The organism is Stenotrophomonas sp. YJH_SMC_138 (assembly GCF_059369855.1).
On sequence record NZ_JCAFTB010000002.1, the window covers coordinates 503,378 to 611,854 of the forward strand.

Sequence of the window (108,477 nt, forward strand, 5' to 3'; positions counted from 1 at the left end):
CGATGCCCTGCCTTACCGGCAGGGTGACCAGGCGCCGATCGGGGCGCCACTGGCGGTGATGCTGGTCGGCGAGCGCCCCTATGCACGCGTCTACCTGCCGCAGCCGCTGCGCCTGCAGGTCAAGGTCGGGCAGGCTGCGCAGGTGCAGCTGGAAGACGGCAGCACCGTGCTGAAGGGGCACGTGCGCTCAATCCGCAGCGAGCCCTCGTTCACCCCGTACTACGCACTGACCGGTGATGACGTCGAGCGCCTGAGCTATCTGGCCGAGATCGAAGTGGACACGGCCACCGACATGCAGAAGCTTCCGGCCGGACTGCCGGTGCAGGTGCGCTTCTGAACACCGGCGACGACATCGCGGTGCATGCGCAGGGCTTGACCCGCCGCTTCGGCGATCTTCTGGCCGTGGACAATGTCGACCTGACTGTGCCGCGCGGGCAGGTGTACGGCTTCCTGGGGCCGAATGGATCCGGAAAGTCGACCACCATCCGCATGCTGTGCGGCCTGCTGGAACCGAGCGCTGGGCAGATCCAGGTGCTGGGGCTGGCGGTTCCCGAGCAGGCCGAAGCACTGCGCCGGCGCATCGGCTACATGACCCAGCGCTTCTCGTTGTATGAGGACCTGTCGGTGCGCGAGAACCTGGAATTCCTCGCCGCCATCCAGGATCTGCCACGCGCGCAGGCCCGGCAGCGGGTCGACGAGCTGCTGCAGCAGTACCGTCTGCTGGACCGGCAGCCGCAGCTGGCCGGAACCCTCAGCGGTGGCCAGAAGCAGCGCCTCGCCCTGGCCGGCGCCGTCGTGCACGCGCCCGAGCTGCTGTTCCTGGACGAGCCGACCAGCGCGGTCGATCCGGAATCGCGCCGTGATTTCTGGGAAGCCCTGTTTGAACTTGCCGACGCCGGTACCACCGTGCTGGTGTCGACCCACTACATGGACGAGGCCGAGCGCTGCCACCGGCTGGCAATCCTGGACCGTGGTGCGCTGGTCGCCGATGGCACGCCGGCTGAGCTGTGCGCACGGCTGGACGGCCGCACGTTGCAGGTCACGTCGTCGCAGCCGCGGCAGGCCAGCCGCGCACTGTCTGAGCTGCCCGGTGTGCTGAGCGTGGCGCAGATCGGCACCCAGCTGCGCGTGCTGTGCAATGAGGGCGCAGCGGACGTCGCAGTGCTGGCCCGTGCACTTGCCAACGCTGACCCGCAGGCCCGCATCCAGACGGTGGCGCCGAACCTGGAAGATGTGTTCGTGGCCGCCACCCGTGGGCGCGGCCGGGAGCCGGCGGCATGAACCTGCGCCGGCTGTGGGCGATCATGCTCAAGGAGCTGCGGCAGCTGCGCCGCGACCGCATCACGCTGGCGATGATCGTTGGCATTCCGGTGATGCAGCTGTTGCTGTTCGGCTATGCGATCAACCTCAACCTGCATCATCTCGATGCGGGTGTCGCCGATCAGGCCAACAGCGCCGCTTCGCGCGCGCTGGTGCAGGACATGGTGGCCACCGGCGTGATCACGCCGCGCAGCGAAGCCTACACGCCTGCCCAGCTGATGCAGGCGCTGCGCCGTGGCGAGATCAGTGTCGGCATCGTGGTGCCGGCCGACTTCGAGCGTCGCCGCTTCGATGGACGCGAGGCGGTGCAGGTGCTGGTCGATGGCAGCGACACCGTGGTGCAGAGCGCGGCGATCCAGCTGGCGCAGGTGCCGCTGGACACGCGCCCGACCAGCAACACCCGTCCCCTGCGCGAAGGCAGCATCGCCAGTGGTCCGGTCAGCGTGACCAGCTTCTACAACCCGCAGCGGCGCTCGGCGGTGAACATCGTACCGGGCCTGATCGGGGTGATCCTGACCATGACCCTGGTGATGTTCACGGCGGTAGCGGTGGTGCGCGAACGCGAGCGCGGCAACATGGAACTGCTGATCGCCACGCCGGTGTCGCGCAGCGAGCTGATGGTCGGCAAGGTGCTGCCCTATGCGGCCATCGGCCTGCTGCAGACCACGCTGGTGCTGGTGCTGGGCACCTGGCTGTTCCAGGTACCCATTCGCGGCAGCCTGCTGGACATCTATCTGGCCGCGGTGCTGCTGGTGCTGGCCAACCTGGCGCTGGGCCTGCTGATCTCCACGCGTGCGCGCTCGCAGTTCCAGGCGATGCAGATGACGCTGTTCCTGTTCCTGCCGTCGATCCTGCTTTCGGGCTTCATGTTCCCGTTCGCAGGCATGCCGCGGCCGGTGCAGTGGCTGGCCGAGGTGCTGCCGCTGACCCACTTCCTGCGGCTGGTGCGCGGCATCATGCTGCGCGGCGCCTCATTGTGGGAGCTGTGGCACGACGCGCTGGCGCTGCTGGCCTTCATCGTGGTGATGATGACCCTGGCGATCCTGCGCTTCCGCAAGCGCCTGGATTGAAGGCAGGGGGTCGGATCCCCGCAGGGGCTCCGACCCCAATTTATCGGGCCGGCGGGTCGGAGCCCCTTTGGGGCTCCGACCCGAAGATTCATTCCGCCACCACCCGCGCGCGCAGCGAATTGGTCAGCGCTTCGGTGATCACCACATCCACGAACTGGCCGATCAGGCGCGCCGGCGCCGGGAAGTTCACCGAACGCATGTTCTCGGTCTTGCCGGTCAGCTCGTTCGGGTTCTTGCGCGAGGGCCCTTCCACCAGCACGGTCTGCACGGTGCCGACCATCTTCTCGGAAATGCCGGCGGCATGCGCATTGATGCGCTCCTGCAGGCGCGACAGGCGCGCGTGCTTCTCGGCATCGCTGATCGTGTCCTCCAGGTCCGCGGCCGGCGTGCCGGGGCGGCGTGAATAGATGAAGGAGAAGCTGTGGTCGAAGCCGATGTCCTCGATCAGCTTCATGGTCTTCTCGAAATCGGCGTCGGTCTCGCCGGGGAAGCCGACGATGAAGTCCGAGCTGATCGAGATGTCCGGGCGCACCGCCCGCAGCTTGCGGATCTTCGACTTGAACTCCAGCGCGGTGTAGCCGCGTTTCATCGCCGACAGCACGCGGTCGCTGCCGGCCTGTACCGGCAGGTGCAGGAAGTTGGCCAGCTGTGGCACGTCACGGAACGCATCGATCAGCGAATCGCTGAACTCCAGCGGATGCGAGGTGGTGAAGCGGATGCGGCCGACGCCATCGATCTCGGCGATGGTGCGGATCAGCAGGCCGAGGTCGGCGAACTCACCGTCACCATAGGGCCCGCGATACGCGTTGACGTTCTGCCCGAGCAGGTTGATCTCGCGCACGCCCTGTGCGGCCAGCTGCGCCACCTCCACCACCACGTCCTCGAACGGGCGGCTGACTTCGGTGCCGCGGGTGTAGGGCACCACGCAGAACGAACAGTACTTGGAACAGCCTTCCATGATCGACACGAATGCCGAGGGTCCTTCGGCGCGCGGCTCGGGCAGGCGATCGAATTTCTCGATCTCGGGGAAGCTGATGTCGACCTGCGGGCGCTTCTGTTCGCGGCGTGCGCGGATCAGCTCCGGCAGCCGGTGCAGGGTCTGCGGGCCGAACACCAGGTCGACGAACGGCGCACGCTTGATGATCGTTTCGCCTTCCTGCGAGGCGACGCAGCCGCCGACGCCGATGATGACTTCGCGGCCCTTGTTCTTCAGGCCCTTCCACACGCCCAGCTGGCTGAACACCTTCTCCTGCGCCTTCTCGCGGATGGAGCAGGTGTTGACCAGGATGACGTCGGCATCGTCCGGGCTGTCGGTCAGTTCCAGGCCATCGCTGGCGGCAAGCACGTCGGCCATCTTGGCCGAGTCGTACTCGTTCATCTGGCAACCGTGGGTCTTGATGTACAGCTTGCCTTTCACCTGGTCGGGCTTGCGCGGACCAGCGGGCAGGGCAACGAGCGGGGTACCGCCCGGTGTGGTGGGCGGAAAGACGTCTGGCGTCCCGGTCATGGCGCTTAATCCATTCGGGTGGCGGGAAAGCGGGCAATTCTACCCGCATCCCACGCCAGCCGCCGCGCCCGTGCAACCGAGCCCATGCCCAGCGTGGCCATCACTGTAGAGCCGAGCCCGTGCTCGGCTGCCTTTGCAAGGCGGAGGAGCAGCCGAGCGTGGGCTCGGCTCTACAAGGGGCCGCTGCTTACGCCGCCAGCTCCGCATCGATCTGCCGCGAACGGTCGAAGGCGGTCATCGCGCTCATCCGTGCGATGTAATCGGCCGTGGCCGGCGCGGGCTGCACCAGGCCGAAGGCCGTGGTCCAGGCCAGCGCATTGCCCCACAGCACGTCGGCGGCGCTCATCGTCTCGCCAAGCAGATAGGGGCCCTGCGCCAGCTGGGCCTCGATCACCTGCAGCACGGTCTCGGCGTCGTTGTACGGCGACATCAGGCGCGGCGGCGGCTCGCGGTGCATCGCCTTGTCGATCATCGCCGGCTCGAAACAGGCGCCATAGAAGGCCATCCAGCGCAGGTAGGGCCCGCGCAGGGCGTCGCCGATCGGCGGTGCCAGGCCGGCCTCCGGATACAGGTCGGCCAGGTACAGATAGATCGCCACCTGCTCGGTCACCAGCGCACCGTTGTGGACGATCGCCGGCACCTTGCCCATCGGGTTGATGGCCAGGTAGGCCGGAGCCAGGTTGGCGCCCGCCTTAGGTCCAGCACCTGCATGCGGTAGTCGGCACCCAGTGCTTCGAGCAGGGCCACGGCGCCGCTCGAGCGGGAACGGGCGGCGTGGTACAGGGTGATCTGGCGTGAATTCATGGCATTGCTCCTTGCGGTGGGTGGTGAACTGGAGGCCATCCTGGGGCACTATTGCGGACGACTTCTGTCCTCGATCCTTCATGCGCCATACCGCCCATCGACTGCTGCGCCTGATCGCCCTGCTGCAGGCCCGTCGCCAGTGGTCCGGGGCCGAGCTCGCCGAGCGCATGGGCGTGGACCGGCGCAGCATCCGCCGTGACGTCGAGCGCCTGCGCGAGCTGGGTTATCCGGTCCGGGCCTCGTCCGGGGTTGGCGGCGGCTACCAGCTGGGGGCAGGGGCGCCGGTGCTGCCGATGCTGCTGGACGAGGAGGAGGCGACTACCCTGGCCATCGCCCTGCGCGCGGCCTCTGCGACCGTCGCCGGCATCGACGACACCGCGCGCGGCCTGTTGTCCAAGCTCGATCCGCTGGTGCCGACCCGTCGCCGCCAGCAGGCCGGCGAGGTGCATGCCGCCACCGCCACCCTGTCCGACCTTCCGTCCACCGACGCACGCCTGCTTGGGCAGCTGGCCCAGCACTGCCGGCAGGCGTCACGGCTGGCCTTCGAATACCGCAGTGCCCAGGAAGCGGTGACCCAGCGCGAGGTCGAGGCGCAGCACCTGGTCAACTACGGGCGGCGCTGGTACCTGCTGGCCTGGGACCTGGGCCGGCAGGACTGGCGCACCCTGCGCGTGGACCGGATGGGCGCGGTGCGCGAATGCGCCGAGCCGGGCATGCACCGCCGTACGCCCGCACCGCCGGATGTGATGGTGCGGCAGGCGGTCAGCCAGGCCCCGTTCGCCCTGCAGGCCATCGTCCGCCTGGCCGGCAGCCGCGCCGAGCTGGAAGGCCGCATCCCGCCCTGGTGTGGTGTGCTGGAGGACGATGGGCCCGACCATTGCCTGCTGCGCATGGGCGCCGAGAGCCGCGGCATGATGCTGGCGCAGATCCTCAGCCTGGACCGGGTGCCGGTGGCGGTGTGGACCACGCCGCCGGGCCTGCGCGATGAACTGGCACAGCGCCTGGCCGGATTGGGGCAGGTGCTGGCTGTGCCGCCCGTCACAGGCTGAGCCGCGTCGCTTGGCAAGCCCCGTCGAAGCTGGGACACTCGCCGGCATGAAGGGGATACTGGGGACAACGGCGATCATCATCGCTGCGCTGACCGCTGCGCCGGCCAGCGCGGGCACCCTGTTCAAGTGCCAGGGCGCCGACGGGGTCACCAGCTATGTCAGCAAGCGTCTGACCGGGGCCCGCTGCAGCGCCATCAGCTACAGCCGCGACCTCCGCCCGGCACCGCGCCCGGTGGTGGCCGCGCCGAAGCCGGCGCCGACCACCGTGGCCAGCATCGAGCGCAACCCGGTGGCGGTGGCGGCCAGCGCTGCGGCACCGGCGGCTGCGCCAGCCGCCGTACCCGCGCCCCCGGTCGCCTCGCGCAGCGGGCGCATGGTCAGCGGCCAGGTCTATTCCTTCATGAAGGACGGCGTGCGCCACTACACCAGTGCGCGCCCGACCCAGGTCGCCAACCTCGGCCCGGTGCGCACCATCCGCTACAGTTTCATGGAGCGCTGCTACGCCTGTGGCGTCAACCCGCGCGTGGACTTCGGTTCGGTGCGGTTGAACACCACCGCGTTCCAGACCGAGATCAGCTCGGCCGCGCGCGAGTTCGGCGTCGACGAAGCCGTGGTGCGCGCCATCATCCACGCCGAGTCGGCCTACAACCCGACCGCGCTCAGCCGCGCCGGCGCGCAGGGCCTGATGCAGCTGATGCCGCCAACCGCGGCCCGTTTCGGAGTCAGCGATTCCTACGATGCCGGGCAGAACATCCGCGGTGGCGTGCAGTATCTTGCGTGGTTGTTGAAGCGTTTCAATGGCGACCTGACCCTGGCCGCGGCTGGCTACAACGCGGGCGAAGGCGCGGTTGACCGCCACGGTGGCGTGCCGCCCTACAGCGAGACCCAGTACTACGTGCGCCGGGTCGGGCAGCTGGCCGAGCGTTACCGCACCGCATTGACGCACCAGTAGTGCCGGCCGCTGGCCGGCAACCTTGGGCAATGGCCGGTACCGACCGGCCACTGGCTGGCAGCCCCGTAATCAATGTTGTTGCAATGCGTTGTGTGGCGCTCGACGGTTCCGCTACACTCGCCCATGATTCAATGCGGCTCTGGCCCCCACCGGATCCGCTGGCAGCCTTAAAGCTACCTAATCAATATCGGAGTGCCGGATGGCCAACGATGGGGTACACGATCCAGTCAACACCGGACGTCGGCGTTTTCTTTCTGCCACCACAGCCGTGGTGGGCGCCGTCGGCGTCGGATTCACCGCTGTTCCTTTCATCAAATCCTGGAACCCCAGTGCCCGTGCCAAGCTTGCCGGCGCACCGGTGGTGGCCGACATCAGCGCCCTGCAGGAAGGCCAACGCCTGATCGTGGAATGGCGTGGCCAGCCGATCTGGATCGTCAAGCGGTCCAAGGCGATCCTCGATGCACTGCACGGGCTCGATGGCCGCCTCAAGGACCCCGAGTCCGGCGAGAAGGACCAGCAGCCGGACTACGTGCTGAAGCAGAACCCCGAGCTGCGCTCGATCAAGCCGGACATTTCCGTGCTGGTCGGCCTGTGCACGCACCTGGGCTGTTCGCCGGAAATGGTCGCCGAGATCCGGCCTGAACCCTATGACCCGCAGTGGAAGGGCGGCTACTTCTGCCCCTGCCACAAGTCGCGCTTCGACATGTCCGGCCGCGTCTTCAAGGACGTGCCGGCGCCGATCAACCTGAAGGTGCCCGCGCACCATTACCAGGACGACAACACCATCATCATCGGTGTCGATCCGCAGGGGGCAGCCTGATGGCCAATATCCTCGCTCGTACCGCCAGCGGCGTGGCCGACTGGGTCAATGCCCGCGCGCCGGGCCTGATGCCGGTCTACCGCAAGCATGTCACCGAGTACTACGCGCCGAAGAACTTCAACATCTGGTACTACTTCGGTTCGCTGGCGCTGCTGGTTCTGGTCAACCAGATCGTCACCGGCATCTTCCTGACGATGCACTACAAGACCAACGCCGCCGAGGCGTTCGGCTCCATCGAATACATCATGCGTGATGTGGAGTGGGGCTGGCTGATCCGCTACATGCACTCCACCGGGGCCTCGCTGTTCTTCATCGTGGTCTACCTGCACATGTTCCGCGGCCTGCTGTACGGCAGTTACCAGAAGCCGCGCGAGCTGGTGTGGATCCTGGGCATGCTGATCTACCTGGTGCTGATGGCCGAAGCCTTCATGGGCTACGTGCTGCCGTGGGGGCAGATGTCGTTCTGGGGCGCCAAGGTGATCATTTCGCTGTTCGGCGCGATACCGGTGATCGGCAACGGCCTGACCGAGTGGATCATGGGCGACTACCTGCCCAGTGACGCCACGCTCAACCGCTTCTTCGCGCTGCACGTCATCGCACTGCCGCTGGTGCTGCTGTTGCTGGTGGTGCTGCACCTGGGCGCGCTGCACGAGGTGGGGTCGAACAACCCCGATGGCGTGGAGATCAAGAAGGGGCCCAAGGGCAACCGCTGGTCGCCGAACGCCCCGGCCGACGGCATTCCGTTCCATCCGTACTACACGCTCAAGGATGGCGTCGGTGCCGGCTTCCTGCTGATCATCGCCGCCTTCATCATCTTCTTCGCCCCCGGTTTCGGTGGCCTGTTCCTGGAGCACGACAACTTCACCGAAGCCAACCGCCTGGTGACCCCGGAACACATCAAGCCGGTCTGGTACTACACGCCGTACTACGCGATGTTGCGCGTGGTGCCGAACAAGCTGGGCGGCGTGCTGGTGATGTTCTCGGCCATCGCGATCCTGTTCCTGGTGCCGTGGCTGGACAAGGCGAAGGTGAAATCGGTGCGCTACCGCGGCTGGATCTCGAAGGTGATGCTGGGCGTGCTGGCGGTGTGCTTCGTGTGGCTGGGCGTGATTGGTTCCGGCCCGGGCACCGATGTGCACGAGACCTACATCGGGCGGGTGTTGACCTTCCTGTACTTCGCGTTCTTCATCACCATGCCGCTATGGACAAGGTTGGACAGGACCAAGCCGGTACCGGAGAGGGTGACCACGCATGACTGAGCGCTGGATGGTCCGGCTGGCCCTGGCGGCCACCCTGATGCTGGGCAGTTTCCTGGCCTCCGCCGCCGAAGGCGGCACCCCGCTGCTGCAGGCCGGCAACGACCTCGGTGACCGCGCCTCGCTGCAGCGCGGCGCGCAGCTGTACATGAACTACTGCTCCGGCTGCCACGCATTGAAGTACCTGCGCTATTCGCGGATGGCGCAGGACCTCGGCCTGACCGAGGAAGAGGTGATGAACAACCTCAACTTCACCGGCTCGGCGATCGGCGACCCGATCCCGGTGGCGATGCCCAAGGAGAACGCGGAGAAGTGGTTCGGCAAGATGCCGCCCGATCTCAGCCTGATCTCGCGCGTGCGGGGCAGTGACTGGGTCTACACCTATCTCAAGTCGTTCTATCTGGACAGCAGCCGCCCGCTGGGCTGGAACAACGCGCTGTTCGCCAATGCCTCCATGCCCAACCCGCTGTGGGAGATGCAGGGCCTGCAGCATGCGGTGCACGGCAAGGCGGAAGCGCCCGGCATGGACCCGCCGGTGACCGGCCTGAAAATCGAAACGCCCGGGTCGGTCGATGCCGGCCAGTACGATCAGGCCGTTCGGGACATCACCAACTTCCTCGAATACGCCGGTGAACCGGCCGCGCTCAAGCGCCAGCAGCTGGGCGTATGGGTGATCCTGTTCCTGGCCCTGCTGACTTTCCTGCTGTACCTGCTGAAGAAGGAATACTGGAAGGACGTCCACTGATTCTGCCGCCGGCCATCGCCCGGGCCTATTGGCTTTTGTGATGGTCGGTTGCACACTCGGGGTGGAGTCGACCGCTGGCACGGTGCCGGCGGCGCCGATGCGGCAGGCGGTCTCCTGTCGTGGGAGAGCCTTTGATGGCGGCGAGCGTACGCATGCGCAATACACTGACGCTGTTTTCCTCGAACGACGACGTACTGTGCCACCGGGTACGCCTGGTGCTGGCGGCCAAGGGGGTCACCTTCGACTTTGTCCCGGTCGATCCGCAGAACCCGCCTGAAGACCTGATCGATCTCAATCCGTACCACTCGGTGCCGACCCTGGTCGAGCGCGAGCTGGTGCTGTACGCCGCGTCGGTGGTCAGCGAATACTTGGACGAACGCTACCCGCATCCTCCGCTGATGCCGGTCGATCCGCTCTCGCGTGCGCGTATCCGCTTGGCCATGCTGCGCATCGAGCACGACTGGGTACCGCAGGTGCAGGCCATCCAGCTGGGCAACAAGACCCAGGCCGAGGCCGGCCGCAAGCGCCTGAAGGAACTGCTGACCGCCTCGCTGCCGCTGTTCAAGGCCAGCAAGTTCTTCCTCAATCCGGAAATGAGCCTGGCCGACTGTGCAATGGCACCGATCATCTGGCGCCTGCAGTCGCTGGACGTGCCGCTGCCGAAGGACGGCAAGGCGATCGAGGACTATGGCAACCGCATCTTCCGTCACCCGGGTTTCGTCCGCAGCCTGACCGACCAGGAAAAGAAGCTGCGCGATCTGCCGGTCTGATCCGACCTTGCGTAACCCGTCTGCACGCCGACCGGCGTGCAGACGATCCGCCCCGGCGGGGCGCCGGGCGCGTACACTTCACGCATGACCGAAGACTTCTTCCACATGACCAGCCACCGCCCGTACCTGCTGCGGGCGCTGGTGGAATGGATCAACGACAACCAGCTGACCCCGCACATCCTGGTCGACGCCGGCGTCCCCGGCGTGCAGGTGCCGCCTTCGGCGGTCAAGGATGGCCGGGTCGTGCTCAACATCGCCGAACGCGCCGTCGTGCGGCTGATGATCGACAACGAAATGGTGAGCTTCTCGGCCCGCTTCTCCGGCACCAGCTACCCGGTGCAGGTACCGATCAGCGCCGTGCTGGCGGTCTATGCCCGCGAGACCGGGCAGGGCATGGCGCTGCCGGATGACATTCCGGGCAGCGAGACCGCGCCGACCAGTGACGAACTGCTGCACGAGGACGGCACGCCGCCGGACGATACGCCACCGGCCAGTCCGCCGCCCAAGGGCCGCCCGAACCTGCGCGTGGTCAAGTAACCATTCCGACGCCGCCCCGATGGGCGGCGTCTTCCTTTGCAGGTTTTACCGGTGGGTGCCGGAATTGTGTGGGTGCCGACCGTTGGTCGGCACACCTTCAGTTCTTACACATCCTCGGCATCCTCCACATCCGGCCGGATCTGGCTGATCCGCGCGGCACCGGGGCCGGTGAACGAGATCAGCTGGTCGCCGCGCAGCACCATGCGGCCCACGTGGCGATCGATGCCGTCGTAGGAATACTCGAACTTGAAGGTGCGCTCGAAGCCAAGCCGGCCATCCTCGCCGCGCGACAGGCGCAACCCGGTGGCGTGCACCGCTTGGTCCAGCCACTGCACGTTGGCGGCGCGGCAGGCATTGCGGCCCAGCTCGACCGCGCGCTCGGCGGCCGAACGCGCCGCATTCCAGAAGAAATAGATGATTCCGCCGGCAATCAGCAACAACAGCAGGGTGGGCATGGCGTCAGCCGTCAGAGGTGGATCCGGCAAAGATGGCGGCGAACGCGCGCTGGATCAAGCGCTGCACTCACCGCCGTGGCTGCGGTTCGCTGGACATCGGTGATGCGGGCACGTTAGACGGCGCCGTCGCCGGCACCGTCTGCATCGGCGCGGCGGAGGGCGAAGGCATCACCAATGGCGCGGTCGCCGTCAGCTGCAGCAGCGCTGCCCAGTCCTGGCGGTTGAAGCTGCATTCGTCCTCGCGGCCCGGCGTGCAGCTGGGCTCGATGCCGGTGCTGTTGCGTTCGCGCGCCGGCGGCAGCTTGATCAACCCGGTGCGGTCCAGCGGCAGCAGTCGCATCGCCACCGTGTTCATCACGTTGCCGCCCACCAGGTACAGGGTCTGGTCGCCCCCCAGGTTGGCGGCCACCACTACTTCGCAATGTGATTTCCAGTGGCCCACCGAACCGTTGCCCAGTGCCTGCACCAGCCCACTGTAGCTGAGCGTGGTGCTGCGATCGCGCAGGAAGCACAGCAGGTCGCCCGGTGCGGGCTTTGCGGTCGCGGGATCGACCAGCCGGTACGGCACGCCCGAGGGTCCGCCCTGGTACGCGGCACGGATGTAGTCGATGTGGCGTGGCGACGCGTTGAAGCCGGGGACGCCGGACTGCACCATCACCCAGGAAATGAACGCGGCCGACCACGGGTTGTCGATCAGGAAGGTGCGGCAGTCGCTGTCGGTGTAGCGCGTGCCCAGTGGTGCCAGACAGCTGCTGGCGCCGGCGATGCTGCCCATCGCGTTGAGCGTGCCGCTGTTGCGCCAGTAGCCGGCCACGCGCTGCCAGGCAATCAGCCCGTTGTCGGCCAGATGTTCGTTCTCGGCCTCGGTGACACTCAGGCTCGCCGCGCGGCCATCGCGATCGATGAAAGGCCGGAACCAGAGCCGGTGTTCATTGCAGGCAGTATTGCGGATGGCCACCGCCAATGGGCTCAGGCCGAAACGCGGTGGCACATCGCAGGCTTCGGCCGCCGCTGCGGACAGGGGGGCCGCGGCCAGCAGCAGACAGGCAGGCAAGAGCATCCGGCGCATGCGCGGCTCCTGTGGGGGATGCCGGCAGCGTCGCAGAGGCGGCCGTAGCCGAGCCGTGAAGGCGTCCCGGGTCGTGTAGAGCCGAGCCCATGCTCGGCTCATCGCGCGAAGCGCGCGCAGGGCGTGCCGCAAATCGACAAGCAGCCGAGCGTAGGCTCGGCTCTACAAGTCCTGCAGGCCTCAGCCCGGCGGTGGGCCGAGCTTCAACGACAGATCGATGGCCTGCACGTGCTTGGTCAGGCCGCCGATGGAGATGCAGTCGACGCCATCCTCGGCGATCGAGCGCAGGCCACCCAGGCCGACGCTGCCGGACACTTCCAGCGGAATGCGGCCGGCCGTGATGCGTACCGCCTCGCGGCGCAGGTCGGGGCTGAAGTCGTCCAGCAGGATGCGTTCGCAACCAGCGTCGAGCGCCTGGCGCAGCTGCGCCAGATCCTCGACCTCGACCACCAGCGGCAGCGCAGGCCACTGCCGGCGTGCGCCCGCCACGGCGTCGGCCAGTGAACCGGCAGCGCGGATGTGGTTTTCCTTCAGCATCACCGTGTCGTACAGGCCGAAACGATGGTTCTCGCCACCGCCGCAGCGCACCGCGTACTTCTGCGCCAGGCGCAGGCCGGGCAGGGTCTTGCGGGTGTCGAGGATGCGCGTGCCGGTACCGGCCACCGCCGCCACGTAGCGGGCGGTGGTGGTTGCCGTACCGGACAGCGTCTGCAGGAAGTTGAGCGAGGTGCGTTCGGCGCTGACCAGGCTGCGGCTGCGCCCATGCAGCAGGGCCAGCACGGTGCCTGCGGTGACCGCGTCGCCGTCGGAAACCTGCCATTCGATGCGTACGTCCGGGTCGAGCGCGCGGTGGGTGGCGTCGAACCAGGGGCGGCCGGCGATCACCCCGTCCTGCTTGCACAGCAGGTAGGCGCTGTCGGCCTGGTCGGGCAGCAGGGCGGCGGTGACATCACCGCTGCCCAGGTCCTCGGCCAGTGCACGCGCGACATCGGCGGCGACAACGGCCGCATCCGGCGTCGGCAGCGTGCTCATGCGGTCGGGAAATCGGCGATCTGGGCGGTCGGGATGGCTTCCTCGGCCAGCAGCACCGGGATGCCGTCGTCGACGCGGAAGACCTGCTTGCGGTCGCGGGTGACCAGCGCTTCGCGCAGCGGCTGCGCCAGCGGGTTGCCATCGGCCTTGTTCACCGCGCCGGCGGAAATGGCCTTGTTGAGGGCTTCCAGGCCCTTGCCATCCAGCAGGGACAGGGGCTGGCGGGTGTCCGGCGACACCAGCAGGTCGAGCAGCTTGCGATCCATGGTTCTTCGTCTTGCGTGGAAGATGGCTAGAATACGTCTTTAAGGCAGGTGACGGCCAATGACCCCCAACCCGATCGCGCCGCTTGTCGGCATCGTCATGGGTTCCCGTTCCGACTGGGAAACCATGCAGCACGCCGCCCAGAAGCTTGAAGCCCTGGGTGTTCCGTTCGAAGTGAAGGTGGTGTCCGCGCATCGGACGCCGGATGTGTTGTTCAGTTACGCCGAGCAGGCGGGCCCGCGTGGCCTGCGCGCGATCATCGCCGGTGCCGGCGGGGCCGCCCACCTGCCGGGCATGATCGCCGCCAAGACCGCCGTGCCGGTGCTGGGCGTGCCGGTGCAGTCCAAGGCCCTCAACGGCATGGATTCGCTGCTGTCGATCGTGCAGATGCCGGCCGGTATCCCGGTCGCCACCTTCGCCATCGGCAATGCCGGCGCGTCCAACGCGGCGCTGTTCGCCGCCGCGATGCTGGCCAGCGACCAGCCGGCGATCGGCCAGGCGCTCGACGCCTTCCGTGCACGCCAGACCGAAGACGTGATGGCCCACGACGATCCGCGCCAATGAGCCTGACCGTCGGCATCCTGGGCGGCGGCCAGCTCGCCCGCATGATGGTCCTGGCCGGTGCGCCGCTGGGGCTGCGCTTCGAACTGTATGACCCGGCGGCCGACGCCTGCAGCGGCCCGCTGGCGCCGCTCACCGTCGGTGCCTTCGACGACCGCCAGGCGCTGGCGGACTTCGCTGCCAAGGTCGATGTGGTCACCTTCGATTTCGAGAATGTGCCCGCCGACAGTGCACAGTTCCTGGCCGACCGCGTGCCGGTCTACCCGCCGCCGGCCGCGCTGGCGGTGGCCCAGGACCGGTTGAGCGAGAAGACCCTGTTCCAGCAGCTGGGTATTCCGCTGCCGGCCTTCGCTGATATCCGCAGCCGTGACGAGCTGGCGGCGAAAGCCGTCGAATTCGGCCTGCCGTGCATCCTCAAGACCCGCCGCCTGGGCTACGACGGCAAGGGCCAGTTCCGCCTGCGCAGCGAAGCCGACATTGATGCCGCCTGGGATGCGCTGGGTGCACAGGTCGAGCGCACCGGACTGATCCTGGAGGGCTTTGTGGCCTTCCAGCGCGAGGTCAGCGTGGTGGCCGTGCGTGGCCGCGATGGCAGTTTCGAAGCCTGGCCGATCACCGGCAACTGGCATGTCGACGGTGTGCTGTCGGCCAGCGTGGCCCCGGCCGTGCTGTCCGCCGCCGAGCAGCAGGCAGCCATCGGCTATGCACGCCGTGTCGCCGAACACCTGCAGTACGTCGGCGTGTTCGCGCTGGAACTGTTCTGCCGCGATGGCGAGCTGCTGGCCAACGAGATGGCGCCACGCGTGCACAACTCCGGGCACTGGACCATCGAAGGCAGCGAGACCTCGCAGTTCGAGAACCACCTGCGCGCCGTGCTGGGCCTGCCGCTGGGCAGCACCCGCATGCTCGGCCATGCCTGCATGCTGAACTGGCTGGGCCGGATGCCCGACCCGTTGCCGGTGCTGGCCCAGGCCAGTGGCCACTGGCATGACTATGGCAAGGAGTCGCGCGAAGGCCGCAAGGTCGGCCATGCCACGTTGCGCGATGACGATGCCGCAGCACTGGCCGACGCGTTGGACCAGGTGGGCCTGGAACTGGACCGCCAGGCCCAGGTGGCACCGGCGGTGTACGCGCTGCGCAACCGCTGAGTCCGGTAGTGCCGGCCGCAGGCCGGCAGTGCAACGGTGTGGCGCACCGGTGCAGCCATCGGCGCAACATTCCCGGTGGTAGCGTGGAGCTCCTTTCACAGGAGTCACGACCATGCTCGACTGGAATGCCTACCGCAAGGAACTGAAGGGCCGCATCGGCGAGATCGGCAAGCTCTCGCCGGATACGGTCAAGGGCTACGCCACGCTGGCCAATGCCGGTGCCCAGACCAACCACCTGGATGCCAAGACCCGGGAGCTGATCGCGCTGGCGGTGGCGGTGACCACCCGCTGTGACGGCTGCATCACCGTGCACGTGGACGCGGCGCTGAAGCATGGCGCCAGTCGCGAGGAAATCGCCGAGGCGCTGGGCGTGGCGGTCTCGCTCAACGCCGGCGCCGCGCTGGTGTACTCGGCGCGGGTGATGGATGCGGTGGCCGCGCACGAGAGCGCGTGAAGCTTCATCTGTAGAGCCGAGCCCATGCTCGGCTGCTGTCCGGCCAGCCGAGCATGGGCTCGGCTCTACAGGGGGTCAGCGCAGCTGGCTCTCGGCGAATTCCCAGTTGACCATCTGCCAGAACGCGTCCAGGTAACGCGCGCGGTCATTCTGGTAGTCGGTGTAGTACGCGTGCTCCCACACGTCGCAGCACAGCAGCGGGGTGCTGTCGCCGGTCAGGGGCGTGCCGGCGTTGCGGGTGGCCTGGATGCCCAGCTGGCCCCCCGGGTGCTGCACCAGCCACACCCAGCCCGAGCCGAACAGGCCCAGTGCAGTGCGGTTGAATTCCTCGCGCAGGCGCTGCGCGTCACCGAACTGGCGCTTGACCAGCTCGCCCAGCCGGCCCTGTGGTTCGCCGCCGCCGCGCGGGCGCAGGCACTGCCAGTAGAAGCCGTGGTTCCAGGCCTGGGCGGCCGCATCGAACAGCGTGCCCTGGGCATGGCGCACGATCTCTTCCAGCGACGCCTCCTCCCACTCGGTGCCGAGGGTGCCGGCGTTGACCGCGTCGACATAGGCGCGGTGGTGGCGGCCGTGATGCAGTTCCACGGTCTGCGCGGACAGGTGGGGCTGCAGGGAGCCGGAGAGATAGGGCAGGGCGGGCAATTCGACGGGCATGTGCAGGTTCGTGGCCAGGGGACGGCGGCAGCCTGTTCCATCCGCTTACAATGGCGGCTACCGTGGGCAGTCTAGCCGACCATCACGGTCGGGTTGTCCGGCGAAGCAAGGAGTGTGGTTGTGGCGGTGATGCAGCAAATCCAGGCCGAGGTCGATCGTTACCCGCTCGTGCTGTTCATGAAGGGCACCCCGCAGTACCCGATGTGCGGCTTTTCCAGCCGCGCCGTGCAGGCGTTGATGGCTGCCGGCGCCGTCACCCTGCGCACCGTCAACGTGCTCGAAGAACCGGAGATCCGCGCCAACCTGCCGCGCTTCTCCAACCTGCCGACCTTTCCGCAGCTGTTCATCAACGGCGAGTTGATCGGCGGCTGCGACATCGTCATGGAACTGTTTGAATCCGGCGAACTCAAGCGCATCGTCGAAGAGGCGACCCAGGGATGAGTGCCTGGCCGTCGACGTCACCGACTGACGGGGCGCTCGATGGCCGCCCGTTGCAGGACCGCGTGGTGCTGGTTGCCGGTGCCGGCGGCGGGCTGGGCAGTGCGGCGGCGATTGCCGCTGCGGCGGCCGGGGCTACCGTGGTCCTGCTGGGGCGCAAGCCGCGCCGGCTGGACCGGGTCTATGCCCAGGTCCAGGCGGTCGGCCCGGAACCCCTGCTGTACCCGATGGACCTGGAGGGTGCCGGCCCCGATGACTATGCCGAACTGGCCCAGGCCCTGCAGCGTGAGCTGGGGCGGCTGGATGGCCTGCTGGTCTGCGCCGCGCATTTCCCCGGCCTGACCCCGTTCGAGCTGGCCGACCCGGCCAGTTTCGCCCGCGCGGTCCATGTCACCCTGACCGCCCCGGCCTGGCTGGCCCAGGCCTGCCTGCCGCTGCTGCGGCAGCGCGAGGATGCTGCCCTGGTGTTCGCGGTCGATGCCCCCGAACGGGTGGGGCAGGCCTACTGGGGTGGGTATGGCGTGGCCCAGCACGGCCTGCGTGGCCTGATCGGCAGCCTGCACGATGAGCTGGGTCGCAGCCCGGTCCGGGTCAGTGGGCTGTACCCGGGGCCCCTGCGCACGGCACTGCGCGCCCGCGCCTATTCCGTCGACCAGGACCCGGCTGCGCAAGGGCCCGAAGCGGCCGCCGCTGCGGCCGTCATCCTGTTGTCCCCGGCCGGCCATGCCTGGCGGGGGACGATTCTCGATGCCAGCGGGGCAGTTCCCCGCGAGTGAGCCCCGGGGAAAGGCGGAGTGAAGAACCCGTCACGATTGCGTTGCGAACCGGTGCCGTTTGTCGCACAACCGTCACATTGATGGCGTAGCGTGTTAATCTAGTGTTAACCGTTATGGCTGCCTTCAGCCAAGCGGTAGGGAACCCCAGATAACTCTCCGACCAGCCACCCGCAGGGCTGTTTGGATGCGCTTTTTTTTCCGCCATCGCCAACTCGCATCGAGGCTACCGAAAAATGACCCACCCACTCCGGATGTCCAAGCTTACCCTTGGTCTCGTGGCTGCACTTGCTGCCGCTCCCGCCTTCGCCCAGAGCAGCACCTCCGCCGGTGTCGGCGGCCAGGTGATGTCCGCTGCAGGCCAGCCTGTCGCCGGCGCTGAAGTCACCATCACGCACACCGAGTCGGGCACTGTTTCGCGTGCTACCACCGATGCGTCGGGTCGGTACAACGCGCGCGGCCTGCGCGTGGGTGGTCCGTACACCATCACCATCACCAAGTCCGGTGAAGGCACCAAGACCGAGGAAGGTGTCTACCTGAACCTGAACCAGGTCAACACCGTCAACGCCAACCTCGGCGGTGATCTGGCTGCGACCAACCTGGACGCGGTGAACGTTGTTGCCACCGCCGGCGGCCTGGACCTGTTCAGTGCCAACAAGATGGGCACCGGCACCAACGTGACCCGCGAAACGATGGATGCGCTGCCGTCGGCCAGCCGCAACATCCAGGACTACGTCCGTCTCGACCCGCGCATCTCGCAGGTCAGCAAGGCGGACGGCGCGATCTCGGCTGGCGGCCAGAACACCCGTTACAACGCCATCCGCATCGACGGCATCAGCGCCTCCGATCCGTTCGGCCTGGGTTCCAACAACCTGCCGACCGAGCGTCAGCCGGTGTCGATGGACGCCATCCAGGAAATCAACATCGACCTGGCCAACTACGACACCACCATCGCCGGTGGCACCGGCGCGGTGATCAACGCCGTGACCAAGTCGGGTACCAATGAATTCCACGGCACCGTGTACGGTTCGTACCGCGACAAGGACATGGTCCGCTCGCGCCTGGAAGGTGACAAGCAGGACTTCAACGGCTTCGAGGACGAGAAGACCTATGGCATGACCTTCGGCGGCCCGATCGTCAAGGACAAGCTGTTCTTCTTCACCAACTATGAAAAGTACGAGCGCTCGGCTGCCGGCGTCGCCCTGAGCGACACGCCGATCGGCCGTGGCACCATCACCCAGCAGCAGATCACCGATGTCCAGAACTTCCTGGGCAAGCTGGGCTACGACCCGGGCAGCCTGACGGCGCCGAACAGCAAGACCGAGATCGAAGAGTATGCGGTCAAGCTGGACTGGAACATCAACGAGAACCACCGTGCGGCCCTGCGCTACAACAAGATGGAGCAGAACGTCGTTCGCTTCCCGCAGGTCAGCAGCAGCGCCATCTCGCTGAGCAACTTCTGGTACCAGCAGCCGACCCAGTACGAAACCTGGATGGGCGAACTGTTCAGTGACTGGTCCGAGAACTTCTCGACCGAGTTCAAGGTCTCGCACAAGGATTACTCGGCCAACCGCGTCCCGCTGGTCGATATGCCGCAGATCCGCATCAAGTCGGGCAACGATTCACTGTACGTCGGTACCGAACAGAACACCCACGTCAACATCGTCGAGTCGAAGGAACTGAGCGCCTTTGGTGCCGGTACCTGGTACATCGGTGACCACACGGTCAAGTTCGGCTTCGATTACTCGAAGAATGACCTGATGAACTTCTACGGCCGCAACCTCAACGGCGTTTACGAATTCAACAGCGTCAACGATTTCCTGGCGGGCAAGGCTTCGCGTTACCAGCTGCGTGCTCCGCGCGCCGATGGCAGCCGCAGCGACATCCCGGCCGACTTCACCCTGAAGAACACTGGCGTGTTCGTGCAGGACACCTGGGCGATCAACTACAACCTGAACCTGATGTTCGGCGTGCGCATCGACATGCCTGACTTCAGCACCCAGCGCCTGTACAACCCGCGCATCGAGCAGCTGTACGGCTTCAACAACACCAAGCTGGTCGACAAGAACCTGGTGCAGCCGCGCGTCGGCTTCAACTACACCTTCGACAGCGATCGCCCGACCCAGCTGCGCGGTGGCGTGGGCCTGTTCGGCGGCGCCGCCCCGAACGTGTGGCTGGCAGGTGCCTACCAGAACACCGGCCTGAACTACATCGAGTACGACGAGCGCAGCATCCCGGCCGGTGCCTTCACTCCGGACGGCAACAACCCGTACATCCCGGCCGGCGGCCCGGCTTCGGCCCGTCAGAACGTCGACATCATCGCGCCGGGCACCCGCCTGCCGTCGGTGTGGAAGGCCAACCTGGCGTTCGACCATGAGCTGCCGTGGTACGGCATCGTGGCATCGGCCGAAGTGCTGTTCACCAAGGTCAAGGACGGCATCTACTTCGACCGTCTGGACGTGTCGGCGCCGACCGCCTTCGGGCAGGATGGCCGCGCGATCTACTGGAACGCTGCTGGCCGCAACCAGGCCAATACCCGTATCGACAAGGGTGTCGACTACGGCATGTCGACCGGTACCAAGGGTGCGGTTGACCGCGCCAACCGTCCGTCCGACATTGGCGACGTTCTGGTCCTGCGCAACACCGACAAGGGCCGCGGCACCCAGGCCACCTTCTCGCTGGCCAAGCCGCTGACCGAGAACTGGGGCTGGTCGCTGGGTTACACCTACACCAAGTCGACCGAAGTCAGCCCGCTGTCCAGCTCGCAGAACACCTCGAACTGGAACAACACGCTGATCTTCAATGCCAACGAGAACGTGGCCTACAACTCGCGTTACGCGATGAAGGACCGTATCACCGGTACCCTGGAGTGGAAGCACAACTTCTTCGGTGACAACGCCACCCGCGTCGGCCTGTTCTACGAAGGCCGTTCGGGCCGTCCGTACAGCTACATCTTCTACAACGATGCCAACGGCGACGGTGCTGCCACCAACGACCTGTTCTACGTGCCGAAGGGTCCGGGCGACGTGCTGTTCACCGGCGGTGCCGCGATGGAGAAGCAGTTCTTCGATTGGCTGGCGCAGAACCCGGAACTCGATGCCTACCGTGGCAGCGTGGTCCCGGCCAACCGCCACCGCGCCTCGTGGGTCAACAGCTTCGACGTCCGCGTCAGCCAGGAATTCCCGGGCTTCATGAAGGGTCACAAGGGTGAAGTCGCCCTGGACATCATGAATGTCGGCAACCTGCTGAACAAGAAGTGGGGCCTGATCGACGACTACGGCTTCTACTCGACCCGTCGCGTTGCCAACTACGCAGGTATCGACCCGGCCACCGGCAAGTACGTGTACTCCTTCACCGGTTCGACCGACAACCCGTCGGTGCAGGAAAACAACAACGACAAGGGCAATACCGCCGTGTCGCGTTGGTCGATGCAGCTGACCCTGAAGTACAAGTTCTGATCCATCAGCGCTTGAAGTGGTAAGTGGAAACGGCCGGGGAAACCCGGCCGTTTCCCGTTCAGGCGAAAGTCCTTGCGGGGTGCTGGGCAACGGCGTAGCATCTGGAAATGTGCGCGGTGCCAATGCCGCCGATGCGGTCCCGGACAGGCGAACGCGGGCAGCACACATCCAACGGTCGGGCTTCCCGGCCGTTTTGCTTTTTAAGGGGGCGGCAGTACAGTCGGAAACCTTGAAGGAAGCGAAAAATTGGATATGACCACGAACGAAAAATCAGCCCGTGCACTGCCGGTGCAGGATGCGCGGATCTACCCGCGCGGTGGGCTGGATGTGCTGTCGCGCGCCGAGGTCGCACGCCTGCGCGATGCCTCCGCCGGCGGCATGCATGAGCTGCTGCGCCGCTGCGCGCTGGCTGTGCTGACCAGCGGCAGCGCTTCGGACGATCCGCGCGCGGCGCGCGACCTCTACCCTGATTTCGACATCCAGGTGGCGCAGCAGGATCGCGGCGTGCGCATCGACCTGGTCAACGCACCGGCGATGGCCTTCGTCGACGGCGAGATCATCCGCGGTGTCGCCGAACTGCTGTTCGCCGTCGTGCGCGACCTGGCCTACATGGCCATCGAGATGGGCCCGGCCTACGCGGCCGAGCTGGAGTCGTCCGAGGGCATCACCAACGCGGTGTTCGGCCTGCTGCGCAATGCGCGCATCCTCAACCCGGGCGATCCGAACCTGGTGGTGTGCTGGGGCGGCCATTCGATCTCGCGCGACGAGTACCTGTACACCAAGCAGGTGGGTTACGAGCTGGGCCTGCGCGGCCTGGACATCTGCACCGGCTGCGGTCCGGGCGCGATGAAGGGCCCGATGAAGGGTGCGACCATCGCCCATGCCAAGCAGCGCCGCACCGTCACGCGCTACATCGGCCTCACCGAGCCGGGCATCATCGCGGCCGAGTCGCCGAACCCGATCGTCAACCACCTGGTGATCATGCCGGACATCGAGAAGCGCCTTGAGGCCTTCGTCCGCATCGGCCACGGCATCATCGTGTTCGCCGGTGGCGTCGGCACTGCCGAAGAGATCCTGTACCTGCTCGGCATCCTGCTGCGCGAGGAGAACAAGGACCTGCCGTTCCCGCTGATCCTTACCGGCCCGACCGTGGCGGCGCCGTACTTCGAGCAGATCGACCGCTTCATCCGCCTGACCCTGGGTGATGAGGCTGCCGAGCGCTACGAGATCATCATCGGTGACCCGGTCGCGGTGGCCAAGAAGATGGCCAACGGCATCAAGCGCGTGCGCGAGCACCGCCTGGCGCAGAAGGACTCGTTCTTCTTCAACTGGTCGATCGAGATCCCGTGGGAGTACCAGCAGCCGTTCGTGCCGACCCACGAGGCGATGGCCGCGCTGGACCTGCACCACGGGCGTGCGCCGCACGCGCTGGCGGCCGACCTTCGCCGGGCGTTCTCGGGCATCGTCGCCGGCAACGTGAAGGAGGACGGCATGCGCCGCATCGAGCAGTTCGGGCCGTTCCAGATCCACGGGGATCCGGACATGATGCAGGCGCTGGATGCGCTGCTGCGCGCCTTCGTCGAGCAGCGCCGGATGAAGATCTCCGGCGAATACCAGCCCTGCTACCAGGTGCTGGCCTGAACCCGGGCCGGCGCGATGGGGATCGCGCCGGCACGGGCAGGGGAGGGCGGGTCGTCAAGCCTTTGACGCCCGTCGCCCCGGATTGACCGTTCATCCTGCCGCCGCTTGCCGGTGGCGGGACGATGGCCCATCGTGGCCACCAACACGCTGGGGAGCGTCCAATGTCTTTGCGCCGGCAAAACGGTTTCACGCTGGTTGAACTGATGGTCACGCTGGCCGTCTTCGTGATCCTGGCGTCGATCGCCTATCCGAGCTTCCGCGGGATGATCCGCTCGAACCGGCTGGCGACCGCCAACAATGAACTGATCGCGCTGGCCAACCTGGCCCGCAGTGAAGGCATCCGCAACAGCAACGGTGGCGGTGTCTGTGGCAGTGCCGATGGCAAGGCCTGTGATGGCGACTGGTCCAAGGGCGTACTGGCCTGGTCGGACCTTGATGGCGACGGTCAGATGGGCAGTAATGACGTCGCGCTGCGCTTTTCGCAGGGCAACCCGCAGCTGAGCGTAGTCGGCCCGCCGGGCGCGGTCATCGCCTTCGACGGGCGCGGCCGGCGCAGGGCGGTCGCTGATCAGACCCTGGTGCTGTCGCCGGATGCGTGCAAGGCCGGTGAATCGAAAAGCACGTTGACGATCAACCAATCCGGCCAGGTCCGGGTGACCAAGGGAGCCTGCTCATGAGCCGCCGCAACCTGGCCCGCCCGCGCTCGTCGCAGGGTGGCTTCAGCCTGATCGAAGTGATGGTGGCGGTGCTGATCCTGGCGTTCGGGCTGCTGGGCTTCGCTCTGCTGCAGACCACCAATGTCCGCTTCGTGCAGAGCGCGAATTACCGCACCCAGGCCACCAACCTGGCCAACGACCTGATTGAGCTGATGCGCGCCCAGCGTACCGACACGCTGGCCGGTGGCGCCTATTCCTCTGCCTCGTTCTCGGCCGGCTCGGTGAAGCCCAGCGGCGTCTGCGCCTGGCCGACCGGCGCTGCCGTGACGCCGAAGACGAACGTGGCGCGCTGGCAGTGCGAGGTCGCGCGCACGCTGGGCGAGAAGGCCAGCGCGCAGGTGACCTTCGTGCAGAGCACCGGCCAGGTCACCGTGGCCATCAGCTGGGGTGACCAGCGCTGGGATCCGAAGGATCCCGACAGCCTTACCACCTTCGGCCTGACGACCTTCCTGTGAACGCGCCCATGAGTCCAATTTCGCGAGCCCGAGGCCTGTCGCTGATCGAACTGATGATCGCCATGGTCATCGGCCTGGTCCTGATGCTGGGCGTCACCCAGATCTTCATCGCCTCGCGTGCGGCGTCGCGCCTGTCCGAAGGCGCGGCCCGTACCCAGGAGAACGCGCGCTTCGCGCTGGATTTCCTGCAGCGTGACCTGCGCATGGCCGGCCATTTCGGTTGCGTCAACGACCAGGCCCACGTGGTCAAGAACACCGGCGATGTCGGCTACCACCTGGGCATCAGCTCGGGCAGTGGCGACCCGCAGGATTTCTCGGTTCCGGTGCAGGGGTATGAGGCAGCAGGTACGGCGCCGGGCGCCACGCTGACGCTGGGCCGTGCGTGGAGCGCGGCGCAGTCGGTACCGAAGAGCATCACCAACCTCAAGCCGGCGCCGTTGCCTGGCAGCGACATCCTTGTGCTGCGCCTGATGAGTCCGGAAGGGGCCGTGGTGACCGGCATCTCCGTGGCCGCGGGTGCGACCACGCTGACCGTCTCCAGTGATGGCATGGCCCGACTGAAGGCCAACGCCGCAGGTACGCCGACGGTCTTCGGCATAGCCGACTGCACCCGTGCCGACGTCTTCCCCGCCACCATCAGCGGTTCGACCTTGAAGGTGGACAAGGTCGACCTGAGCAACTATTCGATCAACAACGCGATGACCATGCTGTATCGCGCCGATGGCATGGCGTACTACATCGCGACCAATCCCAATGGCGAGCCGGCGCTTTACCGGGCACGCGCGAATGGCGCCGGCGGCTACGCCGATGGCGAGGAGCTGGTGGAAGGCATCGAGAACATGCAGTTCCTGTACGGACTGGATGCCACCCCGGATATCGCCCTGCCCACGCCGCCGACCGGTCGCATCGTCGACCAGCGCGTGGCCAGTGCGGTCAGTACCGGTACCGATGCCACCGCCGCAGGGCAGTGGCGCCGCGTCGGCATGGTGCAGGTCGGCCTGCTGGCGCGCAGTCCGCAGCGTGCGTCGGCCGAAGCGCCGGGCAGTGCGGCCACGTATCCGGCCATCCTCGGGGTGGGCTTTGCCCCGGCCGATCCTTACGACCAGCGCCATCGTGGCGCCTATGAAGCGTCCGTTGCGCTGCGCAACCGCTTGTTCGGGAACTGACGACCATGCGCACTCATCCTTCCTCCCGACGCCGTCCCTTCGTTGCCCAGGCACGACAGCAGGGTGCCGTTCTCTATGTCGCGCTGATCATGCTGGTGCTGCTGGCCCTGCTGGGCGTGATCGGCATGCAGGTGGCCGGCATGCAGGAACGCATGGCGGCCGGCTACCGGGCGACCAACATGGCGCTCCAGAACGCGGAAGGCGCGGCACGCAGCGCCGAGAACGCCGTGGAGAACATCGCCAACCGCAAGGATGCCGGCGCCAATCCGGCCGTGGCCTCCTCCGACATCAACCAGCAGTGCGATGACGGCTTCGACCCCTCGGCCTGGGTCGCGAAAACCAAGCTGGGCAGCAAGCCGGCCATCTATGTCCGTGAGATCCAGGGCTGCATCCAGGGGGAGGGTGCGCTGGACATGGGCAAGTCGGTGGAGAAGCCGACGCCGGTCTACCAGATCACGACCTATGCCGGTGATACCACCAGTGATGCGACGTCGCGTGCGGCGATCGATACCGTATTCAAGCTGTGAGGGTGGGGAGCCCATGAACACTCGCAACCGCAGGATCCTGGCAGGCGTTGGCCTTGCCGTCTTGGCCGCTGGCGGCTATCTGGCGCATACCTTGTTTGCCGCACAGGCGCAGGGCGTGCTGGCACAGGAGCCGATGAACGTGCAGACGCGCGCGACACCGGCGTTCATCATGGCGGTGGACGATTCGGGTTCGATGAACTTCGAACGCATGTTCCCCGGTGGTGACGGCCGCATGCGCTGGAACAGCAACACCAACAGCTTCTTCAACAACGATGGAAGCTTCTTCAGCGTGGGCTCGGCGTGCGCCAGCAACTCGGTGGACTGTTACCTCTACCTGTATCCGCACGCGGAGTTCAACAAGGAATACTCGCCAGGCCGCGCCATTCCGCCGCTGGATATCTACGGCTTCGCGCGTTCGCATGTCTACAACGCCAGTTACTTCAACCCGGCAGTGACCTATCGGCCGTGGACCAATGCCGATGGCACGCTGTGGGCAGATGCCTCCATCACCCAGACCCGCGCCGATCCCCGGTCCGGCCAGCGCGGCTACAACGCCGTGTACAACATGACCGTCAATCGGGCCGACACGTCGGAAAAGTTCCAGTTCGTCAACGGTATGCGGATTCCCGACCTTTCCGGTACCGGCAATGAATACTATGTCGACAGCTGGTGGGATGGTGGATGGAAGACCGCCGCGATCAGCAACACCGGCAATACCACATACTCCATCAGTTATTTTCCGGCGACCTTCTACCTGCCGGCTGCAGCGCCTGCACCGGACGGATACAAGACCGACGACGCCAGTCGCCCGGTGATTACCGGTGCCTGTGGTCCGGGCTGCAACCTGCGTCGCTACCAGATCAAGCCGGGCAATTACTCGAGTCCGGCCGCCTACAACGCCGCGATCCAGAATTTCGCCAACTGGTTCCAGTATCACCGCAACCGCGTGCTGGCCATCGTCGGTTCGTCGACCGCCGCCCTGGTGAGCGTGGATACGATGCGGGTGGGCTACTTCACCATCAACAAGCTCAGCAACGCGACCATGTATGACATGGTCACCAACCGAGCTGACCTCTACAAGCAGATTTATGCGCTGACGGCCAACGGCGGCACGCCCAACCGTCGCGCGGTGGAGTATCTGGTCGACCAGTTCCGTCGTACCGACGCCGATGCCCCCGTGCAGCTGGCCTGCCAGCGTAATGGCGGCATGCTGTTCACCGATGGCTACACCAACTCCGGCAATGCACCGAGCGCGTCCTTCGGTGACGCCGACTCGGTGAACTCGACCCACCTGCCGTCCATTCCGTTCTCCGACGGCTACAGCAATACCATCGCCGACATCGCCGCGGCGGCTTATGCAGGCGCCCGGACCCCCCTGCGCACCGGGACCAGCTTCCCGGCGGGGCAGGTGCCGGTCAGTGACAAGTGCAGCTCCCTGGACAAGAGCAGCCCGGACTGGAAGCGCCTGGACTGCCAGACCGACCTGCACATGAACTTCTACGGCGTGACCCTGGGCGCGCAGGGCAAGATCTACGGCGTCAACCAGGCCGCAACCGCCGATCCGTACAAGACGGCGCCGAACTGGGCCGGCAATGGCAATCCGCTGGACGTCGATGACGGTACCGTCATCGATGAGCTGTGGCATGCGGCCGTCAACAGCCGTGGCGAATTCATCAACGCGCAGACCCCGGCGGACGTCACCGAGGCCATGCGTCGGGTGCTGTCCTCGATCAGTGGTGGTGCGTCGCCTTCAGGCACGATCGGTATCAGTGGTGCGCGCATCGGCACCGGCTCACTGGCGGTCACCCCACGCTATGACATCACCAACAGCGGCACCGACTGGTCGAGCAAGCTGACTGCGGCCAGCGTCAAGGTCAACGCCGACCAGGTCGCGGAGCTCACCGAGGTGTGGGAAGCCTCCAGCCGCCTGACGTCGTCCGGCCGCCGGATCGTGGCCAACAAGCTGGGTTCGCCGGTGGACTTCAACAGTGCCCGTATCAGCCTGCAGGATCTGTGCAGCAAACCCGACGGCAAGTACGCGTCGATGCTGGTCTGCTCCACCGACAAGCTGACGACGATCAAGGCCGATCTGGCCAGTGCCATCAACTATCTCAGTGCCGACAGCTCCACCGAGGTCCGCAACGGCGGCAAGTATCGTGACCGGACCACGCCGCTGGGTGACATCGTCAATTCGGCGCCGGTGGTCAGCTCGCCGCTGGACGACTACGGGTACCGCCAGCTCGGCGGCACCTACGCCAAGAGCTACACCGACTACCTGGCGACCAAGGCCAAGTCCCAGCGGTACATGGTCTATGTCGGTGCCAATGACGGCATGCTGCACGCCTTCGATGGCGGCATGAAGGCCGATGCCAAGCAGGACGGCACCGGTGGCACGGAGAGCTTTGCCTACATCCCGGCCACCGCGCTGGGGCACATGGCCAACCTGCTGTTCCCCTACAAGTCCGATACGGCCGACCAGACCTTCCGCCACCGCTATTACGTCGATGGCCCGATTGCCGTGGCCGATACCTACAACGGCACCGCGTGGCAGACCAGCCTGGTAGGCACCACGGGTGCAGGTGGCCGTTCGGTGTTCGCGCTGGACGTCACCACGCCGGGCAGCTTCGGCACCGGCAACGTGCTGTGGGAAATCAGCGACATCAACGCGTCGCTGAGGGACGAGGTGCGCAACAACATCGGATTCGTGCTGGGCAAGCCGGTGATCGTGCCGGTGAAGAGCGGCACCGGCGTCGCCTGGAAGGCGATCTTCGGCAATGGGTACGGCAGCGCCAATGGCAAGGCGGTGCTGTTCGTGGTCGACATGGCCAGTGGCGACATCCGGATGATCGAAGCCGTCGAGGGTACGTCAGGCGCCGGCATCTCCGGGAGCAACGGACTGGGCAATGTTGTGGTTGTCGATCGCTGGACCGGTACCAACCAGGATGCGCGCGGCCGTGATGGACTGGCCGACACCGTCTATGCCGCCGATCAGCGTGGCGCCGTGTGGAAGTTCGACCTGACCAGCAGTGCGAACACCACGCTGACCGTGCCGATGTTCACCAGCCAGGTTGCCCAGGACTCCTCCACCAAGACCTACCGCCAGCCGATCACCGGTGGCATGACTGCTGCCACCGGTCCTTCGGGCGGCGTGATGCTCTATTTCGGCACCGGCAGCTTCTCCTTCACCAGCGACAAGGATGACAAGGCGCAGCAGGCGCTGTACGCCGTGAACGATCTGTCGGGGAAGACAGTGACCTCGACGGTGACCGCTGCCAACCTGGTCCCGTACACGGCCGCGGCCGCCACTGCAGGCGTTGATGAACGCAAGATCACGGCGGGGACGGCCCCGGCAAATGCCCGGGGCTGGATGATCCAGCTGCCTGCCGGCAATGGCGAGCGTGCGGTGGGCAACCCGATCCTGGTCAGTGGCATCGTCTTCATGCCGACCTACGTGCCCAACATGCAGTCGGTGGGCTGTTCGACCAGCGGTTCGAACTGGCTGTTCGGGCTGTCGTCGATCAGCGGCTTGCCGATGTTGGAGAACGTGCGCTATGGCTCGCCGACCGGCAGCCGGCCCGGGGCAGCGACCGCCGCCATCGCGTTGAAGACCGGAGGAACTGCGCCGGTCCGTGACGTTTCGCTGTCGGTGCTGCCGCGTCCGACGGACAACAAGGCGCCGCCCGGAGGCAGCTCCTGCTGGATGGCCGTCGGCGCGGCGGGCAGCCAGTCGCTGTATCTGCCTTACCCTTGCGGTCGCCAGTCCTGGCGCCAGCTCCAGTAACCCCAGTGCGAGGATCCACGCTCATGTTGCACACTCACATGCCTCGCCGCGCGGCTGGCTTTACGCTGATCGAATTGATGATCGTGGTGATCGTCATCGGCATCCTGGCGGCGATCGCCATTCCGTCCTATCAGGAATACGTGCGCCGATCGCATCGTGCCGTGGTGAAGGCGGACCTGGCTGAGTACGCACAGCGCGCCGAGCGCTACCACACCAGCAACAACTCCTACACCGGCTACGCGCTGCCGACCAAGGTGTCGCCCCGTGATGGCGGTACCGTGCGCTACAACCTGGACTACAAGGGGGATGGCACCAGCTTCACCATCACCGCCACCCCGCAGGGCACGCAGGCCAAGGACAGCTGCGGCACGATGAGCGTGGACCAGGCCAACCGCAAGACGGCCGACGGTGGCGTTGCCAGTTGCTGGTGAAACAGGTGTTGATCTTCCTGTAATCGACCAGTACAATGCGCCTCCCCGCCCGAATAGCTCAGCCGGTTAGAGCACTTGACTGTTAATCAGGGGGTCGTTGGTTCGAGTCCAACTTCGGGCGCCAGACACTGCAAAAGCCGCGAGAAATCGCGGCTTTTGCTTTTCTGCGCAGGCAGTCAGCAGGGCGTATCGCGGTCCACGCGTTCACTTCGCACGCGGCCGCCATTGTTGACGATCAACGCACCGTGCAGCCGGTTGCCCGCGCAGATGCGCAGGGTCAGGTTGGCCCCTGGGCTGCGTCCGTCTGCCTGGAAGAACAGCTGGGGCCGCCCGCTGCTGGCCTGGGCAAGGATCGATATGTCCGAGCGCCCGGTGTGATGGTTCAGGATCGCCTCCGGCGACGTTGGCTCCCCGCGCTGGTCGCCACTGCGGTAGATGATCCAGCCGGCGCTCCAGTCGTCGCTGCAGTGCAGGCCGTCGATACTGGCGCAGAGGCCGATCAGCTCGCGTCTGCGCAATGCCTCGCTGCGCGCGCCGGCCAGGCTGGCGTGCAGGGTCAGTTGTAGTGCATCGGCGCGTTGCCGCAGCAGCAAAGGCTGCAGCGCCGGCCAGGACGCCGCCAGCAGCACCGCCAGCACGGCGATGACCACCAGCAGTTCGGTCAGGTGCACGCCCCGCGCAGAGCGGGGGCCGAGGGGGCAGGGGGCATGGGTCGGGTGCATGCATCCAGCCTCCGCGCCCGGCTGCGCGGCCGCCATCGGGAATCCCCGTGGCGGGCTGCCCGGCCACCCCTCAGCCAGCCGTCACCCCTCGCCCCGTATACTCATCCTTCCCGGGAACTGGCAACACCATGAGCGACAGTTTTGAACTTGTCTCGCCGTATTCGCCGGCGGGCGACCAGCCCGATGCCATCGCGAAGCTGACCAGCAACTTCGAGGCCGGCATCGCCAAGCAGACCCTGCTGGGCGTGACCGGCTCGGGCAAGACCTACACCATCGCCAACGTCATCCAGAACATTCAGAAGCCGACGCTGATCATGGCGCCGAACAAGACGCTGGCGGCGCAGCTGTATGGCGAATTCAAGGCGTTCTTCCCGCACAACGCGGTGGAGTATTTCGTCAGCTATTACGACTACTACCAGCCGGAAGCCTACGTGCCGTCGTCGGACACCTTCATCGAGAAGGACAGTTCGATCAATGAACATATCGAGCAGATGCGGCTGGCCGCGACCAAGACCCTGCTGTCGCGCCCGGACGCGATCGTGGTGGCGACGGTGTCGGCGATCTATGGCCTGGGCGCGCCGGAAGACTACCTGTCGCTGCGCCTGATCCTGTCCAAGGGCGAGCGCATCGACCAGCGCGACCTGATCAACCACCTGACCCAGCTGCAGTACACGCGCAATGAGTACGAACTGCAGCGCGGCACCTTCCGCGTGCGCGGCGAAGTGATCGACGTGTTCCCGGCCGAGTCGGACAGTGAAGCGCTGCGCCTCGAGCTGTTCGATGGCGAGGTCGAGAAGATCACCCTGTTCGATCCGCTGACCGGCGAGACGCTGCGCAACATGCAGCGCTTCACCGTGTATCCGAAGACCCACTATGCGACCACGCGCGAACGCGTGCTGGCGGCGATCGAGACGATCAAGGTGGAGCTGAAGGAGCGGCTGGAGCAGCTGTACGCGCAGAACAAGCTGGTGGAGGCGCAGCGTTTGGCGCAGCGCACCCAGTTCGACCTGGAGATGATGGCCGAGGTCGGTTACTGCAACGGCATCGAGAACTACTCCCGGCACCTGACCGGCAAGGCCGCCGGCGAGCCGCCGCCGACCCTGTTCGACTACCTGCCGGCCGATGCGCTGCTGGTCATCGACGAATCGCATGTGACCATTCCGCAGATCGGCGCCATGTTCAAGGGCGATCGCTCGCGCAAGGAAACCCTGGTCGAGTTCGGCTTCCGCCTGCCGTCCGCGCTGGACAATCGTCCGCTGCGTTTCGAGGAATGGGAGGAGCGTTGCCCGCGCAGCATCTACGTGTCGGCCACGCCGGGTCCGTATGAATACCGCGAGGCCGGAGACGAGATCACCGAACTGGTGGTGCGCCCGACCGGCCTGATCGACCCGGTGGTGGAGATCCGGCCGGTGGGTACCCAGGTCGACGACCTGATGAGCGAGGCCAACGCGCGCATCAAGGCGGGCGACCGCGTGCTGGTCACCACGCTGACCAAGCGCATGGCTGAAAACCTCACTGAATACCTCACCGAGCATGGCATCCGCGTGCGTTACCTGCACTCGGACGTGGACACGGTCGAGCGTGTGGAGATCATCCGCGACCTGCGCCTGGGCAAGTTCGACGTGCTGGTCGGCATCAACCTGCTGCGCGAAGGCCTGGACATGCCCGAGGTATCGCTGGTGGCGATCCTCGATGCCGACAAGGAGGGTTTCCTGCGCTCCACCGGCTCGCTGATCCAGACCATCGGCCGCGCCGCCCGCAACGTGCGCGGCAAGGCGATCCTGTATGCCGACCGGATCACCCGTTCGATGCAGGCGGCGATCGATGAAACCGACCGCCGCCGCGCCAAGCAGGTCGAGTACAACGAAGAACATGGCATCGTGCCGCGTTCGGTGGCGCGCCCGATCGTCGACGTCCTCGAGGGCGCGCGTTCGGATGCCGCGGAGAAGGAAGCCAAGAAGGGCAAGGGCAAGGGCCGGGCGGGCGTGGCCGAAGAGGCGACCGACTATCGTTCGCTGTCGCCGGCGCAGCTGGCTGTCCGTCTCAAAGCGCTGGAACAGCAGATGTACCAGCACGCCAAGGATCTGGAATTCGAGGATGCCGCGCGCGTGCGTGACCAGATCCGCCAGCTGAAGGAAGCCAGCCTGGGCTGAACGCGGCAGTGCAGCATCATCTTCACAAAAGTGTTGCGCTTCCCTGCCGGCATCCGTAATATACGCGGCCTGCACCGACGCAATCGCGGAAATGCAGAAGCAAAACGGGCGGTTAGCTCAGCGGTAGAGCACTACCTTGACATGGTAGGGGTCACAGGTTCGAACCCTGTACCGCCCACCACGAAGTCCTCGCAAAAGGGCTCTCGTGAACTGCAAAGCCCGGCCCTGGCGCCGGGTTTTTACGTAACAAGGCCAGCCTTCGGGCGGCAAGAACAAGATGGGCGGTTAGCTCAGCGGTAGAGCACTACCTTGACATGGTAGGGGTCACAGGTTCGAACCCTGTACCGCCCACCACCTGTTCCCGGCGTTGCCGGTGAAGCGGTGGAAACGATGAAAGCCGGCCCTGGGGCCGGCTTTTTTTCTTTCCAGGGGCAGGACCCCGGCGTTCCCGCGAAGCCACATTCCTGCAGGTTCAGTGGCGTGAAATCAGTGGGTGATGGTGATCGAACGCTGGATCCGCCAGTGGCCATCGACGCGTTCCCACAGCTGCGCTACACCTGCCCGGGCCAGCGCAGCATGCGGGCTGCCGCCATGGTCGCCTGCCAGTTGCTGGCTGCCCAGGCGCAGCACGCGGTCCTGGCGCAGGTGATAGAGCTGCAGGGGCAGCGCTTCATGCGTGTCCTGCGGTCCTTCGGTGCGCAGGATCTGGCTGCGCAGGGCATCCTCGGTGGGCCCGCTGCCGTCGCCGAACAGGCTGGAGAACAGCAGGACCAGGGCAAGCATCGGCATGGCACGGTGCTCCAGCGGGAAAGTGCGTGCAGGCTGGCATGGCCGGCCGGGCACCGCAGCCGGCCTGCGACGAAGGCGGGGATTGCGCCGCCAAAGGCGGGCAGGCGGCGATGAATCCGGGACGCGCAGGCGTAGACTCGGCGCTACCGCGCAACCGCGCCGTCACTTCAACGAGCTGCCGCATGAGCGATCACGTCCCGGTGTCCAGGCCTAATCCGTTCCTGGAACGCCTGTTCGGCGGCAACATGCTGGAAGGCACGTTCAAGGCAGTGATCTGGGTGGCGATCCTGTGCGCGCTGCTGGCGTGGACCACGCTGCGCTGAGCGACGCTACCGCGTGGGCTTGGCTGCTGATGCAGTGAATACGGGTGCCGCGGCAAGGGTGCGGCGGCAGTGTCCGTGCATGTGCCGTCAGGCGCTGAAGGCCTGGCGCAGGCTGCGCAGGGTTGCCTGGCGGTGTTCCCTGGCCGTCGGCTCGCCCATCTCCAGTTCCTGCAGGCGCAGTCCAACCAGGGTCATCGACAACGCATAGCCGCGTGCCGCGTCGGCAACGCGTGACAGGCCCACTGCACGGCGTGCCAGTGCATTCACATGTTCAAGGTCGGGCATCAGTCCCAGATAGACGCGCTCGGCGCTGTCCAGGTCGGGCGCGCGCAGGATCGCGTGGGCTTCGGTGGCAGAGGAGACGGAGGCCATGGGGGTCCTTGTCCGTAGGGGGCGCTCGCTCAGAACGAGCGCATCAGGGGAACGAAGGCCGACGTCTGCGTGCCACGTCGTGCCATCGGGCTGTCCTTCACTGCATCACCGAACCACTGGTTGGCCACCACGCCGGTGGCGCGCCATTTCGTGCCCAGTGGCGTGCTGACCGCGATCTGCAGGCTCGGCGACGTGGTGCTGCCGGGGCGGTAGGCGGCAAGGCCCGAGCGCAGGGCTTCTTCATCGCTGATGCCGTAGTAGTAGTCGAGCAGCCGTGCACTGGAGTGCACCACACCCGCCCGCGGCACCCAGGTGAAGCGACCCGCCTGGATCGGGTAGCTGTAATGCAGGCGCGACTCGAAACCGCCGCCATGGCCGGTCACTTCGCGCATCACGCTGGCCTCGACCATGCCCCAGTCGGCACTGTACTCGCCGTTGATGCCGGCCATGGCCGACATCTGCCGGCTGTGCAGGCGGCGCAGCTGAGCATCGTTCACGTCGTCGGTCTTGAAGCGCAGCGTGTAGGGCGTGACCGCCGCCGACAGGCGCAGTCCCTGGCCCTTGTAGAGGTACATGCCCAGCGAGCCGGGGCTGGCGAAGAAGCGCTCGCCCTGCCAGGCAATGGCCGGTACCACCAGCGGTTTGACGTCGTAGTGCGCGTACGCACCGGAGGTCGCGCCAGCGCTGATGCCGGCCTGTACGCCCGGGTTCTGCTCGGCAGCGTGGGCGAGCAACGGCACGCCGAGGGCAGCGGTGAACAGCAGCGGGCGCAGCAGGGTCGGGGACAGCGACGGCATCGATCAGCCACGTTGCGGAGGATGGCTGCGCATGGTGAGGGGGCAACATTGTCAGAACATTGCGCCGGTGTGATCGGCACGCATGGGCGCAAAACCCTGGCGCCAGGCACTATGATCGGCAGCGTTTCCGGCAGACGAGTTCCTGATGCGCATCCTCCTGGTCGAAGACGATCCTGATCTGTCCCGCGCCCTGCAATCGGGCCTGGAGCGGCAGGGCGTGGTCGCCGACGTGGTCGGCAGCCTGGCCGAGGCCGCGCTCGCGTTGCGCGAACCGGTGCACCAGCTGCTGCTGCTCGATCGCCAGCTGCCCGATGGCGATGGCGCCGGATTCGTCGCGACGGCGCGTGCGCTGCGGCCGAACCTGGCGGTGATCATGCTGACCGCCAAGGGCACGCTGTCGGACAAGGTCGAAGGCCTGGACGTCGGTGCCGATGACTATCTGGTCAAGCCGGTGGCGATCGAGGAACTGATGGCGCGCATCCGCGCGGTATCGCGCAGGCCTTCGGCGATGGTGACACCGAGCCTGCGGCTGGGGCGCCTCGAGTTCGATTTCGAATCGTTGCAGGCGCAGGTGGAGGGCCAGCCTCTGGCGCTGCCACGTCGGCAGGTACTGGTGCTGCAGGCATTGGCGATGCGGCAGGGGCGCACGGTCACCCGCAGTGCGTTGGAGGCTGCGGTGTACGGTTTCGACGATGAGATCCAGTCGAATGCGCTCGACGCGCACATCTCCAAGCTGCGCAAGGCACTGCAGCAGGCCGGTGCCGGCGTCGAGATCCACGTGATACGGGGCGTCGGCTACCTGCTGGCGGAGGCCTGAGATGGCCCGTCCGATCCGTTCGATCACCCTTGGCCTGGCCTGGCGCCTGTTCCTGGCGCAGGCCTTCACCGTACTGTTCGCGGTGGTCGCGCTGATCCTGACCTGGGGTGACAAGGACTCCTGGGGCATGGACATGTTCGTTGCCGAGGCGGTGGCCAAGGCGGTGCACAGCGAAGACGGCCGCCTGGTGCTGGACCAGGCGCGCTGGGACAAGCTCGATGCCAACGCCGGGGGAAATCTCTGGTTCGCCGCGGTGGACGACAAGGGCATGTGGCTGGAGCGCGGCATCATCCCCGCGATCCACGCGCCGATGCTCGCGCGGCTGCCGACCGTGGGTGCCACCGAGCTGGGTTCGCTGGTACCGCCCTACCTGGACGTGGCGCGGGTGATGATTCGCAACGAGGATGGGCGCCGCATCACCGTGATGGTCGGTGGAGCACCCAAGGGCGGGCTGCTGGACGGTGCGCTGATGGTGCTGCGCCTGATCGGCCTGTGGTTCTTCCTGCCACTGATCGTGGTCACCCTGCTGGTGATGCCGACCGTGATCCACCGTGCCATGCGCGGTGTGCGCCGTTCCGCGCAGCAGGCCAAGGAGCTGGACATCGGCCAGCCCGGTGCGCGGCTGGATGCGCGGCTGGTCTCCACGGAAGTGGCGCCGCTGGTGGAAGCGTTCAACGATGCCATCGACAAGGTGCAGCAGGGCTACGCCGCGCGCGACAAGTTCCTTGCCGACGCAGCGCACGAGCTGCGCGTGCCGATCGCCGTGGTGCAGGCGCGCCTGTCGCAGCTGCCGCAGGGCGAGCTGAAATCGCAGTTGCTGACCGACGTGGCGCGGCTGGGCAATGTTGCCGAGCACCTGCTTGATCTGCAGCGGCTTGACCGCAATGTCGGCGCATTGCAGCGGCTGGACCTGGCCCTGCTGGTGCGTGAGGCAGCCGCGGACCTGGCGCCATTGGTGGTGGGCGCCGGCTATGGATTCGAAGTGGACGCGCCGGAAGCGCCGGTGTGGATCCACGGTGACAGCCTGGCGCTGGGGCGGGTGATTGCCAATCTGGTACACAACGCGATCGTGCATGGTGGTGGCCGTGGCACCATCTGTGTGCGGTTGGACACGCGCGGGTTGCTGGAAGTCAGCGACCAGGGCGCGGGCATTCCAGTAGGCGACCGCGAGGCGATCTTCGAGCCGTTCCATCGCCTGCGCGCGGCGGGCAGCGGCAGTGGCCTTGGCCTCCACTTGGTGAAGGAGATCGTGCAGCACCATGGCGGCTCGGTCAGTGTCGGTGAGGCCGCGGGCGGCGGCGCAAGCTTCCGGGTCAATTTCCATCGCGGCAGCGCGCGGCGCTGACGCGTTTGCGGGGCAAGTCCCGATAGGCAACCTGCCGCCGGCAGCGGCAGGCTGGCCTCATGGCCATCGAGCGCTCCCCGTCTCCCTTGCTGGGCAGTGGCACCGCTGGGGCGCTCACACTGGGGGCGTTGGGCTGCGTGCAGCTGTCGCAGCTGCCGCCGCTGTGGGTCTGCACGGTGATGATCGTGCTTGGCATGGCCGGGTGGGGCCTGCGATGGCGGGGGCGCCTGCCGGCGGTCATGCTGCTCGGTGCCGGATGGACGTCGATGCACGCGCACTGGGCAATGCAGGACCAGCTGCCACCGGGCCAACCGGCTCGGGATGTAGTGGTCAGTGGCCGGGTCATCGATCTGCCGGATCATCGGGCCGCGCACACCCGCTTCCTGCTGCAGGTCAGCGAGAGCCGCGAACTGCCATCGCTGCGCGGCAAGCGCCTGCAGGTCACCTGGAACGACGGCTGGCAAGGCAGGTCCAGCGCCGCTGCCGAGGGGCGGCGCAGGCAGGTCCTGGCCGGTGCGCAGTGGCAGCTGGCGCTGCGTGTGCGGGCCCCTCGCTCGCGGATCAATCCCGGGGGTTTTGACAGTGAGCGTCATGCGCTGCTGCGTGGCGTAGCCGGCACTGGAACGGTGAGGGCGCCGGCCAGCGCGCGTGAGCTGCAGGCCGGACATGGCCTGCCGGCATGGCGTGAGCGCACCAGCGCCGCCATCGCGCTGCAAGTGGCCCATCCGGCCGCCCGTTTCGTGCAGGCGCTCGCCCTGGGCGACACGCGTGGCCTGTCCGACACCGATTGGGATCAGCTGCGGGCGCTGGGGCTGACCCATCTGGTGGCCATTTCCGGATTTCATGTCGGGGTGGTGGCGGGGCTGGGGGCGTTGCTGTGCCGAGGGCTGTGGTGGCTGTGCCCCCTGCTGGCCCGGCATTGGCCACGTCCACAGGCGGCGGCCTGCGCCGCGGCGCTGTCCGCAGCGGGCTATGCGGTGCTGGCCGGTGGTGAGTTGCCGACCGTGCGCACGGCACTGATGATCGGGCTGGTGGCCCTGGCGCGCAGCGGGCGGCGCCCGCTCGGTCTCGTGCAGGGGCTTGCGCTGGCGGCGCTGGCGCTGCTGCTGCCGGCGCCCCTGTCGGTGCTGTCAGCGGGCTTCTGGCTCAGCTTCGGCGGCGTACTGTGGCTGGTGTGGTGCTTGCCGCAGGGACGTCCGCGCGGGGTGGCCGCCAACCTGCGCGGGTTCCTGGCCGCACAAGGGGTGGCCAGCGTCGGCCTGTTGCCGCTGGGCATCGCCTTGTTCGGTGGCACCGCCTGGCTGGGGCCGCTGGTGAACCTGCCGGTCATCCCGTGGTGGACATTGCTGGTGGTGCCCCTGTCGCTGCTGGGCACCGCCCTGCAGGCGCTGCACGACGGCGCTGGGCGCTGGGCGTGGCGCGCGGCGGCGTGGCTGTTCGAGATCAGCTGGCAGGCCCTGCAGCCACTGGCGGCGCACCCGCAGGCGATGTGGTGGCTGGCCGAGGCGCCGGCCTGGGCGGTGCCGGCGGCGCTGCTGGGGGTGTTCTGGTGGCTGCTGCCACGGGGGGCCGGGGGCTGGCTGGCTGGCCTGCTGCTGTGCCTGCCGCTGCTGTGGCCGGCGCGTGAGCGCCCGGCCGAGGGGGAGCTGGAGCTGCTGGTGCATGACGTCGGCCAGGGCACGGCGGTGTTGCTGCGTACTGCGCGGCATGCCCTCTGGTACGACGTGGGGCCGCCGAACGGGGGCGAGGGCAGCGAGCGGGTCCTGGTTCCGTCACTGCGGGCCCTGGGCCAGGCGCCGCCCGAGCGGGTGCTGCTCAGCCACGACGATCTCGATCATGCCGGCAACCTGCCGAGCCTGCGTCTTCAGCTGCCGGGGCTGCCATTGCTGGCGCCGCCGGGAAGTACGATCGCCGGGGCCGGCCGTTGCCAGCGCGGCCTGCGCTGGCACTGGGATGGCGTCGATTTCCAGGTGCTGCACCCGGATGCCGGCAGCCAGCGGGCCGAAAACGAAGACAGCTGCGTGCTGCGCGTGGCCGGTGCCCATGGCGTGGTCCTGTTGCCGGGGGACATCGGCCGTCCGGCCGAACAGGCGCTGTTGCGGGCGTCTGCGGCGGCGCTGAAGGCGGATGTGGTGCTGGTGCCGCACCATGGCAGCGGCGGCAGTTCCAGCGCGCCCTGGGTGGCGGCGGTGTCAGCCCGGCTGGCACTGGTCTCCGCCGGCCACCAGAACCGTTTCGGCCACCCGCGCCAGGACGTGGTCCGGCGCTGGCAGGGACAGGGCGCCGAGGTGGTGTCCACTGCGGAGTCCGGGGCGATCCGCGTATGGCTTGGCGCACAAGGGCTGCAGCTGCGTGAACAGCGCATCCATGCATCCCGGTGGTGGGATGCCGCTGGGCGGGCGCGGTCGGCTGCTATCCTATCGCCGATCGAACAAGCGGCCGTTGGGCCGGAGGGTTGAAACGTGTGGGAACTGGTCAAGGCCGGTGGCTGGCCGATGGTGCCGCTGCTGCTGTTGGGCGTACTGGCTTTGGCGATCATCCTGGAGCGTTTCTGGTCCCTGCGGCGAACGGAGGTGCTGCCGCCCGGTCTCGGCCAGGAAGTGCGCAACTGGGCCGCGCGCGGCAAGCTTGACCCCGCGCACCTGCAGACCCTGCGTGCCAACTCGCCGTTGGGTGCGCTGCTGGCGGCCGCGCTGGAAGCCCGCAACCGCCCGCGCGACCAGATCCGCGAGCGCATCGAGGATACCGGCCGCCACCTGGTGCACCGCATGGAGCGGTTCCTCAACGCGCTGGGCACCATCGCTTCGGCTGGCCCGCTGCTGGGCCTGCTCGGCACCGTGATCGGCATGATCCAGATGTTCCTGGGCATCCTCGACCATGGCGTGGGTGATGTGAACCAGCTGGCCGGTGGCATCGGCAAGGCCCTGGTGTGCACCGCCACCGGCATGATCGTGGCCATCCCGGCACTGATGTTCCATCGCTACTTCAAGGGCCGCATCCACGGCTACGTGGTGGAGATGGAACAGGAGGCCAGCGCCCTGCTGGATACGCTCGACGGCCGCCCGGGGGTGATGAACCCGTCCCCGTCGGCGCGCCCGGCCAACGCCGCTGCGGCGAAGGCCTGATCGATGCGTATCGGCAATGACCGATCCCAGGATGAGCCGCATATCGATCTGGTCCCGTTGATCGACGTCATCCTGGTGCTGATCATCTTCTTCGTGGTCACCACCACCTTCGATGCGCGCTCGACGTTGCAGGTGCAGCTGCCCACCGCCAGCCAGCAGCCCAACAACGAACCGCCGCGTTCGCTCAGCGTGCTGATCAACGCCGAAGGCCGTTATTTCATCAATGACCAGGAAGTGCTGCGCAGCGATGTCGAGTCCGTCAAGCAGACCATCGTCGCCGTCGCCGGCAGTGATCGCAGCCAGCCCGTGCTGCTGCGCGCCGACGCGCGTACTCCCTACCAGGCCGTGGTGACTGCGCAGGACGCGCTCGGTCAGCTCGGTTTCCGTCGTATCGCCATTGCAACTGCGCCAGAGGTGCGTCCATGAGTTCCCATCACGCGCCGGTGTGGCCGATCTACAAACGTCTGCTGGGCTACACCCGCACCTACTGGGTGTTCATGGTCGGCGCGGTCATCGCCATGGTGGTCGAAGCCCTCGCCGGCTACCACTTCACCAAGCTGATGGAGCCGCTGGTCAACGAAGGTTTCGTCGATCCGCAGCCGCGCGCGGCCGTGGTGCTGCCGCTGACCATCCTCGGCCTGTTCCTGATGCGCAGCTTGGCCACCTGGGTCAGCGACTACACGCTGGCCAAGACCGGCCGCAGCGTGGTCCGCGACCTGCGTGAGCAGGTGCTGCAGAAGTACCTGCACCTGCCGTCGTCGCACTTCGATACCGAAGCGACGCCGGTAATGGTCAGCCGCCTCAACTTCGATACGGAACAGGTCACCCAGGCCAGTGCCGACGCGCTGAAGACCGTGGTCGCCGATACCCTCACCATCATCGCGATGCTGGCGGTGATGCTGCAGATGAGCGTCAAGGTGACCCTGGCGATGCTGCTGGTGGTGCCGCTGATCGGCGGCATCGTGTCCTACGTGGGCAAGCGCTACCGTCGCATCAGCCGCGGCATCCAGGACGGCATGGGCACGATGGCGCAGACTGCCGAGCAGTCGCTGGCCGCGCAGCAGGAAGTGAAGGTGCACGGCACCCAGCAGCATGAGATCTCGCGCTACTCGCGCCTGGCCAACCGCATGCTGGCGCTGAACATGAAGGTCGAGGTCACCCGCGCCGCCGCGTCCAGCGTGGTGCAGTTCCTGGCCGCACTGGCGCTGGCGGTGATCGTCTGGGTGTCGACCCGCGAAGCCCTGGCCGGCCGCCTCAATGCCGGCCAGTTCATGGGCCTGATGACCTCGATGATGGCCATCATTCCCTCGCTGCGCCGACTGACCAGCGTACAGACCTCGATTTCGCGCGGCGTCTCCGCCGCCGAGCGCCTGTTCGGCATCCTCGACATGCCGGTGGAGCGTGATGAGGGCCAGCACCGCGTGCAGCGCGTGCGCGGCGAACTGGCGTTCGACCACGTCATGCTGCGCTACCGCGAAGACAGCGGCATTGCCCTGGACGACATCAGTTTCGTTGCCAGGCCGGGCACGGTGACGGCCATCGTCGGCCGTTCCGGCAGCGGCAAGACCAGCCTGATCCGGCTGGTTCCGCGCTTCTACGAGCCCAGTGGCGGCGTCATCACCCTCGATGGCGTGGCCCTGGATGACTATCCGCTGGCCGACCTGCGCCGGCAGGTGGCGATCGTCGGGCAGAAGGTGATGCTGTTCGATGACACCATCGCGGCCAACATCGCCTACGGCATGGAGGCGACCGATGAGCAGATCCGTGCGGCGGCCGAAGCGGCCAATGCCTGGGAGTTCATCGCACGCATGCCGCAGCAGCTGCAGACCCCGGTCGGCGAGAATGGCGCGCTGCTGTCCGGTGGCCAGCGCCAGCGCCTGGCGATTGCCCGCGCGATCCTGCGCGACGCGCCGATCCTGATCCTCGACGAAGCCACTGCGGCGCTGGACAACGAATCCGAGCGCCTGGTGCAGGATGCGCTGCAGCGCCTGATGCCGGAACGCACCACGCTGGTCATCGCGCACCGCCTGTCGACCATCGAGCATGCCGACCAGGTGCTGGTGATGGACCATGGCCGCATCGTTGAACGTGGCACCCACAAGGAGCTGCTCGAACTGGGCGGCCTTTACCAGCATCTGCACAGCATGCAGTTCCGCGAAAGGCAGGACTGATGGCCGGCAAGGGTACCCAGACCCCGGCGTACTGGTACGACGGCAGCCCCGTTCCGTGGACGATGCGCCTGCTGGCGCCGCTGTACGCAGGTGTCACCGCGCTGCGCCGGCGCGCCTATCGGCGTGGCTGGCGCAAGCGCCACTCGCTGCCGGTGCCGGTCATCGTGGTCGGCAACATCACCGCCGGTGGTACCGGCAAGACGCCGCTGACCATTGCCCTGGTCGAGCGCCTGCGCGCAGCCGGCTGGAAGCCGGGCGTGGCCAGCCGTGGTTATGGTCGCGAAGACGCCGACAAGCCGCTGTGGGTGCAGGCCGATACGCCAACTGCCAAGGGCGGTGACGAGCCGGTGCTGATCGCCTGGAAGACCGGTGTGCCGGTGCGCGTGGACCGCGACCGTGTCGCCGCCGGCAAGGCGCTGATCGAGGCCGGCTGCGATGTGATCGTCTGCGACGATGGCCTGCAGCACTACCGCCTGGCGCGCGACATCGAGATCGAAGTGGTCGATGCGCAGCGTCGCTACGGCAATGGCCGGATGATTCCGGCCGGGCCGTTGCGCGAGCCGGTCAGCCGCGCCAGCGAATGTGATTTCCGGGTGGTCAACCTCGGCCAGGCCGATGAGGAAACCGCAGCGCAGGCCTGTGGCTTCGGCCAGTGGCCGATGGCGCTGCACATCGACAGTGCACAGCCGCTGGCCGGTGGCCGCGCTCGCCCGCTGGCGTACTTCAAGGGCCAGCGCGTGCATGCGGTGGCCGGCATTGCCCATCCCCAGCGCTTCTTCGACATGTTGCGCGCGCGCGGGATCGGCGTGGTGCCGCATGCGTTCGCCGACCACCAGGCCTACCAGCCGCAGGACCTGTCCTTCGGCAGCCAGCTGCCGGTATTGATGACCGAGAAGGACGCGGTGAAATGCCGTGCGTTCGGCAACGACTGGCACTACGCGGTTCCGTTGCGCGCCGAGTTGCCCGCGGCGTTCTGGGTGGCGCTGACCGATCGCCTGGACAAGCTGCGGCCGAACTGAGTGGCGCGGCGGCGCTTGCATTCACGCGCTGCTGCCCGCATTCCCGTTGTAACGAGCCTGCCGAGTACCGCCTGCATGACTGAATTCGTCGTCGCCATTCCGGCCCGCTATGCCGCCTCGCGGCTGCCGGGCAAGCCGTTGCGCCCGCTGGGCGGCGAGCCGCTGGTGCTGCATGTGGCGCGCCGCGCGCTGCAGGCCGGTGCCCGTGAAGTCTGGGTAGCGACCGACGATCAGCGCATTGCCGATGCGCTGTCCGGGATGGCCGAAGTGAAGGTGGCGATGACCGCGACCACGCACGCCTCCGGCACTGATCGCCTGGCCGAATGCGCACGCATTGCCGGCTGGGCCGATGACACGGTGGTGGTCAACCTGCAGGGCGACGAACCGTTCGCACCGGCGGCCGGTATCCGTGCGGTGGCCGATGCGCTGGTCGCAGGCACTGCGACGATGTCGACTCTCGCCACGACCGTCGAGGACGCGCACACCCTGTTCGACCCGAACGTGGTGAAGCTGGTGCGCAACGTGCGCAACGAGGCGATGTACTTCAGCCGCGCGCCGATCGCCTGGCACCGCGACGGCTTCGCACGCAGCCGCGACACGCTGCCGGACGGCCACCACTGGTTGCGCCACATCGGCATCTACGGCTATCGCGCCGGCTTCCTGCAGCAGTTCGCGGCGATGCCGCCGGGCCAGCTGGAGCAGGTCGAATCGCTGGAGCAGCTGCGCGTGCTGGAAGCGGGCTATCCGATCAGCGTGGCGATCTCGCCCGAGCCGTTCCCGCCGGGCATCGACACGCCCGAGGACCTGGAGCGCGCCGAGGGGCTGCTGCAGGCGATGGCGCCGCGATGAGGCTGCTGGTCGTCTGCCTCGGCAACATCTGCCGTTCGCCGATGGCCGAAGGTGCGCTGCGCGCACGCCTGGATGCCTCGCCGCTGGCCGGGCGGGTGCAGGTTGATTCGGCTGGCACCGGCGACTGGCACGTGGGCGAGCCGCCGGACCGCCGCGCGATCGCCTGCGCGGCCGGGCACGGCGTGGACATCGGCGGCCTGCGCGCACGCCAGCTGCAGGCCGTGGATTTCGACCGTTTCGACTGGATCCTGTGTGCCGACGAGGCCAACCTGCGTGATGCCGGGCGCCTGGCGTCGGCGGCCCAGCGTGAACGGCTGGCGTTGTACCTGCCCTGGTCGGGCGTTCAGGGGCGGGTAGCCATCCCCGACCCCTACAGCGGCGGCAGCGATCATTTCGAACAGGTCTGGTCGCTGGTCGACGATGCTGCAAAACGTGCGGTGGCACGACTGTTGCATGACGCCGACTCCGGCATAATCGGGTCATGAACGTCCAGCCCGTCCCGGACCTGCCCGAGTTCGCCACCTGGCTCAATGCCACCCCTTGCACCCTGACCGAACTGCGCGGCCGGCCGGTCGCGCTGCTGTTCGTCAATGCGGCCTCCGCCTGGAGTGCGCAACGCCTGGCCGAGTTCGGGCAATGGCTGTCGCGCCACCCCGGCAAGCTGCAGCCGCTGGTGCTGCAGGTGCCGCGCTTCGATTTCGAGCGCGACGCCAGTGCCGCACTGAAGCTGCTGCGCCGCCAGGGCCTGGCCATGCCGGTGCTCCTCGACGCGGACTGGGATGGCTGGCGCCGCTTCGGCGTGACCGCCTGGCCGACCATGGTGCTGCTGGATGCGCAGGGTCGCGAACAGCAACGGCTGGTCGGGCAGGGCGCACCCGGTGAACTCGAACGCGCCTTGAACGCGCTGTGCCAGGGCGCTCCGTCGGCACCGCCGCGTGGCGGCAGCGAACTGCATCCGGAACCACGCCAGGCGCTGCGGTTCCCGCTGGGCCTGGCGGTCAGCACCGAACGCCTGTACATCGCCGACAGTGGCCACCACCGCATTCTCGAATGCAGCCATGGCGGCCGCATCCTGCGCCAGTTCGGCCTCGGTACCGCCGATTTCATGGACGGCAACCTGGCCGAAGCGGCGTTCCACCGCCCGCAGGCGCTGGTGCTGGAGCGCGATTCGCTGTACGTCGCCGACACCGGCAACCATGCGGTGCGCCGCATCAACCTGCTGACCGGCATCGTCGACACGCTGTGTGGCAACGGACGTCCCGGTGCGCCGATGGAAGGTCCGGTGGCGCAGGCGCGGCAGGTCTCGCTGGACCATCCTATCGGCCTGGCCATCGCCGACAACCAGCTGCACATCGCGATGGCCGGCGACAACCGCATCTGGAGCTACCACCTGGGCCAGCGCAGCCTGCAATGGCGCGCCGGCAGTGGTTCCATCGACGAGCGTGACGGCAGCGGCCACCTGGCTGCCTTTGCCCAACCGACTGCGCTGGCCGTGGTGCAGCAGGTGTTGTACGTCGCCGACGCCTTGGGATCCTCGATCCGTGCACTGCAACTGCGCGGCGACCTGGTGCAGACGCTGGTCGGGCAGGGGCCCTGGCGCTTCGGCAGCGAAGACGGCCCGCGTGCGCAGGCCAGCCTGCAGTATCCGCAGGCGATCGCATTGAGCGCGGACGCTCCGCTGCTGTGGATTGCCGATACCGGCAACGGTCGCCTGCGCACGCTGCGCCTGGGCGGCGGTGAACTGACCACCCAGCCGCTGCCGCGCCGCCTGCATGGCCCGGCCGGATTGGCGGTGGGCGCCGGTGCGGTGTGGATCGCCGAGACTGACGCCCATGCCGTGCTGCGATTCGACCCCGACAGCGGCGTGCTCAGCGAAGTCCCGATCAGCGAATGACCGACGTTCCCGCCCCGGCCTTCGACGGCAAGGCCTTCGCGGCCCAGCTCAGCACCGCCCCTGGCGTGTACCGCATGTACGCCGCCGACGACACCCTGCTGTACGTGGGCAAGGCGCGCGCGCTGCGCAACCGTGTCGGCAGCTATTTCAACGGCAGCCCGAAGAACGCGCGGATCATGTCGATGATCTCGCAGATCACGCGCATGGACGTGACCGTGACGCGCTCGGAAGCCGAGGCGTTGCTGCTGGAAAACCAGTTGATCAAGTCGCTGTCGCCGCGCTACAACGTCTCACTGCGCGATGACAAGACCTATCCGCATGTGCTGCTGACCCGCGAGGACTGGCCACGCATCGCGCTGCATCGTGGTCCGCGTGCCATTCCTGGGCGCTACTTCGGGCCGTATCCCGGCGTCACCGCCGTGCGCGAGACGCTGAACCTGATGCACAAGCTGTTCAAGCTGCGCAGCTGCGAGGACAGCGTGTTCCGCAACCGCTCGCGGCCGTGCCTGCAATACCAGATCGGGCGTTGCAGCGCGCCGTGCGTGGAGCTGGTCCCGGCGCCGGAGTACGCCGAGTCGGTGCGCCGCGCCGCCCTGTTCCTGGAAGGCAAGAGTGACGAGCTGACCCGCGAACTGGGCGAGCAGATGCAGGCCGCCAGCGAGGCGCTGGAGTTCGAGCAGGCCGCGCGCCTGCGCGACCTGATCTCCTCGCTGCGCAGCATGCAGACCCGCCAGTACGTGGATGGCCGCGCCGCGGACCTCGATGTGCTGGCCGTGGCCATGCAGGGCTCGCAGGCCTGCGTGCTGCTGCTGGCCTTCCGTGATGGCCGCAACCTCGGTACCCGCCCGTTCTTCCCGCGCACCAATGGCGAGGAAAGCCCGGAAGAGGTGCTTGCCGCCTTCGTCTCGCAGTACTACATCGAATTCGAGCCGCCGCGCGAGATCCTGCTGGACCGCGAGATTCCCGACGCCGACCTGCTGGTCGCCGCGCTGTCGGCCTCGGCCGAGCGCAAGGTGCAGCTGAAGTGGAACGTGCGCGGCGAGCGCGCCGGCTATGTGGAATTGGCCAGCCGCAACGCGCAGCTGACCCTGGCCACCGAACTCAACAGCCGCAATGCGCAGCACGCGCGCAGCGATGCGCTGCGCGAGATGCTGGGCCTGGCCGAGCCGGTCAAGCGTGTCGAGTGTTTTGATATCAGCCACACCCTGGGCGAGGCCACCGTAGCCTCGTGCGTGGTGTTCGACGCCGCCGGCCCGGTGCGCGCGCAGTACCGCCGCTTCAACATCAGCGGCATCGAGCCGGGCGACGACTACGCCGCCATGCGCCAGGCCATCGACCGCCGTTTCCGCCGCGCAGTGGAAGAGCAGGGCGTGCTGCCGGACGTGCTGCTGATCGACGGTGGCGCCGGCCAGCTGTCGCAGGCCCAGGCCGCACTGGCCGATCTGGGCGTGGAAGGCGTGCTGCTGGTGGGCGTGGCCAAGGGCGCGGAGCGCCGTGCCGGCCACGAGGCGCTGGTGATGCCCGATGGCCGCGAGCTGCGCCCGGGCGCGGCCAGCCCGGCGCTGCAGTTCATCCAGCAGGTGCGCGACGAGGCGCATCGCTTCGCCATCACCGGCCACAGGGGGCGCCGCCAGAAGGCGCGGATGACCAGCAAACTGGAGGATATCCCCGGCATCGGGCCGCGCCGCCGCGCCAGCCTGCTCAAGCATTTCGGCGGCCTGGTGGGCCTGAAAGCCGCTGGCGAAGCGGAAATCGCCAAGGTGGAAGGCATCAATGACGCCCTCGCGGCACGTATCTACGCTAACCTGCACGGGTTGGCCACGCCTGATGCGGCCGAGTAGAGAGAGAAGCACGCAAGCATGAAGTTGACCCTGCCCACCTGGCTGACGTTGTTGCGGATCGTGATGATCCCGGTGCTGGTGCTGGTGTTCTACCTGCCCTACACCTGGACCAACTTCGCTTCGGCGGCGATCTTCGGCCTGGCCGCGATCACCGACTGGCTCGATGGCTGGATCGCACGCCGTTACCAGCTGGAGTCGGCCTTTGGCGCCTTCCTCGACCCGGTCGCGGACAAGCTGATGGTGGCGGTGGCGCTGTTCCTGATCGTGCAGGGTCATCCGACGCCGTGGATGGCGTTCTGGGCGGCGGTCATCGTCGGCCGCGAGATCGCGGTGTCGGCGCTGCGCGAATGGATGGCCGAGCTGGGCCAGCGCGCGAAGGTGCGCGTGGCGATGATCGGCAAGGTCAAGACCACCGCGCAGATGGTCGCGCTGCTGTGCCTGCTTTACTCGGTGGCCCCGAACGTGCCGGTGGAAGACATCTGGATGGGCTGGCCGGTGTTCCATATCGGCGACTGGACCCTGGCCATTGCCGCCGTGCTGACCCTGTGGTCGGGCCTGCAGTACCTGCACGCCGCCTGGCCGAGCCTGCGCGACGATGAGCGCGCTGCGCGCGAGCGTGCGCGGCAGAAGAAGCTGGGCAACTGAGCCCGGTGTCTGAGCCCCGGAGTCGGATCCCTTTCCGAAGGAAAGGGCTCTGACCCCATCGATGCGCCTATCCCCGCACGGCGTGGATCTACTGGAAATGCCGCATCCACGGAGGGGGCGGATCCATCAGTTTGCGGAGACGCTGTAGTAGATCCACGCCATGCATGGATACGCGGTGCAAGGCGCCTCGCAGGCCCCGGAAAAACCGCTTGACGCCATCCTTGGAACAGGTAGAATTTCGCCTCCCAAGCGGGAATAGCTCAGTTGGTAGAGCGCAACCTTGCCAAGGTTGAGGTCGCGAGTTCGAGTCTCGTTTCCCGCTCCAGATTCAAGAAGAACGCTCCCGGAAGGGAGCGTTTTTCGTTTGTGTGCAGGGCACTTCATCCCTGCTTCACCGCCACCCCATCGCCTCACCACGCGTGCTCGCGAAGCTGTATCTCCGTTCCAGCCCGGCGATGCCGCGATGCCTCATCAATCCTCTGCTTACGACCACGATGTGGTCATCGTCGGCGCCAGTTTCGCCGGTGCCGCCTGCGCCTTGGCCGCCGCGCAGTACGGTCTGCGCGTCTGCGTGCTGGAACGCAAGGTCGACCCCGGCGAGCGCCTGCACACCACCGGCATCGTGGTGAAGGAAGCGATGGAGGAGACCTGGCTGGGGCGCATGCCCGAACATCTGGTGGACCGGGTCGCAAACGTGCGCCTGTATGCGCCGAACCTTCGCAGCGTGTTGCTGGCCGCACCGGGCTATTACTTCCTCACCACCGATACGCCGAACCTGATGCGCTGGCTGGCCAGCGAGCTGCATGCGAACGGCGTCGACCTGCGCCTGCAGCAGTCCTTTACCGACGCCCATCGCAGTGGTGACGGCTGGCAGGTGGATGGGGCAGGGCGATGCGCCTATCTGGTTGGCGCTGACGGCGCACGCTCACGCGTGGCACAACGCACCGGGCTTGGCCAGGTGCGTGACAACCTCTACGGCGTCGAGCGTGAGTTCGCCGGCCTGCAGGTGTCGCAGGGCGATGCACTGCATTGCTTCGTCAGCAAGCGCTACGCACCGGGCTACATCGGCTGGGTCGCGCAGAATCCGACCGGGCTGCAGGTGGGATTGGCGCTGCGTCATGACCCGCAACAGGTACGGCCGCCGGATATCGATGGCTTCCTCGACCACGTGCGCAATGTGGTCGGCATTCCGCCTTCGGCGCGTCCCTCGGCCACCCGCGCCGGCTTGGTCCCGTGCGGCCGGCCGGATGGGCCCTTCACCGGCCAACGCGTGATCCTGACCGGCGACGCGGCAGGCATCGTCTCGCCGCTGTCCGCCGGCGGCATCCACTCCTCGTGGCGGCACGGCTGGGCGGTCGGCGAGGCGATTTCCCGCCATCTGCGTGGGCAAGGGCCGGAAGCGGAACGGGTGGCGCGGCAGGTGGCGCCGGCATTCCACGGCAAGCGCCTGCTGCGCTGGGCGATGGACCATCTGCAGGCCGACTGGCCGCTCAACGCACTGCTGCACACGGGGGCCACGCGGCGCATCGCCGAGCAGGTCTACTTCCACCGCCGTGGCCTGCGAACCTGAGGTGTCGGTCCTGAGGGCCTGAACGCCTCCCGCAATGCCGGTGAAAATTCCTGTTGACGCCGTGCAGCAATATCGACACAATAGCGCTCCTTCGACGCAGATCGAACGGAATCTGCGGGAATAGCTCAGTTGGTAGAGCGCAACCTTGCCAAGGTTGAGGTCGCGAGTTCGAGTCTCGTTTCCCGCTCCAGAATCAGAAAAACGCTCCCGCAAGGGGGCGTTTTTCGTTTGTCATGACGTTGGCCAGGCGGGTCGCTACAGGCGGGCCACGACATTTTCATGGTGGGCGTGGTAAGTCTGCAGCTGGGGGCGATTCCGACATTGGTGTCGCAATCGGCATGACGGGGGGGCGCAGCGATCGTGGGGACGATCGGAAGCACCTGGCACGAGGGGCTGCAACAGACGCAATGACCTGGAATCCGCACCAGTGTTCCGCCTGCTGCAGGCACTGAAAGGCTGGCGAAAGGCCTGCGCCGGCGTTGCCTGAACCGCACGCGTGCTGTGACCTTTTTCGGACCATTTCTCCATGTTCGCTCCACAATCGCACGGTAGCCTTCATGCTCCTTCTACACGTTGGCGGGCTGGTGGTCAGGCGTATCACTTCAGTGGCAGTGCCCAGGACGGGGCGCGGACTCTCCCTGCAGGCAGTGCTGCGACCCGGCGCGCTGCTCGCAAGTCTCGCATTGGCGGGCTGCATGTCGGTGCCGGTTCCGGATCTGCCTGATCGCACGCCCAGCACCTGGACCCAGGTGCCGCAGGGCCAAGGCGTGGCGGTGGACGCCAAACAGTGGTGGAAAGTGTTGTCCGACCCAGCGCTGGATGGACTGGTCGATCAGGCCATCGCCGGCAACCTCGACCTGCAGCAGGCCACGCTGCGCCTGCAGGCCGTGCGGATTGTCGCCGGCACGTCCGATTCGCGCTTCCTGCCGGAAATCACGGCCAGCGCCAAGCAGGTGCAGGATGCCGCTGCGGTCGACACCTACTTCCACGCGGGTATCGAAGCGATCTGGGACCTGGGCCTGTTCGGCGCCGCCGAGAGCGCGCAGTTGAGCGCGCAGGCGTCGGCCGGTAACGCCGAGGCGCTGCGTGGTGCCGCGCAGGTCGCGGTGATCGCCGACGTGGTGCGCAGCTATCTGGATCTGACCGTGGCGCAGGCCCAGCAGGACCTGTTGGCCCGCCAGCAGGCGGTGGACGATCGCGGCGAACAGTTGGCCCTGGTACGCCAGCGCCTGCGCCTTGATGAGCCCGGCGAACTTGATCGCCTGCGTGCACGCCAGGCCGCCACCCGCGCGGCCACGGCGCAGGCACGGGAAAACGCGGACAACGCTGCCCGTGCGTTGGCTTTGCTGCTGGGACGCGATGGCCCGGACCCGGCCTGGCGTGCCTATCGCACGCCGCCGACGCTGGGTGCGTTCTCGCTGCAGCAGGTCCCGGCCTATCTGCTGCGCCATCGGCCGCAGATCCTGCTGGCCGAATCGGAGGTGATGCAGGCTGCTGCCAGCAAGGGTTCGGCACGCGCCGCGATGTATCCGCGTGTCAGCCTCGGTGGCTCCATCCTGTACGCCTACAACCTAACCCAGAACGCCCGCTCCAATTCCGATTCGAGCCCGTCGATCGGCCCGTACATCGATATTCCGCTGTGGGACTGGGGCCAGCGCCGCGCACGCTTCCATGCCGATGAAAAGCAGCTGGATGCCGCCTTGCTGGGTTACCGCAAGGCGGTGCTGGAAGGCGTGAGCGAAGTGGAAGGCGCGCTCGGCAGCCTGGCGCGCCAGGACAGCAGCATCCAGTCGCTGCGCGCGGCCGATGATGCCGCCGGGCAACAGGTCAAGCGGCAGGCGCGGCAGGTGCAGTTGGGGCTGTCCAGCGAATTCGACGGGCTTGACGGGCAGCGTGCGGCACTCGCCGCGCAGGCCGACCTGATCGGTGCACAGGGTGCGCGCGTGCTGGCCTTTGCGTCGCTCTACCGCGCCCTCGGTGGTGCTCCGTTGCCTGTCGAGGGTGAGGGCGAATCGCAATGATCGCGCTGGCCCGCAAGACCCTGGCCTATGAATGGCGCCGGTTCCTGCCGGTGGTGCTGGCGATGTGCTTCGCCGGTGTGCTGTTGATCGTGCAGGCGGCACTGGTGCTGGGCATCTTCGGTACCGCTGCGATCTACGTGAAAGCGTCCTCGGCCGACATCTGGGCCGGCTTCCCCGGCACCCAGAGCGTCAACTACGGCCATGCGATCAGCGCCGACGTCGAAAGCCACCTGCGCATGGACCCGGATGTCACCCGCGTCGAACCCTACGAGTGGGTCGATGGCGAATGGCGCTCGGGCGCGCAGGGTACCGGCAACGTGTCGGTGTACCTGTCCGGCATCTCCACCGGCGATGACGCAATGATGTTCGCGCGCATCCTGCCTGCCGACCTGCGCGCGCAGCTGCGCGAGCCGGGGGCGGTGATCGTCGACAGCGCCGACCTGGATACGCTGGGCGTGGACCTGCAGAGCAACCGTGCATGGATCAATGGCAAGGCGGTGCGCGTGGTCGCCGCGCAACCGGGCCTGCGTGGCCTCGGTGGCGTCAACGTGCTGGCCTCGCTGGATACCGCGCGTGCCATCGCCGGTACCGATCCGCACGAGGGTAGTACCTATTTCGTGGCGGGCCTGCGCTCGCCGGACCTGGCCGACCGCGTGCGCGACCGCCTCGCTGCGTCGATGGGCCAGGCCACGCCGGTCGAGTTCTGGACCGCGCCGGCGTTCGCCAGCCGTTCGCAGCAGTACTGGTTGTTCGACACCGGCGCCGGCATCGCGGTGCTGTTCATGGCCGTCATCGTCTGCTTCGTCGGCGCGGTGATCACCAACCAGTCGTTCGCCTCGGTGGTGGCTGGTTCGGTGCGCGAGTACGCCACGCTCAACGCGCTCGGCGCAGGTCGCTACGCGCTGGCACGGGTGGTATTCGAGCAGGCATTGCTGATCGGTGGCGTGGGCATGTTGCTGGCGGCGGCGTTCAGTACCGTCGTGCTGTTGATCGCACAGTCCCAGCGCGTGCCGGTGCAGCTGACGCCGATGGTCATCATCGGCTGCGTGGCGCTGGTCGCGGTGATGGCCATGCTGTCGAGCATCATGGCGGTACGCAGTGTGGTCCGCTCCGATCCATCGTTGCTGCTGCGTTGAGGACCGGCCGATGACCTCCAAACATGCCGTCGCCCCAACGTTGCAGGCCGACGCACTGGAAAAAGGCTTCATGTCCGGCGATATGCAGGTGCCGGTGCTGCGCGGCCTGTCGCTGGACATCTATCCGGGCGAGTTGACCCTGGTCTCGGGCCCTTCGGGGTGCGGCAAGAGCACGCTGCTGTCGCTGCTGTCCGGCCTGTCCGCGCCGGATGGCGGTCGCGTGCACGCGCTGGGCCAGGACGTGGGCCACATGACCCGCGGCGAGGTGGAGCGCTTCCGCCTGCACCATGTCGGCTTCGTGTTCCAGGGCTTCAACCTGTTCCCGGCACTGACTGCGCTGGAGCAGGTGCAGCTGCCGCTGGGCTACCGCGGCATGCGCAATCGCGAAAGCGAGCCGCTGGCGCGCAAGGCGCTGGAAGAAGTGGGCCTCAGCCACCGCAGCCACATGCGCCCGGCGCAGTTGTCCGGCGGTGAGAAGCAGCGCGTGGCGGTGGCCCGTGCCTTCGCCAAGTCGCCGACACTGATCTTCGCCGACGAACCCACCAGCGCGCTGGACGCCGAGAATGGCCAGCGCGTGATCGACATCCTGCATCGCTACGCACGTGCGCATGGCGCCACCGTGCTGTGCGTGAGCCACGATCCGCGCCTGATCCGGCATGCCGATCGGGTGATCGCCATGGAAGACGGCATGGTCCGTGATGACCGCCGCCAGAACGAAACCGTAGAGTCCGCCCCATGACCAAGACGTCGCACCTGCTTCCCCTCAGCCTGGTACTGTCCGCGGCACTGCTGCTTTGCGCCTGTTCCAGGGACGCGCCCGCCCAGGCACCTGCAGGTAAAGCCAGCACTGCCACCGCCGGCAAGGTTGCGGTGGCGCGCGGCATCATCGATGTCGAGGGTGGCCTGATCGCGCTGGCGCCGCCGGTGGATGGTTCGATCACCGCCGCGCTGGTGAAGGAGGGCGCCACGGTGAAGAAGGGGCAGCTTCTGCTGTCGCTGGACGGTGCGCTGCTGCAGCAGGAAGTGGCGATGGCCACCGCTGATCTCGCACTGGCCAATGACCGCCTGAAGGGCAGCCAGGCGCAGCTGCGCGAACTGGAGCGCAATGCCACCCGCCTGTCCACGGGTGCGAGCGAAGGCGTGTCGTCCAACCAGCAGGCCGATGCGGCCAAGCAGCAGCTGGCTGGCGTACGCGCCGATGTCGACGTGGCCGGTGCGCAGGTCGACATGGCCCAGCACAAGCTGGAACACGCCAGGCTGAAACTGCAGCAGATGTCGCTGAGCGCGCCGGAAGCCGGCACCGTGGTCGGCCAGGTGCCGGGCCTCGGCGCCTTCGTGCAGGCCGGCAAGCCGGCGATATCACTGCTGCCGGCGCGCCCGCTGCAGGTACGTGCCGAACTCAGCGCGGCCTACGCCGATGCCGTGCAGGTGGGCATGAGGGCCACCGTGGTGCCAGACAGCGATGGTGCCGAGAACGCCAGCACGCTGCCGCCCGCACGCGTGGTACGCATCAGCCCGGTGTTCGCGCAGGCTCGCCTGCCTGAAGACGCGGGGCGTGGCGTGGCCAAGGTGGTGGAGTGCGTGCTGGAGTTCGATGGCGAGGCCAAGGCGCGCTTCGGCCAGCATGTGCGGGTGGAGTTCCGGAAGTAGGCCTAGTGCTGCAACGGGGGCGCATCCGCGCGCCCTCGACGCCTGAACGCCCGCCACGCGCTCACCGCCGACACCATGCACAGCGCCAGCAGCAGGCCCACGTCCAACAGCAGCAGCCACAGCAGATGCATGCCTTGTACCGGCGGCTGATGCATCGCCGACAGCATCCACGGCACCGACCACAGCAGCAGAAGGGCGAAGGCGATCAGCAGGCGCAGCCACAGGCGTTTCAGTCTCCACGGCCGCACGATCAAGGCGGCTACCACCAGTTCGACGGTGCCCAGCAACGCGAAGACGATGACGGTGCTGGTCGGGTAGGGCAGTTCGGCGCCTTCCAGGTGGTGCAGCAGCCAGTAGTCCGGAGTGAAGCCGGCATTGACCAGTGCGGCGATCAGCGCCAGCCAGGTCAGCGCGACCAGCAGCCAGAACAGGCGGATGTAACGTCTAGGCATCGGTGGTGTCCGTGGTGTAGCGGGAGGTTGCCCGCGACGAATAGCGCAGGCTTGCGGCGATTGCGGCCAGTGCCAGCAGGCCAGGTCCAACGGTGAAGTACACCAGGCGCAGCGGATGGTCGTGCATCAGCGTCCAGCTGGCGAACGCCAGCGGCGCCGCCAGCACCAGCAGCTTGGCGAACAATGGCCGCAACACTGCGATCAGCAGTTGGGCGCCAATGAACATCCAGAACAGATGGAACTGGGCGATGCCCAGGCCGATGTCGCGATGGGCGGTGAAGCCGAAATGGTCGCGATACCAGTTCATTCCCAGCGGAATCAGTGCCCAGTACAGCAGCGCCACCAGCAGATGCAGCAGCAGGGCGATCAACAAGGGTTTGCCGCGAAGGAACATGGGCGCATGGGGCTGGGCGGGGCAGCGTACCCCAGTGCGGACGCCCGTGACCGCATGATGTGAAGACTGTTGACGGCGTGAAGGAATTTGGACACAATAGCGCTCCTTCGACGCAGGTCGAACGGAATCTGCGGGAATAGCTCAGTTGGTAGAGCGCAACCTTGCCAAGGTTGAGGTCGCGAGTTCGAGTCTCGTTTCCCGCTCCAGATTCTACAGGGCCCCGGCAGGGGCCTTGTTTTTCTCCCGCCACGGCAAGGCGGGGCACGTTGAGCCGCAAGGCTTTGCGCGCAGTCAGAAAGGTGAAATCGCTGGTGTGTTTTCCGGATTTCCGGTAGCATGTCGGCTTACGCGGGAATAGCTCAGTTGGTAGAGCGCAACCTTGCCAAGGTTGAGGTCGCGAGTTCGAGTCTCGTTTCCCGCTCCATGTTCCGACAGGCCCCATCATGGGGTTTTGTCTTGTCAGGGTTCCGTTCCTGGCGCGCAGTACGTTGGCCTCATGGCAGAGTGGCTATGCACCGGATTGCAAATCCGTTTACAGCGGTTCGATTCCGCTTGAGGCCTCCAATTGAAAAGCCCTGACTCCGGTCAGGGCTTTTTTGTTGGCTACGATTGCGTTCCCGCTTGCGCGATCGTTGCGCGGCCTGGCGGCCAGTCATGGCGGATCCGGTGGCGCTACACTGGTCTGATGAACCAGATTGATCACTTCCGCGGCGCCTTGCTCGGCCTCGCGTGCGGCGATGCCGTCGGTACCACGCTGGAGTTCAAGCCTCGTGGCAGCTTCACCCCGATCACCGACATGGTGGGTGGTGGGCCGTTCCAGCTGCAGCCGGGGCAATGGACCGACGATACCTCCATGGCGATGTGCCTGGCCGAGAGCCTGGTGCGTTGTGACACCTTCGATGTGCACGATCAGATGAACCGCTACGCCAACTGGTACCGGCATGGGTACTGGAGTGCGACCGGCGAGTGCTTCGATATCGGTATGGCAACGCGGGCTGCGATCGACCGGTTCCTGCAGGATGGCCATCCGCTGGCGGGTAGTGACGATCCACGCAGCGCTGGCAATGGCTCGATCATGCGTTTGGCGCCGGTGGCATTGCGCTACGCCGGGACCCCCGACCTGCAGGCAATGGCCGAGCTGAGTTCGCGAACGACGCACGCTGCGCAGGAGTGCCTGGAGGCGTGCCGCTTGCTGGCGGTCGCGCTGGAGCGGGCGTTGGCAGGTGGCACCCGTGACGCGGTGCTGGATCTCAGCAATGTCCCCGTTGAGAGCGCGCGGCTGCAGCAGATCGCGGCGGGCGGCTACCGCGGTGCCGCGCGTGAGCAGATCCGTGGCAATGGCTATGTTGTCGACAGTGTCGAAGCTGCACTCTGGTGCTTTGATCGCCACGACACCTTTGAAGCCGTCGTACTCGAGGCGGCCAATCTTGGCGAGGACGCCGACACCACGGCCGCCATCGCGGGGCAGCTGGCGGGCGCATTCCATGGTGCGCGCGGAATCCCCGGGCGGTGGTTGCAGCGGCTGGCCCTGCGTGCCGAAATCCAGGCGCTGGCCGATGCGCTGCACGCCTTGAACCAGGGCAGCGACCGCGCTGCGTGAGTCGGGTTCCCTGCCCGTGAACTGCGCCGGCAGGACGCTCCCTGCCGTCGCCATTTCCGACGCCGCGAGGGAACCCGTGCGGCAGCTCGCATGCCGCGGCCGCCAGTCTCAGCCACCCACGACATGGAAAGGCGCTATGGTCGGGTTCCACGTCTCAGGGAGCCGCAATGGCGAGCAAGGACATCACGCGTCGCTTCAGCCACGGAGCGAAACGGAAATGAGCAAAGTCATGGCAGATGTGCGTTGGCTGACCTTTCGCTTGAAGAACGGGCAATCCATCGGGCCGGAGCGGCTGAAGGACGGATGGGTGATTGCCTCGGAAACCGCCCGCTGCGAGGTCCGCCGCGAGCATATCGAGGGATCGGGCCTGGTGTATGCGCTGTATGCGCCGGCCAGCCTGGCCTCACCGCGGCGCGCGGAAATGCGCATGCGCGAATTCCTGATGAGCTCGGGCTACACCTTCACGATGGGCACGCTGGGCGGCTGACTGGGCCCGTCATGGTTGCGCTCGCACGGTCAGCGCCTGGCCCTGCATGCCGATCGGGCGGCGTGCATCGTGCAGCACCATGCTGGTCAGGCCGAGGCCTTGGCGGCTGAACGACACACGCCACCCGAGCAGCCCCTTCCCGCACGGTGGTGATGCGTTGCGGCACGCGATGGACTCAGCGTTGCACTGCTTTCAAGGCGTCGACCACCTGTGTCCCAGAAAAACCACAGTGTCCTTCGCCCACCGGCGGCAACACGCGTGGCAGCGGGCGTGCGCCAGCCCGTACGGCCAATTGCGGATACACCGTCTGCATGTGCGGCACGATGGTCGGGTCGTTGTGGTTGAACTGGATCACCAGCGGTCGCTTCAGTGCGCCGGTCATTGCCAGCGTGTCGCGGACATGCGCCTGTGCCGCAGGCACGGGATCGATGCGCTGAACGCCGGCATTGAATGCGGCGTCGTCACCGAATCCGCTGTACACCACCCCCAGGTTGCCGACCGGCATGCCGCCGCTGCGCGTGGCCAGTTCGTGCAGCACCAGTGCGTGCAGGCTGATGGCGCCGGCCAGTGCATCAGGGGACACCTGCAGCCGCCGCGCCAGCACTGCGGCGTGCGACGGATCACGTTGCAGGGCATTGGCGATGCCCTGGTACAACTCGCCCTGTGGCAGCGCGGCGACTTCGCGCGCTACCAGGCCGGCGGCCGGCAGCCCATCGGCCTTGGGGAAGAAGTAATCGAATGCGACCAGCGTGGTCAGCAGATCGGTCGCGATCTGTTCGCCACCGAGATTGGCGCCGCACAGCGACACGCCACCTGCGTAGTGCTGCGGGAAGCGCTCGAGGCTGCCGATGGTCACGGCGCCGCCCATCGAGAATCCCAGCATCCAGGTGTGGCGGACATGCTTGAGTTCAGCCACTGCCTGTTGGCGCAGGCGTTCCATGTCGGTGATCGCATCGGCCACCGCCCAGCCCTGGCTGGCATAGGCGCTCTGCGCGACGGCGTAACCTGCTGCCAGCAGTGGCGCGGTGCTGTCATTGGCCGCCATGGGTGCGGTGCGTGGCATGCCGACCGGTTCGTAGCCATGGGCCAGCATCACCAGGTCGCCGTTCCAGCTGGCCGGAACATCCAGCCGCCACGGTGCGCCCTGCCGCTCGCCGCTGAGCGTGCGCGGTGCCGGCGGTGGTGCAGCCAGCAATGTCATCCAGGGCAGCAGGCAGAGGGCAAGCGCACATCGAAACAAGGTTCGCATCGGGGTCATTCCATGCGGGAATGGCGCCGAGCATAGATCCCTGCACAACCTTGCGCGCGCTGCAGTGCCGCAGGGCATTGCCGGTCGGCGGTGCTGCGCTCTACGCTGGCGGCATGGCCCTGCACAGCATCGCGTCGATTATCCGCATTCCCCACGGGAAGGCGGGGTAGCGCGCGGTCATCACGGCCAAGCAACCTGCCCGGGAAGGCGGGTTGCATGCAGCGCTCTCCCGGGTAATGAATCCACCAAGGAGAATACAGATGCACGACCTTTCATCGAACGACGCTGCGCCGACGCTGCACCTGGTGTGCGGCAAGATCGGTGCCGGCAAATCCACCCTGTCGCAGCAGCTGGCGTTGAAGCCGCGCCACGTATTGATCAGCGAAGACACGTGGCTGGCGGCGCTGTATCCGGGCGAAATCCATTCCATTGCCGACTATCTGCAGCGTGCAGCCACGTTGCGCAATGTGCTGGCCGATCATCTGCGCACATTGCTGCAGGCCGGTGTTTCGGTGGTGCTCGATTTTCCATTCAATACGCCAGCCAGCCGCGCGTGGGCACGTGAAGTGTTCTCGCCGGTTGGCGCTGCACATCAACTGCATTTCCTCGACATTGCCGATGAGGTCTGCAAGGCGCGGCTGCGCGCGCGCAATGCTCTCGGCGAACATCCGTTCCAGGCCAGCGACGAGGAGTTCGAACGTATCACCCGCCACTTCGTTGCACCGGCCGCGGAAGAGCGCTTCGTGGTGATGCGCTGTACCGAGGCAGGCCCGGCGTAGCGCAGCACCAGGCGGCCGTCGTCATGCTGGCGCAGCTGCATGAATTCGAGACGGATCACTCAGCCAGTGCCGCCCCCTCAACCGCCGAATCCGATACGATCTGTCGCATTGAGTTCGTCTCGCTTGATCCGGAGTCCCGTCATGGTCGACCGTCTCGCCATTCTGCTGGAACGTTTTTCGGTCACCGCCTCGGTGTTCCATGCCGGCGCGCTGTGCGGCATCAACACGCTGGAGGGCGAGGATGAAGCCGGGCAGTTGCACCTGGTGCGACGTGGCCCGCTGCAGGTCAGCCACGGCCACCAGACCGTGCAGGTCGAGGTGCCGAGCCTGCTGCTGTACCCGCGGCCGATGCCGCATCGCTTCAGTACCGACCCGCAGCAGGGCGCCGACATGGCCTGCGCCAACTTGCATTTCGAGGGCGGACGGCTCAACCCGATCAGCGCCGCATTGCCCGATTTCATCTGCCTGCCGCTGGCCGATCTGTACGGCGGCAACGCAGCGCTGGAACTGCTGTTCGAGGAAGCCTTCGAGCAGCGTTGCGGGCGTGCGGCGATGGTCAACCGGCTGTTCGAGGTGGTGATGATCCAGGTGCTGCGCCAGCTGATGGAAGGTGGCGAAATGCGTGGTGGCCTGTTTGCCGGGCTGGGTCATCCGCGGCTGCGGCTGGCGCTGGTGGCGATGCATGAAGCGCCCGCACAGTCCTGGACCCTGGAAGACCTGGCCGAGGTCGCCGGCATGTCACGCAGCGTGTTTGCTGCCAGTTTCCGTGAGGCGATGGGCACCACGCCCGGTCAATACCTGCAGGGCTGGCGGGTGGGCCTGGCGCAGCAGGCACTGCGCCAGGGCAGACCGCTCAAGCGGATTGCCGACGATGTGGGGTACGGCAGCGAAGCCGCGCTGTCGCGCGCATTCAAGGCGCACACCGGGCAGTCGCCGCGCGAGTGGCGCGGGCAGGCCCGCGCCGGCGCGGCCTGAGTCTCAGCCCAGCACCAGCCGGGCCAGTTTCATGCCACCGAACAGGCCGACCAGGCCCAGTGCCACCGAACCGCCGGCGTACAACGCTGCCAGGCCGTGCTGGCCGCGCTGCAGCAGCACGCCGATTTCCAGCGCATAGGTGGAGAACGTGGTGTAGCCGCCGAGAACGCCGGTGGCCAGCAGCAGGCGCAGCTGCGGCGAGGCGCCATTGCGCAGGGCGAAGGCTTCGACCAGCACGCCCATCAGCAGCGCGCCGCTGATGTTGATCAGGAAGGTCGACCATGGCCACGGGCTGCCGACTGCCACCCGCGTACCGATCAGGTTGCAGGCATGGCGAAGGCAGGCGCCGAGCCCGCCGCCGATGAAGACCAGCAAGTAGTTGTTCAATGCGTGCATCACGTGCCTCGGGTACGGGTTCGCTGATTCGATGGCGAACGCCGAGGGCAGGCACGGCCTGCCATCGACGAACGCCGGTTCGTCCTGGCAGGAGCCATCAGCCCTTTCAGGCGGTTATCGGGGGAGCCCCATCCCCATCGGCGACCATGCTACCAGCGGTAGTGCATTCACGTCATCGAGGTCGTCAGCACCCGGATGACCTTGCTGCGGCTGAAGCCGTCCATCAGCAGTTCGAAGGCCAGCAGGTCCAGGGCCGCGTGGCGGCGGTGGTCGATCTCCAGGCCCTTCTCTTCCACCAGATGGCTGACCAGTTCGTAGGCGTCCTGCCAGACATCCAGGTGGGCTTGGCTGGGGATATAGGTATTGCCCCGCTCACCGACGCCAAGCCCGCTCACGCCATACAGCAGTTCACGCGCGTCCAGCTTGGCCGCATCGGCGATGCGGAACAGCTGTTCGGCCTTCACATGGGCGGGGCTGACGTGGTCGTTGAGCCAGTTGCTGATGGTTGCCGTCGTCGAATCGGCGGCGCGGGCCAGATCGGCCGGGCGAGGGTGCCCGGCTTTCTTCATGGCAATGGCGAGTCGTTGGCCGAGAGTATTCATCTATGCAAGCCAGCTTAACGCGTGGATCGCAAAGATCCCTTGTTCCAAGAATAAGTCTGGTTAACAGAAGGACCGACCGTGACCGAATTCTGGAGCAAGGGGCAGGTGCGCACCCGGCTGGGTTTCCGCACCGATGCCGAACTGGCGCGCTTTTTTGGCATAAGCCGATCTGCAGTGTCGCAATGGCCCAAGGATTTCCCGATTCCTGCGTTACGCCAATACATCCTGCATCAGCGCTATCCCAACCTGTTCCCGGCAACTGAAGCCACGCAGGGCGAATAAGCCTCAACTGCGCCGCCTTTTGTCGCATATAGCACTCTAAGTGCCATTTGCTAAGTATGCTTAGCAACATAGGAAACTTCGATAGAACGGGGTCGGGCTATCGATGAGGCCTACCAAGGCAGAGGCTGGAGGAATCGGGTAGGTTGTCGGCTCCGGCCCATCCGGGAAGCCTGTCATCCCGTATGTGGTTTCGTGAACGATTAATAATTTCGATCACGAAAGTCGCTGCATGTAATTGACCTGTCGTGAAATCTATGACTAATTGGCATCAACCGGGCGTGAAGCCCGGGAGTCTTTCAGTAGCTCGCAAGTGAGTCGGTAGACCGTCAACGATGCAGAACAAGTCCAACGGAGGTCGTATGGAATACGGCATGCATGGCTTGGCTGAACGGGTACGCCGCGAACTGGAAGCCAGTTATCACAAACACGGATGCGGTCCGGCGTTCTGGGATACCTACCAGCAGGTGCTGGACCGCCTGGTCCCGCAGGGGACCGAGCGTACCGAAGTCACCAATGAAATGGCGCTGATCATCGAACAGCTCGGCATCGTCCGACGTGCGCAGCTGGTGCCGCCGCACGCCAACGGGCCGCGTTGACCCGTTGATTCAAAGCAGGCGCCAGGCGCCACAGGCCAACAGCGCCAGCAGCATCGACAGCAGTGCCAGGGTCCGCGGTCGCCACCATTGCCGCGGTTGCCCGGCCATGGCCTGCGGACTGCAGTAGCGCACCAGCCCCGGGCCGAAACCGGCCTGGTGCTGCTGCCGCGAGCAGGCGTCCAGGCAGGCGCCGCAGGCCAGGCAATCGGCCTGCGGTCCCTGGCGGATGTCCAGCTGCATCGGGCAGGCGCTGACACACGCGGTGCAGTCGGTGCAGTCGCCCAGGCGATCGGCGCTGAAGGTGGGCATCGGTCCGGCCAGCAGCGGATGTGCGGCGCGGAACACGTAGTCCTGTGCGGTGGTCGGGTCGAGCAGGCCGCGTCCGCGTCCGAGCACGCCCCCCATGCCCGGAGGGCGCATGCCGCGCGGTTCGCCGCGGCGCGCGTCGTACAGCATGCGTGGTGTATGTGGATCGATCAGCAGTGGTTGCATGCGCGCGAACGGGCACAGCGAACGGCACACCTGCTCGCGCAGGAAGCCGGCATTGCCCCAGGTGGCGGCGGCATAGAACAGCACCCAGAATGTTTCCCAGCCGCTCCAGCCGGCATTCGGAGCGGCGGCCAGCAGTCCGGCGATCGGGCTGAACAGGCCGACGAAGGTGATGCCAGTCCACAGCGACAGCAGCCCCCACGCGACCTGGGTGGCCGGGCGCACGGCTGGCACTGGCAAGACCTTGGCCATGCCGTGCGCGATCCAGTCGAAGGCACGACGCCACAGCGTCTGCGGGCAGGCATGACCGCACCAGATGCGGCCGGCGAGGTGGGTGAGCAGCGCAAGGCCCACCGCCAGCACCGCCAGCAACCCGATCAGCACGCCGACATCGCCGGGCCACAACGTCCAGCCGAACAGGTCGAAGCGCCGTGCGTTGATGTCCAGCAGCAGGGCCTGGTGTCCATTCCAGCGCAGCCATGGCAGGGCATAGAACAGGACCAGCAAGAGCGCGCTGAGCGCGCCGCGCCAACGCCAGGGGCGTGGGGTTCCGGTTCCGGTACAGGGCGTACTCATCCCAGCGGCAGCTCGTCGTCGTCATCGCTCGGCAGGGGCCGCTGCAGGTACCAGGTGACTGCGCTGGAAAGTGCGGTCACCGACCAGAACATGAAGAATCCTGCCGTATAGCCCAGTTCACGGCTGATCGCCGTGCCCGGGAAGCTGATCGCCTGCAACCGCAGCGGGTCGACGAAGGCGAAGAACACCACGCTGGCCAGGCCGGCAGCGATGAAGCTGGGCCAGAGGATGGCACCCCAGTGCTGGATCAGCTGCTGGCGGCGGCTGGGAGAGGGTCTGTTCATGCTGTCCCGGATCGGAATGAGGGCGGCGCGTATACTCCGCCGAGGCCGGCGCAGCATCCGCAGGGCATGCTTCCTGCAATCGTGGCAGCCTAGGTGCAGCGGACTGCGCCGACATTGATCTGGATCAACGGCGGTGCCGGCCGGCTGCGGCACACTGCCGGCACGCTTTGGGTACCCCCGATGAACGCAATACCGCCACCTGTCCTGCCCGTCGCCTCGCCCGGGCTGTGCACCGAGCAGGAAGTGACCCGCCTGGTCCACGACTTCTATGCGCGCGTGCGCGAGGAAGAGCGGTTGGGGCCGGTGTTCCAGGCGCATGTCCACGACTGGCCGGAACATCTGGCGCAGCTGGTCGATTTCTGGTCGGCGATGCTGCGCGGCACGCGCCGCTTCAAGGGCTCGCCGATGTCCAAGCACATGGCCATCGAGCTGGACAAGGACTTGTTTGATCGCTGGCTGGTGCTGTTCCGGATCACCACCGCCGAGTGCGGCAACCCGCCGATGCAGGAGCTGGCCAACGACGTCGCCGCGCGCATCGGTGACACCTTCTGGAAGCGCTACCAGATGCTGCGCTGGCCGCAGGTGGGCCTGCCGGTGCTGGGAATCCCCACCCGCGATTGATCTGGGTCAAGGCGGTCATGGCCGTCCGGCGCGATGCTGGCGGCATGGACACGTTCTCTCCCGCCGCCGGTGGCCTGGCCTGGACCTTCGACCCCGACCTGCTGCGCCGGCATGACCGGCCGGGGCCGCGCTACACCTCGTATCCGACCGCGCCGCACTTCCACGATGGCTTCGACGCGCCGGCGCTGCGCCAGGCGATCGCCGACAGCAACCAGCTGGCGCGCGCGCTGTCGCTGTACGTGCATGTGCCGTTCTGCTCCAGCCCCTGCTTCTACTGCGGCTGCAACCGGGTGATCACCCGCGACCGCGGTCGGGGCCACAGCTACGTCGCGCGCGTGCTGGCCGAGGCCGACCTGCTGGCGCCGCAGTTCGAGGACGGCCGTGAGGTCATCCAGCTGCATCTGGGCGGTGGTACGCCGAACTTCCTCGAGGCCGAGGCGATGACCACGCTGGTGGAGGGGCTGCGCCGGCGCTTCGATTTCAGCGATTCGCCGCAGCGCGATTTCTCGATCGAACTCGATCCGCGCTTCATCGATACCCGCGATGTCGCCATGCTGGCGCGGCTGGGCTTCAACCGGGCCAGCCTGGGCGTGCAGGATTTCGATCCGCATGTGCAGGAATCGATCAACCGCATACAGGGCGTGCAGCAGACGCTGGACATCCTGCATGCCTGCCGCGACAGCGGCATGCGCTCTGTCAACGTCGACCTGATCTATGGGCTGCCTGGACAGAGCCTGCAGGGATTCGGCCGCACCCTGGAACGAGTGCTGGCATTGCGACCGGATCGCCTGGCGGTGTATGGCTACGCACACCTGCCACACCTGTTCCGCGCGCAGAAGCAGATCGACGAGCGCCGGTTGCCTTCACCGGAAGACAAGCTGGCGCTGCTGGGCCTGGCGGTGGAGAAGCTTTCTGCTGCGGGTTACCAGTACATCGGCATGGATCACTTCGCGCTGCCGGAAGAGGACCTGTCGCGCGCGCAGCGTGCCGGCCAGCTGCATCGCAACTTCATGGGCTATACCACCCACGCCGATACCGACCTGCTCGGCCTGGGCGTGAGTGCGATCAGTCATATCGGTGCCACCTACAGCCAGAATCCGCGTGACCTGCCGTCGTGGGAGGACGCGGTGGACCAGGGCCAGCTGCCGGTCTGGCGCGGCGTGGCACTGAGCGCCGACGACCAGCTGCGCGCTGAACTCATCCAGCAGCTGATGTGCCAGGGCGAGGTGGACGGTGCCGTGCTGGGCCAGCGCCATGGCGTCGATTTCGAGCAGTACTTCGCCGAGGACCTGCGTTCGGTGCAGCGGTTGCAGGAAGACGGCCTGGCCGAATACCGCGACGGTGTAGTGCGCGCCAGCGAGCCGGGTCGGCCGCTGCTGCGGCTGCTGGCGATGTGTTTCGACCCCTACCTGCGCGCGGCGCATGAACAGCCGCGTTACTCGCGTGCAATCTAAGGTGTACTCGCGCAGCGCGGTTGGTGCCCGGAGCCGGAATCGAACCGGCATGGGGTTGCCCCCGGCGGATTTTAAGTCCGATGCGTCTACCAGTTTCGCCATCCGGGCCTGCAGCGCGGCGCCGATTGTAGCCCAGCTGCAGAATCGCAGCCGGATTGCCGTGGAGCGGCAGCGTGTTTAACTGTCGCTCCCATTCATGTCATAGTCCCAACCATCGTTCCCAGGGGGGGAGCCGCACGATGTCGCTGCACGCGATTGCCTATGCCAGTGAGGCCCGCGCCGATCTGCAGACAACCGATCTTGACCGCCTGCTGGCCGATGCCACGGCATTCAACCGTGTAGCCGGTGTCACCGGTGTGCTGATGTTCGATGGCAGCCGTTTCCTGCAGTACCTGGAAGGCCCGGAGGACGGTATCGATTCGGTGTACCAGCGCATCGTCAATGCGCGCAGCCACGGCCAGCTGAAGGTGCTGTGCCGCGCGCCGGTGGCGCAGCGGGCGTTTCCGCGCTGGTCGATGGGAACCCGGCGCATTGATGCGGAGCTGCTGGCACAGATCGTTGAATCGGCGTGGCCGGGCTTCCTGCTTGGCAGCGGTGGCTTCGAGCGCCTGCGGCAGGCCTGGACCGGCGCCGATGGCGAACTGGAACCGGCCGCGGTCGCACTGGGCTCCTGATCCCATCTTGGCGGGCAGGCGCCCGGGCCGTTACGCTGTCGCCTTTCTGGCGTGGAATTACACGGAGTGGTGCAGCGAATGAGCAGGTCGGCCGAATCCATGGCGGCATGCATGCCGTTGCGCGGGACATGCCAGTGAGCGCGTCCCTTGCGGCAGCGGAGACCCCGCGTTTTGCGGTGATCGGCCTGGGCTACGTCGGCCTGCCGTTGGCGGTGGCCTTCGGTCGGCACTGGCCGACGCTGGGCTTCGACATCGATGCCGATCGCATCGCCGAGCTGCGCGATGGCCAGGACCATACGCTGGAGGTGGAGGCCGACGAGCTGGCCAGTGCTCGGCAGCTGCAGTACGGCAGCGATCCGGCCTTGCTTGATGCATGCAACGTCTACATCGTCACCGTGCCGACGCCGATCGATGCCTATGAGCAGCCCGATCTGGAGCCGTTGCGTTCGGCGACGCGGCTGATCGCCAGCCATCTGCGCGCGGGTGACCTGGTGATCTACGAATCCACGGTGTACCCCGGCACCACTGAAGAAGTCTGCGTGCCGCTGCTGGAAGAAGGCTCGGGCCTGCGCTTCAACGAAGACTTCTACTGCGGCTACAGCCCGGAGCGGGTCAGTCCCGGTGACCGCCAGCGGCGCCTGGCCGACATCCGCAAGATCACCTCGGGGTCGACAGCGGAAGTGGCTGCGGTGATCGATGGCCTGTACCAGCGCATCATTGCCGCCGGCACGTTCCCCGCGCCATCGATGCGCGTGGCCGAGGCGGCCAAGGTGGTCGAGAACATCCAGCGCGATGTGAACATCGCGCTGGTCAATGAGTTGGCGCTGATCTTCGACAGGCTGGGCATCGATACCCAGGATGTGCTCGATGCCGCCGGCAGCAAGTGGAACTTCCTGCCATTCCGGCCGGGCCTGGTCGGCGGCCATTGCATCGGCGTGGACCCGTATTACCTGCTGCACAAGTCCGAGAGCGTGGGCTACCACCCGGACCTGATCCACACCGCGCGGCAGGTCAACAACCGCGTCGGTGAGCATGTGGCGTCGCGGGTGCTGGCGATGCTGGCCGAACGCGGCCGCGAACCAGTGCAGTCGCGCATCCTGGTGCTCGGTGTGACCTTCAAGGAGGATTGCCCGGACCTGCGCAACAGCCGCGCGCTGGAGCTGGCGCAGCGCCTGCGTGATGCCGGCGCTCAGGTCGAGGTCAGTGATCCCTGGGTCGGCCCGGCGGCATTGGCCGATGAGGGCGTGCAGTGGCTGGCCGAACCCGTGGCAGGGGCCTATGACGCGGTGGTGCTGGCGGTTGCCCATGCCCGCTTCAAGGCGATGGACGAGGCCGGTATCCGGTCGCTGCTGGCGCCGGGCGGCCTGGTCTACGACGTCAAATCGGCCTGGCCACGCAACGTGGTTGACGATCGCCTGTAAACCCGGGCGGCGGGCAGCACGGTAGACTCGCAGGCAGTTGCAACCAAGGAACGCCATGCACCGGTATATCGTCTACCTGCTCGCCATCCTGATGTTCCCCATCTGCCTGTGGTTGGCCACGATCTGGCCGGCCTGGTACTGGGGCGTCGGCCTGACCGCCGCGATGGTGGCTCTGGGGACCTGGGACCTGCTGCAGAAGCGCAGCACGCTGCGCCGCAACTATCCGGTGATGGCACACTTCCGCTACGGCCTGGAATCGATCGGTCCGGAAATCCGCCAGTACTTCGTGCAGAGCGACCTGGAGGACGTGCCGTTCTCGCGCCAGCAGCGTGCACTGATCTACCAGCGGGCCAAGAACGAGATGGACACGGTGCCGTTCGGCACCCTGCGCAGCACCTACGCGGTGGATTACGAGTGGATCAACCACTCGCTGGCGCCGACCGCCATCGCCAAGCACGATTTCCGCGTGCTGATCGGCGCCAATTGTGCAAAGCCGTATTCGGCGAGCGTGTTCAATATTTCGGCGATGAGCTTCGGCTCGCTGTCGGCCAACGCGATCCGCGCACTGAACGAAGGCGCGCGGCGCGGTGGCTTCTACCACGACACCGGCGAAGGTTCGATTTCGCCATACCACCGCGAGATGGGCGGCGATCTGGTGTGGGAGATCGGCTCGGGCTACTTCGGTTGCCGTGACGAAAAGGGCGGTTTCAGTGAAGAGCGCTTCGTCGCCAACGCCACCCATGATCAGGTCAGGATGATCGAGATCAAGCTGTCGCAGGGCGCCAAGCCCGGTCATGGCGGCGTGCTGCCGGCGCCAAAGGTGACCGCCGAGATCTCGGTCACCCGTGGCGTGCCGATGGGCGTGGACTGCGTATCGCCGTCGCGTCACTCGGCATTCTCGACGCCGGTCGAACTGCTGCAGTTCGTCGCCCGTCTGCGCGAACTGTCCGGTGGCAAGCCGGTCGGTTTCAAGCTGGCCATCGGCCACCCGTGGGAGTGGTTCGGCATTGCCAAGGCGATGCAGGAAACCGGCCTGCTGCCGGACTTCATCGTGGTCGACGGTGCCGAAGGCGGTACTGGCGCAGCACCGGCGGAGTTCGTCGACCATGTCGGCGTGCCGATGCACGAAGCACTGTTGCTGGTGCACAACACGCTGGTCGGCCTGGACCTTCGCGAGCGGATCCGCATCGGCGCGGCGGGCAAGATCACCAGCGCCTTCGACATCGCGCGCACCATCGCGCTGGGTGCCGACTGGTGCAATGCCGGCCGTGGCTTCATGTTCGCGCTGGGCTGCATCCAGTCGTTGAGCTGCCATACCGACAAGTGCCCGACCGGCATCGCCACCCAGGACCCGGCGCGCTGGAAGCACCTGGATGCACCGGACAAGGCCACCCGCGTGTACAGCTACCACGAGCACACGCTGCACGCCCTGAAGGAGCTGTTGTGTGCGGCCGGCCTGAACGATCCGGCCGAACTGGGGCCGGAGCACATCCTGCGTCGTGTTTCGCCTGTCGAGATCCGCTCGCTGGCGTCGCTGTATCGCTACCTGGAACCGGGCGAGCTGCTGCACAAGGTGCCGGATCATGCGGTGTTCCATGCATTCTGGGCCGATGCACGCAGCGATTCGTTCCAGCCGCCGCCGAAGATCCAGGCGCTGCGCGCCAGCAAGTCGCGATAATGTGTTGCTGTAGAGCCGAGCCCATGCTCGGCTGCTTCTCTCATCGCGATGTTGGAACGAAGAACAGCCGAGCCGAGCATGGGCTCGGCTCTACAGGGAGATGTCATGCGGTTCAGGACCGGCACCATCGACGATGTCGCCATGCTGTGGGCACTGCGCACGCGTTGCGTTCGCGAGACGTGCAGCAGCCATTACCCGGCGGAGGTGATCGATCCGTGGTCTGCTTCGCCGCCGCCGTCGCAGTACGCACGGCTGCTGGGGCAGGGAGGCTGCGTGGTGGCCGAGGACGGGCAGGGTGTCCTGCTCGGGTTCGGCGTGTTTGATACCGACGCCAATGAAGTCGATGCGCTGTTCGTCGATCCGGATCGTGGCGGCACGGGCATCGGCCAGGCGCTGATGCAGCGTCTGCTGGCGATGGCCGATCGTGAGCGCGAGGTGGTGCTGTCAGCCTCGCTAAACGCCGTGCCGTTCTACCAACGGCAGGGATTCATTGCCGTGCGGGAGGAAGCCTACCCGCATCCCAGCGGCGTGGCGCTGGCTTCGGTGAGCATGCGCAGGCCGTGGTGAGCGCCCGGGGATTGTAGAGTCGAGCCATGCTCGACTGCTTCATCGCCTGAATCAAAGGCAGTTGAGCACGGCTAAACTCCACAATGCGGGTGTCACCGCCCAGCCAGCCACCCGATCACGCCCTCGGCGGCGCGCAGGCCACTGGCATAGCACGCCGTCAGCAGGTAGCCCCCCGTGGGGGCCTCCCAGTCCAGCATCTCGCCGGCACAGAACACGCCGGGTGCTGCCCGCAGCATCAGGCCATCATCCAGCGCAGCCAGGCGCACGCCGCCGGCAGTGCTGATCACCTCGGCCATCGGCCGTGGACGCAGAAGGCGCAACGGCAGGCGCTTGAGCGTGGTAGCCACGGCAGGCAGGTCGTGGCCCGCATCCTTGCCAAGGATCTCGAACACCAGGGTGGCCTTCACCGCATCCAGGCCGGCCTGACGGCGCAGATGCTCACCAAAACTGCGACCCTTGCGCGGCCGCGAAAGATCAGCCAGCAGGCGTGCTTCATCGCGTCCCGGCACCAGGTCCAGCCACAGCATGGCATGGCCATCACGGTTGATGGTCTCGCGCAGGTCTGCGGCCAACGCGTAGATCAGGCTGCCTTCGATGCCGTACTCGCTGGCTACGCATTCGCCCTGCAGCGACTGCGGTTGTCCGGCCAGGTCGAGCCAGTGCCCGACCACCGGCTTCAACGGTGCGCCTGCATTGCGCTGGGCGAAGAACGGCGTCCAGTCGATGTCGAAGCCGCAGTTGGCCGATTGCAGCGGCGCAATGTCCACGCCTCGTGCCTGCAAGGGGGCGACCCAGGCGCCATCACTGCCCAGCTGCGGCCAGCTGCCGCCACCCATCGCCAACACGCTGGCATCGGCGTGGACATCGATCTCGCCGGCTTCGGTGGCGAAGCGCAGCGCGCCGTCGTTGCCCCAGCCGATCCAGCGGTGGTTGGCATGCAGGCGCACGCCCTGTTCCTTCAGTCGGCGCACCCAGCCGCGCAGCAGCGGCGCAGCCTTGCGGTCGACCGGAAACACGCGGCCGGAGCTGCCGACATAGGTCTCCACGCCAAGGCCGGCAGCCCAGTCGCGCAGCGCCTGCGCGTCGAAGCCATCCAGCCAGCGGCCCACGGCCGTGGATTGCTCGCGGTAGCGGCTGTCGAACAGCGGCCGCGGATCGGAATGGGTGAGGTTGAGACCGCCCTTGCCGGCGATCAGGAACTTGCGGCCGGGTGAGCCCTTGGCCTCGTACAGGTCCACGTCCAGCCCCGCGGCGCGCAGGCGCTCGGCGGCGAACAGGCCGGCCGGGCCACCGCCGATGACGGCGACCCGATGGGGCAATGCGGTATTACGGCTTGACATCGAGCAGCTCGACATCGAACACCAGCGACGAACCGGCCGGAATCGGGCCGACCCGGCGGTCGCCGTAGCCGTAATCCGGCGGGATCATCAGCGTGCGCTTGCCGCCGACCTTCATGCCGGCCACGCCCTCATCCCAGCCGCGGATGACCTGGCCGGCGCCGAGCGCGAAGGTGAACGGCTGGCCGTGCTTGAAGGAGCTGTCGAAGGTCTTGCCGTGCTTGGTTTCGGTGCGGTTGTCGTAGATCCAGCCGGTGTAGTGCACGGTGACCTTGCTGCCGGGAACGGCTTCGGTGCCGGTGCCAGCGACGGTATCGATGCGCTCGAAGGTGGTCAGGGTGCCGCCCGGCGGCGGACCGGAGGGCTCGCTCGAGCAGCCAGCGGCGGCGAGGGACAGCAGCAGGGGAAGCAGCAGGCGGCGCATCGGGCGTCTCCAGAAGGGCGCAGGGCGAGGGCGGCAAGGGTAGCGCATCGGCGCCGGGTATCATGGCGGCATGGCAAAACTCCTGCTCAATCTGCGCAATGTCGGCGACGACGAATATGCCGATGTCTGCACGCTGCTCGACCAGCACGGCATCGCCTGGTACCGCACCGAACCCAGCCCCTGGGGTATTTCCAACGGTGGCCTGTGGCTGCGCGAGGACGCCGATCATCCGCGCGCGAAGGCGCTGATGGCCGGGTACCAGGCGGCGCGCGGTGTGCGCGTGCGGGCCGAGCGTGAGCAGGCGTTGCGGGATGGCACGGCGGAGACCTTTGGCAGCCTGTTCCGGCGGCGGCCGGTGTTCGTGGTGCTGGTGCTGCTGGGCATGGCCGCTGCGGCGGCGCTGGTGCTGCTGCCGTTCATGCTGTTGCGGGGGTAGGGGGCGCGGCCGGGTTGCACCCGGCACCCGCGGTAGTGCCGGCCGCTGGCCGGCAACAGCAACAGCAACAGCAACAGCAACGGCAGGCAATCCGTGGCGGGCAGGGCGGTGTCGGCAGGCGGGACACGCCGTAAACCCATCCTTGGGGGCTCGATGGCGCCATCCATGGCGCCAACGGTCCCGCCTGCCCACACCGCCCCGCCTCTGACAGATTCCGGGTGTCTGCCGGGCTTGGGGTCGGATCCCTCTGCTGCGCAGAGGGCTCTGACCCCTGAATCTGTCTGTGCGGGCGGGAGGCGCTAAAATGGCAGGATGATCGCCAACACCGCTGCCTACCATTTCGCCGTCATCGACGCCCCCCAGGCCCTGTGCGACCAGCTGCTGTCGCGTGCCCAGGCGGCCGGGTTGCGGGGCACGATCCTGGTGGCGGGCGAGGGACTGAACCTGTTCCTGGCCGGTGAGCCGGAGGCGGTCGAGGATTTCTACGCCGCGCTGCATGCCGATGCGCGTTTTGCCGGGATGCGGGTCAAGACCAGCCTGAGCGAGCACCAGCCGTTCGCGCGGCTGAAGGCCAAGGTGAAGGACGAGATCATCAGCTTCCGCCGCGATGACGGCCAGCCGCTGGACTATCCGCGTGCACCGGCGGTCGATCCGGCCACCGTGCAGCGCTGGCTGCGGCAGGGCCACGATGACGCCGGCAAGCCGGTGGTGATGCTCGATACCCGCAACCTGCAGGAAGTGGAGTACGGCACCTTCAAGGATGCGCTGGTGCTGCCCATCCACAAGTTCACCGACCTGCCCGAGGCGCTGGCGCCGCATCGCGAGGCGCTGAAGGACAGCACCGTGGTCAGTTTCTGCACCGGCGGCATCCGCTGCGAGAAGGCCGCACTGTGGATGGCCAACGATGGCATGGACAACGTGCTGCAGCTCGATGGCGGCATCCTCGGCTACTTCGAGGAGGTGGGCGGCGAAGGTTATGAAGGCCGCTGTTTCGTGTTCGACGAGCGCGTGGCGCTGGATGCCGAACTGAAGCCGATGGTCGACCAGCCGCTGCCGGAGCCGCGCCCCAGCGCGTTCTGACACGCTTCTGTAGAGCCGAGCCCATGCTCGGCTGCCTTTTGTTGATCAACAGCAGCCGAGCATGGGCTCGGCTCTACACGGTCCGGCAGGCCCTGAACCGGCTCCGCGGGAATCAGCATCCCGCCACCGTCACTGGCCGCTGCGCCTGGCCGACCCCATGCAGGGGGGGTCCTGAGACGGAAAACCGCTGATGATCCCGTTGTCGATCCTTGACCTGGCCCCGGTCTGCGAGGGCAGTGACACCACCGCCGCCTTCGCCAACATGCTGGAACTGGCCCAGCACGCCGATGCGCTGGGCTACCGCCGTTACTGGCTGGCCGAACACCACAACATGCCCGGCATCGCCAGCGCGGCCACGGCCGTGCTGATCGGCCACGTCGCGGGCGGCACCCGGCGCATCCGCGTCGGTGCCGGCGGCATCATGCTGCCCAACCATGCGCCGCTGCAGGTGGCCGAGCAGTTCGGCACGCTGGCTTCGCTGTATCCGGACCGCATCGATCTCGGCCTCGGCCGTGCGCCGGGCACCGATCAGCCCACCGCGCGTGCACTGCGCCGCTACTTCGACAGCGCCGACCAGTTCCCGCAGGACGTGCGCGAGCTGCTGCACTACTTCGAGCCGGTACAGCCCGGGCAGGCGGTGCAGGCGGTTCCGGGCGGTGGCCTGCGGGTGCCGACCTGGATCCTGGGGTCCAGCCTGTTCGGCGCGCGCATGGCCGCCGCGATGGGCCTGCCCTATGCGTTTGCCTCGCACTTCGCGCCCGATGCCATGGACGAGGCGCTGGCGGTGTACCGCCGAGAGTTCCGCCCCTCGGCCACGTTGAACCAGCCGCACGCGATGCTGGCCCTGAATGTCGTCGCCAGTGACAGCGAGGCCGAATCGCGCCGCCTGTTCACCAGCCAGCAGCAGAGTTTCGTCAACCTGCGCCGCGGCCGGCCGGGCAAGATTCCGGCGCCGATCGACGACATCGAAGCCTTCTGGGAGCCGCACGAAAAACTCGGCGTGGAGCGGGCCCTGGCCTGCACCGTGCTCGGCGATCCGCAGCAGGTGGCCGATGGCATCGCCGCGTTCGTAGAGCGGCACTCGCCGGACGAGCTGATGCTCACCGCCAACCTGCATGACCACCGCGCGCGCCTGCGTTCGTTCGAACTGGCGATGCAGGCCTGGCACGCCCGCCACGCGGGCTGAACAATGGCGTCACGGCCCGTTGCAGCCGCGACGGGTCTGATGGGGGCTCTACCCATTGGAGCCTCCCATGGCGGATACCCGCGCCGAACACATCGCCCAGCTGGCCGAACTGATCAAGGACGTGGAGGTGGCGATGTTCACCACCACCGGCGTCGACGGACGACTCTACAGCCGGCCGCTGGCCACCCAGCAGGTCACCTTCGACGGTGACCTGTGGTTCGTCATCACCGCCGACAGCCCGAAGGTTGCCGAGATCGCGCTTGATCCGCACGTCAACGTGGCCTATGCCTCGCCGTCGAAGAACACCTACGTATCGGTGGCAGGGCGCGCGCGCATCGTTGATGACCGCGCGAAGATCGAGGAACTGTGGTCGCCGGCGATGAAACTGTTTTTCCCGGGCGGCAAGGACGACCCGAACCTGCGCCTGATCCACGTGCGGGCCGACTCGGCCGAGTATTGGGATGGTCCGGGCACGCTGCTGGGCAAGGCGTTGAATTTCGTGCTGTCGGCGGTGCAGGACGAGCCGGCGCAATTGGCCGACAATGGCTTCATCGATCTTCGGTGAGGATCGATGTCCGGTATTGGTAGTGCCGGACGCTGGCCGGCAGACCTGGAAACGTGGCAGCCGGCCAGCGGCCGGCTCTACCGGGTTCCGGCTCAGAACCAGCGCTGGAACAGGTCCACCGTGTAACCCACCAGCTGCCCCGAACTGAAGCCGAAGAACGCGATCGCCGCCAACGCGGCGATCCAGTTGAACAGCATCAGCGCGCCATCGCGTTCCAGCAGCGCCAGCGAGAACAGCAGCAGCTGGAAGCCGAACAGGAAATTGGTGAAGGGAATCGGCAACGACAGCAGCAGGCCCAGCAGCACCAGCAGCAGGCCGCTGAAGGCGTGGGCGGGGAGGGGCGTCAACAGCTGCGGCAGGCGTGGCCTCAGCATCCTGTCCAGGCGCCGCAGTGGGCGGTCGATGCGGTCCAGGAAACGGTGCATGGTGCCGCGCTTGGGTCCGCGGCGGGCAATGAAGCCGGGCAGCCACGGCCGGCGCAGGCAGAACAGCATCTGCAGGCCGATCAGGATCACCAGTGGGCCGCTGACCGCGCCGCCCATGCCCGGGATCGGGATGAACGAAGGCAGGATCGCCACGAACAGGAACACGCCGAACGCGCTCTGCTGCAGGTTGCTCAGGATCTGGCCGAGCGGCATGTGCTCGGCCGGGTCGCCGGAAGCGAACATCTCCAGCAGGGTGCGGATGCCCTCGTTGCGGTAGGCCGGGCGCTCGGCGCCTGGACCCTGGCCGGCCTCAGGCGGTGAGCTCATCGGCCTGCTCGTCGGACAGCGTGCGCAGCAGCAGCTTGTCCACCCGCGCACCGTCCAGGTCGACCACTTCGAAGCGCCAGCCGGCCCAGTCGAAGTACTCGCCTGCGTGCGGGATGCGGCCGAAGTAGTGGATGCACATGCCGGCCAGGGTGTAGTAATCGCCGTCCTCGGCATCGGGCAGCTCGTTGCTGCCGATCAGTTCGCGCAGGTCTTCGATCGGCAGCGAGCCGTCCACCAGCAGCGAACCGTCCTCGCGGGTCACCACCAGCGCGTCTTCATCGGCATTCTCCACCGCCTGCAGGCGGCCGACCACGGCGCCCATCAGGTCGCTGATGGTCACCAGGCCCTGGATCTCGCCGTACTCGTCCACCACCAGCGCCATCGACTGCTGTTCCTCGCGGAAGATCTCCAGCAGCTTCATCGCGTGGGTCGATTCGGACACGTAGAGCGGTTCGCGCAGGGTCTGGAACAGCGCGTTGTCGCCGCGTGCCATGCGCGTGGCCAGCGATTTCAATTCAAGTACGCCGACCACGTCCATGTCGTTGTCGCGGTACACCGGGTACCGCGAGAACTCGTGCTCGGCCATGATTTCCAGGTTGCGCTCCAGCCCGGCCTGGGTGTCCAGCCAGGCAATGCGGTTGCGCGGGGTCATCAGGCTGTCGGCGGTGCGGTCGCCCAGGCGCATGACGCGGTTCATCATGTCACGCTCGTGGGCGTCGATCACACCGGCTTCGTGGCTCTCGGCCACCAGCATGCGGATCTCTTCTTCAGTCACCGAGGCGACTTCGTCCTTGCCCAGGCCGAACAGGCGCAGCACCAGCTGGGTGGTCTTGGACAGCAGCCAGACGAAGGGCAGGGCCAGCTTGGCCAGCCAGCTCATCGGCATCGCGACCAGGCCGGCAATGGCCTCCGAGCGGGTCAGCGCCAGGCGCTTGGGCACCAGTTCGCCGAAGATCAGCGTGATGAAGGTGATCAGGCTGACGGCCAGCGCGGTACCGATGTTGCCCGCGTACGCAAACCCCGGCATCAGCCCCTGGATCCAGCCGGCGAAGGCCTCGCCCAGCGCCTCACCGCCGAGGTAGCCGGTCAGCACGCCGATCACGGTGATGCCGATCTGCACGGTGGACAGGAAGCTCTCCGGCTTCTCGGACAGCTCCAGCGCCTTGGCCGCGCGCTTGGAGGTGGCAGCCATCTGCTTCAGGCGGCTCTTGCGCGAGGTCATGACCGACATCTCGGACATGGCGAAGAAGCCGTTCAGCAGAACAAGCGCGAAGACAATCAGGATCATTTCAAACACGGGCGTCGTCCCCGGTTGGTGGCAGGGAGGGCGGGTGCTGGCGATGGCGGCAGGCGCTCAGGAACGGGATCCGGCGCGGCGCAGGGGGATAAGGGTCGTCGTCCATAAGGTGCGCCCGAAGGCGCGCTGGCATCTTAGCAAAGGGGCATGGCAGGGTGGCAACCGCCTGTTCAGGTTGGGGGTTCCAAGGCCTCGAAAGGGGGCGGGGATACCCGTGATGGTCATCTAGCCGTCATAATTCCATCTGGTGCCGTCCTTCCCGCGACGGCTGACAGGTTTCTCAATGTTCTCTCTGCAGACCATTTTCGGTTCCGGCAAACAGTTCTACACCCTGCTCGATGAGGCTGCCGTCGCGGCTTCCGACGCCGCCAAGGCGCTGCATTCCATGCTGCGCGAGGCCGACCGCCAGCCCGCGCTGGACGCCTTCAAGCTGGCCCGCCTGCGCGAACGCGCGGCCTCGGACAAGATCAGCCAGGCGCTGGTGGACAGCTTCATGACCCCGATCGAGCGCGAAGACATCGAAGCGCTGGGCTCGGCGCTGTACAAGATTCCCAAGCAGATCGAGAAGTTCGCCGACCGCTATTCGCTGGCCACGACGCACCTGGAGCACATCGACTTCGCGCCGCGCGCGGCGATGCTCGAACAGGCCGCCGGCGTGGTGGTGGAGATGGTGGCCGACCTGCGCCACATGAACCTGGACCGGATGACCGCGCTCAACGAGAAGCTGCGCTCGCTGGAGAACGAGGCCGACCGCCTGATGCTCGAGCTGTACCGCGACATCTATTCGGGCCGCCTGGACAACCTGCAGATGTTCCTGCTGAAGGAATTCTTCGAGATCCTGGAAAAGGCCATCGACCGCTGCCGCGAGGCTGGCGTGGTGGCGTACCAGATCGTGTTGAAGAACAGCTGACGGACGCCGCCGCATGTTGACCCTTGTCCTGGTGGTGATCCTGGCCGCGCTCGTCTTCGAGTTCATCAACGGCTTCCACGACACTGCCAACTCCATTGCCACCGTGGTGGCGACCAAGGTGCTCTCGCCCGGCTGGGCGGTGATGCTGGCCGCCTTCATGAACCTCATCGGTGCACTGACCGGTACCGCGGTGGCGCTGACCATCGCCTCGGGCCTGCTCAACACCAACGTGGTCGAGGTCACCCCGCAGGTGATCCTGTGCGCCCTGCTGGGCGGCATCATCTGGAACCTGATCACCTGGTGGAAGGGCCTGCCGTCCTCGTCCTCGCACGCCCTGATCGGTGGCCTCTGCGGCGCCGGCCTGGCTGCCGCCCACAACAACTGGGACGCGCTGATCTGGTCCGAGCGCCTGGGCAGCTGGGCGCAGAACAAGGGCCTGCTGTGGAAGGTGTTCGTGCCGATGATCACCTCGCCGATCGCCGGCTTCCTGCTCGGCATCGTGGTGATGGTGCTGCTGTGGGCGCTGATCGCCGGCCTGGCCAAGATCGGTGGTGCCATCGGCCGCCTGGCCCGTCCGCGCATCGTCAACGCCTTCTTCGGCAAGGCGCAGATCGCCTCGGCGGCCTACATGGGCTTCGCCCACGGCCACAACGACGCGCAGAAGACCATGGGCATCATCGCCATGACCCTGATCGGTGCCGAAGCCACCGGCGCATTGAACGACCTGCCGTCCTGGCTGGCCTTCATGCACCCGGACGCGCATGCCGGTGACGGCATCGCGATGTGGATCGTGCTGACCTGCGCGGTGGTGATGGCGGCCGGTACCGCTTCGGGCGGCTGGAAGATCATCAAGACCCTGGGCCACAAGATGGTCAAGCTGCACCCGATCCACGGCTTCGCCGCGGAGACCAGCTCGGCCACCATCCTGACCCTGGCGGCCCACTTCGGCATGCCGGTCTCGACCACGCACAGCATCTCCACCGCGATCATGGGCGTCGGCTTCGCCAAGAACCCGCGCTCGCTGAAGTTCGGCGTGATCGAGCGCATCGTCTGGGCCTGGATCCTGACCATCCCGGCGGCCGGTGGCTGTGCGTACCTGATCCTGAAGCTGTTCGAGCTGTTCGGCTGGACCTGATCGCCACGCCAAGGTTGTAAACGAAAAGCCCGCCATATCAGGCGGGCTTTTTCATGGGCAAGAATTTTTCCGCACCCACCGTGTCGACCAAGGTCGACACCTGCCAGAGCAGAACCAGGGTCAGGGCCCGTTGCCAAGCAACGGGATCCGCCCCGTGCCGACCAACGGTCGGCACCCACCAACAGCCCTCAGGAAGCCAGCTTTTGCAGTTGCCGTTGCCGTGGCTGTCAGCGGGTGCCGGGCCGCAGGCCCGGCCAAACCCCTTCAATTACGCTGGAACAACGCCTGTACATCCTTGCGGAACGCCGCCTGGCTGTCCGCCCGGCTGTAGAACATGTGCCCGCCCGGATAACTGCGCACCTGCACCCGGTCCGGATTGCTGCCCATCGTCGGCATCTGGTCCACGGTCAGGATCGAGCCCATGAACGGGCACGACAGGTCGTTCCAGCCATGCACGATCAGCACCTGCAGATGCGGGTCGATCGCCACCGCCTGGCGCAGCTGGGTCACCGCACCCTGGCGCAGTTCGCCATTGCGGTCCCACAGCCGGTTCACGTCGTAGTTCAGCGCCTGGTAGCGCGCATCTACTTTCCAGCCGACCACGCGCGTCACGAAGTCGACCATCGCCGTGGTGGTCGGCGCGATGATGCTGTCCAGCAGTGGGTCGTTGGCGCGCTGCTCCGGATCATTCGGGAACGGATCGAACGCGGTCACGTTGGAGTCGTAGCGGCTGCCCAGCGTGCCCTTGTCGCGGAACACTTCACGCAGGTAGGCCTGGGTCTCCAGGCGCCCGCCAGCGCGGCGCACGAACTGCGGGTCCAGTCCGGTCAGCGCGGTGACCCGGCGCAGCATGGCTTCCGTAGCCTGCGGATCGCTGCGGCCCTTCATCAACGCGGTGGCGTAATCGCCACGGGTGTACTCCACCACCTCGCGCATCGCCGCATCGGTCAGCTTGCCCTGGCGCTCCAGGTGCGCCGCGGCGATCGACGGCAGCGTCTGCATCCACGCCATCGGCGAGATATCGGCGTTGTCTTCCAGGGTCGGGCTCAGGTAGGGCGAGACCAGCACCAGTCCGTTCATCGCCACGCCCAGCCGGGTCTGCAGGAAGTGGGTGATGCGCGGGCCGCGGTAGCCACCGTAGCTCTCGCCGGTCAGGTACTTGCGCGAGGCCATGCGCTGGTTGCGCAGCAGCCAGTCGTAGATCGAGCGCGACAGGTATTCGACGTCGGCACTGGGGTTGTAGAGCGCTTTCTTGGCTTCATCGTCGCCGATCCGCGCGCGGCTGAAGCCGGTACCGACCGGATCGATGAACACCAGATCGGTGAAGTCCAGCCAGGTGCCCGGGTTGTCGTGCAGGGTGGCCGGCGCCGATGCGCTGTCACCCTCGGAGCCGAAGGTCACCACCTTGGGCCCGATCGCGCCCATGTTGAGGTACACCGACGACGCACCGGGGCCGCCATTGAGCGCGAAGGTCACCGGCCGGTCCTTGCCCGGCATCGTGTAGGCGGTGAACACCACATCGGCGATCACCTTGCCCTTGGCATCGCGTACCGGCAGGGTGCCGACGGTGGCGGTGTAGTCCAGGGTGCGGCCGGCCAGGCGCATGCTCTGGCGGGCCGAGGCGTCGGCGGGCAGCGCAGGCGCTTCGGTCTTGTCGTCTTTCGGGTCGGGCTTGCCCTCGGCGTCGGGCGCGGCCAGCACGCTGGCAGGGGCGATGAGCAGGCCGACGCAGAGCGCGGCAGTGTGCAGCAGGGACTTCATGGCACCGGTTCGGCAGCGGAAGGGGGTTCCGATGCTAGGCCGGTGGCGGGCCATGCCGTATGTGTCCAAAGGCATGGCCGTGCGTTGAGCCCGCTACTGGCCAGATTGGGTCAAGCGGGCAGGATGGCTGCGGCGTCGTCATCGGCCAGCAGGCCGTAGACGGCCGAGTCGGCCAGCTGCCCCTGGATGCGCCAGCGCTGGCGCAGCACCCCCTCGCGCTGGAAGCCCAGGCGTTCCAGCACGTGCGCGGACGGCGCATTGCGCGGGTCGATCTCGGCTTCCACCCGGTGCAGGTGCAGGGTGCGGAACAGGTAGGCCAGTACCTGTTGCAGGGCCTCGTGCATATAGCCCTGGCCCTGGCGATCGGGTGCCAGCAGGTAGCCGATCTCGGCGCGCGCCGCATCGCGGTCCACCGCGAATACCACGCAGATGCCCAGCAGCGGACCTTCCAGCGACTCGCGCACGGCCAGCTTCAGCTGGGTGCCGATGGCATGGGCGGCGAGGTCATCGTCGATCTGCTCGCGCGCTTCGGCCAGTCGCGTCCAGGCTGGATGGTTCCACCATCGCATGACATCCGGGTTGGACTGCAGCGTGAACAGCGCGGCGGCGTCGTCACGACGGATCGGGCTCAGGACCAGCCGTGCACTGTGCAGCGGCAGGCCGGGGAACAGCAGCGAGTGGCTGGCCAATACGATGGTCCACACGGGTGGACGCGCATTATGGCGCTGCCGGGTTTGCCGATGGGGGCGGATGGGGTCGGAGCGCATGGGGTCGGATCCGTTTCCTGACAGGAAACGGCTCTGACCCCACTGCCGCCAACCGGGTCAGAGCCCTTTCCTGCGGAAAGGGATCCGACCCCGCTCCGGATCAGACTTCCAGCGAAGCCAGGTCGCCCTTCGACTCCAGCCAGCCCTTGCGGTCGGACGCGCGCTTCTTGGCCAGCAGCATGTCCATCAGCGAACGGGTCTGCTCGCCATCGTCCACGGTCAGCTGCACCAGGCGGCGCGTATCCGGATGGATGGTCGACTCGCGCAGCTGGTTCGGGTTCATCTCGCCCAGGCCCTTGAAGCGGGTGACGTTGACTGCGCCCTTGATCTTCTCGCGCTCGATCTTGTCCAGCATCGAACGCTTCTCTTCCTCATCCAGGGCGTAGAACACCTGCTTGCCCACGTCGATGCGGAACAGCGGCGGCATTGCCACGAACACGTGGCCGGCATCGACCAGCGCCGGGAAATGCCTGAGGAACAGCGCGGTCAGCAGGGTGGCGATATGCAGGCCGTCGGAGTCCGCGTCGGCCAGGATCACCACCTTGCCGTAGCGCAGGCCGGTGATGTCGTCCTTGCCGGGGTCGCAGCCGATGGCCACGGCCAGGTTGTGCACTTCTTCGGAGGCCAGCACGCTGTTGGACGACACTTCCCAGGTGTTGAGGATCTTGCCGCGCAGCGGCAGGATCGCCTGGAAATCCTTGTCGCGCGCCTGCTTGGCGCTGCCGCCTGCCGAGTCACCTTCCACCAGGAACAGCTCGGTGCGCGACAGGTCCTGGCTGATGCAGTCGGCCAGCTTGCCAGGCAGGGCCGGGCCCTGCGTGACCTTCTTGCGGACGACCAGCTTCTCGGTCTTCAGGCGCGCACTGGCGCGCTCGATGGCGATCTGCGCGATCTTCTCGCCCAGCTCCACGTTCTGGTTCAGCAACAGGCTGAACGCATCGTGCGCGGCGCCCTCTACAAAGCCGGCGGCCTGGCGCGAGGACAGGCGTTCCTTGGTCTGGCCGCTGAACTGCGGGTCGGTCATCTTCAGCGACAGCACGAATGACACCCGGTCCCACACGTCTTCCGGGGCCAGCTTGACGCCGCGTGGCAGTAGGTTGCGGAAGTCGCAGAACTCGCGCAGCGCCTCGGTCAGGCCGGTACGCAGGCCGTTGACATGGGTGCCATGCTGGGCGGTCGGAATCAGGTTGACATAGCTTTCCTGGACCAGCTCACCTTCCGGCAGCCAGGCCACGGCCCAGTCCACCACCTCGGTGTCCTTCTTGAGGTTGCCGACGAACAGGTCGGCCGGCAGCGATTCGCGCTCGCCCAGTTCCAGCTTCAGGTAGTCGCGCAGGCCGTCTTCGTAGTACCAGGTATCGACTTCACCGGTGGCTTCGTCGGTCAGCTTGACGGTCAGGCCCGGGCACAGCACGGCCTTGGCGCGCAGCAGGTGCTTCAACGCGCGCACCGCGAACTTGGGCGTGTCGAAGTACTTCGGGTCCGGCCAGAAGCGCACGCGGGTACCGGTGTTCTTCTTGCCGACGGTGCCGACCACCTCCAGCGGCGTGGCGCGGTCGCCATTGCGGAAGGTGATGCGGTGTTCGGCACCTTCGCGCTTGATGTGCACCTCCACCAGGGTCGACAGCGCGTTGACCACGCTGACGCCGACGCCATGCAGGCCGCCGGAGAAGGTGTAGTTGTTGTTGCTGAACTTGCCGCCTGCATGCAGGCGGGTGAGGATCAGTTCGACGCCCGGGATCTTCTCTTCCGGATGGATGTCCACCGGCATGCCGCGGCCGTCATCGCTGACCTCCACGCTGCCGTCCTTGTACAGGGTGATCTCGATCGAGCGGGCATGGCCGGCGAGGGCCTCGTCCACCGAGTTGTCGATCACTTCCTGCGCCAGGTGGTTCGGGCGCGCGGTGTCGGTATACATGCCGGGACGGCGCTTGACCGGGTCAAGGCCGGACAGGACTTCAATATCGGCGGCGTTATAGCGGGCGTTCATCTATCTTCTAAAGCGCGGAGCGACGCGCAAGTGTGCGGTCTGGACGGCGATTTTGCACGCCTGCGGTTCAGCCTCGGCGCCGGGGAGGGGGTAAAATGGCAGCCGCTGGAATCTGAACGCCGGCGGCCCCATCGGGTCGAAACATCCAAGCCATACCGCGAGGAGGACCTCATGAAGAAGTTGCTGACCGTTGCAATCCTGGCCGCTGCCGCCGTTGCAGTGCCGCTGGTGGTGGCGCAGAACGCGGGCCAGCCGGCCCCGCAGCAGGGTGACCAGGCCGACAAGGCGCAGGCCGAGGCCGATGCCAAGGCCAAGCGTCGTGCCCAGGCCAATGCCGAAATGAAGGCGCAGGGCCAGCCGGCCCCGCAGAAGGAAGAAGAGGAAGAAGCGCGCAAGAAGCGCTGATCCCGCAACCTGCCAAGCGCCCTTGCGACAAGGGGTGCGCAACGGAACGCCCCGCTCAGCGGGGCGTTTCTTTTTAGGAACGTGGCGTCTGCCCCTTGGGTTGGCGGCCATCAATCTGTAAACTATGGCTTTCCGGGAGTAAGTGCGTGTCCACCCTTTGCGAATGGGCTGGAGCGGCCAAGCGTGGCTTCCAGCATGGCGGGTCGCAGGTGACGGTCGATTTGGCCGGCACGGCCGCCCCGACCTCGCACGATGGTCCCCGTCCGGCGCCTGCCGCCGCACGGATCCGCACCTCCCTCGCTGTCCCAGCGAACCGGAAAACCCCCTCCGAGCACCATGCCCGCCCTCCGGGTGCGCGTGGTGTTGCCGTTTTCCATTTCCAGACAGGATGCTTGCAGCCATGACTCCCTTGATTTTCGTAACCGGCGGCGTGGTGTCCTCGCTCGGCAAAGGCATTGCCGCCGCGTCGCTGGCCGCCATTCTCGAAGCCCGTGGCCTGAAGGTCACGATGATGAAGCTCGACCCGTACATCAACGTCGACCCGGGCACCATGAGCCCGTTCCAGCACGGTGAGGTGTATGTCACCGACGACGGCGCCGAGACCGACCTCGACCTGGGCCACTACGAGCGCTTCGTGCGCACCCGCCTGAGCCGCAAGAACTCGGTCACCACCGGCCGCATCTACGAGAACGTGATCCGCAAGGAGCGCCGCGGCGACTACCTGGGCGCGACCGTGCAGGTCATTCCGCACATCACCGACGAGATCCGCCGCTGCATCGACGAAGCCACCGAAGGCTACGACGTGGCGCTGGTCGAGATCGGTGGCACCGTCGGCGACATCGAGTCGCTGCCGTTCCTGGAAGCGATCCGCCAGGTGCGCACCGAGCGTGGCCCGGAGAAGGCGCTGTTCATGCACCTCACCCTGGTGCCGTACATCGGCGCCGCCGGTGAGCTGAAGACCAAGCCGACCCAGCATTCGGTGAAGGAACTGCGTTCGATCGGCATCCAGCCGGACGTGCTGCTGTGCCGTTCCGAGCAGGCCGTGCCGGATTCGGAGCGCCGCAAGATCGCCCAGTTCACCAACGTCTCCGAGCGCGCAGTGATCAGCGTGCCGGACGTGGACGTGCTGTATCGCATTCCGTCGGGCCTGCACGCGCAGGGCCTGGACGAGATCGTGGTCAATCAGCTGAAGCTGGCCGACAAGGCCGGTCCGGTCGATCTGTCGATGTGGGAGGACGCAGTCGATGCGACCCTGCATCCGCTGGATGAAGTGACCATCGCCGTGGTCGGCAAGTACGTGGATCACCAGGATGCCTACAAGTCGGTCGGCGAAGCACTGAAGCACGGCGGCCTGCGCCAGCGCACCAAGGTCAACCTGAAGTGGCTGGAAGCACAGGATCTGGAAGGCACCGACATGGCCGCACTGGCCGATGTCGACGGCATCCTGGTGCCGGGTGGCTTCGGTGACCGTGGTTTCGAAGGCAAGGTGCTGACCTCGAAGTTCGCCCGCGAGCAGCACGTGCCGTACTTCGGCATCTGCTACGGCATGCAGGCGGCCGTCGTCGATTACGCGCGCAACGTGGTCGGCCTGGAAGGCGCCAACAGCACCGAGAACGACCGCCAGTCGCCGAACCCGGTGATCGGCCTGATCACCGAATGGCGCACCGCCACCGGCGATGTCGAGAAGCGTGACGACAAGAGCGACCTCGGCGGCACCATGCGCCTGGGCCTGCAGGAACAGCGCCTGAAGCCGGGCACGCTGGCCCGTGAGCTGTACGGCAAGGACGTCGTCGCCGAGCGCCACCGCCACCGCTACGAGTTCAACAACCGTTACCGCACCCAGCTGGAAGATGCCGGCCTGGTGATCGCCGGCAAGTCGATGGACGACACCCTGGTGGAAGTGGTCGAACTGCCGCGCGACGCGCATCCGTGGTTCCTGGCCTGCCAGGCACACCCGGAATTCCTGTCCACGCCGCGTGACGGCCACCCGCTGTTCATCGGTTTCATCCGTGCCGCGCGCGAGCGCAAGGCCGGCGGCAAGCTGCTTTCCGAAGCGCGCGCCTGACTTGTGAATGGGGGCTTCGGCCCCCATCCTGCATGCTTCAACCCCCAGCGCACCGGCCCGGCCGGTGCTGCGGACAACAAGGAAACGCCATGAAACTGTGTGGATTCGAGGTCGGGCTGGACCAGCCCCTGTTCCTGATCGCCGGCCCCTGCGTGATCGAGTCGATGCAGCTGCAGCTCGATACCGCCGGCAAGCTGAAGGAAGTCACCGACAAGCTCGGCGTCAACTTCATCTTCAAGTCCAGCTTCGACAAGGCCAACCGCACCTCGGGCACCGCGTTCCGCGGCCCGGGCATGGAAGAGGGCCTGAAGGTCCTGGCCGAGGTCAGGAAGCAGATCGGCGTGCCGGTGCTGACCGACGTCCATGAGTACACCCCGATGGACGAAGTGGCCTCGGTGGTGGATGTGCTGCAGACCCCGGCGTTTCTGGTCCGCCAGACCGACTTCATCCGCAAGGTGTGCTCGGCCGGCAAGCCGGTCAACATCAAGAAGGGCCAGTTCCTGGCGCCCTGGGACATGAAGCCGGTCGTGGAGAAGGCCAAGGCCACCGGCAACGAGCAGATCATGGTCTGCGAGCGCGGTGCCAGCTTCGGCTACAACAACCTGGTCAGCGACATGCGCTCGCTGGCGGTGATGCGCGATACCGGTTGCCCGGTGGTGTTCGATGCCACCCACTCGGTGCAGCTGCCGGGCGGGCAGGGCACCAGTTCCGGTGGCCAGCGTGAGCACGTGCCGGTGCTGGCCCGTGCCGCCGTCGCGGTGGGCATCTCCGGCCTGTTCGCCGAGACCCATCCGGATCCGTCCAAGGCCCTGTCCGATGGCCCCAACGCGTGGCCGCTGGACCAGATGGAAGCGCTGCTCGAGACCCTGATGGAGCTCGACGCGGTGACCAAGAAGCACGGCTTCTCGCGCTTCGCGTGAGTCGTGACCGGCGGGTGGCGCTGGAAGCCCAGCGTCATCGCCGGCACTGGAAACAGTGGCCCTGGGGCCTGATCGCACTGGGCCTGGCCGTGCTGTTCACCGTGGGCATGTTTGGCCTGGTGCTGATCGGTGCGGCGTCGGTGCGCCCCCCGGGTGATGGCAGCAGCGCGCTTGATCTGCGTGCGTATTTCATTGCGCTGCTGGTCGCGGAGCTGCTCTGTGCCGCGGGCTGCCTCGCGGCCGCGGTGCTGGCCTGGCGGCTGAATCGCGGCAAGGTGGCGGCTGGCTTTGCGATCATCCTGCTTTCGCTGTGGCTCGGCGCCCTGTTCTACGGATTGCTTTGATGAATACGAGCACGTCGGCGCGCGGCTGGCCCTGGGGCCTGGTCGCGCTGGGGCTGTGCGTGCTCGCCTGGGCGTCCCTGCTGCTGGGAGTAATGGCCTTTGCGGCCAGCTTCGGCTCGCCGGGTGACGGAAACCATGGCATCCAGGCCATGCAGTACTGGATTGTGGCCGCGCTGGTCACGCTGGGTGTGTCTTTCGTCGGCAGCCTGGTGGCGATGGTGCTCGCTTGGCGACGCCGTCGTGGACCCGTCGCGGCGGCGGTGGCCGGCGCGTTGCTGGTGATGCTGGTGTCGCTGGCCCTGATCGTGATCGGGTCCAGCTGGGGCTGATGCCGCCCAGGCCATTTGGCAAGTGGCGGGCAGCCGGGGATAATCACGCGGCATTCGTTTTGTCGCCCCCTCTCCAGACAGGTAACCGGCCCGACCATGAGTACGATCCGCAGCATCCACGCCCGTGAAATCCTTGACAGCCGTGGCAACCCCACGCTGGAAGCCGAAGTCATCCTGGAGGACGGTTCGTTCGGTCGTGCCGCGGTTCCCTCCGGCGCCTCGACCGGCACCAAGGAAGCGGTCGAGCTGCGTGACGGTGACAAGACCCGTTATCTGGGCAAGGGCGTGCGCAAGGCCGTCGACAACGTCAACACCACGATTGCCGCCGCGCTGAAGGGCTTTGAGGCCACCGACCAGGCCGGCCTCGACCGTCGCCTGATCGATCTGGACGGCACCGAGAACAAGGGCCGCCTGGGTGCCAACGCGCTGCTGGGTGTTTCAATGGCCGCCGCGCATGCCGCCGCTGCATCGAACAAGCAGGCACTGTGGCAGTACCTAGCTGCCAGGACCGGCGTGACCCCGGCGCTGCCGGTGCCGATGATGAACATCATCAATGGCGGCGCGCATGCCGACAACAACGTCGACTTCCAGGAGTTCATGGTGCTGCCGGTCGGCTTCACCTCGTTCTCCGAAGCGCTGCGTGCCGGTACCGAAATCTTCCATTCGCTGAAGTCGGTGCTGAAGGGCCACGGCCTGAGCACCGCGGTCGGCGACGAAGGTGGCTTCGCGCCGGACTTCCGCAGCAACGTCGAAGCGCTGGACACCATTCTCGAAGCGATCGGCAAGGCGGGCTACACCGCCGGTGAAGACGTGCTGCTGGGCCTGGACGTGGCCTCCAGCGAGTTCTTCGAGAACGGCAAGTACAACCTGGTCGGCGAGAACAAGCGCCTGACCTCCGAGCAGTTCGTCGACTTCCTCGCCGACTGGGCCGCGCAGTACCCGATCATCACGATTGAAGATGGCCTGGCAGAGAACGACTGGGCCGGCTGGAAGCTGCTGACCGACCGCATCGGCAAGAAGGTGCAGCTGGTTGGCGACGACCTGTTCGTGACCAACCCGAAGATCTTCCAGGAAGGCATCGACTCGGGCACCGCCAACGCGATCCTGATCAAGGTCAACCAGATCGGCACCCTCAGCGAAACCCTGGAAGCGATCGCCATGGCCGATCGTGCCGGCTACGCCGCCGTGGTCTCGCACCGTTCGGGCGAAACCGAAGACACCACCATCGCCGACATCGCAGTGGCCACCACCGCCACCCAGATCAAGACCGGTTCGCTGTGCCGCAGCGATCGCGTGGCCAAGTACAACCAGCTGCTGCGCATCGAGGAAGCCCTCGGCGCCGGCGCGCGTTACGCCGGTCGTGACGCGTTCGTTTCGCTGAAGCGCTGAGCCGATGCGCGACTGGCGCTGGATGCTGCTGGTGCTGGCCCTGTTGCTGGGCTGGCTGCAGTACCGCTTCTGGTTTGGTCCGGGCAATTCGGGTGAAGTGATGATGCTCGAAGCCCAGGTCGCCAACCAGGAGCGGGACAATGAGGGCCTGCAGCAGCGCAATGATGCGCTCGCTGCGGAAGTGAAGGACCTCAAGGAAGGCCAGTCCGCCATCGAGGAACGCGCGCGCAGCGAGCTGGGCATGATCAAGCCCGGCGAGAAGTTCTATCGCGTGGTCGAGGATGCGCCGGTCCACCCGGCGCAGCCTGCGGCAGGTGTCAGTGCGCAGGTTGGCGACCACCCGGCGGACGTGCCATGAGTGCGGCGATCTGGGTCGTGGTTCCGGCTGCTGGCCGTGGCACCCGCTTTGGCGCGCCGTTGCCCAAGCAGTACCTTCAGGCGGGCGGGCAGATCCTGCTCGCCCATACCCTGGACGCCCTGCTGGCGCATCCGGCCGTAGCCGGGGCAATGGTAGTGATCGGCCCGGACGACGCCGACTGGCCCGGCTGGAACGAGTGGGCGGGCAAGCCGGTGCTGACCTGCATCGGTGGCGCGACCCGTGCCGCTTCGGTGCTGGCTGGCCTGCAGGCGCTGCCGGAGACGGTGCGCGCTGATGAATTCGTGCTGGTCCACGATGCCGCGCGGCCGAACCTGTCCCTGGTCGATCTCGGCCGCCTGCTTGAAGTCGGTCGTGCCGATCCGGTCGGGGCGATCCTGGCCGCACCGGTACGCGACACCCTCAAGCGTGCGGGCGACGACGGTGGCATCGATGGCACCGAGCCGCGCGAGCGGCTGTGGCGCGCACTGACACCACAACTGTTCCGCCGCCACCAGCTCAGCCGCGCGCTGTCCGAAGCCGCCGCCGCCGGTGTTGAAGTCACCGATGAGGCCATGGCCATGGAGCGCCAGGGCCAGCGCCCGCTGCTGGTGGAAGGCAGCGAGGACAACTTCAAGGTCACCACCCCGGCCGATCTGGACCGGTTTGAATTCGTACTTTCCCGCCGCGCCGGCTGACCGTCCGCGCGGCCCTGCAGCAAGGGTTGCATCCATGAGCACCGCACCGTTCCCGCCCGTCCGCATCGGCCAGGGCTACGACGTCCATGCCTTCGGTGAAGGCGACCACATCATGCTTGGCGGAGTGAACGTGCCGCACAGCTGCGGCGTGCTTGCACACAGCGACGGCGACGTGATCCTGCACGCCCTGTGCGATGCCATGCTCGGCGCACTGGCGCTGGGCGATATCGGCCAGCATTTCCCGCCCAGTGACGACCGCTGGAAGGGGGCCGACAGCAGCGAGTTCGTGCGCCACTGCGACAGCCTGCTGCGTGAGCGCGGCTGGCGCGTCGGCAACACCGACATCACCGTGATCTGCGAGCGGCCGAAGGTCGGCCCGCATGCGCTTGCGATGCGTGAGCGCATCGGTGGGTTGCTGCAGCTGCCGCTGGACGCGGTCAGCGTCAAGGCCACCACCTCGGAGAAGCTGGGCTTCACCGGCCGTGGTGAAGGCATCGCCGCGCAGGCGGTCGTGTTGCTGGTGGCGGCATGATCCCGCTGCCGTTGGCGTTTGGTGCGCCGTTGTTGACGGCGCGCATCCGCACCACGCCGGACGATTTCCAGGTGGATGAACTGCCGGCGTTCGAGGCGAGCGGTGAAGGCGAGCATCTGCTGCTGCACATCCGCAAGCGCGGCGCCAACACCGTGCATGTGGCCAAGGTACTGGCAAAATGGGCGGGCCTGCCGGAAATGGCGGTGAGTTACGCCGGCATGAAAGACCGCCACGCGGTCACCACCCAGCGTTTCAGCGTGCACCTGCCCAAGCGCATTGCGCCGGACCTGGCCGAGTTGGCCAGTGACGAAATCGAAGTCATCGAGGCAACCTGGCACAACCGCAAGCTGCAGCGCGGCGCACTGGCCGGCAACCGCTTCAAGCTGGTGCTGCGCGAGGTGCAGGGCGATGCCGCCGCGATCAGCGAGCGCCTGCAGCAGATTGCCGCGCGCGGCCTGCCGAACTGGTTTGGTGAACAGCGTTTCGGCCGCGACGGTGGCAACGTGCCGGCTGCACTGGCGATGTTCGGTGGCCGCCGCATGCGCAAGGACCAGCGTTCGCTGCTGCTCTCTGCAGCCCGTTCGGCGCTGTTCAACCGCGTGCTGGCCGCGCGCGTGGAGCAGGGCAGCTGGGACCAGCCGCTCGATGGCGAAGTCTGGATGCTCGATGGCAGTCGCAGCGTGTTCGGCCCCGAGCCGTACACGGATGTGCTGGCCGAGCGGCTGGCGCGTTTCGACATCCATCCCAGCGCGCCGTTGTGGGGCGAAGGCGAGCTGCGCAGCACCGACGCTGCGCGTGAGCTGGAGCTGGCCGCGCTGGACGACGACGAGTCGAAGGCACTGCGGGCCGGCCTGGAAGATGCGCGCCTGAAGCAGGAGCGCCGCGCGTTGCGCCTGCGTCCGGCGCTGCTGCAGCACCAGTGGCTGGCCGACGACGTGCTGGAACTGTCGTTCGCGTTGCCGCCAGGCTGCTACGCCACCGCCGTGCTGCACGAACTCGGCCCCGTCGAAGACGCCTCGCAGGCCTGACAGAAAAAAGGGGACGGAGGGAATTAAGTCGTTTGTGGCACAAACGACTTAATTCCCTCCGTCCCCTTTTCAACGCCGCGCCAGCAGCACCAGTACCGCGCCGGTGCCGCCTTGTCCGGTCGGTGCCGAATGGAATGCCAGCACGTCGTTGCGCAGCCGCAGCAGGCGATCGACCAGGTTCTTCAGCACCGGTGCGCCGCCATCGGACTGCAGTCCCTTGCCGTGGATGATGCGCACGCAGCCGTACTCGTGTGCATGCGCTTCCAGCAGGAACTGGCGCAGCAGGGCTTCGGCCTGTGCGGCGGTGGCGCCGTGCAGATCCAGTTCGTCCTGCACCGAGTACTGGCCGCGCTTGAGGCGCTGGAACAGGCGTGGTGGCAGGTTGTCGCGGCGATAGCTGGCCACGTCGCCGGCTTCCAGTGGCGCACTGTCGCGCAGCAGCCGGGCGAACTCGCCGGCCGCTTCGGCCTCGTCACGTTCGGCCATGCGCGCGCGCGGTTTCGGCCGGGGCGCGGCAGGTGCCGGCTCGGCATCCTTGCGCAGCGGCTTCACTTCGCCGATGGCCGCACGGAACAAGGCGGCCGGATCTTCGTCATCAGGGTGCGACATGCGCACAGGGTAAACCGCCGGCGCAGGTCTGCCTATGACGGTTCGATGTCGGCCGTGACCGCTGACAGGGTAGGACCGGCGGCCCGCATGCGGCACAATAGACGATGCCCTTGCAGGGTCGACCGCTTCCGCAGGGGGGCGCGACGGTCCCGCCCACACTGCACGGTGATGGAATCGAATTCTTGGAAAATCAAGCGGTTAAATCGAAGATGCGAATCCTGGTCAGCAATGACGATGGTGTCGACGCCGCAGGCATCCGGATGCTTGCCGCGGTCCTGCGCGAGGCCGGTCACGAAGTCACGGTGGTTGCGCCCGACCGCGATCGCTCCGGCGCCAGCAACTCGCTGACCCTGGACCTGCCGATCCGGCTCAAGCGCATCGACCATTACACCGTTTCGGTGGCCGGTACGCCCACCGACTGCGTGCACCTGGCGCTGACCGGCCTGCTTGAATTCGAGCCTGACATTGTCGTGTCCGGCATCAACAACGCCGCCAATCTCGGCGACGACGTGATCTATTCCGGCACCGTCTCGGCGGCGATGGAAGGTCGCTTCCTCGGCCTGCCGGCGGTGGCGGTCTCGCTGGTCAGCCGCAACCACGATCCGAAGCACTTCGAGACCGCCGCGCGTGCTGCGGTGGAGATTGTCGCCCGGCTCAAGGCCGATCCGCTGCCGGCCGACACCATCCTCAACGTCAACGTGCCGGACCTGCCGTGGAGCGAGGTCAAGGGCTTCGAGGTCACCCGCCTCGGCAACCGCCATCGTGCCGAAGGCTGCATCGCGCAGAAGGATCCGCGCGGCAACGAGGTGTACTGGATCGGCCCTGCCGGCCGTGAGCAGGATTCCGGTCCCGGTACCGATTTCCACGCGGTGCGCACCGGCCACATCTCGATCACCCCGATCCAGGTCGACCTCACCCGCTACCAGGCGCTGGAGAAGGTCGCCAGCTGGGTCGGCGGCCTCAGCGCCGCGCTGGACCAGCCGGCATGAGCCCACGCCTGCGATTGCAGCCGGAAGCCGTCGGTATCGGCATGACCTCGCAGCGCGTGCGTGACCGCCTGGTCGACCGCCTGCGCGAAGCCGGCATCGTCGACGAGCCGACCTTGAACGCGATCCGGGTGGTGCCGCGCCATCTGTTCATCGATGAAGCCCTGGCCTCGCGTGCCTATGAAGACACCGCGCTGCCGATCGGCCATGGCCAGACCATCTCGCAGCCCTGGGTGGTTGCGCGGATGACCGAGGCAGTGCTGCAGGTCTCGCCGAAGCGGGTGCTGGAAGTCGGCACCGGTTCCGGTTACCAGGCCGCCATCCTTGGCGCGTTGGGCCTGGAGGTCTACACCGTGGAGCGCATTGGTGATCTGCTGCGCCAGGCCCGCAAGCGCTTCCGTGCGCTGGGCATGAACATCCGCACCAAGCACGACGACGGCCGCGTCGGCTGGGCCGAGCACGGCCCGTTCGATGCCATCGTGGTCACTGCGGCGGCGCCGGCACTGGTCGACGCCCTGATCGAGCAGCTGGCCGAAGGCGGCCGCCTGGTGGCGCCGGTCGGTGGCCCTGGGGCGCAGTCGCTGGTACAGCTGGACCGCAAGGCCGACGGCAGCATCGAACAACACGTGCTGGCGCCGGTCACGTTCGTGCCGCTGCTGTCTGGCATGCTCGACTAATCCACGGAGCAGGGTTGCATGAAGATTTTCGGGCCGCTGTACGAGCGGGCGATGAAGTGGGCGGCGCACGAACGCGCGCCGACCTACCTGACGGTGTTGAGCTTCTTCGAGGCGATCATCTTCCCGGTGATGCCGGAGGTGATGCTGGCGCCGATGTGCGTGGCCCAGCCCAAGCGCGGCTGGTGGTTTGCCACCCTCAGCCTGGCCGGCTCGATGGTCGGTGCGCTGGTCGGCTACGCGCTGGGTCACTACGCTTTCGAGGCGATCAAGCCGCTGTTTGAAGTGCTGGGCATGCTGCCGGCGATCGAGCAGGGCATCACCACCGTGCAGGCGAAGATGGCCGAATCGCCGTGGGCGGTGTTCACCTTCCTGGTGCTGGGCGGCTTCATGCCCATCCCGATGAAGGTCTTCACGTGGGCATCGGGTATCGTCGGCGTACCGATGCCGCAGTACCTGTTGAGCATGCTGATCGGTCGCGGCAAGCGCGTGTTCGTGCTGGCTGCGGTCATCCGTATCGGTGGTGCGCGTGCTGAAGCGGCACTGCGTCGCTGGATTGAACCGCTGGGCTGGATCGCCACCGCGTTGGTGGTGGTGCTGATCGCCTGGCTTGTATGGAGGTCGAAGTTCGCATGAGTCCTGATCGTCTGAGCAAGGGAGTGCGCATCGGCGCGCTGGCGTTGCTGGTTTCCACCCTGGCCGCCTGCGGCACCGCCACTGTGGTTCGTCCTGGTGGTGGCAGCACCGGTGGTGGTGTGACCACGCCGAAGACCTCGGTGCCCAAGCCCGGGCAGACCGTGGTGGTGCGCAAGGGCGACACCATCTATGCGCTGGCCCGCATCCATGACATCACCCCGGCCGACCTGATTGCCTGGAACAGCCTGGACAACCCCTCGACCATCCATCCGGGGCAGGTGATCCGGCTGTATCCGGCCGGTGCCAGCGGCGGCCGCGCGCCGACCACGGTGGTCACCGCGCCGCGCCCGGGCGGCAGCAGCGCCGGCAGCACGGCGCCAACTCCGGCGCCGGCCGGTCCGGTGAAGAGCAACATCGCCTGGCGCTGGCCGGCCGATGGCGCGATCGTCGGCCGCTACGTTGCCGGCGATGCGACCAAGCAGGGCGTGGACATCGCCGGTACCAGCGGCCAGCCGGTCAAGGCCACCGCCAACGGTGTAGTGGTGTACTCCGGCGCCGGCCTGGTCGGCTACGGCGAGCTGATCATCATCAAGCACAGCGACCAGTGGCTGTCGGCCTATGGCCACAACCGCAAGCGCCTGGTGAATGAAGGGCAGAGCGTGAAGGCCGGTGAGCAGATCGCCGAGATGGGCCGCACCGGTGCGAACCGCGACATGGTCCACTTCGAGATCCGCTACAACGGCAAGCCGGTCGACCCGCAGCAATACCTGCCGGCGCGCTGATCGTCGATTCATAATCCGGGCGGATCCCCGGCCCGGCGCAGCGCGCCGGGCGTTCGCCGACGGTGCGGCCCATGGGCCGCAAACACCGCCGGCTCACCCGCTACAACGGCAAGCCGGTCGACCCGCAGCAATACCTGCCGGCGCGTTGAGGTAGTGGGACGGGTGGCGCCGGGCAATGCTCGGCGTTCCCGACCTGTAGCGTCGAGCCGTGCTCGACTCACTGTACGCTGGCCGCCGTGGGTGGCCGTTTGCGACCTTGAGTGGCACATCTCAAGCTTCCCGACAAGCCAGGGAAGCGGCATGCTTCAACGGAACCAGCCTCCCGATCCGGTGCCGCATGTCTCGCCCAATAGCCCTTTTCGCGCTGCTCATCGTCGCGCCGTTGGCGACCGCCGCCAGCGATCCACGTGACGTGGTCACCCGCCTCTACGACGCCATCCAGGCGCCGCAGTCGAACGAAACGGCGATTGCTCCGCTGCTGGGTGATGCCCTCCGCTCAGCCATCGATGCGCAGCGTGCATATGAACAGGCCTGCACCGCACTGGCCGCGCCCGACGAGAAGCCGCACATGCTCGACCAGAGCCCGTATCTGTTGGCGCCGGACCGGCCGGAGACGATAACGGTGGGAGCGCCCGGATCGAGCGGTGACGCCACCTGGGTCCATGTCGACATGGCCGTGGGCGACTATCGCTGGACCGACCGGGTCCTGCTGCAGCGGCAGGGCCCGGACTGGAAGGTCATGGATATCCGCTGGGGGCAGGGTGGCAACCTGATCGGTCGGCTACAGGCGTTCTCCGCGTTCCGCTGCACACCTTCGGGCAGCTAGTGCCGGGGCGCACCCGGCGGCTCGAACTCAGCCTTCCAGGATGAAGGCGGCCGCGACCTTGCGGCCTTCGCCGGCCAGAATGTTGAAGGTGCGCGCGGCGGCCGGATTGTTCATCACCTCCAGGCCGATGCCACGCGACAGACAGGCGGCCATCACCACCGCGGGCGGGAATACCTGACGGTCTCCCGTGCCGAGCACGATCAGCGCCGGATTCAGCGCCAGGATCGGCTCCAGGTCCGCCAACTGCAGCGCGGCGGCACTTGCCACCGGCCAGTGCGTGACCAGTTGGTCCGGGGTGAGGAAGAAACTGCCGCCCAGCACCTGCTCATTCACCTTGGCCGAGCGGCCATCTGCGGCACGCAGGCTGTAGGCGTAATCCGGCGGTTCGTGGTTCAGCTGCATGACGGTAGGGCGATCAGCCGCGCGGCAGCACGATCTGGCGCTGTTCCTTGCTCGGGCGGTACAGCACGGCGACGTGGCCGATGCGCTGCACCAGCGCGCTTTCGGTGGCTTCGACGATCTCGCCGATCATCACATCACGGGCGTCGCGATCCTCTGCGGCGACCTTCACCTTGACCAGTTCGTGGCGCTCCAGCACTTCGTTCAGCTCCGCGATGAAGGCTGGGGTCACACCCTTGCCGCCGGTCTGCAGCAGGGCCTTCAGGTCGTGGGCTTGGCCGCGCAGGAAACGGGTCTGGGAGGCGGTCAGGGCGATGGACATGCAGGAAAACACGGTTGAATGGGACGATCAGGGTATCATGAGGACCCCATCAGCCCCTATTTTCAATGGCTACCCGCAGCAAAAGCAGCCAGCGCTGGCTCAAGGAACACTTCTCCGACCCCTTCGTGAAGAAGGCGCAGGCCGAGGGCATGCGCTCGCGCGCCGCCTACAAGCTCGAGGAGCTGCTCGAACGTGACCGCCTGCTGAAGCCGCACATGGTGGTGGTCGACCTTGGCGCGGCCCCCGGCGGCTGGTCTCAGCAGGTTCGGAGACAGATCGGGGACACCGGTCGTGTGCTGGCGCTGGACATCCTGGACATGCCGCCGCTGGCCGGCGTGGAGTTCCTTCATGGTGACTTCAGGGAAGAAGCCGTCCTATCGCAGTTTGAAGCCATGCTCGGGGATCAGCCGGTAGACCTTGTGCTGTCGGACATGGCCCCCAATAAGAGTGGTGTAGGCGCGGTCGACCAGCCGCGGATGATGCACTTGGCGGAGCTGGCCCTGGATTTTGCCGACAACCACCTGAAGACCGGTGGGGCGTTCCTGATCAAGCTGTTCCAAGGTGAGGGCTTTGACGACTACGTGCGCGACATGCGCCGCCGTTACGACAAGGTCTCCATCCGCAAGCCGGAGGCGTCGCGCAAGCGCTCTCCCGAGGTGTATGCCTTGGGTCAGGGAAAACGCGCCCACATGAAGTAAGCTCGCAACGTACGCAAGTTCGACCCCAACGCAACGCCAGCACTGAGAGGAACACCGGAGCCAATGAGGATGAACGACTTGACCAAGAACCTCCTGCTATGGGTGGTCGTCGCCGTCGTGCTGATGGTGGTCTTCCAGAGCTTCTCGCCGAAGTCCTCCGGGGCCGGCGCGCAGGGCGCGTCGTACTCGCAGTTCCTGGACCAGGTGGACAGCGGCAACGTGCAGAAGGTCGCCTTCGGCGGCGACATGCGCGGCGGCACCAGCCAGCTGACCTACACCACCCGCGGTGGGCAGTCGTCCACCATCACCGCGCCGTTCGATCGTGACCTGATCAACGTGCTGCGCACCAAGAACGTGGAGATCGTGCAGGAGGAGCCGTCCAGCGGCATCTCCCTGGGCGCGATCCTGATGAATTTCCTGCCGGTCATCCTGATCATCGGCTTCTGGTTGTTCATCATGCGCCAGATGCAGGGCGGTGGCGGCGGTGCCAAGGGCGCGATGTCCTTCGGCAAGTCGCGCGCCAAGCTGCAGGGCGAGGACCAGATCAAGGTCACCTTCGCCGACGTCGCCGGCTGCGACGAGGCCAAGGAAGAAGTGGGCGAGCTGGTCGACTTCCTGCGCGACCCGTCCAAGTTCACCAAGCTGGGCGGCAAGATTCCGCGCGGCGTGCTGATGGTGGGCCCGCCGGGTACCGGCAAGACGCTGCTGGCCAAGGCCATTGCCGGCGAAGCCAAGGTGCCGTTCTTCTCGATCTCCGGTTCGGACTTCGTGGAAATGTTCGTCGGCGTGGGCGCCAGCCGCGTGCGTGACATGTTCGAGCAGGCCAAGAAGCACGCCCCGTGCATCATCTTCATCGACGAAATCGATGCCGTCGGTCGCCACCGTGGCGCCGGCCTGGGCGGCGGTCATGACGAGCGCGAGCAGACCCTGAACCAGCTGCTGGTCGAGATGGACGGTTTTGAAGGCGGCGAAGGCGTGATCGTGATCGCCGCGACCAACCGTCCGGACGTGCTGGATCCGGCGCTGCTGCGTCCGGGCCGTTTCGACCGCCAGGTGGTGGTCGGCCTGCCGGACGTGAAGGGCCGCGAGCACATCCTGAAGGTCCACATGCGCAAGCTGCCGCTGGCCGACGATGTCGAGCCGATGGTGATCGCACGTGGTACCCCCGGCTTCTCCGGCGCCGACCTGGCCAACCTCTGCAACGAGGCGGCCCTGTTCGCCGCGCGCGGCAACGAGAAGGAAGTCCGCATGGACCACTTCGACCGTGCCCGCGACAAGATCCTGATGGGTGCCGAGCGCCGCTCGATGGCCATGAGCGAGGACGAGAAGACCCTGACCGCGTACCACGAAGCGGGTCACGCCATCGTCGGCCGCCTGGTGCCCGAGCACGATCCGGTCTACAAGGTCACCATCATTCCGCGCGGCCGTGCGCTGGGCGTGACGATGTACCTGCCGGAAGGCGACAAGTACTCGATGAACCGCGTGGCGATCCAGTCGCAGCTGTGCTCCCTGTACGGCGGCCGTGTCGCCGAAGAGCTGATCTTCGGCGAGGACAAGGTCACCACCGGCGCCTCCAACGACATCGAGCGCGCAACCAAGATGGCCCGCAACATGGTCACCAAGTGGGGCCTGTCGGAGCAGCTCGGCCCGATCGCCTATGGCGAAGAGGACGACGAGGTGTTCCTGGGGCGTTCGGTCACCCAGCACAAGAGCGTGTCCAACGACACGGCGCGCCGGATCGACGAGGAAGTGCGCAACATCCTCGACAAGGCCTATGCCCGCACCACCCAGCTGTTGACCGAGAACATCGACAAGCTGCATGCGATGTCGCAGCTGCTGCTGCAGTACGAGACCATCGACGCACCGCAGATCGACGCCATCATGGAAGGCCGCGATCCGCCGCCGCCGGCGGGCTGGAGCAAGTCGAACAAGGACGGTGGCAACGACAAGGGCGGCGACGCCCGCCCGCTGCCGCCGATCGCAGGCCCGGCCGAATCGCATTGACGGCCCGCTGCACGTAACACCAGACGAGGCCGGGGAAACCCGGCCTTGTCGTTTCCGGGCCTTCGGCCCCTTCCGAACCGAACTGATGCTGGAGCCTGCATGTCCGCCCCGAAGCCTGAACCGATTTCCCACACCGCCGAAATGATCATCGCCACCGTGGTCGGCGTGGGCGTAGGGCTGGGCGCCGACAACCTGCTGCTGGGCTGCGTGGTGGGCATCGGTGTCGGCATCGTGCTGAGCATCGCCAGAACCCTGTACGTGGACCGCAAGCGCCGCCGCCGTTGAGGGGTGTCCGCAGGGCTGCGCCCTGCACCCGCGGTAGTGCCGGCCGCTGGCCGGCAACCTCAGCAGCAACAGCTGCATTCCGCGATTTGGTGGGGCGGTGTCGGAGGGCGGGGACGCCGTGAACCCATCCATGGGGGCTTGGCAGCCGCATCCATACGGCTGACACCCCGCCCTCCGACACCGCCCCACCTCTGACAGATTCCGGCCGCTGTTGGTAGGTGTCGACCTTGGTCGACACGGTAGATCCACGCCATGCGTGGATGAATCTCTGTCAGATATCGAATCAATTCGGGGTCAGATCCGTTTTCCGTAGGAAAACGGATCTGACCCCACGCCATCCCTCAGTACACCTGCTGTTGCTTCGGCTGTTGCTTCAGCTGTTGCTGTAGCCCGGGCCTCTGCGGGTGCAGGGCGCCGCCCTGCCGAACTAAACTACCCGCCGTCGTCCCTGCAGGATTGCCCATGTTCGATACCTCGCCCCAGCTCGATTGCGCCGGCCGCATCCTGCGCCTGGACCGTGCCCGGGTCATGGGCATCGTCAACGTCACCCCGGACTCCTTCTCCGATGGCGGCGCGCATGACACCACCGAGGCTGCGGTCGCCCACGGCCTGAAGCTGGTCGAGGAGGGCGCCGACCTGCTCGATATCGGCGGCGAATCGACCCGCCCGGGCGCTGCGCCGGTATCGGTCGAGGAGGAGCTGCGCCGGGTGATTCCGGTGATCGAGCAGCTGGCCGCCCGCACCCGGGTGCCGATCAGCATCGATACCTTCAAGCCGGAGGTGATGCGCGCGGCGGTGGCCGCTGGCGCCGGCATGATCAACGACATCTTCGCCCTGCGCCAGGGCGGTGCGCTTGAAGCTGCCGCCGAAAGCGGCGTGCCGGTGGTGCTGATGCACATGCAGGGCGAGCCGGGCCACATGCAGGCCGATCCGCACTACGACGACGTGGTCGCCGAGGTGCATGGTTTCCTGGTGCAGCGCCTGTTCGCTGCCGAGATGGCGGGCATTGCGAAGAAGAACCTGCTGATCGACCTTGGTTTTGGCTTCGGCAAGAGCACCGCCCACAACATGACCCTGCTGGCGCGTTCGGAGCGCTTCCTGGAACTGGGGGTGCCGGTGCTGGCCGGCCTGTCACGCAAGCGCAGCCTGGGAGAACTCACTGGCCGCGACACGCCCTCCGAACGCGTGGCGGCTTCGGTGGCCGCGCACCTGATCGCGGTCCAACGTGGCGCGCGCATCGTGCGCGTGCATGACGTGGCGGCCACCGTCGATGCGCTGAAGATCTGGCAGGCAGTGGAGGCCGTGCCGACGCCGCGTGCCGACGCTGCGCGGACGATCCGCTGGCCGGACGAAGACTGATGGGCGTCGATCGGCGGCCGCTGGCGATCGCCGTGATGGGGCCGACCGCCAGTGGCAAGACCGCCACCGCAATCGCTTTGGCACAGCAACTGGACGGCGAAATCGTCAGCGTCGATTCGGCGCTGGTATACCGCCACCTGGACATCGGCTCGGCCAAGCCTGATGCGGCCGAGCGTGCACAGGCGCCGCACCATCTGCTGGACCTGCGCGATCCCTGGCAGACCTATTCGGCGGCCGAGTTCGCCGCCGATGCCGGCCGGGTCGTGGCCGACATCGTGGCACGCGGCAAAACGCCGATCCTGGCAGGTGGCACGGGGCTGTACTTCCGGGCCCTGCTGCAGGGCCTGTCGCCGATGCCGGAGGCCGACCCGGTGATGCGCGAAGCACTCAGCACCGAGGCGGCCGAGCGGGGCTGGGCGGCATTGCACGCAGAGCTGGCCGAGGTCGATCCGGCCGCCGCCGCACGCATCCATGCCACCGACCCGCAACGCATCCAGCGGGCACTGGAGGTCTATCGCCTGACCGGCACGCCCATCACTGAATGGCAGCGCCGTCCGGGCGTGGCGCCGCTGCCGGTGCGCACCCTCAAGCTGATCCTGGCCCCGCGTGACCGCGCGGTACTGCACCAGCGCATCGAGGCGCGCTTCGACACCATGCTGGCGCAGGGCTTCCTGGACGAAGTGCGGGCACTGCGCGCGATGCCGGAAATGGCCGCCGTGGAGGCCCCGTTGGACCTGCCGGCGGTGCGTGCGGTCGGCTATCGCCAGGCCTGGGAGTACCTGGACGGGGAGGGTGATGCCGCCCGTTTCCGTGACAAGGCGATCTTCGCCACCCGCCAGCTGGCCAAGCGCCAGCTGACGTGGCTGCGCGGCGAGCTTGATGCGCGCTGGTTCGACCCCCATATCGACCAGGAGCGCCTTGCCGGCGCGGTGTCGGCCTTCGTCGCACGCTGAACCCCCGCCAGCCGTGTAACATCATCGGTCGGCGGGCGGCTCGGGGGCCGTGGCAACCGTCGGCAACCCAATAAGAACAATAATCAGGAGTGTGCAATGTCCAAGGGGCAATCGCTGCAGGATCCTTTCTTGAACGCACTGCGGCGCGAGCGCGTGCCGGTTTCGGTGTACCTGGTGAACGGCATCAAGCTGCAGGGCACGATCGAGTCGTTCGACCAGTTCGTGGTCCTGCTGCGCAACACGGTCAGTCAGATGGTCTACAAGCACGCCATTTCCACGGTGGTTCCGGCACGCAACGTGAAGGTCGGTCCGGGCGGTGGTTACGTGCAGTCGGGTGAAGGTGGTCAGGCAGGTGATGAAGCAGACGAGTAATACCGGAGCGGTGAATGTTTGACCGCTCGAAAAAGGGCGAGCACGCCCTGTTGATCCAGCCCCATTTCGGCAAGCTGGAAGACGATGTGCTGGAAGAGTTCGGTGATCTGGCCCGCTCGGCTGGGGCCAGCATCGCCGCGACGATCACCGCGCGCCTGGACCGTCCGAATCCGTCAACCCTGATCGGCAGCGGCAAGCTGGACGAGATCAAGGCCGCGGCCGATGCCAGTGGCGCCGACCTGATCCTGGTCAACCATGCGCTGAGCCCGGGTCAGGAGCGCAACCTGGAACGCTTCCTCGAGCGCCGGGTGATCGACCGCACCGGTCTGATCCTGGACATCTTTGCCCAGCGTGCACACAGCCACGAGGGCAAGCTGCAGGTCGAGCTGGCGCAGCTGCGTCACCTGGCCACGCGATTGGTGCGCGGCTGGACTCATCTGGAGCGCCAGCGCGGCGGTTCGATCGGCCTGCGTGGCCCGGGTGAAACCCAGCTGGAAACCGACCGCCGCCTGTTGCAGAAGCGGGTCGAGCAGCTGCAGAAGCGCCTGGAGAAGGTTGAAGTGCAGCGCACCCAGATGCGCCGTGCGCGTGTGCGCAGCGAGCTGCCGCGCGTGGCCCTGGTGGGCTACACCAACGCCGGCAAATCGACCCTGTTCAACGCCATGACCGGCGCCGAGGCCTATGCCGCCGACCAGCTGTTCGCCACGCTGGACCCGACCGTGCGCCGCATCGCGGTCCCGGGCGGCAGCGTGGTGCTGGCCGACACCGTCGGTTTCGTCCGCGACCTGCCGCATGATCTGGTCGCCGCGTTCCGCTCGACGCTGTCCGAGGCACGCGAGGCCGATTTCCTGCTGCATGTGGTCGACGCCGCCGATCCGCACCGCGAGGAGCGCATCGCCCAGGTGGACGAGGTGCTGACCGCGGTCGGTGCCGGTGACCTGCCGCAGCTGCTGGTGTTCAACAAGATCGACCGCATCGACGGTGCCGACGTCCGCCACGATGGCCAGGATGGCGTGCCCGACGAGTCGCGTCGTGAACGTGTCTGGATTTCCGCGCGTGACGGGCAGGGCCTTGAGCTGCTGCAGGCAGTGCTGGGCAAGCGCCTGGGCCTGCAGCACGTGACCGGTGAATTGCGCCTGCCGCCGGATGCCGGCCGCCTGCGTGCGCGCCTGCACCAGCTGGAAGTGATCCGCAGCGAACAGGCCGATGAAGAGGGCTGGCTGCTGCAGGTGGACCTGCCGATTGCCGAAGCCGAGAAGCTGGCCGCCAGTGCCGATGGCGCGCCGATCCGGGCGCTGCTGCCGGAGAAACTGCCGGAGTGGTGAGCTAGCGGCCCATGGCTGGTAGTGCCGGCCGCTGGCCGGCAACGCAATCGTGCCGGAGGGGCGCGACATCCGGCTGTCATCTGCGGTACAACGGGGTTCTTCACCCCACCGTCATGCCGATGTCCATCCCCACCGACGCCGATCTCAATGCCCAGTCCGCCGCGCTCGGGCAGCGCCTGCAACAGGCCTCGCTGCAGCTGGTCACGGCCGAAAGCTGCAGTGGCGGCTGGATCGCCAAGTGCATGACCGACATCGCCGGTTCTTCGGCGTTCTTCGACTGCGGCATGGTGGTCTACAGCTATGAAGCCAAGCAGCGCCTGCTGGGCGTGCGTGCGCAGACGCTGGAACAGTTCGGCGCGGTCAGTCGCGAAACCGTTCTGGAGATGGTGTCCGGTGCGCTGGTCAATTCCGGTGCCGGCATCGCCGTGGCGGTGACCGGTATCGCCGGCCCCGGCGGTGGCAGTCCGGACAAGCCAGTCGGCAGTGTCTGGATCGGCTGGAAGCGCCGCGGTGGCTACGCCCGCGCCGAGCTGTTCCAGTTCGATGGCGACCGCGAAGCCATCCGCCGGCAAACCGTGGCGGCGGCATTGCGCGGTATCGACGCCCAGCTGTGACATGCTGCTCCGGTAACCGTCCGGAGCACGCATGATGTGGGAAACGCTGGGCACGGTCCGTGACCTGGGCCGACTGCAGGAAATCGCCGTTGTCCTGATCCGCTACGGCTTCGGCGACGTGGTTCGGCGCATCGGCCTGGCCAGCACGCTGGAGCGGGCAGGGCGCCTGTTGCACTGGAACGAGGACCGGCAGGAGCTGCTGCGGATGACCGCACCGGTGCGCGTGCGCAGTGCGATGCAGGATCTTGGCCCGACCTTCGTCAAGCTTGGCCAGGTGCTGGCAACGCGCGTCGACCTGTTGCCGCCGGAGTGGATTGCCGAGCTGTCCGAACTGCAGAACGCGGTGCCGGCCCTGCCGTACGCCGAGATCCGCGGGCAGCTCGAAGCCGACCTGGGCGCGTCGCCGGCGGAGGTATTCGCCTTCCTTGACGAAACCCCGATGGCCGCCGCCTCGCTGGCGCAGGCCCATCGCGCGCGGCTGCATGATGGTCGTGAGGTGGTGCTGAAGGTGCGGCGTCCCGGCATCCGCGACGTGGTCGAGGCCGACCTGCGGCTGCTGGCGCGGCTGGCCGAGATCGTCGAGGCCCGGTTGCCGGACCTGCGTCGCTATCGCCCGGCCGAGGTCGTGCAGCAGTTCACCGTATCGCTGCGCCGTGAGCTGGATTTTGCCGCCGAATGCCGCAATGCCGAACGCATCGCGCGCAACTTCAGCGGCCGCGACGACATACTGATTCCGAAGGTGCACTGGCAGTGGACCTGCGAGAGCCTGAACGTGCAGGACTTCGTCGACGGCATTCCCGGCCGCGATCTGGCTGGCGTCGATGCGGCGGGCCTGGACCGGCGCGAGCTGGCGCGGCGTGGTGCCGGCATCGTGCTGAAGATGGTGCTGGAGGACGGCAGCTTCCACGCCGATCCACACCCCGGCAACATCATCTACCTGCGTGACGGCCGCATCGGCGTGATCGATTTCGGCATGGTCGGTGCGCTGTCCGAAGTGCGCCGCTTCCAGGTCGCGCAACTGCTGCACGGCCTGGTCGAGCAGGACCCGCAGGGCGTGGCGGACGTGCTGCTGGACTGGGCCGGCGGCGTGGAAGTGGACGAGAACCGGCTGCAGCACGACATCAGCCAGTTCGTCGACCAGTACCGTGGCGTGCCGCTGAAGGATCTGCGCATCGGCCTGATGCTGGGCGACATCACCCAGCTGCTGCGCAGCTACAGCCTGACCCTGCCGGCCGACCTGGCACTGATGATCAAGGCCTTCCTGACCCTGGAAGGCATGGGCCGGCAGCTGGATCCGGATTTCGACATGGCCAGCGCCGCCCGCCCGTTCCTGGAGCGTGTGGTGCTGCAGCGTTATGCGCCCAGGGCGCTGCTCAAGCGCGGCCGGCGCAGCCTGTTGGGCCTGGTCGACTTCGCCGGCGAGTTGCCGCGCGACCTGCGCAAGCTGGTCCAGGCGGCGCGCCGTGGGCGCCTCCAGCTGAAGGTGGAGACCACCGCGCTGCAGGGCTTTGGCGAGCAGGTGAACCGGGCCGCGAACCGACTGGTGGTGGGCGTGATCACGGCCGCGCTGATCATCGGCTCGTCGATCGTGATGCACAGCGTCGGCGGGGTTTCCAGCCGCTGGTTGCTGGCGCTGGGCGTGTGCGGATTCATCGGCGCCGGCTTCTGCGGCGTATGGATCCTGGTTTCGATATGGAGAAGCGGTAAGCACACGTAGGCAGGTGCACGAAGTGCGCCTGTTGCGGTTCCACAGGAACCGCAGAATCGTGCAGCGATTCCTGTAGAGCCGAGCCATGCTCGGCTGCTCTTGCCTGGGTCGGCCCCGTCATTCGCGCGACTGCCAAGCGTGCCTCGGCCCAACAAGCCCGCACCACCCCGATCGCCCCGGCACTTGCAGTCGTGCATATTAGTAGTAATACTACTAACCATGGACCTGACCGACACCCAGCAGGCGATCCTGCAGTTGATCGCCGAGCGTATCGAGAGCGAAGGCGCACCGCCGTCGCAGACTGAAATCGCACGCGCATTCGGCTTCAAGGGCGTGCGCGCGGCCCAGTACCACCTGGAAGCCCTGGAGCAGGCCGGTGCGATCCGTCGCATCCCGGGTCAGGCCCGCGGCATCCGCCTGGTGCAGGCACCGCCGGTCGAGAAGCTGGCCGAGCCGGGCCTGGCCGACAGCGTGCTGCGCCTGCCGGTGCTGGGCCGGGTTGCGGCCGGCCTGCCGATCGGCGCCGACATCGGCTCGGACGATTTCGTGGTGCTGGACCGGGTGTTCTTCTCGCCGGCGCCGGACTACCTGCTGAAGGTGCAGGGCGACTCGATGATCGATGAGGGCATCTTCGACGGTGACCTGATCGGCGTGCACCGCACCCGCGACGCCCATTCCGGGCAGATCGTGGTGGCCCGCATCGATGACGAGATCACGGTCAAGCTGCTGAAGATCGCCAAGGATCGCATCCGCCTGCTGCCGCGCAATCCCGACTACAAGCCGATCGAGGTGCTGCCGGATCAGGACTTCGCGATCGAGGGCCTCTATTGCGGCCTGTTGCGGCCCAACCGTTGATCCGTTCCGTAGCGCATTACCCCGCGGTCTTTTGTGGCGATTCTCTGGTTCCACTGAGGTTGGTACGGATGTCCGATAATTCTTTTCAGAGCGCCGGGCAGAATCTCAGCCTGTGCGATACGTCCGACTTAAAGTGAGCCCATGGCAAAGAAGACCCCCAAAGACAGCACCTCCAACGACACGACCTCTGCAAGGACCAATCCGATGGACGAGAACAAGAAGCGCGCCCTCGCTGCAGCTCTGGGCCAGATCGAAAAGCAGTTCGGCAAGGGCTCGGTGATGCGCATGGGCGACCGCGTGGTCGAGCCCGTCGAAGCCATCCCGACCGGTTCGCTGATGCTCGACATCGCGCTGGGCATTGGTGGTCTGCCAAAGGGCCGTGTCGTTGAGATCTACGGGCCGGAATCCTCGGGCAAGACCACCTTGACCCTGCAGGCCATCGCCGAATGCCAGAAGATGGGCGGCACCGCGGCCTTCATCGACGCCGAGCACGCGCTGGACCCGATCTACGCCGCCAAGCTGGGCGTGAACGTGGACGACCTGCTGCTGTCGCAGCCGGACACCGGTGAGCAGGCGCTGGAAATCGCCGACATGCTGGTCCGTTCGGGTTCGGTGGACATCCTGGTGATCGACTCGGTTGCCGCGCTGACCCCGAAGGCCGAAATCGAAGGCGAGATGGGCGACCAGCTGCCAGGCC

At 66.9% G+C, this 108,477-nt stretch carries 113 protein-coding genes, 9 tRNA genes, 1 pseudogene and 1 riboswitch (2 of these 124 only partly in view); of the genes and pseudogenes, 94 read left to right on the forward strand and 29 right to left on the reverse strand.

Annotation, left to right across the window (positions count from 1 at the left end; all coding sequences use genetic code 11):
• The 3 genes in view from AC5P7I_RS07420 to AC5P7I_RS07430 are tightly spaced (at most 20 nt apart) and all read left to right on the forward strand, a layout consistent with a single transcriptional unit that may run on beyond the window.
• Positions 1-337 carry the 3' end of an HlyD family secretion protein gene (locus AC5P7I_RS07420; RefSeq protein WP_014646574.1) on the forward strand. 620 nt of this gene lie to the left of the window's left edge, so only the last 337 of its 957 coding nucleotides appear in the window; the start codon falls outside the window, past its left edge; it ends in the stop codon at positions 335-337.
• A 20-nt stretch (positions 338-357) separates the two neighbouring features.
• Positions 358-1,281, forward strand: coding sequence for an ABC transporter ATP-binding protein (locus tag AC5P7I_RS07425; RefSeq protein WP_014646575.1), 924 nt, complete (start codon positions 358-360; stop codon positions 1,279-1,281).
• Positions 1,278-2,390, forward strand: coding sequence for an ABC transporter permease (locus AC5P7I_RS07430; protein ID WP_262087177.1), 1,113 nt, complete (start codon positions 1,278-1,280; stop codon positions 2,388-2,390). The genes AC5P7I_RS07425 and AC5P7I_RS07430 overlap by 4 nt, the downstream gene beginning before the upstream one ends.
• Positions 2,391-2,478: 88 nt before the next feature.
• Here AC5P7I_RS07430 and miaB read toward each other — a convergent pair whose 3' ends face one another.
• Both miaB and AC5P7I_RS07440 read right to left on the reverse strand, forming a co-directional pair.
• Positions 2,479-3,897 carry a tRNA (N6-isopentenyl adenosine(37)-C2)-methylthiotransferase MiaB gene (gene miaB, locus AC5P7I_RS07435; protein ID WP_262087179.1) on the reverse strand — a complete coding sequence of 473 codons (1,419 nt, stop codon included), beginning with the start codon at positions 3,895-3,897 and terminating at the stop codon, positions 2,479-2,481.
• A 187-nt stretch (positions 3,898-4,084) separates the two neighbouring features.
• Positions 4,085-4,701 (reverse strand): annotated as a pseudogene (locus AC5P7I_RS07440) (glutathione S-transferase family protein).
• A gap of 80 nt (positions 4,702-4,781) precedes the next feature.
• On the opposite strand from AC5P7I_RS07440, the gene AC5P7I_RS07445 reads away from it, so the two are divergent.
• The 7 genes from AC5P7I_RS07445 to AC5P7I_RS07475 all read left to right on the forward strand — a co-directional run bounded on the left by AC5P7I_RS07445 (position 4,782) and on the right by AC5P7I_RS07475 (position 10,830).
• A complete protein-coding gene (locus tag AC5P7I_RS07445) occupies positions 4,782-5,750 on the forward strand; it encodes a helix-turn-helix transcriptional regulator (RefSeq protein ID WP_014646579.1) in 969 nt (322 codons plus the stop codon).
• Between the two features lie 46 nt (positions 5,751-5,796).
• Positions 5,797-6,702, forward strand: a complete 906-nt coding sequence (locus AC5P7I_RS07450; protein WP_262087182.1) for a lytic transglycosylase domain-containing protein — start codon at positions 5,797-5,799, stop codon at positions 6,700-6,702.
• A gap of 199 nt (positions 6,703-6,901) precedes the next feature.
• Positions 6,902-7,522, forward strand: a complete 621-nt coding sequence (gene petA, locus AC5P7I_RS07455; protein ID WP_004151998.1) for a ubiquinol-cytochrome c reductase iron-sulfur subunit — start codon at positions 6,902-6,904, stop codon at positions 7,520-7,522.
• Entirely contained in the window at positions 7,522-8,781 is a 1,260-nt protein-coding gene (locus AC5P7I_RS07460; protein ID WP_014646581.1) for a cytochrome b, read from the forward strand. The genes petA and AC5P7I_RS07460 overlap by 1 nt, the downstream gene beginning before the upstream one ends.
• Positions 8,774-9,523 (forward strand): cytochrome c1, encoded by a 750-nt coding sequence (locus tag AC5P7I_RS07465; RefSeq protein ID WP_032960911.1) that lies wholly within the window; start codon positions 8,774-8,776, stop codon positions 9,521-9,523. Before AC5P7I_RS07460 ends, AC5P7I_RS07465 begins: the two co-directional genes overlap by 8 nt.
• A 134-nt stretch (positions 9,524-9,657) precedes the next feature.
• A complete protein-coding gene (locus AC5P7I_RS07470) occupies positions 9,658-10,293 on the forward strand; it encodes a glutathione S-transferase N-terminal domain-containing protein (protein WP_005408842.1) in 636 nt (211 codons plus the stop codon).
• 84 nt (positions 10,294-10,377) lie between these two features.
• A complete protein-coding gene (locus tag AC5P7I_RS07475; RefSeq protein ID WP_014646584.1) occupies positions 10,378-10,830 on the forward strand; it encodes a ClpXP protease specificity-enhancing factor in 453 nt (150 codons plus the stop codon).
• Positions 10,831-10,934: 104 nt separating this feature from the next.
• On the opposite strand, the gene AC5P7I_RS07480 is transcribed toward AC5P7I_RS07475, so the two are convergent.
• The 4 genes from AC5P7I_RS07480 to AC5P7I_RS07495 form a co-directional block, all read right to left on the reverse strand.
• Positions 10,935-11,285, reverse strand: a complete 351-nt coding sequence (locus AC5P7I_RS07480) for a DUF3301 domain-containing protein (RefSeq protein ID WP_053494948.1) — start codon at positions 11,283-11,285, stop codon at positions 10,935-10,937.
• 67 nt (positions 11,286-11,352) lie between these two features.
• Positions 11,353-12,354: a DUF2272 domain-containing protein gene (locus AC5P7I_RS07485; protein ID WP_014646585.1), complete on the reverse strand. Its 1,002-nt coding sequence runs from the start codon at positions 12,352-12,354 to the stop codon at positions 11,353-11,355.
• Between the two features lie 180 nt (positions 12,355-12,534).
• Positions 12,535-13,386: a carboxylating nicotinate-nucleotide diphosphorylase gene (gene nadC / locus AC5P7I_RS07490; RefSeq protein ID WP_014646586.1), complete on the reverse strand. Its 852-nt coding sequence runs from the start codon at positions 13,384-13,386 to the stop codon at positions 12,535-12,537.
• Entirely contained in the window at positions 13,383-13,652 is a 270-nt protein-coding gene (locus tag AC5P7I_RS07495) for a Trm112 family protein (RefSeq protein WP_014036599.1), read from the reverse strand. Before AC5P7I_RS07495 ends, nadC begins: the two co-directional genes overlap by 4 nt.
• Before the next feature lie 58 nt (positions 13,653-13,710).
• On the opposite strand from AC5P7I_RS07495, the gene purE reads away from it, so the two are divergent.
• From purE to AC5P7I_RS07510, 3 genes are all read left to right on the forward strand, one after another.
• Positions 13,711-14,214 (forward strand): 5-(carboxyamino)imidazole ribonucleotide mutase, encoded by a 504-nt coding sequence (purE, locus tag AC5P7I_RS07500; RefSeq protein ID WP_005412808.1) that lies wholly within the window; start codon positions 13,711-13,713, stop codon positions 14,212-14,214.
• Positions 14,211-15,359 carry a 5-(carboxyamino)imidazole ribonucleotide synthase gene (locus tag AC5P7I_RS07505; protein WP_262087188.1) on the forward strand — a complete coding sequence of 383 codons (1,149 nt, stop codon included), beginning with the start codon at positions 14,211-14,213 and terminating at the stop codon, positions 15,357-15,359. The genes purE and AC5P7I_RS07505 overlap by 4 nt, the downstream gene beginning before the upstream one ends.
• Before the next feature lie 112 nt (positions 15,360-15,471).
• Positions 15,472-15,813, forward strand: a complete 342-nt coding sequence (locus AC5P7I_RS07510; protein ID WP_004152082.1) for a carboxymuconolactone decarboxylase family protein — start codon at positions 15,472-15,474, stop codon at positions 15,811-15,813.
• Between the two features lie 75 nt (positions 15,814-15,888).
• On the opposite strand, the gene AC5P7I_RS07515 is transcribed toward AC5P7I_RS07510, so the two are convergent.
• A complete protein-coding gene (locus AC5P7I_RS07515; protein ID WP_014646588.1) occupies positions 15,889-16,467 on the reverse strand; it encodes a superoxide dismutase in 579 nt (192 codons plus the stop codon).
• Between the two features lie 120 nt (positions 16,468-16,587).
• Between AC5P7I_RS07515 and grxD the strand changes: the two genes are divergently transcribed.
• The 11 genes from grxD (at position 16,588) to AC5P7I_RS07570 (ending at position 29,977) form a co-directional block, all read left to right on the forward strand.
• The gene (grxD, locus tag AC5P7I_RS07520; RefSeq protein WP_005415957.1) at positions 16,588-16,908 is read left to right on the forward strand and encodes a Grx4 family monothiol glutaredoxin; all 321 of its coding nucleotides are present in this window, start codon (positions 16,588-16,590) and stop codon (positions 16,906-16,908) included.
• A complete protein-coding gene (locus AC5P7I_RS07525) occupies positions 16,905-17,681 on the forward strand; it encodes an SDR family NAD(P)-dependent oxidoreductase (protein WP_241884349.1) in 777 nt (258 codons plus the stop codon). Before grxD ends, AC5P7I_RS07525 begins: the two co-directional genes overlap by 4 nt.
• 233 nt (positions 17,682-17,914) lie before the next feature.
• Positions 17,915-21,136 (forward strand): outer membrane beta-barrel protein, encoded by a 3,222-nt coding sequence (locus tag AC5P7I_RS07530; RefSeq protein WP_164076932.1) that lies wholly within the window; start codon positions 17,915-17,917, stop codon positions 21,134-21,136.
• A gap of 252 nt (positions 21,137-21,388) precedes the next feature.
• Positions 21,389-22,777 (forward strand): nucleotide 5'-monophosphate nucleosidase PpnN, encoded by a 1,389-nt coding sequence (gene ppnN, locus AC5P7I_RS07535; protein WP_014036604.1) that lies wholly within the window; start codon positions 21,389-21,391, stop codon positions 22,775-22,777.
• Between the two features lie 161 nt (positions 22,778-22,938).
• Complete coding sequence (locus AC5P7I_RS07540; RefSeq protein ID WP_041863227.1) at positions 22,939-23,454, forward strand: pilus assembly FimT family protein; 516 nt, start codon at positions 22,939-22,941, stop codon at positions 23,452-23,454.
• On the forward strand, positions 23,451-23,948 hold the full coding sequence (gene pilV / locus AC5P7I_RS07545) for a type IV pilus modification protein PilV (RefSeq protein ID WP_046429810.1): 498 nt from the start codon (positions 23,451-23,453) through the stop codon (positions 23,946-23,948). The genes AC5P7I_RS07540 and pilV overlap by 4 nt, the downstream gene beginning before the upstream one ends.
• Before the next feature lie 8 nt (positions 23,949-23,956).
• The gene (locus AC5P7I_RS07550) at positions 23,957-25,114 is read left to right on the forward strand and encodes a PilW family protein (protein WP_049407947.1); all 1,158 of its coding nucleotides are present in this window, start codon (positions 23,957-23,959) and stop codon (positions 25,112-25,114) included.
• Positions 25,115-25,119: 5 nt separating this feature from the next.
• A complete protein-coding gene (locus tag AC5P7I_RS07555) occupies positions 25,120-25,641 on the forward strand; it encodes a pilus assembly PilX family protein (protein ID WP_046429812.1) in 522 nt (173 codons plus the stop codon).
• 13 nt (positions 25,642-25,654) lie between these two features.
• The gene (locus AC5P7I_RS07560) at positions 25,655-29,422 is read left to right on the forward strand and encodes a pilus assembly protein (protein ID WP_049407951.1); all 3,768 of its coding nucleotides are present in this window, start codon (positions 25,655-25,657) and stop codon (positions 29,420-29,422) included.
• A gap of 23 nt (positions 29,423-29,445) precedes the next feature.
• Entirely contained in the window at positions 29,446-29,853 is a 408-nt protein-coding gene (locus tag AC5P7I_RS07565) for a type IV pilin protein (RefSeq protein WP_014646597.1), read from the forward strand.
• A gap of 47 nt (positions 29,854-29,900) precedes the next feature.
• Positions 29,901-29,977 (forward strand) — tRNA-Asn (locus AC5P7I_RS07570).
• A 52-nt stretch (positions 29,978-30,029) separates the two neighbouring features.
• Here AC5P7I_RS07570 and AC5P7I_RS07575 read toward each other — a convergent pair.
• Complete coding sequence (locus AC5P7I_RS07575) at positions 30,030-30,575, reverse strand: GspH/FimT family pseudopilin (RefSeq protein ID WP_051007154.1); 546 nt, start codon at positions 30,573-30,575, stop codon at positions 30,030-30,032.
• Positions 30,576-30,703: 128 nt separating this feature from the next.
• On the opposite strand from AC5P7I_RS07575, the gene uvrB reads away from it, so the two are divergent.
• From uvrB to AC5P7I_RS07590, 3 genes are all read left to right on the forward strand, one after another.
• A complete protein-coding gene (uvrB, locus tag AC5P7I_RS07580) occupies positions 30,704-32,728 on the forward strand; it encodes an excinuclease ABC subunit UvrB (protein WP_014646599.1) in 2,025 nt (674 codons plus the stop codon).
• Positions 32,729-32,834: 106 nt separating this feature from the next.
• Positions 32,835-32,909: transfer RNA gene (locus tag AC5P7I_RS07585), tRNA-Val, on the forward strand.
• Between the two features lie 98 nt (positions 32,910-33,007).
• Positions 33,008-33,082 (forward strand) — tRNA-Val (locus AC5P7I_RS07590).
• Between the two features lie 132 nt (positions 33,083-33,214).
• On the opposite strand, the gene AC5P7I_RS07595 is transcribed toward AC5P7I_RS07590, so the two are convergent.
• Positions 33,215-33,517, reverse strand: a complete 303-nt coding sequence (locus AC5P7I_RS07595; protein ID WP_046429817.1) for a hypothetical protein — start codon at positions 33,515-33,517, stop codon at positions 33,215-33,217.
• Between the two features lie 182 nt (positions 33,518-33,699).
• Here AC5P7I_RS07595 and AC5P7I_RS07600 point away from each other — a divergent pair, with 182 nt between their 5' ends.
• The gene (locus tag AC5P7I_RS07600; protein ID WP_162838510.1) at positions 33,700-33,840 is read left to right on the forward strand and encodes a hypothetical protein; all 141 of its coding nucleotides are present in this window, start codon (positions 33,700-33,702) and stop codon (positions 33,838-33,840) included.
• A gap of 87 nt (positions 33,841-33,927) precedes the next feature.
• Here the strand turns inward: AC5P7I_RS07600 and AC5P7I_RS07605 are convergent, their stop codons facing one another.
• On the reverse strand, positions 33,928-34,212 hold the full coding sequence (locus AC5P7I_RS07605; protein WP_014646601.1) for a hypothetical protein: 285 nt from the start codon (positions 34,210-34,212) through the stop codon (positions 33,928-33,930).
• 29 nt (positions 34,213-34,241) lie between these two features.
• Positions 34,242-35,009: a MipA/OmpV family protein gene (locus tag AC5P7I_RS07610; RefSeq protein ID WP_262087195.1), complete on the reverse strand. Its 768-nt coding sequence runs from the start codon at positions 35,007-35,009 to the stop codon at positions 34,242-34,244.
• Positions 35,010-35,154: 145 nt separating this feature from the next.
• Between AC5P7I_RS07610 and AC5P7I_RS07615 the strand changes: the two genes are divergently transcribed.
• The 19 genes from AC5P7I_RS07615 (at position 35,155) to AC5P7I_RS07705 (ending at position 55,092) form a co-directional block, all read left to right on the forward strand.
• Entirely contained in the window at positions 35,155-35,826 is a 672-nt protein-coding gene (locus tag AC5P7I_RS07615; protein WP_005415973.1) for a response regulator transcription factor, read from the forward strand.
• Between the two features lies 1 nt (position 35,827).
• Positions 35,828-37,171: a sensor histidine kinase gene (locus AC5P7I_RS07620; protein ID WP_142234488.1), complete on the forward strand. Its 1,344-nt coding sequence runs from the start codon at positions 35,828-35,830 to the stop codon at positions 37,169-37,171.
• A gap of 59 nt (positions 37,172-37,230) precedes the next feature.
• A complete protein-coding gene (locus AC5P7I_RS07625; protein ID WP_262087196.1) occupies positions 37,231-39,630 on the forward strand; it encodes a DNA internalization-related competence protein ComEC/Rec2 in 2,400 nt (799 codons plus the stop codon).
• A gap of 3 nt (positions 39,631-39,633) precedes the next feature.
• On the forward strand, positions 39,634-40,296 hold the full coding sequence (locus AC5P7I_RS07630; RefSeq protein ID WP_014646605.1) for a MotA/TolQ/ExbB proton channel family protein: 663 nt from the start codon (positions 39,634-39,636) through the stop codon (positions 40,294-40,296).
• Positions 40,297-40,299: 3 nt separating this feature from the next.
• Complete coding sequence (locus tag AC5P7I_RS07635; RefSeq protein WP_053494939.1) at positions 40,300-40,722, forward strand: ExbD/TolR family protein; 423 nt, start codon at positions 40,300-40,302, stop codon at positions 40,720-40,722.
• Positions 40,719-42,467: a lipid A export permease/ATP-binding protein MsbA gene (gene msbA / locus AC5P7I_RS07640; protein WP_014646606.1), complete on the forward strand. Its 1,749-nt coding sequence runs from the start codon at positions 40,719-40,721 to the stop codon at positions 42,465-42,467. The genes AC5P7I_RS07635 and msbA overlap by 4 nt, the downstream gene beginning before the upstream one ends.
• Entirely contained in the window at positions 42,467-43,486 is a 1,020-nt protein-coding gene (lpxK, locus tag AC5P7I_RS07645; protein ID WP_032960871.1) for a tetraacyldisaccharide 4'-kinase, read from the forward strand. The genes msbA and lpxK overlap by 1 nt, the downstream gene beginning before the upstream one ends.
• Before the next feature lie 75 nt (positions 43,487-43,561).
• On the forward strand, positions 43,562-44,335 hold the full coding sequence (gene kdsB / locus AC5P7I_RS07650) for a 3-deoxy-manno-octulosonate cytidylyltransferase (RefSeq protein WP_262087198.1): 774 nt from the start codon (positions 43,562-43,564) through the stop codon (positions 44,333-44,335).
• Complete coding sequence (locus AC5P7I_RS07655; protein WP_164076928.1) at positions 44,332-44,820, forward strand: arsenate reductase/protein-tyrosine-phosphatase family protein; 489 nt, start codon at positions 44,332-44,334, stop codon at positions 44,818-44,820. The genes kdsB and AC5P7I_RS07655 overlap by 4 nt, the downstream gene beginning before the upstream one ends.
• Positions 44,817-46,229, forward strand: a complete 1,413-nt coding sequence (locus AC5P7I_RS07660) for a hypothetical protein (protein WP_262087200.1) — start codon at positions 44,817-44,819, stop codon at positions 46,227-46,229. Before AC5P7I_RS07655 ends, AC5P7I_RS07660 begins: the two co-directional genes overlap by 4 nt.
• The gene (gene uvrC, locus AC5P7I_RS07665; RefSeq protein WP_262087202.1) at positions 46,226-48,070 is read left to right on the forward strand and encodes an excinuclease ABC subunit UvrC; all 1,845 of its coding nucleotides are present in this window, start codon (positions 46,226-46,228) and stop codon (positions 48,068-48,070) included. Before AC5P7I_RS07660 ends, uvrC begins: the two co-directional genes overlap by 4 nt.
• A gap of 18 nt (positions 48,071-48,088) precedes the next feature.
• Positions 48,089-48,715: a CDP-diacylglycerol--glycerol-3-phosphate 3-phosphatidyltransferase gene (gene pgsA / locus AC5P7I_RS07670; protein WP_012510614.1), complete on the forward strand. Its 627-nt coding sequence runs from the start codon at positions 48,089-48,091 to the stop codon at positions 48,713-48,715.
• Positions 48,716-48,964: 249 nt separating this feature from the next.
• Positions 48,965-49,040, forward strand: a tRNA-Gly gene (locus AC5P7I_RS07675).
• Positions 49,041-49,178: 138 nt separating this feature from the next.
• The gene (locus tag AC5P7I_RS07680) at positions 49,179-50,285 is read left to right on the forward strand and encodes an NAD(P)/FAD-dependent oxidoreductase (RefSeq protein ID WP_075075706.1); all 1,107 of its coding nucleotides are present in this window, start codon (positions 49,179-49,181) and stop codon (positions 50,283-50,285) included.
• A gap of 114 nt (positions 50,286-50,399) precedes the next feature.
• A tRNA-Gly gene (locus AC5P7I_RS07685) sits at positions 50,400-50,475 on the forward strand.
• A 367-nt stretch (positions 50,476-50,842) separates the two neighbouring features.
• Positions 50,843-52,306: a TolC family protein gene (locus AC5P7I_RS07690; protein ID WP_164076926.1), complete on the forward strand. Its 1,464-nt coding sequence runs from the start codon at positions 50,843-50,845 to the stop codon at positions 52,304-52,306.
• A complete protein-coding gene (locus AC5P7I_RS07695; protein ID WP_032959316.1) occupies positions 52,303-53,442 on the forward strand; it encodes an ABC transporter permease in 1,140 nt (379 codons plus the stop codon). The genes AC5P7I_RS07690 and AC5P7I_RS07695 overlap by 4 nt, the downstream gene beginning before the upstream one ends.
• A gap of 10 nt (positions 53,443-53,452) precedes the next feature.
• Positions 53,453-54,181, forward strand: a complete 729-nt coding sequence (locus AC5P7I_RS07700; RefSeq protein ID WP_049404602.1) for an ABC transporter ATP-binding protein — start codon at positions 53,453-53,455, stop codon at positions 54,179-54,181.
• Positions 54,178-55,092 carry an HlyD family secretion protein gene (locus tag AC5P7I_RS07705; RefSeq protein WP_014646637.1) on the forward strand — a complete coding sequence of 305 codons (915 nt, stop codon included), beginning with the start codon at positions 54,178-54,180 and terminating at the stop codon, positions 55,090-55,092. The genes AC5P7I_RS07700 and AC5P7I_RS07705 overlap by 4 nt, the downstream gene beginning before the upstream one ends.
• A gap of 2 nt (positions 55,093-55,094) precedes the next feature.
• Here AC5P7I_RS07705 and AC5P7I_RS07710 read toward each other — a convergent pair whose 3' ends face one another.
• Entirely contained in the window at positions 55,095-55,544 is a 450-nt protein-coding gene (locus tag AC5P7I_RS07710) for a hypothetical protein (protein ID WP_014646638.1), read from the reverse strand.
• Positions 55,537-55,938 carry a hypothetical protein gene (locus AC5P7I_RS07715; RefSeq protein WP_046429875.1) on the reverse strand — a complete coding sequence of 134 codons (402 nt, stop codon included), beginning with the start codon at positions 55,936-55,938 and terminating at the stop codon, positions 55,537-55,539. Before AC5P7I_RS07715 ends, AC5P7I_RS07710 begins: the two co-directional genes overlap by 8 nt.
• 130 nt (positions 55,939-56,068) lie before the next feature.
• Between AC5P7I_RS07715 and AC5P7I_RS07720 the strand changes: the two genes are divergently transcribed.
• The 5 genes from AC5P7I_RS07720 (at position 56,069) to AC5P7I_RS07740 (ending at position 58,025) form a co-directional block, all read left to right on the forward strand.
• Positions 56,069-56,144, forward strand: a tRNA-Gly gene (locus tag AC5P7I_RS07720).
• Positions 56,145-56,286: 142 nt separating this feature from the next.
• Positions 56,287-56,362, forward strand: a tRNA-Gly gene (locus AC5P7I_RS07725).
• Between the two features lie 66 nt (positions 56,363-56,428).
• Positions 56,429-56,502, forward strand: a tRNA-Cys gene (locus AC5P7I_RS07730).
• Between the two features lie 121 nt (positions 56,503-56,623).
• A complete protein-coding gene (locus AC5P7I_RS07735; protein ID WP_014646667.1) occupies positions 56,624-57,538 on the forward strand; it encodes an ADP-ribosylglycohydrolase family protein in 915 nt (304 codons plus the stop codon).
• A 217-nt stretch (positions 57,539-57,755) separates the two neighbouring features.
• A complete protein-coding gene (locus tag AC5P7I_RS07740; RefSeq protein WP_032959304.1) occupies positions 57,756-58,025 on the forward strand; it encodes a hypothetical protein in 270 nt (89 codons plus the stop codon).
• 175 nt (positions 58,026-58,200) lie between these two features.
• Here AC5P7I_RS07740 and AC5P7I_RS07745 read toward each other — a convergent pair whose 3' ends face one another.
• Positions 58,201-59,274, reverse strand: a complete 1,074-nt coding sequence (locus tag AC5P7I_RS07745; RefSeq protein ID WP_164077629.1) for an alpha/beta hydrolase family protein — start codon at positions 59,272-59,274, stop codon at positions 58,201-58,203.
• 260 nt (positions 59,275-59,534) lie between these two features.
• Between AC5P7I_RS07745 and AC5P7I_RS07750 the strand changes: the two genes are divergently transcribed.
• Positions 59,535-60,053, forward strand: coding sequence for an AAA family ATPase (locus tag AC5P7I_RS07750; protein ID WP_164077628.1), 519 nt, complete (start codon positions 59,535-59,537; stop codon positions 60,051-60,053).
• A 141-nt stretch (positions 60,054-60,194) separates the two neighbouring features.
• Complete coding sequence (locus AC5P7I_RS07755) at positions 60,195-61,028, forward strand: cupin domain-containing protein (protein ID WP_164077627.1); 834 nt, start codon at positions 60,195-60,197, stop codon at positions 61,026-61,028.
• 3 nt (positions 61,029-61,031) lie between these two features.
• Here the strand turns inward: AC5P7I_RS07755 and crcB are convergent, their stop codons facing one another.
• Together crcB and AC5P7I_RS07765 are read right to left on the reverse strand one after the other, a co-directional pair.
• Entirely contained in the window at positions 61,032-61,424 is a 393-nt protein-coding gene (gene crcB / locus AC5P7I_RS07760; protein ID WP_014646672.1) for a fluoride efflux transporter CrcB, read from the reverse strand.
• An 81-nt stretch (positions 61,425-61,505) separates the two neighbouring features.
• Positions 61,506-61,569: riboswitch (Fluoride riboswitch) on the reverse strand.
• Between the two features lie 22 nt (positions 61,570-61,591).
• Positions 61,592-61,993 carry a helix-turn-helix domain-containing protein gene (locus AC5P7I_RS07765; protein ID WP_005415999.1) on the reverse strand — a complete coding sequence of 134 codons (402 nt, stop codon included), beginning with the start codon at positions 61,991-61,993 and terminating at the stop codon, positions 61,592-61,594.
• Positions 61,994-62,104: 111 nt separating this feature from the next.
• On the opposite strand from AC5P7I_RS07765, the gene AC5P7I_RS07770 reads away from it, so the two are divergent.
• A complete protein-coding gene (locus AC5P7I_RS07770) occupies positions 62,105-62,308 on the forward strand; it encodes a helix-turn-helix domain-containing protein (RefSeq protein ID WP_014646673.1) in 204 nt (67 codons plus the stop codon).
• A 359-nt stretch (positions 62,309-62,667) separates the two neighbouring features.
• Complete coding sequence (locus AC5P7I_RS07775; RefSeq protein ID WP_005416001.1) at positions 62,668-62,904, forward strand: hypothetical protein; 237 nt, start codon at positions 62,668-62,670, stop codon at positions 62,902-62,904.
• A gap of 9 nt (positions 62,905-62,913) precedes the next feature.
• Here the strand turns inward: AC5P7I_RS07775 and AC5P7I_RS07780 are convergent, their stop codons facing one another.
• Positions 62,914-63,969 (reverse strand): 4Fe-4S dicluster domain-containing protein, encoded by a 1,056-nt coding sequence (locus AC5P7I_RS07780; protein WP_046429888.1) that lies wholly within the window; start codon positions 63,967-63,969, stop codon positions 62,914-62,916.
• Complete coding sequence (locus AC5P7I_RS07785; protein ID WP_032959293.1) at positions 63,966-64,253, reverse strand: hypothetical protein; 288 nt, start codon at positions 64,251-64,253, stop codon at positions 63,966-63,968. Before AC5P7I_RS07785 ends, AC5P7I_RS07780 begins: the two co-directional genes overlap by 4 nt.
• A 180-nt stretch (positions 64,254-64,433) precedes the next feature.
• Between AC5P7I_RS07785 and AC5P7I_RS07790 the strand changes: the two genes are divergently transcribed.
• Together AC5P7I_RS07790 and hemN are read left to right on the forward strand one after the other, a co-directional pair.
• Positions 64,434-64,874, forward strand: a complete 441-nt coding sequence (locus tag AC5P7I_RS07790) for a group III truncated hemoglobin (RefSeq protein ID WP_041863293.1) — start codon at positions 64,434-64,436, stop codon at positions 64,872-64,874.
• A 44-nt stretch (positions 64,875-64,918) separates the two neighbouring features.
• Complete coding sequence (hemN, locus tag AC5P7I_RS07795; RefSeq protein ID WP_041864131.1) at positions 64,919-66,328, forward strand: oxygen-independent coproporphyrinogen III oxidase; 1,410 nt, start codon at positions 64,919-64,921, stop codon at positions 66,326-66,328.
• A gap of 21 nt (positions 66,329-66,349) precedes the next feature.
• Here the strand turns inward: hemN and AC5P7I_RS07800 are convergent.
• Positions 66,350-66,436, reverse strand: a tRNA-Leu gene (locus AC5P7I_RS07800).
• Between the two features lie 131 nt (positions 66,437-66,567).
• Between AC5P7I_RS07800 and AC5P7I_RS07805 the strand changes: the two genes are divergently transcribed.
• The 4 genes from AC5P7I_RS07805 to AC5P7I_RS07820 all read left to right on the forward strand — a co-directional run bounded on the left by AC5P7I_RS07805 (position 66,568) and on the right by AC5P7I_RS07820 (position 70,668).
• Positions 66,568-67,002 (forward strand): BLUF domain-containing protein, encoded by a 435-nt coding sequence (locus AC5P7I_RS07805; protein ID WP_014646679.1) that lies wholly within the window; start codon positions 66,568-66,570, stop codon positions 67,000-67,002.
• 134 nt (positions 67,003-67,136) lie between these two features.
• Positions 67,137-68,423: a nucleotide sugar dehydrogenase gene (locus AC5P7I_RS07810; protein ID WP_014646680.1), complete on the forward strand. Its 1,287-nt coding sequence runs from the start codon at positions 67,137-67,139 to the stop codon at positions 68,421-68,423.
• Positions 68,424-68,478: 55 nt separating this feature from the next.
• A complete protein-coding gene (locus AC5P7I_RS07815) occupies positions 68,479-70,101 on the forward strand; it encodes an FMN-binding glutamate synthase family protein (RefSeq protein ID WP_049442295.1) in 1,623 nt (540 codons plus the stop codon).
• A 105-nt stretch (positions 70,102-70,206) separates the two neighbouring features.
• Complete coding sequence (locus AC5P7I_RS07820) at positions 70,207-70,668, forward strand: GNAT family N-acetyltransferase (protein ID WP_032959291.1); 462 nt, start codon at positions 70,207-70,209, stop codon at positions 70,666-70,668.
• A gap of 92 nt (positions 70,669-70,760) precedes the next feature.
• Here AC5P7I_RS07820 and AC5P7I_RS07825 read toward each other — a convergent pair whose 3' ends face one another.
• Together AC5P7I_RS07825 and AC5P7I_RS07830 are read right to left on the reverse strand one after the other, a co-directional pair.
• Positions 70,761-72,008 carry a TIGR03862 family flavoprotein gene (locus tag AC5P7I_RS07825; RefSeq protein ID WP_164077626.1) on the reverse strand — a complete coding sequence of 416 codons (1,248 nt, stop codon included), beginning with the start codon at positions 72,006-72,008 and terminating at the stop codon, positions 70,761-70,763.
• A complete protein-coding gene (locus AC5P7I_RS07830; protein ID WP_014646684.1) occupies positions 71,995-72,429 on the reverse strand; it encodes an FKBP-type peptidyl-prolyl cis-trans isomerase in 435 nt (144 codons plus the stop codon). The genes AC5P7I_RS07825 and AC5P7I_RS07830 overlap by 14 nt, the downstream gene beginning before the upstream one ends.
• A 70-nt stretch (positions 72,430-72,499) precedes the next feature.
• Here AC5P7I_RS07830 and AC5P7I_RS07835 point away from each other — a divergent pair, with 70 nt between their 5' ends.
• The 4 genes from AC5P7I_RS07835 to AC5P7I_RS07850 all read left to right on the forward strand — a co-directional run bounded on the left by AC5P7I_RS07835 (position 72,500) and on the right by AC5P7I_RS07850 (position 75,696).
• Positions 72,500-72,865 (forward strand): DUF6164 family protein, encoded by a 366-nt coding sequence (locus tag AC5P7I_RS07835; protein ID WP_032959288.1) that lies wholly within the window; start codon positions 72,500-72,502, stop codon positions 72,863-72,865.
• A 312-nt stretch (positions 72,866-73,177) separates the two neighbouring features.
• Complete coding sequence (locus AC5P7I_RS07840) at positions 73,178-73,945, forward strand: sulfurtransferase (protein ID WP_164077625.1); 768 nt, start codon at positions 73,178-73,180, stop codon at positions 73,943-73,945.
• A 190-nt stretch (positions 73,946-74,135) separates the two neighbouring features.
• On the forward strand, positions 74,136-75,131 hold the full coding sequence (locus AC5P7I_RS07845) for an LLM class flavin-dependent oxidoreductase (protein WP_100449784.1): 996 nt from the start codon (positions 74,136-74,138) through the stop codon (positions 75,129-75,131).
• Positions 75,132-75,198: 67 nt separating this feature from the next.
• The gene (locus tag AC5P7I_RS07850) at positions 75,199-75,696 is read left to right on the forward strand and encodes a pyridoxamine 5'-phosphate oxidase family protein (RefSeq protein ID WP_014646688.1); all 498 of its coding nucleotides are present in this window, start codon (positions 75,199-75,201) and stop codon (positions 75,694-75,696) included.
• 92 nt (positions 75,697-75,788) lie between these two features.
• On the opposite strand, the gene AC5P7I_RS07855 is transcribed toward AC5P7I_RS07850, so the two are convergent.
• Together AC5P7I_RS07855 and AC5P7I_RS07860 are read right to left on the reverse strand one after the other, a co-directional pair.
• On the reverse strand, positions 75,789-76,448 hold the full coding sequence (locus tag AC5P7I_RS07855) for an exopolysaccharide biosynthesis protein (RefSeq protein WP_014646689.1): 660 nt from the start codon (positions 76,446-76,448) through the stop codon (positions 75,789-75,791).
• Complete coding sequence (locus tag AC5P7I_RS07860; RefSeq protein WP_032959200.1) at positions 76,432-77,736, reverse strand: hemolysin family protein; 1,305 nt, start codon at positions 77,734-77,736, stop codon at positions 76,432-76,434. Before AC5P7I_RS07860 ends, AC5P7I_RS07855 begins: the two co-directional genes overlap by 17 nt.
• Positions 77,737-78,028: 292 nt before the next feature.
• Between AC5P7I_RS07860 and AC5P7I_RS07865 the strand changes: the two genes are divergently transcribed.
• Complete coding sequence (locus AC5P7I_RS07865; RefSeq protein WP_004152833.1) at positions 78,029-78,655, forward strand: DUF47 domain-containing protein; 627 nt, start codon at positions 78,029-78,031, stop codon at positions 78,653-78,655.
• A gap of 13 nt (positions 78,656-78,668) precedes the next feature.
• Positions 78,669-79,790: an inorganic phosphate transporter gene (locus AC5P7I_RS07870; protein WP_014646691.1), complete on the forward strand. Its 1,122-nt coding sequence runs from the start codon at positions 78,669-78,671 to the stop codon at positions 79,788-79,790.
• Between the two features lie 264 nt (positions 79,791-80,054).
• Here the strand turns inward: AC5P7I_RS07870 and AC5P7I_RS07875 are convergent, their stop codons facing one another.
• The 3 genes from AC5P7I_RS07875 to parE all read right to left on the reverse strand — a co-directional run bounded on the left by AC5P7I_RS07875 (position 80,055) and on the right by parE (position 84,308).
• Entirely contained in the window at positions 80,055-81,551 is a 1,497-nt protein-coding gene (locus AC5P7I_RS07875) for a S10 family peptidase (protein ID WP_262087205.1), read from the reverse strand.
• Between the two features lie 110 nt (positions 81,552-81,661).
• Positions 81,662-82,240, reverse strand: a complete 579-nt coding sequence (locus tag AC5P7I_RS07880; RefSeq protein ID WP_262087550.1) for a GNAT family N-acetyltransferase — start codon at positions 82,238-82,240, stop codon at positions 81,662-81,664.
• Between the two features lie 178 nt (positions 82,241-82,418).
• On the reverse strand, positions 82,419-84,308 hold the full coding sequence (parE, locus tag AC5P7I_RS07885; protein ID WP_032959196.1) for a DNA topoisomerase IV subunit B: 1,890 nt from the start codon (positions 84,306-84,308) through the stop codon (positions 82,419-82,421).
• Positions 84,309-84,479: 171 nt separating this feature from the next.
• On the opposite strand from parE, the gene AC5P7I_RS07890 reads away from it, so the two are divergent.
• The 10 genes from AC5P7I_RS07890 (at position 84,480) to truD (ending at position 92,373) form a co-directional block, all read left to right on the forward strand.
• Positions 84,480-84,713: a hypothetical protein gene (locus tag AC5P7I_RS07890; protein ID WP_014646695.1), complete on the forward strand. Its 234-nt coding sequence runs from the start codon at positions 84,480-84,482 to the stop codon at positions 84,711-84,713.
• Between the two features lie 400 nt (positions 84,714-85,113).
• On the forward strand, positions 85,114-86,778 hold the full coding sequence (gene pyrG, locus AC5P7I_RS07895; RefSeq protein WP_014646697.1) for a CTP synthase: 1,665 nt from the start codon (positions 85,114-85,116) through the stop codon (positions 86,776-86,778).
• Positions 86,779-86,867: 89 nt separating this feature from the next.
• Positions 86,868-87,698 carry a 3-deoxy-8-phosphooctulonate synthase gene (kdsA, locus tag AC5P7I_RS07900; protein WP_005408999.1) on the forward strand — a complete coding sequence of 277 codons (831 nt, stop codon included), beginning with the start codon at positions 86,868-86,870 and terminating at the stop codon, positions 87,696-87,698.
• Positions 87,695-88,042 (forward strand): hypothetical protein, encoded by a 348-nt coding sequence (locus AC5P7I_RS07905; protein ID WP_262087207.1) that lies wholly within the window; start codon positions 87,695-87,697, stop codon positions 88,040-88,042. The genes kdsA and AC5P7I_RS07905 overlap by 4 nt, the downstream gene beginning before the upstream one ends.
• Complete coding sequence (locus tag AC5P7I_RS07910) at positions 88,042-88,371, forward strand: hypothetical protein (RefSeq protein WP_262087208.1); 330 nt, start codon at positions 88,042-88,044, stop codon at positions 88,369-88,371. Before AC5P7I_RS07905 ends, AC5P7I_RS07910 begins: the two co-directional genes overlap by 1 nt.
• A 96-nt stretch (positions 88,372-88,467) precedes the next feature.
• A complete protein-coding gene (gene eno, locus AC5P7I_RS07915; protein ID WP_014646700.1) occupies positions 88,468-89,760 on the forward strand; it encodes a phosphopyruvate hydratase in 1,293 nt (430 codons plus the stop codon).
• A 4-nt stretch (positions 89,761-89,764) separates the two neighbouring features.
• A complete protein-coding gene (gene ftsB, locus AC5P7I_RS07920; protein WP_005412924.1) occupies positions 89,765-90,118 on the forward strand; it encodes a cell division protein FtsB in 354 nt (117 codons plus the stop codon).
• Entirely contained in the window at positions 90,115-90,813 is a 699-nt protein-coding gene (ispD, locus tag AC5P7I_RS07925) for a 2-C-methyl-D-erythritol 4-phosphate cytidylyltransferase (RefSeq protein WP_049405812.1), read from the forward strand. The genes ftsB and ispD overlap by 4 nt, the downstream gene beginning before the upstream one ends.
• A 34-nt stretch (positions 90,814-90,847) precedes the next feature.
• Positions 90,848-91,345, forward strand: coding sequence for a 2-C-methyl-D-erythritol 2,4-cyclodiphosphate synthase (ispF, locus tag AC5P7I_RS07930; protein ID WP_014646702.1), 498 nt, complete (start codon positions 90,848-90,850; stop codon positions 91,343-91,345).
• Positions 91,342-92,373, forward strand: a complete 1,032-nt coding sequence (gene truD, locus AC5P7I_RS07935; RefSeq protein ID WP_049405814.1) for a tRNA pseudouridine(13) synthase TruD — start codon at positions 91,342-91,344, stop codon at positions 92,371-92,373. Before ispF ends, truD begins: the two co-directional genes overlap by 4 nt.
• 69 nt (positions 92,374-92,442) lie before the next feature.
• Here the strand turns inward: truD and AC5P7I_RS07940 are convergent, their stop codons facing one another.
• Complete coding sequence (locus AC5P7I_RS07940; RefSeq protein WP_032959185.1) at positions 92,443-92,982, reverse strand: Smr/MutS family protein; 540 nt, start codon at positions 92,980-92,982, stop codon at positions 92,443-92,445.
• A gap of 209 nt (positions 92,983-93,191) precedes the next feature.
• Here AC5P7I_RS07940 and surE point away from each other — a divergent pair, with 209 nt between their 5' ends.
• The 5 genes from surE (at position 93,192) to AC5P7I_RS07965 (ending at position 96,886) form a co-directional block, all read left to right on the forward strand.
• Positions 93,192-93,971: a 5'/3'-nucleotidase SurE gene (surE, locus tag AC5P7I_RS07945; protein ID WP_032959183.1), complete on the forward strand. Its 780-nt coding sequence runs from the start codon at positions 93,192-93,194 to the stop codon at positions 93,969-93,971.
• Positions 93,968-94,645, forward strand: coding sequence for a protein-L-isoaspartate(D-aspartate) O-methyltransferase (locus AC5P7I_RS07950; RefSeq protein ID WP_014646706.1), 678 nt, complete (start codon positions 93,968-93,970; stop codon positions 94,643-94,645). The genes surE and AC5P7I_RS07950 overlap by 4 nt, the downstream gene beginning before the upstream one ends.
• A gap of 18 nt (positions 94,646-94,663) precedes the next feature.
• Complete coding sequence (locus AC5P7I_RS07955; RefSeq protein ID WP_014646707.1) at positions 94,664-95,278, forward strand: YqaA family protein; 615 nt, start codon at positions 94,664-94,666, stop codon at positions 95,276-95,278.
• Entirely contained in the window at positions 95,275-96,060 is a 786-nt protein-coding gene (locus AC5P7I_RS07960; protein WP_046429908.1) for a peptidoglycan DD-metalloendopeptidase family protein, read from the forward strand. The genes AC5P7I_RS07955 and AC5P7I_RS07960 overlap by 4 nt, the downstream gene beginning before the upstream one ends.
• Before the next feature lie 337 nt (positions 96,061-96,397).
• The gene (locus AC5P7I_RS07965; protein WP_126411916.1) at positions 96,398-96,886 is read left to right on the forward strand and encodes a YqhG/Tai3 family protein; all 489 of its coding nucleotides are present in this window, start codon (positions 96,398-96,400) and stop codon (positions 96,884-96,886) included.
• Between the two features lie 27 nt (positions 96,887-96,913).
• Here the strand turns inward: AC5P7I_RS07965 and AC5P7I_RS07970 are convergent, their stop codons facing one another.
• Complete coding sequence (locus AC5P7I_RS07970) at positions 96,914-97,288, reverse strand: Mth938-like domain-containing protein (RefSeq protein ID WP_111205683.1); 375 nt, start codon at positions 97,286-97,288, stop codon at positions 96,914-96,916.
• A 13-nt stretch (positions 97,289-97,301) separates the two neighbouring features.
• Positions 97,302-97,607 carry a ribosome assembly RNA-binding protein YhbY gene (gene yhbY, locus AC5P7I_RS07975; protein WP_004152868.1) on the reverse strand — a complete coding sequence of 102 codons (306 nt, stop codon included), beginning with the start codon at positions 97,605-97,607 and terminating at the stop codon, positions 97,302-97,304.
• A gap of 65 nt (positions 97,608-97,672) precedes the next feature.
• Between yhbY and rlmE the strand changes: the two genes are divergently transcribed.
• The 11 genes from rlmE to recA form a co-directional block, all read left to right on the forward strand.
• Positions 97,673-98,305 (forward strand): 23S rRNA (uridine(2552)-2'-O)-methyltransferase RlmE, encoded by a 633-nt coding sequence (gene rlmE / locus AC5P7I_RS07980; RefSeq protein WP_005409014.1) that lies wholly within the window; start codon positions 97,673-97,675, stop codon positions 98,303-98,305.
• 69 nt (positions 98,306-98,374) lie between these two features.
• On the forward strand, positions 98,375-100,309 hold the full coding sequence (gene ftsH / locus AC5P7I_RS07985) for an ATP-dependent zinc metalloprotease FtsH (protein ID WP_005409015.1): 1,935 nt from the start codon (positions 98,375-98,377) through the stop codon (positions 100,307-100,309).
• Between the two features lie 99 nt (positions 100,310-100,408).
• Positions 100,409-100,594 carry a hypothetical protein gene (locus AC5P7I_RS07990; protein WP_014646713.1) on the forward strand — a complete coding sequence of 62 codons (186 nt, stop codon included), beginning with the start codon at positions 100,409-100,411 and terminating at the stop codon, positions 100,592-100,594.
• Between the two features lie 462 nt (positions 100,595-101,056).
• Positions 101,057-101,953, forward strand: coding sequence for a dihydropteroate synthase (gene folP / locus AC5P7I_RS07995; RefSeq protein WP_262087213.1), 897 nt, complete (start codon positions 101,057-101,059; stop codon positions 101,951-101,953).
• The gene (gene miaA / locus AC5P7I_RS08000) at positions 101,953-102,906 is read left to right on the forward strand and encodes a tRNA (adenosine(37)-N6)-dimethylallyltransferase MiaA (RefSeq protein WP_014646715.1); all 954 of its coding nucleotides are present in this window, start codon (positions 101,953-101,955) and stop codon (positions 102,904-102,906) included. Before folP ends, miaA begins: the two co-directional genes overlap by 1 nt.
• A 96-nt stretch (positions 102,907-103,002) precedes the next feature.
• Entirely contained in the window at positions 103,003-103,278 is a 276-nt protein-coding gene (gene hfq / locus AC5P7I_RS08005; protein WP_004152891.1) for an RNA chaperone Hfq, read from the forward strand.
• Positions 103,279-103,292: 14 nt separating this feature from the next.
• A complete protein-coding gene (gene hflX / locus AC5P7I_RS08010) occupies positions 103,293-104,603 on the forward strand; it encodes a ribosome rescue GTPase HflX (RefSeq protein WP_049405705.1) in 1,311 nt (436 codons plus the stop codon).
• Between the two features lie 119 nt (positions 104,604-104,722).
• Entirely contained in the window at positions 104,723-105,217 is a 495-nt protein-coding gene (locus AC5P7I_RS08015; RefSeq protein ID WP_005409020.1) for a CinA family protein, read from the forward strand.
• Between the two features lie 34 nt (positions 105,218-105,251).
• Positions 105,252-106,934, forward strand: coding sequence for a 2-polyprenylphenol 6-hydroxylase (gene ubiB / locus AC5P7I_RS08020; protein WP_032962195.1), 1,683 nt, complete (start codon positions 105,252-105,254; stop codon positions 106,932-106,934).
• 210 nt (positions 106,935-107,144) lie between these two features.
• The gene (gene lexA, locus AC5P7I_RS08025) at positions 107,145-107,780 is read left to right on the forward strand and encodes a transcriptional repressor LexA (protein WP_032962190.1); all 636 of its coding nucleotides are present in this window, start codon (positions 107,145-107,147) and stop codon (positions 107,778-107,780) included.
• A gap of 204 nt (positions 107,781-107,984) precedes the next feature.
• Positions 107,985-108,477, forward strand: partial view of a recombinase RecA gene (gene recA / locus AC5P7I_RS08030; RefSeq protein WP_005412937.1) — the start only. It continues 545 nt past the right edge of the window; only the first 493 of its 1,038 coding nucleotides appear in the window; its start codon is at positions 107,985-107,987; the stop codon falls past the right edge of the window.

Excerpts from the sequence above, each read along its gene's own strand:
- AC5P7I_RS07430 (WP_262087177.1), top strand. The coding sequence starts at position 1,278 with ATGAACCTGCGCCGGCTGTGGGCGATCATGCTCAAGGAGCTGCGGCAG.
- miaB (WP_262087179.1), bottom strand. The coding sequence starts at position 3,897 with ATGACCGGGACGCCAGACGTCTTTCCGCCCACCACACCGGGCGGTACC.
- AC5P7I_RS07445 (WP_014646579.1), top strand. The coding sequence starts at position 4,782 with ATGCGCCATACCGCCCATCGACTGCTGCGCCTGATCGCCCTGCTGCAG.
- AC5P7I_RS07450 (WP_262087182.1), top strand. The coding sequence starts at position 5,797 with ATGAAGGGGATACTGGGGACAACGGCGATCATCATCGCTGCGCTGACC.
- petA (WP_004151998.1), top strand. The coding sequence starts at position 6,902 with ATGGCCAACGATGGGGTACACGATCCAGTCAACACCGGACGTCGGCGT.
- AC5P7I_RS07460 (WP_014646581.1), top strand. The coding sequence starts at position 7,522 with ATGGCCAATATCCTCGCTCGTACCGCCAGCGGCGTGGCCGACTGGGTC.
- AC5P7I_RS07465 (WP_032960911.1), top strand. The coding sequence starts at position 8,774 with ATGACTGAGCGCTGGATGGTCCGGCTGGCCCTGGCGGCCACCCTGATG.
- AC5P7I_RS07470 (WP_005408842.1), top strand. The coding sequence starts at position 9,658 with ATGGCGGCGAGCGTACGCATGCGCAATACACTGACGCTGTTTTCCTCG.
- AC5P7I_RS07475 (WP_014646584.1), top strand. The coding sequence starts at position 10,378 with ATGACCGAAGACTTCTTCCACATGACCAGCCACCGCCCGTACCTGCTG.
- AC5P7I_RS07480 (WP_053494948.1), bottom strand. The coding sequence starts at position 11,285 with ATGCCCACCCTGCTGTTGTTGCTGATTGCCGGCGGAATCATCTATTTC.
- AC5P7I_RS07485 (WP_014646585.1), bottom strand. The coding sequence starts at position 12,354 with ATGCGCCGGATGCTCTTGCCTGCCTGTCTGCTGCTGGCCGCGGCCCCC.
- nadC (WP_014646586.1), bottom strand. The coding sequence starts at position 13,386 with ATGAGCACGCTGCCGACGCCGGATGCGGCCGTTGTCGCCGCCGATGTC.
- AC5P7I_RS07495 (WP_014036599.1), bottom strand. The coding sequence starts at position 13,652 with ATGGATCGCAAGCTGCTCGACCTGCTGGTGTCGCCGGACACCCGCCAG.
- purE (WP_005412808.1), top strand. The coding sequence starts at position 13,711 with ATGACCCCCAACCCGATCGCGCCGCTTGTCGGCATCGTCATGGGTTCC.
- AC5P7I_RS07505 (WP_262087188.1), top strand. The coding sequence starts at position 14,211 with ATGAGCCTGACCGTCGGCATCCTGGGCGGCGGCCAGCTCGCCCGCATG.
- AC5P7I_RS07510 (WP_004152082.1), top strand. The coding sequence starts at position 15,472 with ATGCTCGACTGGAATGCCTACCGCAAGGAACTGAAGGGCCGCATCGGC.
- AC5P7I_RS07515 (WP_014646588.1), bottom strand. The coding sequence starts at position 16,467 with ATGCCCGTCGAATTGCCCGCCCTGCCCTATCTCTCCGGCTCCCTGCAG.
- AC5P7I_RS07525 (WP_241884349.1), top strand. The coding sequence starts at position 16,905 with ATGAGTGCCTGGCCGTCGACGTCACCGACTGACGGGGCGCTCGATGGC.
- AC5P7I_RS07530 (WP_164076932.1), top strand. The coding sequence starts at position 17,915 with ATGACCCACCCACTCCGGATGTCCAAGCTTACCCTTGGTCTCGTGGCT.
- ppnN (WP_014036604.1), top strand. The coding sequence starts at position 21,389 with ATGACCACGAACGAAAAATCAGCCCGTGCACTGCCGGTGCAGGATGCG.
- AC5P7I_RS07540 (WP_041863227.1), top strand. The coding sequence starts at position 22,939 with ATGTCTTTGCGCCGGCAAAACGGTTTCACGCTGGTTGAACTGATGGTC.
- pilV (WP_046429810.1), top strand. The coding sequence starts at position 23,451 with ATGAGCCGCCGCAACCTGGCCCGCCCGCGCTCGTCGCAGGGTGGCTTC.
- AC5P7I_RS07550 (WP_049407947.1), top strand. The coding sequence starts at position 23,957 with ATGAGTCCAATTTCGCGAGCCCGAGGCCTGTCGCTGATCGAACTGATG.
- AC5P7I_RS07555 (WP_046429812.1), top strand. The coding sequence starts at position 25,120 with ATGCGCACTCATCCTTCCTCCCGACGCCGTCCCTTCGTTGCCCAGGCA.
- AC5P7I_RS07560 (WP_049407951.1), top strand. The coding sequence starts at position 25,655 with ATGAACACTCGCAACCGCAGGATCCTGGCAGGCGTTGGCCTTGCCGTC.
- AC5P7I_RS07565 (WP_014646597.1), top strand. The coding sequence starts at position 29,446 with ATGTTGCACACTCACATGCCTCGCCGCGCGGCTGGCTTTACGCTGATC.
- AC5P7I_RS07575 (WP_051007154.1), bottom strand. The coding sequence starts at position 30,575 with ATGCACCCGACCCATGCCCCCTGCCCCCTCGGCCCCCGCTCTGCGCGG.
- uvrB (WP_014646599.1), top strand. The coding sequence starts at position 30,704 with ATGAGCGACAGTTTTGAACTTGTCTCGCCGTATTCGCCGGCGGGCGAC.
- AC5P7I_RS07595 (WP_046429817.1), bottom strand. The coding sequence starts at position 33,517 with ATGCCGATGCTTGCCCTGGTCCTGCTGTTCTCCAGCCTGTTCGGCGAC.
- AC5P7I_RS07600 (WP_162838510.1), top strand. The coding sequence starts at position 33,700 with ATGAGCGATCACGTCCCGGTGTCCAGGCCTAATCCGTTCCTGGAACGC.
- AC5P7I_RS07605 (WP_014646601.1), bottom strand. The coding sequence starts at position 34,212 with ATGGCCTCCGTCTCCTCTGCCACCGAAGCCCACGCGATCCTGCGCGCG.
- AC5P7I_RS07610 (WP_262087195.1), bottom strand. The coding sequence starts at position 35,009 with ATGCCGTCGCTGTCCCCGACCCTGCTGCGCCCGCTGCTGTTCACCGCT.
- AC5P7I_RS07615 (WP_005415973.1), top strand. The coding sequence starts at position 35,155 with ATGCGCATCCTCCTGGTCGAAGACGATCCTGATCTGTCCCGCGCCCTG.
- AC5P7I_RS07620 (WP_142234488.1), top strand. The coding sequence starts at position 35,828 with ATGGCCCGTCCGATCCGTTCGATCACCCTTGGCCTGGCCTGGCGCCTG.
- AC5P7I_RS07625 (WP_262087196.1), top strand. The coding sequence starts at position 37,231 with ATGGCCATCGAGCGCTCCCCGTCTCCCTTGCTGGGCAGTGGCACCGCT.
- AC5P7I_RS07635 (WP_053494939.1), top strand. The coding sequence starts at position 40,300 with ATGCGTATCGGCAATGACCGATCCCAGGATGAGCCGCATATCGATCTG.
- msbA (WP_014646606.1), top strand. The coding sequence starts at position 40,719 with ATGAGTTCCCATCACGCGCCGGTGTGGCCGATCTACAAACGTCTGCTG.
- lpxK (WP_032960871.1), top strand. The coding sequence starts at position 42,467 with ATGGCCGGCAAGGGTACCCAGACCCCGGCGTACTGGTACGACGGCAGC.
- kdsB (WP_262087198.1), top strand. The coding sequence starts at position 43,562 with ATGACTGAATTCGTCGTCGCCATTCCGGCCCGCTATGCCGCCTCGCGG.
- AC5P7I_RS07655 (WP_164076928.1), top strand. The coding sequence starts at position 44,332 with ATGAGGCTGCTGGTCGTCTGCCTCGGCAACATCTGCCGTTCGCCGATG.
- AC5P7I_RS07660 (WP_262087200.1), top strand. The coding sequence starts at position 44,817 with ATGAACGTCCAGCCCGTCCCGGACCTGCCCGAGTTCGCCACCTGGCTC.
- uvrC (WP_262087202.1), top strand. The coding sequence starts at position 46,226 with ATGACCGACGTTCCCGCCCCGGCCTTCGACGGCAAGGCCTTCGCGGCC.
- pgsA (WP_012510614.1), top strand. The coding sequence starts at position 48,089 with ATGAAGTTGACCCTGCCCACCTGGCTGACGTTGTTGCGGATCGTGATG.
- AC5P7I_RS07680 (WP_075075706.1), top strand. The coding sequence starts at position 49,179 with ATGCCTCATCAATCCTCTGCTTACGACCACGATGTGGTCATCGTCGGC.
- AC5P7I_RS07690 (WP_164076926.1), top strand. The coding sequence starts at position 50,843 with ATGCTCCTTCTACACGTTGGCGGGCTGGTGGTCAGGCGTATCACTTCA.
- AC5P7I_RS07695 (WP_032959316.1), top strand. The coding sequence starts at position 52,303 with ATGATCGCGCTGGCCCGCAAGACCCTGGCCTATGAATGGCGCCGGTTC.
- AC5P7I_RS07700 (WP_049404602.1), top strand. The coding sequence starts at position 53,453 with ATGACCTCCAAACATGCCGTCGCCCCAACGTTGCAGGCCGACGCACTG.
- AC5P7I_RS07705 (WP_014646637.1), top strand. The coding sequence starts at position 54,178 with ATGACCAAGACGTCGCACCTGCTTCCCCTCAGCCTGGTACTGTCCGCG.
- AC5P7I_RS07710 (WP_014646638.1), bottom strand. The coding sequence starts at position 55,544 with ATGCCTAGACGTTACATCCGCCTGTTCTGGCTGCTGGTCGCGCTGACC.
- AC5P7I_RS07715 (WP_046429875.1), bottom strand. The coding sequence starts at position 55,938 with ATGTTCCTTCGCGGCAAACCCTTGTTGATCGCCCTGCTGCTGCATCTG.
- AC5P7I_RS07735 (WP_014646667.1), top strand. The coding sequence starts at position 56,624 with ATGAACCAGATTGATCACTTCCGCGGCGCCTTGCTCGGCCTCGCGTGC.
- AC5P7I_RS07740 (WP_032959304.1), top strand. The coding sequence starts at position 57,756 with ATGAGCAAAGTCATGGCAGATGTGCGTTGGCTGACCTTTCGCTTGAAG.
- AC5P7I_RS07745 (WP_164077629.1), bottom strand. The coding sequence starts at position 59,274 with ATGCGAACCTTGTTTCGATGTGCGCTTGCCCTCTGCCTGCTGCCCTGG.
- AC5P7I_RS07750 (WP_164077628.1), top strand. The coding sequence starts at position 59,535 with ATGCACGACCTTTCATCGAACGACGCTGCGCCGACGCTGCACCTGGTG.
- AC5P7I_RS07755 (WP_164077627.1), top strand. The coding sequence starts at position 60,195 with ATGGTCGACCGTCTCGCCATTCTGCTGGAACGTTTTTCGGTCACCGCC.
- crcB (WP_014646672.1), bottom strand. The coding sequence starts at position 61,424 with ATGCACGCATTGAACAACTACTTGCTGGTCTTCATCGGCGGCGGGCTC.
- AC5P7I_RS07765 (WP_005415999.1), bottom strand. The coding sequence starts at position 61,993 with ATGAAGAAAGCCGGGCACCCTCGCCCGGCCGATCTGGCCCGCGCCGCC.
- AC5P7I_RS07775 (WP_005416001.1), top strand. The coding sequence starts at position 62,668 with ATGGAATACGGCATGCATGGCTTGGCTGAACGGGTACGCCGCGAACTG.
- AC5P7I_RS07780 (WP_046429888.1), bottom strand. The coding sequence starts at position 63,969 with ATGAGTACGCCCTGTACCGGAACCGGAACCCCACGCCCCTGGCGTTGG.
- AC5P7I_RS07785 (WP_032959293.1), bottom strand. The coding sequence starts at position 64,253 with ATGAACAGACCCTCTCCCAGCCGCCGCCAGCAGCTGATCCAGCACTGG.
- AC5P7I_RS07790 (WP_041863293.1), top strand. The coding sequence starts at position 64,434 with ATGAACGCAATACCGCCACCTGTCCTGCCCGTCGCCTCGCCCGGGCTG.
- hemN (WP_041864131.1), top strand. The coding sequence starts at position 64,919 with ATGGACACGTTCTCTCCCGCCGCCGGTGGCCTGGCCTGGACCTTCGAC.
- AC5P7I_RS07805 (WP_014646679.1), top strand. The coding sequence starts at position 66,568 with ATGTCGCTGCACGCGATTGCCTATGCCAGTGAGGCCCGCGCCGATCTG.
- AC5P7I_RS07815 (WP_049442295.1), top strand. The coding sequence starts at position 68,479 with ATGCACCGGTATATCGTCTACCTGCTCGCCATCCTGATGTTCCCCATC.
- AC5P7I_RS07820 (WP_032959291.1), top strand. The coding sequence starts at position 70,207 with ATGCGGTTCAGGACCGGCACCATCGACGATGTCGCCATGCTGTGGGCA.
- AC5P7I_RS07825 (WP_164077626.1), bottom strand. The coding sequence starts at position 72,008 with ATGTCAAGCCGTAATACCGCATTGCCCCATCGGGTCGCCGTCATCGGC.
- AC5P7I_RS07830 (WP_014646684.1), bottom strand. The coding sequence starts at position 72,429 with ATGCGCCGCCTGCTGCTTCCCCTGCTGCTGTCCCTCGCCGCCGCTGGC.
- AC5P7I_RS07835 (WP_032959288.1), top strand. The coding sequence starts at position 72,500 with ATGGCAAAACTCCTGCTCAATCTGCGCAATGTCGGCGACGACGAATAT.
- AC5P7I_RS07840 (WP_164077625.1), top strand. The coding sequence starts at position 73,178 with ATGATCGCCAACACCGCTGCCTACCATTTCGCCGTCATCGACGCCCCC.
- AC5P7I_RS07845 (WP_100449784.1), top strand. The coding sequence starts at position 74,136 with ATGATCCCGTTGTCGATCCTTGACCTGGCCCCGGTCTGCGAGGGCAGT.
- AC5P7I_RS07850 (WP_014646688.1), top strand. The coding sequence starts at position 75,199 with ATGGCGGATACCCGCGCCGAACACATCGCCCAGCTGGCCGAACTGATC.
- AC5P7I_RS07855 (WP_014646689.1), bottom strand. The coding sequence starts at position 76,448 with ATGAGCTCACCGCCTGAGGCCGGCCAGGGTCCAGGCGCCGAGCGCCCG.
- AC5P7I_RS07860 (WP_032959200.1), bottom strand. The coding sequence starts at position 77,736 with ATGATCCTGATTGTCTTCGCGCTTGTTCTGCTGAACGGCTTCTTCGCC.
- AC5P7I_RS07865 (WP_004152833.1), top strand. The coding sequence starts at position 78,029 with ATGTTCTCTCTGCAGACCATTTTCGGTTCCGGCAAACAGTTCTACACC.
- AC5P7I_RS07870 (WP_014646691.1), top strand. The coding sequence starts at position 78,669 with ATGTTGACCCTTGTCCTGGTGGTGATCCTGGCCGCGCTCGTCTTCGAG.
- AC5P7I_RS07875 (WP_262087205.1), bottom strand. The coding sequence starts at position 81,551 with ATGAAGTCCCTGCTGCACACTGCCGCGCTCTGCGTCGGCCTGCTCATC.
- parE (WP_032959196.1), bottom strand. The coding sequence starts at position 84,308 with ATGAACGCCCGCTATAACGCCGCCGATATTGAAGTCCTGTCCGGCCTT.
- AC5P7I_RS07890 (WP_014646695.1), top strand. The coding sequence starts at position 84,480 with ATGAAGAAGTTGCTGACCGTTGCAATCCTGGCCGCTGCCGCCGTTGCA.
- pyrG (WP_014646697.1), top strand. The coding sequence starts at position 85,114 with ATGACTCCCTTGATTTTCGTAACCGGCGGCGTGGTGTCCTCGCTCGGC.
- kdsA (WP_005408999.1), top strand. The coding sequence starts at position 86,868 with ATGAAACTGTGTGGATTCGAGGTCGGGCTGGACCAGCCCCTGTTCCTG.
- AC5P7I_RS07910 (WP_262087208.1), top strand. The coding sequence starts at position 88,042 with ATGAATACGAGCACGTCGGCGCGCGGCTGGCCCTGGGGCCTGGTCGCG.
- eno (WP_014646700.1), top strand. The coding sequence starts at position 88,468 with ATGAGTACGATCCGCAGCATCCACGCCCGTGAAATCCTTGACAGCCGT.
- ftsB (WP_005412924.1), top strand. The coding sequence starts at position 89,765 with ATGCGCGACTGGCGCTGGATGCTGCTGGTGCTGGCCCTGTTGCTGGGC.
- ispD (WP_049405812.1), top strand. The coding sequence starts at position 90,115 with ATGAGTGCGGCGATCTGGGTCGTGGTTCCGGCTGCTGGCCGTGGCACC.
- ispF (WP_014646702.1), top strand. The coding sequence starts at position 90,848 with ATGAGCACCGCACCGTTCCCGCCCGTCCGCATCGGCCAGGGCTACGAC.
- truD (WP_049405814.1), top strand. The coding sequence starts at position 91,342 with ATGATCCCGCTGCCGTTGGCGTTTGGTGCGCCGTTGTTGACGGCGCGC.
- AC5P7I_RS07940 (WP_032959185.1), bottom strand. The coding sequence starts at position 92,982 with ATGTCGCACCCTGATGACGAAGATCCGGCCGCCTTGTTCCGTGCGGCC.
- surE (WP_032959183.1), top strand. The coding sequence starts at position 93,192 with ATGCGAATCCTGGTCAGCAATGACGATGGTGTCGACGCCGCAGGCATC.
- AC5P7I_RS07950 (WP_014646706.1), top strand. The coding sequence starts at position 93,968 with ATGAGCCCACGCCTGCGATTGCAGCCGGAAGCCGTCGGTATCGGCATG.
- AC5P7I_RS07955 (WP_014646707.1), top strand. The coding sequence starts at position 94,664 with ATGAAGATTTTCGGGCCGCTGTACGAGCGGGCGATGAAGTGGGCGGCG.
- AC5P7I_RS07960 (WP_046429908.1), top strand. The coding sequence starts at position 95,275 with ATGAGTCCTGATCGTCTGAGCAAGGGAGTGCGCATCGGCGCGCTGGCG.
- AC5P7I_RS07965 (WP_126411916.1), top strand. The coding sequence starts at position 96,398 with ATGTCTCGCCCAATAGCCCTTTTCGCGCTGCTCATCGTCGCGCCGTTG.
- AC5P7I_RS07970 (WP_111205683.1), bottom strand. The coding sequence starts at position 97,288 with ATGCAGCTGAACCACGAACCGCCGGATTACGCCTACAGCCTGCGTGCC.
- yhbY (WP_004152868.1), bottom strand. The coding sequence starts at position 97,607 with ATGTCCATCGCCCTGACCGCCTCCCAGACCCGTTTCCTGCGCGGCCAA.
- rlmE (WP_005409014.1), top strand. The coding sequence starts at position 97,673 with ATGGCTACCCGCAGCAAAAGCAGCCAGCGCTGGCTCAAGGAACACTTC.
- ftsH (WP_005409015.1), top strand. The coding sequence starts at position 98,375 with ATGAACGACTTGACCAAGAACCTCCTGCTATGGGTGGTCGTCGCCGTC.
- AC5P7I_RS07990 (WP_014646713.1), top strand. The coding sequence starts at position 100,409 with ATGTCCGCCCCGAAGCCTGAACCGATTTCCCACACCGCCGAAATGATC.
- folP (WP_262087213.1), top strand. The coding sequence starts at position 101,057 with ATGTTCGATACCTCGCCCCAGCTCGATTGCGCCGGCCGCATCCTGCGC.
- miaA (WP_014646715.1), top strand. The coding sequence starts at position 101,953 with ATGGGCGTCGATCGGCGGCCGCTGGCGATCGCCGTGATGGGGCCGACC.
- hfq (WP_004152891.1), top strand. The coding sequence starts at position 103,003 with ATGTCCAAGGGGCAATCGCTGCAGGATCCTTTCTTGAACGCACTGCGG.
- hflX (WP_049405705.1), top strand. The coding sequence starts at position 103,293 with ATGTTTGACCGCTCGAAAAAGGGCGAGCACGCCCTGTTGATCCAGCCC.
- AC5P7I_RS08015 (WP_005409020.1), top strand. The coding sequence starts at position 104,723 with ATGTCCATCCCCACCGACGCCGATCTCAATGCCCAGTCCGCCGCGCTC.
- ubiB (WP_032962195.1), top strand. The coding sequence starts at position 105,252 with ATGTGGGAAACGCTGGGCACGGTCCGTGACCTGGGCCGACTGCAGGAA.
- lexA (WP_032962190.1), top strand. The coding sequence starts at position 107,145 with ATGGACCTGACCGACACCCAGCAGGCGATCCTGCAGTTGATCGCCGAG.